Annotated in this window: 68 protein-coding genes, 1 pseudogene and 1 CRISPR repeat array; of the genes and pseudogenes, 35 read left to right on the top strand and 34 right to left on the bottom strand. The window is 72.5% G+C overall.

What is annotated here, in order from left to right:
- Positions 1 to 184: 184 nt before the first annotated feature.
- From ABZ714_RS23510 to ABZ714_RS23495, 4 genes and pseudogenes are all read right to left on the bottom strand, one after another.
- Positions 185 to 594: pseudogene (locus ABZ714_RS23510) on the bottom strand (PIN domain-containing protein); the annotation flags it as partial.
- A complete protein-coding gene (locus ABZ714_RS23505; protein ID WP_358827271.1) occupies positions 591 to 854 on the bottom strand; it encodes a CopG family transcriptional regulator in 264 nt (87 codons plus the stop codon). The gene ABZ714_RS23505 and the pseudogene ABZ714_RS23510, both read right to left, overlap by 4 nt.
- 50 nt (positions 855 to 904) lie before the next feature.
- Positions 905 to 2,533, bottom strand: coding sequence for an ATP-binding protein (locus tag ABZ714_RS23500; RefSeq protein WP_358827270.1), 1,629 nt, complete (start codon positions 2,531 to 2,533; stop codon positions 905 to 907).
- Positions 2,530 to 3,315: a response regulator transcription factor gene (locus ABZ714_RS23495; RefSeq protein ID WP_358827269.1), complete on the bottom strand. Its 786-nt coding sequence runs from the start codon at positions 3,313 to 3,315 to the stop codon at positions 2,530 to 2,532. The genes ABZ714_RS23500 and ABZ714_RS23495 overlap by 4 nt, the downstream gene beginning before the upstream one ends.
- A 238-nt stretch (positions 3,316 to 3,553) precedes the next feature.
- Between ABZ714_RS23495 and ABZ714_RS23490 the strand changes: the two genes are divergently transcribed.
- Positions 3,554 to 5,101, top strand: coding sequence for an alpha/beta hydrolase (locus tag ABZ714_RS23490; RefSeq protein ID WP_358827268.1), 1,548 nt, complete (start codon positions 3,554 to 3,556; stop codon positions 5,099 to 5,101).
- A 79-nt stretch (positions 5,102 to 5,180) separates the two neighbouring features.
- Here ABZ714_RS23490 and ABZ714_RS23485 read toward each other — a convergent pair whose 3' ends face one another.
- Positions 5,181 to 6,086 (bottom strand): NAD(P)-binding domain-containing protein, encoded by a 906-nt coding sequence (locus tag ABZ714_RS23485; RefSeq protein ID WP_358827267.1) that lies wholly within the window; start codon positions 6,084 to 6,086, stop codon positions 5,181 to 5,183.
- Positions 6,087 to 6,249: 163 nt separating this feature from the next.
- On the opposite strand from ABZ714_RS23485, the gene ABZ714_RS23480 reads away from it, so the two are divergent.
- From ABZ714_RS23480 to ABZ714_RS23470, 3 genes are read left to right on the top strand one after another with little or no spacing between them, the layout of a single operon-like run.
- Positions 6,250 to 6,819 carry a hypothetical protein gene (locus ABZ714_RS23480; RefSeq protein ID WP_358827266.1) on the top strand — a complete coding sequence of 190 codons (570 nt, stop codon included), beginning with the start codon at positions 6,250 to 6,252 and terminating at the stop codon, positions 6,817 to 6,819.
- Between the two features lie 34 nt (positions 6,820 to 6,853).
- Entirely contained in the window at positions 6,854 to 7,417 is a 564-nt protein-coding gene (locus tag ABZ714_RS23475; RefSeq protein ID WP_358827265.1) for a VOC family protein, read from the top strand.
- Entirely contained in the window at positions 7,401 to 8,234 is an 834-nt protein-coding gene (locus ABZ714_RS23470) for a MerR family transcriptional regulator (RefSeq protein ID WP_358827264.1), read from the top strand. The genes ABZ714_RS23475 and ABZ714_RS23470 overlap by 17 nt, the downstream gene beginning before the upstream one ends.
- 116 nt (positions 8,235 to 8,350) lie before the next feature.
- On the opposite strand, the gene ABZ714_RS23465 is transcribed toward ABZ714_RS23470, so the two are convergent.
- The 3 genes from ABZ714_RS23465 to ABZ714_RS23455 form a co-directional block, all read right to left on the bottom strand.
- The gene (locus ABZ714_RS23465; protein ID WP_358827263.1) at positions 8,351 to 13,450 is read right to left on the bottom strand and encodes a DNA repair ATPase; all 5,100 of its coding nucleotides are present in this window, start codon (positions 13,448 to 13,450) and stop codon (positions 8,351 to 8,353) included.
- A 536-nt stretch (positions 13,451 to 13,986) separates the two neighbouring features.
- Positions 13,987 to 16,014, bottom strand: coding sequence for a flotillin family protein (locus ABZ714_RS23460; protein ID WP_358827262.1), 2,028 nt, complete (start codon positions 16,012 to 16,014; stop codon positions 13,987 to 13,989).
- Between the two features lie 60 nt (positions 16,015 to 16,074).
- On the bottom strand, positions 16,075 to 16,644 hold the full coding sequence (locus tag ABZ714_RS23455; protein ID WP_358827261.1) for a hypothetical protein: 570 nt from the start codon (positions 16,642 to 16,644) through the stop codon (positions 16,075 to 16,077).
- 168 nt (positions 16,645 to 16,812) lie between these two features.
- Here ABZ714_RS23455 and ABZ714_RS23450 point away from each other — a divergent pair, with 168 nt between their 5' ends.
- On the top strand, positions 16,813 to 17,859 hold the full coding sequence (locus ABZ714_RS23450; RefSeq protein ID WP_358827260.1) for a helix-turn-helix domain-containing protein: 1,047 nt from the start codon (positions 16,813 to 16,815) through the stop codon (positions 17,857 to 17,859).
- Positions 17,860 to 17,866: 7 nt separating this feature from the next.
- Here ABZ714_RS23450 and ABZ714_RS23445 read toward each other — a convergent pair whose 3' ends face one another.
- Positions 17,867 to 18,466, bottom strand: coding sequence for a helix-turn-helix domain-containing protein (locus ABZ714_RS23445; RefSeq protein WP_358827259.1), 600 nt, complete (start codon positions 18,464 to 18,466; stop codon positions 17,867 to 17,869).
- Between the two features lie 136 nt (positions 18,467 to 18,602).
- Here ABZ714_RS23445 and ABZ714_RS23440 point away from each other — a divergent pair, with 136 nt between their 5' ends.
- A complete protein-coding gene (locus tag ABZ714_RS23440; protein WP_358827258.1) occupies positions 18,603 to 19,388 on the top strand; it encodes an SDR family NAD(P)-dependent oxidoreductase in 786 nt (261 codons plus the stop codon).
- Between the two features lie 59 nt (positions 19,389 to 19,447).
- Here ABZ714_RS23440 and ABZ714_RS23435 read toward each other — a convergent pair whose 3' ends face one another.
- From ABZ714_RS23435 to ABZ714_RS23410, 6 genes are all read right to left on the bottom strand, one after another.
- Positions 19,448 to 19,642: a DUF5708 family protein gene (locus ABZ714_RS23435; protein WP_358827257.1), complete on the bottom strand. Its 195-nt coding sequence runs from the start codon at positions 19,640 to 19,642 to the stop codon at positions 19,448 to 19,450.
- Positions 19,643 to 19,943: 301 nt separating this feature from the next.
- Complete coding sequence (locus tag ABZ714_RS23430; protein ID WP_358827256.1) at positions 19,944 to 20,222, bottom strand: hypothetical protein; 279 nt, start codon at positions 20,220 to 20,222, stop codon at positions 19,944 to 19,946.
- Between the two features lie 412 nt (positions 20,223 to 20,634).
- Positions 20,635 to 21,819, bottom strand: coding sequence for an ABC transporter permease (locus tag ABZ714_RS23425; RefSeq protein WP_358827274.1), 1,185 nt, complete (start codon positions 21,817 to 21,819; stop codon positions 20,635 to 20,637).
- Between the two features lie 80 nt (positions 21,820 to 21,899).
- Complete coding sequence (locus tag ABZ714_RS23420; RefSeq protein ID WP_358827255.1) at positions 21,900 to 22,640, bottom strand: ABC transporter ATP-binding protein; 741 nt, start codon at positions 22,638 to 22,640, stop codon at positions 21,900 to 21,902.
- On the bottom strand, positions 22,637 to 24,202 hold the full coding sequence (locus ABZ714_RS23415; protein WP_358827254.1) for a peptidoglycan-binding domain-containing protein: 1,566 nt from the start codon (positions 24,200 to 24,202) through the stop codon (positions 22,637 to 22,639). The genes ABZ714_RS23420 and ABZ714_RS23415 overlap by 4 nt, the downstream gene beginning before the upstream one ends.
- Before the next feature lie 6 nt (positions 24,203 to 24,208).
- On the bottom strand, positions 24,209 to 24,808 hold the full coding sequence (locus ABZ714_RS23410) for a hypothetical protein (protein ID WP_358827253.1): 600 nt from the start codon (positions 24,806 to 24,808) through the stop codon (positions 24,209 to 24,211).
- Between the two features lie 193 nt (positions 24,809 to 25,001).
- Here ABZ714_RS23410 and ABZ714_RS23405 point away from each other — a divergent pair, with 193 nt between their 5' ends.
- The 3 genes from ABZ714_RS23405 (at position 25,002) to ABZ714_RS23395 (ending at position 27,424) form a co-directional block, all read left to right on the top strand.
- Positions 25,002 to 25,631 carry a hypothetical protein gene (locus tag ABZ714_RS23405; protein WP_358827252.1) on the top strand — a complete coding sequence of 210 codons (630 nt, stop codon included), beginning with the start codon at positions 25,002 to 25,004 and terminating at the stop codon, positions 25,629 to 25,631.
- Positions 25,632 to 25,789: 158 nt separating this feature from the next.
- Positions 25,790 to 26,083, top strand: a complete 294-nt coding sequence (locus ABZ714_RS23400) for a hypothetical protein (RefSeq protein WP_358827251.1) — start codon at positions 25,790 to 25,792, stop codon at positions 26,081 to 26,083.
- Between the two features lie 252 nt (positions 26,084 to 26,335).
- The gene (locus ABZ714_RS23395) at positions 26,336 to 27,424 is read left to right on the top strand and encodes a magnesium and cobalt transport protein CorA (protein WP_358827250.1); all 1,089 of its coding nucleotides are present in this window, start codon (positions 26,336 to 26,338) and stop codon (positions 27,422 to 27,424) included.
- 69 nt (positions 27,425 to 27,493) lie between these two features.
- Here ABZ714_RS23395 and ABZ714_RS23390 read toward each other — a convergent pair whose 3' ends face one another.
- Positions 27,494 to 27,709 (bottom strand): hypothetical protein, encoded by a 216-nt coding sequence (locus tag ABZ714_RS23390; protein ID WP_358827249.1) that lies wholly within the window; start codon positions 27,707 to 27,709, stop codon positions 27,494 to 27,496.
- Between the two features lie 193 nt (positions 27,710 to 27,902).
- On the opposite strand from ABZ714_RS23390, the gene ABZ714_RS23385 reads away from it, so the two are divergent.
- The 10 genes from ABZ714_RS23385 to ABZ714_RS23340 all read left to right on the top strand — a co-directional run bounded on the left by ABZ714_RS23385 (position 27,903) and on the right by ABZ714_RS23340 (position 44,135).
- Positions 27,903 to 28,832 carry a hypothetical protein gene (locus ABZ714_RS23385; protein ID WP_358827248.1) on the top strand — a complete coding sequence of 310 codons (930 nt, stop codon included), beginning with the start codon at positions 27,903 to 27,905 and terminating at the stop codon, positions 28,830 to 28,832.
- 133 nt (positions 28,833 to 28,965) lie between these two features.
- Positions 28,966 to 29,763 (top strand): hypothetical protein, encoded by a 798-nt coding sequence (locus ABZ714_RS23380; RefSeq protein ID WP_358827247.1) that lies wholly within the window; start codon positions 28,966 to 28,968, stop codon positions 29,761 to 29,763.
- A 77-nt stretch (positions 29,764 to 29,840) separates the two neighbouring features.
- Positions 29,841 to 30,428 (top strand): CU044_2847 family protein, encoded by a 588-nt coding sequence (locus tag ABZ714_RS23375; RefSeq protein WP_358827246.1) that lies wholly within the window; start codon positions 29,841 to 29,843, stop codon positions 30,426 to 30,428.
- A gap of 60 nt (positions 30,429 to 30,488) precedes the next feature.
- On the top strand, positions 30,489 to 32,870 hold the full coding sequence (locus tag ABZ714_RS23370) for a trypsin-like peptidase domain-containing protein (RefSeq protein WP_358827245.1): 2,382 nt from the start codon (positions 30,489 to 30,491) through the stop codon (positions 32,868 to 32,870).
- Complete coding sequence (locus ABZ714_RS23365) at positions 32,867 to 33,985, top strand: MoxR family ATPase (protein WP_358827244.1); 1,119 nt, start codon at positions 32,867 to 32,869, stop codon at positions 33,983 to 33,985. The genes ABZ714_RS23370 and ABZ714_RS23365 overlap by 4 nt, the downstream gene beginning before the upstream one ends.
- A 20-nt stretch (positions 33,986 to 34,005) precedes the next feature.
- Positions 34,006 to 36,903, top strand: coding sequence for an SAV_2336 N-terminal domain-related protein (locus ABZ714_RS23360; RefSeq protein WP_358827243.1), 2,898 nt, complete (start codon positions 34,006 to 34,008; stop codon positions 36,901 to 36,903).
- Complete coding sequence (locus tag ABZ714_RS23355; protein ID WP_358827242.1) at positions 36,900 to 38,177, top strand: hypothetical protein; 1,278 nt, start codon at positions 36,900 to 36,902, stop codon at positions 38,175 to 38,177. Before ABZ714_RS23360 ends, ABZ714_RS23355 begins: the two co-directional genes overlap by 4 nt.
- Positions 38,178 to 38,408: 231 nt before the next feature.
- Positions 38,409 to 39,485 carry an LLM class flavin-dependent oxidoreductase gene (locus ABZ714_RS23350; protein WP_358827241.1) on the top strand — a complete coding sequence of 359 codons (1,077 nt, stop codon included), beginning with the start codon at positions 38,409 to 38,411 and terminating at the stop codon, positions 39,483 to 39,485.
- Positions 39,486 to 39,624: 139 nt separating this feature from the next.
- Complete coding sequence (locus ABZ714_RS23345; RefSeq protein WP_358827240.1) at positions 39,625 to 40,362, top strand: FMN reductase; 738 nt, start codon at positions 39,625 to 39,627, stop codon at positions 40,360 to 40,362.
- 512 nt (positions 40,363 to 40,874) lie between these two features.
- On the top strand, positions 40,875 to 44,135 hold the full coding sequence (locus ABZ714_RS23340) for an AAA family ATPase (protein ID WP_358827239.1): 3,261 nt from the start codon (positions 40,875 to 40,877) through the stop codon (positions 44,133 to 44,135).
- Between the two features lie 202 nt (positions 44,136 to 44,337).
- Here the strand turns inward: ABZ714_RS23340 and metG are convergent, their stop codons facing one another.
- Positions 44,338 to 45,957 carry a methionine--tRNA ligase gene (gene metG / locus ABZ714_RS23335; RefSeq protein WP_358827238.1) on the bottom strand — a complete coding sequence of 540 codons (1,620 nt, stop codon included), beginning with the start codon at positions 45,955 to 45,957 and terminating at the stop codon, positions 44,338 to 44,340.
- 173 nt (positions 45,958 to 46,130) lie between these two features.
- On the opposite strand from metG, the gene ABZ714_RS23330 reads away from it, so the two are divergent.
- Together ABZ714_RS23330 and ABZ714_RS23325 are read left to right on the top strand one after the other, a co-directional pair.
- Positions 46,131 to 46,784 carry a response regulator transcription factor gene (locus ABZ714_RS23330; protein ID WP_358827237.1) on the top strand — a complete coding sequence of 218 codons (654 nt, stop codon included), beginning with the start codon at positions 46,131 to 46,133 and terminating at the stop codon, positions 46,782 to 46,784.
- A 137-nt stretch (positions 46,785 to 46,921) separates the two neighbouring features.
- A complete protein-coding gene (locus ABZ714_RS23325) occupies positions 46,922 to 48,187 on the top strand; it encodes a HAMP domain-containing sensor histidine kinase (protein WP_358827236.1) in 1,266 nt (421 codons plus the stop codon).
- 138 nt (positions 48,188 to 48,325) lie between these two features.
- Here ABZ714_RS23325 and ABZ714_RS23320 read toward each other — a convergent pair whose 3' ends face one another.
- Positions 48,326 to 49,693 (bottom strand): VWA domain-containing protein, encoded by a 1,368-nt coding sequence (locus ABZ714_RS23320; protein ID WP_358827235.1) that lies wholly within the window; start codon positions 49,691 to 49,693, stop codon positions 48,326 to 48,328.
- A 22-nt stretch (positions 49,694 to 49,715) separates the two neighbouring features.
- On the opposite strand from ABZ714_RS23320, the gene ABZ714_RS23315 reads away from it, so the two are divergent.
- From ABZ714_RS23315 to ABZ714_RS23305, 3 genes are all read left to right on the top strand, one after another.
- On the top strand, positions 49,716 to 50,258 hold the full coding sequence (locus ABZ714_RS23315) for a hypothetical protein (RefSeq protein ID WP_358827234.1): 543 nt from the start codon (positions 49,716 to 49,718) through the stop codon (positions 50,256 to 50,258).
- A 446-nt stretch (positions 50,259 to 50,704) separates the two neighbouring features.
- Positions 50,705 to 52,792, top strand: coding sequence for a PhoX family protein (locus ABZ714_RS23310; RefSeq protein WP_358827233.1), 2,088 nt, complete (start codon positions 50,705 to 50,707; stop codon positions 52,790 to 52,792).
- A gap of 363 nt (positions 52,793 to 53,155) precedes the next feature.
- Entirely contained in the window at positions 53,156 to 53,596 is a 441-nt protein-coding gene (locus tag ABZ714_RS23305) for an RNA-binding S4 domain-containing protein (RefSeq protein ID WP_358827232.1), read from the top strand.
- A gap of 138 nt (positions 53,597 to 53,734) precedes the next feature.
- On the opposite strand, the gene ABZ714_RS23300 is transcribed toward ABZ714_RS23305, so the two are convergent.
- Positions 53,735 to 54,781 carry an endonuclease/exonuclease/phosphatase family protein gene (locus ABZ714_RS23300; RefSeq protein WP_358827231.1) on the bottom strand — a complete coding sequence of 349 codons (1,047 nt, stop codon included), beginning with the start codon at positions 54,779 to 54,781 and terminating at the stop codon, positions 53,735 to 53,737.
- Between the two features lie 328 nt (positions 54,782 to 55,109).
- The gene (locus ABZ714_RS23295; protein ID WP_358827230.1) at positions 55,110 to 56,132 is read right to left on the bottom strand and encodes a hypothetical protein; all 1,023 of its coding nucleotides are present in this window, start codon (positions 56,130 to 56,132) and stop codon (positions 55,110 to 55,112) included.
- Between the two features lie 77 nt (positions 56,133 to 56,209).
- On the opposite strand from ABZ714_RS23295, the gene ABZ714_RS23290 reads away from it, so the two are divergent.
- The 6 genes from ABZ714_RS23290 to ABZ714_RS23265 all read left to right on the top strand — a co-directional run bounded on the left by ABZ714_RS23290 (position 56,210) and on the right by ABZ714_RS23265 (position 61,753).
- Positions 56,210 to 56,683, top strand: coding sequence for a hypothetical protein (locus ABZ714_RS23290; RefSeq protein ID WP_358827229.1), 474 nt, complete (start codon positions 56,210 to 56,212; stop codon positions 56,681 to 56,683).
- A 545-nt stretch (positions 56,684 to 57,228) separates the two neighbouring features.
- Positions 57,229 to 57,765, top strand: a complete 537-nt coding sequence (locus ABZ714_RS23285; RefSeq protein ID WP_358827273.1) for an NAD(P)H-dependent oxidoreductase — start codon at positions 57,229 to 57,231, stop codon at positions 57,763 to 57,765.
- A gap of 432 nt (positions 57,766 to 58,197) precedes the next feature.
- Positions 58,198 to 59,220, top strand: coding sequence for an ATP-binding cassette domain-containing protein (locus tag ABZ714_RS23280; protein WP_358827228.1), 1,023 nt, complete (start codon positions 58,198 to 58,200; stop codon positions 59,218 to 59,220).
- Positions 59,217 to 60,089, top strand: coding sequence for an ABC transporter permease (locus ABZ714_RS23275; RefSeq protein ID WP_358827227.1), 873 nt, complete (start codon positions 59,217 to 59,219; stop codon positions 60,087 to 60,089). The genes ABZ714_RS23280 and ABZ714_RS23275 overlap by 4 nt, the downstream gene beginning before the upstream one ends.
- Positions 60,090 to 60,404: 315 nt before the next feature.
- Positions 60,405 to 60,842 carry an excalibur calcium-binding domain-containing protein gene (locus ABZ714_RS23270; RefSeq protein WP_358827272.1) on the top strand — a complete coding sequence of 146 codons (438 nt, stop codon included), beginning with the start codon at positions 60,405 to 60,407 and terminating at the stop codon, positions 60,840 to 60,842.
- 125 nt (positions 60,843 to 60,967) lie between these two features.
- Positions 60,968 to 61,753 (top strand): sulfite exporter TauE/SafE family protein, encoded by a 786-nt coding sequence (locus ABZ714_RS23265; RefSeq protein WP_358827226.1) that lies wholly within the window; start codon positions 60,968 to 60,970, stop codon positions 61,751 to 61,753.
- A gap of 7 nt (positions 61,754 to 61,760) precedes the next feature.
- Positions 61,761 to 62,338: a CRISPR direct-repeat array (repeat unit 29 nt; unit sequence GGGAACAGCCCCGCACGCGCGGGGAGGAC).
- A gap of 113 nt (positions 62,339 to 62,451) precedes the next feature.
- On the opposite strand, the gene cas2e is transcribed toward ABZ714_RS23265, so the two are convergent.
- The 8 genes from cas2e to ABZ714_RS23225 form a co-directional block, all read right to left on the bottom strand.
- Positions 62,452 to 62,814: a type I-E CRISPR-associated endoribonuclease Cas2e gene (gene cas2e / locus ABZ714_RS23260; protein WP_358827225.1), complete on the bottom strand. Its 363-nt coding sequence runs from the start codon at positions 62,812 to 62,814 to the stop codon at positions 62,452 to 62,454.
- The gene (gene cas1e, locus ABZ714_RS23255; protein WP_358827224.1) at positions 62,811 to 63,758 is read right to left on the bottom strand and encodes a type I-E CRISPR-associated endonuclease Cas1e; all 948 of its coding nucleotides are present in this window, start codon (positions 63,756 to 63,758) and stop codon (positions 62,811 to 62,813) included. The genes cas2e and cas1e overlap by 4 nt, the downstream gene beginning before the upstream one ends.
- Positions 63,755 to 64,477: a type I-E CRISPR-associated protein Cas6/Cse3/CasE gene (cas6e, locus tag ABZ714_RS23250; RefSeq protein WP_358827223.1), complete on the bottom strand. Its 723-nt coding sequence runs from the start codon at positions 64,475 to 64,477 to the stop codon at positions 63,755 to 63,757. Before cas6e ends, cas1e begins: the two co-directional genes overlap by 4 nt.
- Before the next feature lie 10 nt (positions 64,478 to 64,487).
- Positions 64,488 to 65,186: a type I-E CRISPR-associated protein Cas5/CasD gene (gene cas5e / locus ABZ714_RS23245; RefSeq protein WP_358827222.1), complete on the bottom strand. Its 699-nt coding sequence runs from the start codon at positions 65,184 to 65,186 to the stop codon at positions 64,488 to 64,490.
- Positions 65,183 to 66,385 (bottom strand): type I-E CRISPR-associated protein Cas7/Cse4/CasC, encoded by a 1,203-nt coding sequence (gene cas7e, locus ABZ714_RS23240; protein WP_358827221.1) that lies wholly within the window; start codon positions 66,383 to 66,385, stop codon positions 65,183 to 65,185. Before cas7e ends, cas5e begins: the two co-directional genes overlap by 4 nt.
- Positions 66,386 to 66,464: 79 nt before the next feature.
- A complete protein-coding gene (casB, locus tag ABZ714_RS23235) occupies positions 66,465 to 67,220 on the bottom strand; it encodes a type I-E CRISPR-associated protein Cse2/CasB (protein WP_358827220.1) in 756 nt (251 codons plus the stop codon).
- Entirely contained in the window at positions 67,217 to 72,085 is a 4,869-nt protein-coding gene (gene casA / locus ABZ714_RS23230; protein ID WP_358827219.1) for a type I-E CRISPR-associated protein Cse1/CasA, read from the bottom strand. Before casA ends, casB begins: the two co-directional genes overlap by 4 nt.
- Positions 72,086 to 72,826: 741 nt before the next feature.
- Positions 72,827 to 73,933 carry a DUF1152 domain-containing protein gene (locus tag ABZ714_RS23225; RefSeq protein WP_358827218.1) on the bottom strand — a complete coding sequence of 369 codons (1,107 nt, stop codon included), beginning with the start codon at positions 73,931 to 73,933 and terminating at the stop codon, positions 72,827 to 72,829.
- A 465-nt stretch (positions 73,934 to 74,398) separates the two neighbouring features.
- Here ABZ714_RS23225 and ABZ714_RS23220 point away from each other — a divergent pair, with 465 nt between their 5' ends.
- From ABZ714_RS23220 to ABZ714_RS23205, 4 genes are all read left to right on the top strand, one after another.
- The gene (locus tag ABZ714_RS23220; protein ID WP_358827217.1) at positions 74,399 to 74,857 is read left to right on the top strand and encodes a hypothetical protein; all 459 of its coding nucleotides are present in this window, start codon (positions 74,399 to 74,401) and stop codon (positions 74,855 to 74,857) included.
- 356 nt (positions 74,858 to 75,213) lie between these two features.
- Positions 75,214 to 75,771 carry a toxin gene (locus tag ABZ714_RS23215; RefSeq protein WP_358827216.1) on the top strand — a complete coding sequence of 186 codons (558 nt, stop codon included), beginning with the start codon at positions 75,214 to 75,216 and terminating at the stop codon, positions 75,769 to 75,771.
- Between the two features lie 78 nt (positions 75,772 to 75,849).
- Positions 75,850 to 77,100 (top strand): MAB_1171c family putative transporter, encoded by a 1,251-nt coding sequence (locus ABZ714_RS23210; RefSeq protein ID WP_358827215.1) that lies wholly within the window; start codon positions 75,850 to 75,852, stop codon positions 77,098 to 77,100.
- Positions 77,097 to 77,702, top strand: a complete 606-nt coding sequence (locus ABZ714_RS23205; protein WP_358827214.1) for a hypothetical protein — start codon at positions 77,097 to 77,099, stop codon at positions 77,700 to 77,702. Before ABZ714_RS23210 ends, ABZ714_RS23205 begins: the two co-directional genes overlap by 4 nt.
- A gap of 328 nt (positions 77,703 to 78,030) precedes the next feature.
- Here the strand turns inward: ABZ714_RS23205 and ABZ714_RS23200 are convergent, their stop codons facing one another.
- The 6 genes from ABZ714_RS23200 to ABZ714_RS23175 form a co-directional block, all read right to left on the bottom strand.
- The gene (locus ABZ714_RS23200) at positions 78,031 to 78,369 is read right to left on the bottom strand and encodes a MerR family transcriptional regulator (protein ID WP_358827213.1); all 339 of its coding nucleotides are present in this window, start codon (positions 78,367 to 78,369) and stop codon (positions 78,031 to 78,033) included.
- Positions 78,370 to 78,561: 192 nt separating this feature from the next.
- Positions 78,562 to 78,885 carry an SCO5918 family protein gene (locus ABZ714_RS23195; RefSeq protein ID WP_358827212.1) on the bottom strand — a complete coding sequence of 108 codons (324 nt, stop codon included), beginning with the start codon at positions 78,883 to 78,885 and terminating at the stop codon, positions 78,562 to 78,564.
- 34 nt (positions 78,886 to 78,919) lie between these two features.
- A complete protein-coding gene (locus ABZ714_RS23190; protein ID WP_358827211.1) occupies positions 78,920 to 79,183 on the bottom strand; it encodes a CBS domain-containing protein in 264 nt (87 codons plus the stop codon).
- A complete protein-coding gene (locus ABZ714_RS23185) occupies positions 79,180 to 80,625 on the bottom strand; it encodes a DEAD/DEAH box helicase (protein WP_358827210.1) in 1,446 nt (481 codons plus the stop codon). Before ABZ714_RS23185 ends, ABZ714_RS23190 begins: the two co-directional genes overlap by 4 nt.
- Before the next feature lie 283 nt (positions 80,626 to 80,908).
- On the bottom strand, positions 80,909 to 81,112 hold the full coding sequence (locus ABZ714_RS23180) for a cold-shock protein (protein WP_358827209.1): 204 nt from the start codon (positions 81,110 to 81,112) through the stop codon (positions 80,909 to 80,911).
- Positions 81,113 to 81,472: 360 nt separating this feature from the next.
- Positions 81,473 to 81,739, bottom strand: a complete 267-nt coding sequence (locus ABZ714_RS23175; protein WP_358827208.1) for a hypothetical protein — start codon at positions 81,737 to 81,739, stop codon at positions 81,473 to 81,475.
- Positions 81,740 to 81,996: 257 nt separating this feature from the next.
- On the opposite strand from ABZ714_RS23175, the gene ABZ714_RS23170 reads away from it, so the two are divergent.
- The gene (locus ABZ714_RS23170; protein ID WP_358827207.1) at positions 81,997 to 82,494 is read left to right on the top strand and encodes a DUF5994 family protein; all 498 of its coding nucleotides are present in this window, start codon (positions 81,997 to 81,999) and stop codon (positions 82,492 to 82,494) included.
- Positions 82,495 to 82,611: the final 117 nt, after the last annotated feature.

The raw sequence follows: 82,611 nt of genomic DNA, 5'->3' as shown, positions 1-82,611 counted from the left end.
ATCTTCGAGCTGGCGGACTACGGCGTCGTGGGCGACCTCCACACCGTCCTCCCCCAACTCACCGAGGAGATCAACAAGCGCAAGGGCTGAACCGGGCGCGTACCGGCCCGATGAGCGGGGCCCGGTGAAGAGGACGTACGACCTCTTCACCGGGCCCTTTTTGGCTTACCCGTCGACCAGCTCGGACCTTGACGACGGTGACCCGCCCGCCGCACAGGGCGATGAGGCCGTCGGGGTCGGAGGTGAGGATCGTGACCGGCCCGGGAGCGGCCAGCGCGGTCGCGGCAAGCATGGCGTCGATCGCGTACTTGTGTCCATGAAGTCCGGTGTCCGCGAGCAGAGCAGCGGCCCGCCGACCGGTCCGCTCGTCAACCGGTTCGACGACAATGCGGGAGACTGCCCACTCCAGTGCCGGGCGATTGAGGCGAGGATGGATCACTTCGACCAAGGTCGCGGCCGAGGTGATCACACCCAGATCGCCGGCGCGGGCCATGGCCAGCCAGCCGGTGACCTTACGGTCGCGCTGAACGGCCTTGGCCAGCCTTCGCTGTCGAGGACCAGGGCGCCGCCGGGGATCGCGGGTGCTCGTGTCACGTGGCACTCGCCCGGGGGTGTTCCTGCTCCCGCCGGGCTTGTGCGAGCTCCTCGCGCAGCGCCTGGACCTCGTCGTCCGAGATGGGGCCGTGCTCGGCTTCGGCGACCGCGATCAGTTCATTCAGGTTGTCCCGCTCGACCTGTCGGGCGACGGCCGCAGCCACATAGGCGGACAGCCCGGACGTTCCGTTGCGGGCCTTGGCCGCTTCGGCGATATCGCGTGGCATGGTGATCGAGTACTTGTCGGTAGGATCACTCATGCTACGAATCCTGCCTTCGGTAGGATTGCGCTGTTGCTCCACTGAGCTATTCACACCCGGTCGAGGACGATCGTGAAGGTCGTGCCCTCGCCGACCGTGCTTTCGACGTCGACCGTGCCGTCGTGGTCCCGGACGATCTGGCGGACGATCGACAGGCCCAGGCCGCTGCCGCCCGTGGCGCGGCCCCGGGCGGCGTCCGCGCGCCAGAAGCGGTCGAAGAGGTGGGGGAGGTCGTCGGGCGGGATGCCGTGGCCGGTGTCGCGGACGTAAAGGATCGCCAGTTCGCCGTGGGGGACCAGGGCCAGGGTGACCGTGCCGCCGTCGGACGTGGCGCGGATCGCGTTGCCGACGAGGTTGCCGATCGCCTGCCGCAGCCGGTCCGGGTCGGCGTGGACCAGGACCGGGCGGCCGTCGTCCGGTTCGTAGGAGAGGGCGAGGCCGACGCCCGCGTGTTCCGCGCGCGGCAACTGGGCCGTACGGCAGGTCTCCAGCAGCTCCGCGAGGTCCGTGTCGGCGCGGTGGTAGGTGAGGGCGCCCGCCTCGGCGAGGGCCAGGTCCTGGAGGTCGTCGACGATCCGCTGCTGGAGCATCACCTCTTCGTGGAGGGAGTCCAGCAGTTCGGGCGTGGCCTCCACATAGCCGTCCTGGAGGGCTTCCACATAGCCCCGCAGATTGGCCAGCGGGGTCCGCAGCTCATGGGCGATGTCGCCGGTCAGGCGGCGCTGGCGGTCCTCGGAGCGCTGGAGTGAGGTCGCCATCCGGTTGAAGTCGCGGGCCAGGGCCGCGATCTCGTCCCGGCCGGTGACCGGGACCCGGCGGGCCAGGTCGCCCTCGCCGAGGGAGCGGGTCGCCGCCGTGAGCGCCCGGACCGGCCGCAGCACGGTACGGCTCAGCAGCAGCGCCGCCGCCGCGACGGCCAGCGCCACCCCGGCCGCGACCACGACGGTGGGGGCGATGTCGAGTCCGGGCGGCGACTCGTTCCGTACCCCGAGCCGTACTTCGAGCCGGGGCGGTGCGGTTCCGGCGGTCCGCTCCCGGAAGATCCGCTGGAGGCAGGCGTTGATGCCGTCAGCCGCCTGCTCCGCCAGGCACGTCCGGGTGTACCGGATCGCCGCGTCGGCGATCCGGGTCTCCTCGGTACGACGGCACTGGGGCCGGGCCGGGTCGTAGACGGGCGCCGGGGTGCCGAACTCGTCCGTACGGACCCGGGGTACGGCTCCGGCCCTGGTGAGGCAGCTCGTGTAGCGGATGTTGTGCCCGTACTGGCCGATCTCGAATGCCGTGATCTTGGCGGCGGACGCCGGGAACGTCGCGTCGGGCACCCGGAACCGGGGCGCCGGGTCGACCAGCAGCGGCGGCTCCGCCTTCACCTGGCGCGGCTTGCGACCCGCCAATGTGTCGGAGTCGGCGAGCAGAACGCCGTCCTCGGTCGATACCCGGATCCGCTGGCCGGTGTCCCGGGAGAGGGCGAGGACGGCCGGGGAGACCCCTTGCCAGGTCCCGCGCGTATAGCCGTAGTCGCGGAGTCCGGTGGTGATCCGGCCGGTCTCGGCCCGGCTCGCGGTGACGCTCTCCTCCACCGCGCCCGTCGCCTGCCGCCAGGTGAGCCACGCGGTGGCGGCGGTGGCGGCGACCGCGACGAAGAGGAGCAGGCCGAGGACGCGGAGCCGGAAGCTCACCGCGGGGCTCCCGGGCTCCCGGAGTGGTCCGGGGTGCCGGCCCCGGAGCGGCCCGGGGCGTCCGTCCCGTCTGTACCGCTCGTACCGTCGGCGCGCGGGACCGAGAGGCGGTAGCCCCGGCCGTACACGGTCTCCACCATCCTCGGGGACCGCCCGTCCGCCTCCAGCTTCCGGCGCAGATTCATCACATGCGCGTCCACCGTCCGTTCGAGGACCAGCTGGTCGAAGCCGAAGACCTGGTCGATGATCGCGCCCCGGGTGAAGACCCGGCCCGGTGACCGGGCCAGCAGTTGGAGGATCGCGAACTCCTTGCCCGTCAGCCGGACGGGGCGGCCGTCGGCCCTGACCTCGTACAGCTCGGGGTCGATCTCCAGCCCGCCGGCCCGGATCACGGCGGGCGGCGGGACGGCCGCCGGGCCGCCCGCCCGGCGGAGCAGCGCGCGGACCCGGGCGGTGAGTTCACGCGGGCTGTACGGCTTGGTCATGTAGTCGTCGGCGCCCAGGTCGAGGCCGAGGAGCAGATCCTCCTCGGTGGTGCGGGCGGTGAGGAGCAGGATCGGCACCCGGGACTCCATCCGCAGGACCCGGCAGACGTTCAACCCGTCGACCAGCGGCATCATCACATCGAGGACGACCAGGTCGGGTTTGGTGGCGCGGGCCCGTTCGATCGCGGACCGCCCGTCGGCGACGATCCGGACGTCATGGCCGTCGCGTTCCAGATAGATCCGGATGAGCCGGGCCTGTTTGACGTCGTCCTCGGCGACCAGGATGCGCGATGTCACGGCCCCTCCCGTGGTGGACTCCCCGTGTGTCGGGCGACTCTACGGTCCGGATCGCGGCGGGGTGTCCCCCGCTTCACAGGGCCTTCAATATTGGGGCCGCGCGCCCGGCGACGGGTCCGTTCCGCCGGGAATGTCGGCGGGTGATAGCGGGGTGATCGATATTCGGGGGTTAGCCCCCGCACCGCTCCGCCCGGCTGCCGGATGGGCGGCCCGGCCCGGCCCCGGAAGGCTGGGACGCATGATCGATACCAAGCGCGACGGCCGCCGAAGCCGCTCCCGTACGGCCCTGTTGATCTCCGGGGCGACGCTCGCCTCCCTGCTGACGGCCGGTGCCGCCGGTGCCACGACCACCAACGCCGGTGCCGCCCCGCCCCCGGGCGCCGCGAAGCCGAAGGTCCCGGCCCTGAACTGGACACCGTGCGCGAAACCCGGCGGCCCCCCGACCCAGGAGTGCGCCACCCTGACCGTCCCGGTCGACTACCGCGAGCCGCACGGCAAGACCATGTCCCTCGCCGTCACCCGGATCCCCGCCGACGCCCCCGGCGAGCGGCGCGGCACGCTGATGGTCGTACCGGGCGGCCCCGGCGGCTCGGGGCTGAAGCGGATGAACGACAGGGGGACCGCGTTGCGGGCCCAGTTGGGCGGTACGTACGACCTGGTGGCCTACGATCCGCGCGGCGTCGGCGCCAGTTCGAAGGTGGAGTGCGGGGTCGCGGAGGGCGACCGCTACCTGCACCGGGTCCGGGCCTGGCCCGGCTCGGGCGGCGACATCACGGAGAACGCCGCCAGGGCGCGGCGGATCGCCGAGGCGTGCGCGGCGAACGGCGGTGCCGAGATCCGCGGCCTCAGCTCGGCGAACCAGGCCCGGGACATGGACCGGCTGCGGGCGGCGCTCGGCGAGCGGAAGGTGTCCGTCTGGTCGACGTCGTACGGGGCGTACGTCACCCTGCTCTACGCCCAGCTCTTCCCGCACCGCACCGACCGGATCGTGCTCGACAGCAACGGCGACCCGGACCACCGGCGGGTCGCCCGGGGCTGGCTGGCCAATCAGGGTCCGGCGGTGGAGGGGCGGTTCGCCGACTTCTCGGCCTGGGCCTCGGATCCGGCGCGGGGCGCCGACCGGCTCGGGGAACGGCCCGAGGACGTCCGGCGGCTGGTGATCGACCTCGCCGAACGGTTCGACCGCGAGCCGAAGACCCGTACCGACGGGATCCCGCTGGACGGGGCGGCGATGCGCAACTCCGTCCTGGGCGGACTCTTCTCCGACGCCTCCTTCCCCGCCCTCCGCACCCTGATCGCGCAGGCGGCCGACCCGGCGGCGAGGGTCGCGCTGCCGAACGATCTGAAGGGGGCGCTCCCGGACCGGGACACGGCCGTATGGGTCGGGGTGATCTGCAACGACGCCGGCTGGCCCGGCCCGGACACCGCCGCCTTCCAGCGGGACGTGACCGCCGACCGGGCGAGGTATCCGCTGACCGGCGGGCTGCCCGTGAACATCACGCCCTGCTCGTTCTGGCAGAACGAGGACCGGGAGCCGACGATCCGGATCACCGACGACGGACCGTCGAACATCCTGATGGTCCAGAACCGGCGCGACCCGGCGACGCCGCACTTCGGCGCCCTGAAGATGCGTGAGGCACTGGGGGACCGGGCCCGGATGGTGACCGTGGAGCGGGGCGGCCACGGGGTGTACCTGGAGCCGGACAAAGCCTGCGGTGACGCGGTGGTGACCACGTTCCTGAAGACGGGCGAGCGGCCCGCGCGCGATACGGCCTGCGGGGGCTGAGGCCGCGGTTCCGGGCCCGGGGGCGTACCTCCGCCGGATCGGTCGGGGGTACGCGCTCCGGCCGGGCTCCGGGGGTACGTCACTTCCCGGCCGGGCCCGCCTTCATCAGCTCCAGCAGGCCGGAGAAGCTGTCGGCGGCCCGGCCCTCCGCCATGCCCCGGCGGAAGAGGTCCACGACGGCGTTCGGCAGGGTCGTGTCGACCCCGGCGTCGGCCATGGTGTGCAGTACGTGCTCGACGCTGGCGGTGCCCATCGCCAGCCGGTCGACGTCCCCTTCGTGGTTCCCGGCGTCGATCCGCTCCGCGTAGAAGCCGGTGAACATGTCGAGGGAGGCGAAGGTCTCCCGCGCGTGGGGGAGGACGTCGGCCGCCTTGAGGCCGTTGGCGTCGGCGAGGGCGACGGCCTGCCAGTAGCTGAGCATCGACGTCCAGAACATCATCATGCCGAGCTGGTACATCAGGGCCGAGAGCCCGGGGTCCTCGCCCCGGTAGTCGGTCCCGGTCAGCACCCCGAGGGTGGGCTCGTGCCGGTCGAAGGCGGTCCGCGGACCGCTGTAGAAGGTGTACGTGGTCTCCGGGCTGCCGATCCCCGACGGCGGTGTGGTGACCCCGCCCGCGAGGAACTCCGCGCCCTGCCCGGTGGCCCAGCGGGCCCCCTCGCGGGTCCGTTCCGGGGTGTCGGAGCTGAGGTTGACGACCACCCGTCCGGCCAGCGCGCCCGCGACCGGCTTCAGCAGCGCGTCCATCGCGTCGTAGTCGGTCAGGCTGAGGATCACCAGCTCATTGGCCCGGACCGCCTCCTCGACACTGCCGGCGAGTACGGCTCCGCGCGCCACCAGCGGCTCGGCCCGGGCGGGGGTCCTGTTCCACACGGTCACCTCGTGCCCCTGGTCGAGGAGCGCGCCGGCCATGGCCGCGCCCATGGGGCCGAGCCCGATCACGGTGACGGGAGCGGCGGCGGTGCGGGCGGTGGTGGACGCGGACATAGGGGCCTCCTCGGCCTCGACGTTCTAAAACGAGCGCTCTATTTAGCGCACTGGAGGTGACTGTAGCAGCAAATAGAGCGCTCGTTCTAGAAGGGATGGGGGTGGCCGGAACGGTGCCCACGGCCCCCGGCCCTGTCAGTGCCGCCGTTTACGGTTCGGCGGTATGACCGAGTGGATAGACAAAGGCGCCATGGCATGGCTGGGCGAGGCCCCCTACGACGAGGAGACCGTCCTGGTCTTCTACCAGGGCATCGGTACCGCCGAGATCCGCGAGGGGCTGATCGCCCGGCACCGGACACCGTTCGCCTACGGCGGTGACGTCCCGCCCGGTGGCTGGGGCGTCGTCGTCCACCCCATGTGCGATCCGGCGCACGGCGGCTTCGGCGATATCGACTACCGGGGACTCTGTCCCCCCGGCGCCCAGCTGATGATTTTTGTCCCCGAGCCGTGCGCCGCCAAAGCGCATGGCCCCCAGGCGTTCCACTACCGCGACGGGGAGGCCGTGACCTGTATCGACTATGAGGACCCCGAAGGGTCCGGCGAGTACTGGCCCAACGAGATGGCGCCCCTGATCGCCGCCTCCGGCATCGACCTGGAGGACGAGGGCTACGAGCGCCGGCTGACCCGGCTGATCTGCGACCACCTCGGCCTGACCGAACCGGACCCGGCCGCCTGCACCGTGGACCGCGACGCCCTGGCCGCGTACCACAACCGCGAGCCCGGACCGGCTTGACCCTGACGTTGCGTAAGCCCTGAGGGTGATCCGCGTGAGCGACTACTACAACGCCTTCGAGATCAGCCCCGTCCCCGTGCCCGGCCCCGACGCCGTGCCGCCGGAGCCGTACCGGGGGATCTACGGCATGCCCGCGTTCGCCACCGTGCCCACGGCCGATCTGGCGGCCTCGGTCGACTTCTGGACCCGTGGGCTCGGCTTCTTCGAACTCTTCGCCGTTCCCGGGCAGCTCGTCCATCTGCGCCGCTGGGCCTTCCAGGACGTACTCCTCGTCGCGGCGGCCGATGTCCCGGACCGCCCGGCGGCGCTGAGCCTGAGCTTCGCGTGCGTCCTCGGACAGCTCGATTCCATCGTCGCGGCCTGCCGCGAACTACGGCCCGACGCCGTCGAAGGGCCCCGGGACACCCCCTGGAACACCCGCGATCTGACCGTGATCACCCCCGAGCGCACCCGGGTCGTCCTCACGGCGGCGAAGGTCTACGACCCGGACACCCAGGAGGCCCGGAATCTCGCGGACATGGGAATCACCCCACCCGACACCGCCGCCCCGAGCGGGAACGGCCGGGTTCAGAATGAGGAGCATGCCCGATCCCACTGACAGAGACGGTCACTATGAGGAGGGTGAGCACGACGGCGGGCTGACCGTCGGCCGGGTCTCCGCCCGGCTCGGTGTCACCGTCCGCGCGCTGCACCACTGGGACCGGATCGGGCTCGCCCCGCCGTCGCTGCGTACGGCCGCCGGATACCGGCTCTACACCCCCGCCGACCTGGAGCGGCTGCACCGGATCGTGATCTACCGCGAACTGGGCCTCGGCCTCGACCGGATCAGCACCGTCCTGGACGACTCCACCACGGACGTACCCGGCGCGCTGCGCGCCCAGCGCGCCCGGGTCACCGAGCGGATCGACCGGCTCCGGCGGCTCGGCGCCGACCTGGACCGGATGATCGAGGCCCATGAACGCGGCCCGCTGCTCACCGCCGAGCAGCAGACCGAGGTGTTCGGGCCGGACTGGGATCCGGACCGTACCGCCGAGGCCCGCCGGCAGTACGGCGATACGGCGCAGTGGACGCAGTACGCCGAACGCTCCGCCGCGCGCGGCCCGGCCGAGTGGCGGGCGGTCGCCGAGGCCGGCGCGCGCTTCGACCGCGAACTGGGGGAGGCGATGGCCGCCGGGTCCGCGCCCGGAGGACCGGAGGCGAACCGGCTGGTGGAGCGGCACCGGGAGGTCTTCTCCGCCTACTTCCCCCTCACCCGGGAGATGCAGGTCTGCCTCGCCCGCCGCTACGAGTCCGAGCCGGGCTTCGCCACCCACTACGACGGCGTCAGACCCGGACTCGCCGCCTGGTTCCGCCGGATCGTGGACGCGAGCGCGCGGGCGCACGGAATCGACCCGGAGACGGCGACCTGGCGGTGACGGCCGGTCCGGATGGCCGACTCCGAGCGCCCCGGCCGCACGTCCCGCCCGCACGCCCCGGCCGCGCCGAGGGTCCGTACGCCCCGGGCCCGCCTCCCTGCCCGCCTCCCGGCCCGTCAGGACAGTGCGTCAGGAGAGTCCGCCGCGCGGGCGATCGCCCGCTCCACCGCCGTGAGGCGTTCCGCCAGCCGGTCCGTGAGGGCGGCGAACGGGTCGCGTTCCCGGGCGCGGGCCGTGACGTACGCCGACTTCACCGCCGCCCAGCGCGCCGCGCCCGGCTCGTCGAGCGTGCCGCGCAGTTCGGCGAGGCGCAGCAGGCTCGCCTCGGTGTCGCCGGGGAGGGTCTGCGCCTCGGCCGTGTAGTGGTCGCCGACGACCGCCGCGACCTCGGCGGCGGTCATCGCCGGGCTGAGCCGCTGCGCGATCCGGTTCAGATTGCGGTACGACCCCTGGAGCCGGAACGGCGGCTCCGTACGGGACGCCTCCGACACCCCGGCCGACGCGATGTACGCCGCGTTCACCGCCAGCACCGTCGCGCGGACGGTCAGCAGATGGCCCAGTACGGCCAGGATCCGGTCCAGCTCCCCCGTACCGTACGGATGCGTCAGCCGGTCCCGGACCGCCGTCGGGTCGCCCGACGCCAGCCGGACCAGCAGTTCGACATCGGACCGGTCCCGGCCCGCCAGCGGCGCCAGTTCGGGGTGGGACGTCAGCGCGTTCTCCACGAAGCTGAGCGCGAAGGCCGACTCCTTGCCGGTCAGTACGTCACCGAGGTTCCACACATCGGCCCGGTTCGCCAGCATGTCCGGCAGCCGGAACCGCTCGCCCGCCTCCGTGTACGGATTGCCCGCCATCACCACCCCGAACCGCTTGCCGCGCAGATCCCGGCCGCCGAGGGTACGGCTCGCGTCGCACAGCGGCAGGAATTTTTGCAGCAGCTCGGGCGAGGTGTGCTGGATGTCGTCCAGATACAGCAGCACGTTGTTGCCCGCCGCGACCGCGAACGCGATCTTCTCCAGCTCGGCCCGGGCGGCGGCGTCCGGGGCGCGCCCCGGGTCCAGCGACACGGTGTCCCGGCCGAGCGCCGGTCCGTCCACCTTCACCAGCAGCAGCCCGAGGCGTTCGGCGACGTACTCGACCAGGGTCGTCTTGCCGTATCCGGGCGGGGAGAGCAGAAGCAGCAGACCGCCGCTGTCGGTCCGCCGGGCGTCGCCCGCCGCGCCGATCTGCTTGGCGAGACTGTCGCCGACCAGCGGCAGATACACCTCGTCCACCAGCCGGTTGCGGACGAACGCGGACATCACCCTCGGCCGGTACTCGGCCAGCCGCAGCCGGTCCCGCTCCGCGTCGACCAGCCGGGAGCGCAGGGCCCGGTAGGCCCGGAAACCGGGGACGTCGTCGGCGGCGAAAGCGGCGGTACGGGAGAGGAACTCGTCCAGCCGCAGCGGCAGCGCGCCCCCGGTGATCCGGGGATGCGTGCCCAGCAGGCCCTCGACCGTCGTCCCGGCCGGGGCCTTCGGCTCGTACCGGGGCAGCTCCGGGCACAGCTCCAGCGCCACGGCCTCGGCGAGGACACCCGGCGGGACGTCGGCTCCGGTGGATTCGGCGTAGGCGGCGAGCCAGCCCTCGACGAGGCGGGCGTCGGGGCGGGCGGGGGTGTGCGGGGCGGGAAGGCCGCCGCCCGCCGCACCGCCCGTTCCGTCGGTGCCGCCGGGGGCGGCCGGACCGCCGGGCCCGCTCGGGTGGCCGAAGCCGTCCGGAATGCCGGTCCCGGTGCCGCCCGTTCCGTCGGTGCCGCCGGGTTCGGTCCCGGCGGCCGTCCCGCCGGGCGCGCCCCGGCCCCCGGGCCCGGTGGCCACGTCGCTTCCCCCGGCGGCCGTTACGGCTCCGAGCCGGGCAGCCGAGTCCCGCCCGGCCCCGGGCACTCCGGACGTTCCGGCCACCCCATCCACCGCACCCGCCCCATGAGCCCCGTACGCCTCTGTCTCGTACGGCACTTCACCCCCCACCGCCTCCCGGAAGCCCGTCACCAGCTCCCGCGCCTCCGGCGACACCACGAAGCCCCGGCCCAGGGCCAGTTCCTCCACCAGATACGCCGCCGCCCCGGGGGAGCCCGTCGTCGCCGCCAGCTCCGCGCGGAGCGCCGCCAGCGCCGGGGAGGCGCCGAACCGGTCCCGGGCCGCGATCAGCGACTCCGCCTGCCGGGTCCAGCGCGCCCGGTCCGCCGCCCCCGTCTCCCGGACCCAGAACAGCTGGGCCACGGCCCGGTCCCCGCCCCCGTACCGCAGCAGGCCCGCGTCCCGCCACAGCCCGGCCGCCGCCCGCAGGACGGCCACCGCGTCCCGGTCGTGGACCCCCCGCTCGTACCCCTCGTCGAACGCCTCGGCCACCGCCCGCGCCACCAGCTCCGCCGGGTCGCCGCCCGCGACGGCCGCCGGGAGCAGCCGGGCCGCCAGATACTCGGCCCGGTAGACGCCGGGCGACTCCGACGCCAGGGACCGGCCCCAGTACGGCGCGGTCGCCGCGAACCCGGGGTCGCGGACCGGGCCCCGCCAGTCCGTCCCCGTCAACGCGAAGACCATGCCGTCGCCGTCCGGTACGAGCGTCAGCTCCGGCTCCCGCGCGGTCACCGCGAAGGTGTGCCGCCCCAGCCGGATCGTGCCGCCGTCCGCCCCGAACAGGTCCCGCCGGTCCCGCAGCGCCCGGACGGCCTCGTCGCGGGCCGCCTTCAGCCGACCCGCCAACTCCTCGGCGCGTACCGAGTCGCCGAACTCCCGCAGTTCGGTCACGGTCCGCCGGAGCCGGGCCACCATCGGATCGGAGCCGAAGAAGGCATGCAGCTCGTCGGCGCCGGAGAGGGCCGACGCCCGGCGGGCCACCGCGTCCAGCACCCGGCGCGCCGACTCCGCGAGCCGTTCCGTCCGCCGGGCCCGCTCGTCGTGCAGCGACTGGCGGCGGGCCGAGAACGCCTCGTACACCTCCGTCCGCTTCCCCGCCAGCTCGGTCAGGAAGTCCTCGTGGCCGGGGAAGCGGGACTCCAGATTCTCCAGCCGCAGCAGCAGCCCGGCGAGCTGCTCGTCGCACTCCTCCGGCGTCCCGGCCGCCGCCAGCGCGCCCGTCACCGACTGCGCCAGCAGAGCCAGTTCGGCCGCGAACTCGGCCCGGCCCTCGCCCTCCGCCAGCTCCCGGCGGCGGGCCACGAGCACCGCCCGCGCCCCGTTCACCAGGCCCGTGACCGCCGCGATCCGCTCCAGGATGCCGGTACGGACCGTGGTGTCGGCGATATCGAGACCGGCGACGACCTCGGTCAGCTCCCGCAGCCCGGCGGCCCGCCCGTCCAGCTCGCCGACCACCCCGGCGGCCTCGGCGGCCGTGGTCAGCTCGGCCGCGCGGGCGCCCAGCGCGCCGATCTCCGCGCGGTAACCGTCGAACGCCTCGTCCCGGCCGAGGAACGCGACCGCCCGCCGGGCCGCCGCCGCCGTATCGGCCGTCAGGTCCTCCGCGAGGGCGTCGATCTCCGCCGTGTCCGCGTACCGCAGCTCCTTCAGCGCCAGCAGCCGGCCGCGCGCCGCCCGGAGTTCGGTGATCCGTACGATCCACTCCTCCGCCGAACCCGGCGACTCGCCGCGCACCCGGCGCACCAGCCGGGCGATCCCGGCGGCCTCGTCCGCGAGGGCGCCCGCCGCGCGCCGGGTCAGCTCGCGGACCGTCGCGAACTCCTCCAGCGCCTGGACGGCCGTGACCCGGATCTCCTCCAGCGGCGACCGCAGATCCCCGGCCTCGGGGTCGCCGAGCCACGGATGCCGGTCGGCGGTCCGCTCGCAGTCGGCGGCCAGGGCTTCGTAGAGCGCGGCGCGCGCGTGCGTCCCCGTTTCGTCGGCGACCGGCGCGGGGTCCAGCTCGACCGCAGTACCGGCCACCGCGAGGACGTCCGCGACCGCCCGGACCAGCGCCGCGTTCCCGATCCGCGCCAGCGGCCCGGTCCCCTCCGGCGCCGGATGGTCGTCGGAGACGTACGGACTGGTCCACACCCGGACCTCGTGCGTACGGGTCGGCTCGCCGACGGCCGACGGCGGTTCGGCGAGTACCACGATCGTGCCGTCGCCCAGCAGCGCCCAGCCCCCGCAGGCCAGCGGCGCCACGACCTCCTTGCGGATGGTGTCGTACGGCAGCAGCACGCTCGGGCCCCCGTCGGCGGGCCGGAACGCGTACAGCACGCTCTCACCGCCCGGCGACCGCACCGCCCGCTCGAACGCGGCGTCCGGCCGGGGATCCTCGAACGCCTTCACCGCGCCGCCCGCCGGGCAGTAGCCGCCGGGGAAGACGATCCCCTGGTCGTCGGGGAGCCGGCGGATCGCCTCGCCCGTGCCGACGCCTTCGAGCCGGGTCACCGACGCGGTCAGGGTGTGTACGACGAGATGGCGTACGACGGTCTCGTTGTACGGGCGCACCCGCAGCAGCACCAGCGGCCCCACCCGGGCCCAGGAGACATCCGCGTCCGCGAGGGACTGGAGCGGCTCGGCGACCGGCTCGGTGAAGAGCGCGTCCGGGGCTTCGGAACCGTCGGCCGCCGGATGGACCGTCAGGGTGCCGCCGACCGTCGACACATAGACGCCGTCCGTGACACGGATGCGCGGCTCGGGGCCCGCGGTGTGGTCGTCGCGGGACGTCGGCGTCCACACCACGTCCCCCGGCGGGGGCGCGGCGGCGAGATCCCGCTCGCCCCGGCCGTCGAGGAACCGCAGCGGAGCCAACTGCCAGCGCAGCACCCGTACGTCGTCGTTCTTCCCGGTATGGAAGACCGCCAGCAGCCGGTCGTGCGTCAGCCGCAGCCGGGCGGGCCGCGCGCCCTGGAAGAACCGGCAGAGCGCGGCGAACTCGGCGACGAAAGCCGGATCGTCGAGAAGACCCGGCACGGCGTCCTCGGGCAGCGGTTCGAAATCCCGGCCGTACAGGGCGAAGACGTCCCCGGGGACGGACGCCGGCGACAGGGGCGCGGGCGCGTCCCGCAGCAGCAGGAGTACGTCCCCGACGGCGACGAGGTCCCGGGCGGTACCGGGGCTCCCGGTCCGCAGCCGCCCCGACGCGGCGAGCGCGACCTCGGCGGTCCCGAACTCGGCGGTCCGCGCCGCGTCCAGCGCCTCGGCCCGCCGCGCCAACTCGGCCCCGCGCGCCCGCAGCCGGTCACGCAACACCTCGTACGTACCCGCGTCCATCGTCGTCTCGCCTTTCCGTTTCGATCCATGTCGGCCGTGCGGCGCGCGGACCGGGACACCCCCGTGGCCCCGGCCCGCACGCTGCGGCCTCGCGGCTGCCGTCCCCCGGGGCGGCAGCCGCGAAGTCTTTCCCCCTGCGGCCCGTCTCTGGCTTGTCGCGCGGTTCAGCCCCCTGTGCCTTCGGCGATGGGGGACCCCCAGCGCCTTGGCCCTCCACGGCACCGCCCGAACAACCCGGGTCCCGCCCAGCGCCCTGATCTTGTTCGCGGTCCGCGGACCGTGCGTGGCTGGTCGCGCAGTTCCCCGCGCCCCTAACTGCTCTCCCCGGCACCGCTCCCTGAGAGGGGCCCGCCTCGCTACGAGGGCGACGACGAGGGCAACCCAGGGGCGCGGGGAACTGCGCGACCAGCCACCGACGGCGCGCGGTCGGAACTCCTCCGGAGGAGGCACTGTCCGTCCCGCCCGGAGGGGCGCCCCGGTCCCGAGAGGTGGTCGGGGGCGCCCCCGAGAGCCGGCGCGGCCCCGGGAACCGGGCATTAGGGAGACGGCGTGCCGTTCAGAGGCGCCAGGGGCGCCAGGGACTCCAGGGACACGTCCGCGAGGCCCGCGTCGCGGACCGCCGACAACAACCCGTTGAGGCGCGCGTCCCCGCCCCCGTCCCGCATCAGCTTCGTCAGGAACGCCGACACCGTCAGGTTCTGGACGTCCGCCGTGGAGACCGACCCCAGCAGGGACTTCAGGTCGTCCGGGAAGGACGCGGAGCCGTCCAGCCACGGTCCCGCGAGCCGCCGCACGGTCGTCGAGTTCTCGACGAAGCCGTCGACGCCCTTGCCGAGGGACACCGCCCCGACCAGCCGGTCGAAGAAGACGGAGTCCCCGCCGACGATGTCGATGTCGGCGTGCTCGAGACCGGTGGCGATGATCTGCGCCTGGGCTTCCGCGACCTTCCGCTGTGCTTCCAGGCCGGCCAGCCGGACGTCCTTCTCGGCCTCCAGCCGGAGCCGGTACTCCTCGTGGCCACGGGACGCCTCGTCGAGCGCGGCCATCGCGGCGGCCTTCTCGGTGAGTCCGGCGGCCTCGGCGGCCATCCGGTCGCGTACGCCGTCCGCTTCGGCCTTGAGGCGTTCGGCCATGGCGACGGCCTCCGCGCGGCCCGCCTTCTCGACGGCGTCGGCCTCCTTCTCGCGGACGGCGACCGCCGCGAGGCCCTCGGCCGCGGCCTCGGCCCGTACGCCGTCGGCGAGGCGGATCTTGGCGCGGGCGTCGAGGTCGGCGGCCTTGTTGCGGGCTTCGGCGAGGGTCAGTTCCTCGGCGGCGCGGTGGATCGCCGCCTGCTCGGCGGCTTCCGCGGCCTTGATGTCCCGTACCAGCTTCTCCTGCGCCGCGGCCTCGGCCGCGATGACGACGGCCTGCCGGTCCCGCTCGGCCTCCTCGACGGCCCGCAGCCGCTTGATGGATTCCTCCTGTTCGGCGACCGTACGGTCCACGGCGACCCGCTCGCGGATGACCTCGGCGATGTCGCGGCGCTCGGCCTCCAGCTCCTTCTCGGCGGCGATCCGGGTCAGTTCGGTCTCCCGTTCGCGGGCGATGACCTCCAGCAGGCGGTCCTTCTCGATCCGCTCGCTCTCGACGGCGATGACGCGTTCGCGGTTCTTCGCGGCGACGGCGACCTCGCGGTTCTGGTTCTCCCGCTGGACGCCGAGGAGTTCCTCGGTCTTGAGGAAGGCGGTCTGGGCGCGCAGCCGCTCCTCCTCCACGACGCGGGCGGTCTCGGCCTCCTCGCGGGCCCGTACGGTGTCGATCTCGCGGCGCTGCCGGATCTCGGCGTCGGCCTGGCGGCGTTCGAGTTCGAGGATGGCCTCGCGGGCGTCGACGTTCTGGCGGGTGATCTCCTTCTCCTCGTCCCGCTGGTACTCGTTGGTGCGGACGTGTTCGACGGCGGTCAGTTCGGTGATCTTCCGGATGCCCTGGGCGTCGAGGATGTTGTCCCGGTCGAGCTGGACGAGCGGGGTCTGCTCCAGATAGTCGATGGCGGCGTCTTCGAGGCTGTAGCCGTTGAGGTCGGTTCCGATGACCTGGATGATCCGGTCGCGGAATTCGTCGCGCATGGTGTAGAGGTCGGTGAAGTCGAGTTGCTTGCCGACGGTCTTCAGGGCCTCGGAGAACTTGGCGTTGAAGAGTTCCTGGAGGGTGGCCTGGTCGCTGGCGCGGGCGGTGCCGATGGCCTGGGCGACCTTGACGACGTCCTCGACGGTCTTGTTGACCCGGACGAAGAACGAGATCCGGATGTCGGCGCGGATGTTGTCGCGGCAGATCAGCCCGTCGCGGCCGGTCCGGGAGATCTCGATGGTCTTCACCGAGATGTCCATGATCTCGGCCTTGTGGAGGACGGGCAGGACGACCTGCCCGGTGAAGGTGACGTCGACCTTTCTCATTTTGGAGACGATCAGGGCCTTGCCCTGTTCGACCTTGCGGAAGAGGCGGCCGAGGACGAGGACGATCGCGACGGCGAGGATCAGGAGGACGGCGACGAGCAGCGCGGCGCCGGTGGTGATGGCATCCATGGGGTATCCCGGGTGTTTTCGGAGCGGAAGGGTCCGCCCGTGCGCCGTACGGGACGGGGCTCAGGCGGGCGCGACCCAGAAGAACTCGCCGGACTCGTCGTACGCGTACAGCAGCCCGGTGCTGCCGTGGGTGAGCGCGTAGGAGTCGTCGGCGGACTGGCGGACCTGGACGACGGCCGTGGAGCCGTCCCGGGCGGTGACCTCGGCCTGGCCGAACCCCGCGTCGACCCGTCCGGTACGGATCACGCAGGTCAGCCCGATGAAGTCCTGCCGGGACGGCCCGGGTTCGTCGGGGAAGAGCTTCGCCAGGGGGCGGATGATCAGCCGGGTCAGGTCGTAGGCGCCGATCAGCGCGGCCGCGAGGACGAGCAGGCCCCTGAGCGGTCCGATGCCGGGGAAGAGCGCGGTGCAGGTGAGGCTGATGAACCAGCCGATGGCGATGACGAGGGAGGCCGAGACGGAGACGGGGACGCCGCGCAGCCCGATGAGGGGCATCGCGATATCGGTATCGAGGTCGTCGTGGCCGATGAGTCCGGTGAGGACGAGCAGCCAGAAACCGAGGACGACGGTGAGCGCGGCGGTCAGGAGCAGGGTGGGGAAGGCGGTGGTGGCCACCAGGAAGTCGTCCATCCCGGGCCCTCCTTCCGTCTCCGTTTCCCGTGCCCGGCCAACGAAAGGGATCATGCCGTAGGAATGCGCCCCTCCGCACTGCCGCCCACCGGCAGTCTTTACGCTTCCTTAATGCCGGTGAGCGACAGCGATGCCGGTGAACGACAGGCGCGGGGGAGGGGCGGACGGATGCTGGACGAACGACTCGACGTATATGCCCGGATATTGGCGGACGCGTGTGCGACCGGTCGGCGGCTGACCCGGGAAGAACGGGAGTCGCTGCGGGACGGCGGCGAGCGGGCGGCGGAGTCCGGCACGGGGCTGCGGGAGCTGGTCCGGGACCAGCTCGCGGAGGCGGAGTCGGTACGCGCCGGACTGCCCCGGGCCCAGGCGGACCATCTGCTGTCCGTGGTCGCCGAGGCGGTCGACGCCTTCGCGGAGGGCCATGAGCGGGCCCAGCGGCTCGCGGTCCGGCGGCAGGAGGCGGCGCGCCGGGAGTTCATCGACGATCTGCTGTACGGGCGGAGCGATCTGGGGCGGCTGGCGGCCCGGGCCGAGCGGTTCGGGCTGCTGCTCTCGCAGGCGCACGCGGTCGCGGTCGCGGAGGGCCCGGAGCCGTACGACGACGGCTATCCGACGACCCGCGGGATCGAGGCGGCGCTGGTGGCCCGGTTCGGGGACCGGCACATCCTGCTGACCACCAAGGACGGGCGGCTGATCTGTGTGGCGCCCGGGGACCAGCCGGAGGTCCTGCGGTTCTTCGCCAAGCAGGCGTACGCGGCGACCGACGGCGGCCGGATCGCGATCGGCCGCCCGCATCCGGGGCCGGGGGGTGTCGTGCAGTCGTACGAGGAGGCGCTGAACGCGCTCGACCTGGCGGCCCGGATGGATCTGGACGCGCCCGTACTGCACGCGGCGGATCTGCTGGTCTATCCGGTCCTGACCCGGGACCGGCAGGCGATGGCGGACCTGGTCCGTACGGTCCTGGGCCCGCTGCGCTCGGCCCGGGGCGGCGCGCGGCCCCTGGTCGACACGCTCACGGCCTACTTCGACACGGGGTGCGTGGCGGCGGAGGCGGCCCGGCGGCTCTCGTTGAGCGTGCGGGCGATGACGTACCGGCTGGACCGGATCCACAAGCTGACGGGCGCGGACCCGGGCGATCCGGTGCACCGCTACACGCTCCAGACGGCGGTGATCGGCGCGCGGCTGCTGGACTGGCCGGAACGGGAGCTGTGAGCCCGGCTCAGGTGCCGGTGCCGGTGCCGGTGCCGATGCCGTGCAGCAGGGTGTCAACGACCCGGGTGGCGAGGGCGTCCACGGCGGCATCGCCCTCCGGGCCCTCGGCGATGGCCTCGTGGAGGAGGGCGTAGTAGACCCGGCGGGCCCAGTCGAGATCGGCGCCGGCCGGGAGCAGCCCGGCGTCCCGGGCACGGGCGAAGAGCCGCTCGCAGGCGGCCAGTACATCGGCGTGCACCCGGGCGACCTCGGGCGCGTCGGTGGGCAGGGCGCCCATGCCGAAGCCCCAGCCGAGCTTCACCCGCAGCACGTTGGCGGTGACCTGGTAGAGGGCGACGGCGGGCGGGGTGGTGTCGGGGCGGGCCGCCTCGACGGCCTCGCGGAGCCGCCCGGCGGCCCAGGCGGCGAGGGCCGCGATCAGCGCGTCCCGGGAGGCGAACCGGCGGTGGACGGTGGTCCTGGCGACCCCGGCGGCCTCGGCGATCTGCTCCATCGTGGCCGCCGGATCGGCGGAGAGCACCCGCTCGGCGGCCTCCAGGATCGTCCGTACGGTCCGCTCGGTGTCGGCGCGCATCGGCTTGGCCTGTGCGGGAGTGGACGGCGCCATGAGGGTCCTTACCGGTGAGGGGACGACGATCCGAGGTTACGCCAGTGCGGCAACTCATCAATAACTTGCAACATCGATGATGCATGTTCTAGCTTGATTGCGTCATCAGAGATGCATTTGAGCGAGGGGGAACCTCATGGATCTGCGACTGAACGGCAAGACGGCGCTCGTCACGGGCGCCAGCCGGGGCATCGGACTGGCCACCGTCCGCGCCCTGACGGCGGAGGGCGTCCGGGTCGTCGCGGCGGCCCGTACACCCGGCCCCGAACTGACCGCGACGGGCGCGGTCCCGATCACGGCCGACCTCTCCGACCCGGCCGCCGCCGACCGCCTGGTCGCCGAGGCGGTCGCGGAGCTGGGCGGGCTCGACATCCTGGTCAACAACGTCGGCGGCGGCGACGGAGGCGGCGGCGCGGCCGGCTTTCTCGACGTGACCGACCAGCAGTGGGCGGAGCTGGTGGACCTCAACTTCTTCGCCTCGGTCCGCGTCACCAGGGCGGCCCTGCCCGCCCTGCTGTCCGCGCGCGGCGCGATCGTCAACGTCTCCTCCGTCGGCGCCCGCGTCCCCTCCGGCGGCCCGATCGCCTATACGACGGCCAAGGCCGCGCTCACCGCCTTCGGCAAGGCACTCGCGGAAGAGGTCGGCGGACGGGGAGTCCGGGTCAACACGGTCTCCCCGGGCGCGGTCCGCACGGCCCTCTGGGAGAGCCCCACCGGCTACGGCGCCGAACTCGCGGCGGCGGCCGGCGTCCCCCAGGACGCCTTCCTGTCGGCGCTCCCCGGCGCGACGGGCATGCTGATCGACCGCCTGATCGACCCGGTGGAAGTGGCGACCCTGATCACCTACCTCGCCTCCCCGCTCGCGGCGGCGACGACGGGCACGGACCATCGCATCGACGGGGGAGGGGTCAAGACGGCGTAGCGACCGGGCCCGCCGGGGGAGGGGGCAAGGCCGCGACGGCGAGTGCGGGCACCGAGCGGTTAGCTGCGGGCGGATCCCCGACTGCTCCGAACGAGCCCGACGAGCACCATGACACCCCCGACGGCCAGCATCACGACGCCGACTTTGGTGAGCGTGAAGACCGGTATCCCGACCCCGTCGCCGAACAGCACGAGAGCGAGCCCGACGAGGGCGGTCGAGGATCCTTCGATGAGATTCTTCCTGGCTGTCCTCATGGCTGAACCCTTCTTCCCGGCGCACTTCTCTGCGGTCGGATACGGCAAAAGGAATGACTTCAGCGTAGGAAGCCCGAGGCAAGGGGTCTTCGCCCGTCCGAACGATTCCGCACTGCATCGTTCGATGGATGTCGCCGCTGTGTCAGGGGTGGGTTCCTCGGGGTGTGAGGGCGTCGAGGATGTGGTCGGGGCAGGTGACGCGCCCGGGGTGGACTTCGACGGGTGCGGTGGGTTCTCCGGCAGAGCAGGCATTGGGCGGTGTCGGGCTCGGGCGGCGGCTCGGTGAGGAGTCCGTCGCGGGTCACGGGATCCACGTCCGGGCGGGCCCGGGCCTTGCGGCTCGTACGGCGACGGGCCGTTCGAAGTGACGCCCGTTCCGGGCGATCATCAGCCGTCGGGCGCCGGGCGGGGCGTTGGTTCCGGTGGTGGTCGCGGTGGCGCGGGCCAGGAGGATGACCTGGGCTTCGGCCCGGGTGGGGCTGGTCCAGGGCCGGACCACCACGATGACGGTGGGTCGGTTCCGGCACGGCTTGAGTAAAGCCCGTACGGCGGTGACGAGGCTGGGGACAAGGTCACGCATACGACACAGGCCAGCTCCTTGAGAAAGCTGGTCGGTTGAGCCCCGAGTGACCGCTGCATACGGTCGGTCGGGGCGTCTTGCATTTCTGTGGGGCGGGTGGTCCCGGCTCCGTGCCGCGGGGGACGGTTGTACGGAGCAGGGACCCGTTCCCGGGCCCGGGACGCTGGGCCACCGAACCCGGGAGCTATCAGGCCCGCCGGGGCCGGACCGGGGCCCGCTTACGCGGCTTCGGACACTCGGGGTCGGGTACTCCTCGAAGGGGAGGAAGCCCCTTGTCCCGCACCCCCGCACGGGGCGTCACCCCGACCCTATGGAGAGGTACCGGCCGCCGTGCACGCGGTCGTGCCCGTCTTCGCGCTGTCGGATGAAGAAGGCCCGGCGGCGGGGCAAGGGGGCCCGCGCCGCCGGGGGTTCAGGAGGTGGTCAGGGCCTCGGTCGGGGGGAGGCGGCCCGCGCGGACCGCCGGGTAGAGGCCCGCCAGCGCGCCGATCGCCAGGGTTGTGCCGATGCCGACCGCCGAGGCCCACGGCGGGACTTCCGTCGGCCAGCCCCGGGCCGTGGCGTAGCCCGCCGTGATCAGGGTGCCGAGGAGTGTGCCGCCGAGGCCGCCGAGGACCGAGAGGAGCAGTGACTCGGCCACGAACTGGCCTCTGATCTGGCCGCTCGTGGCGCCCAGCGCCCGGCGCAGGCCGATTTCCGGGCGGCGTTCGAGGACCGAGATGACCATGGTGTTGCCGACGCCGACCCCGCCGACGAGCAGCGCCACCCCGCCGAGGCCGAGCAGCAGTCCCGTGAGGGCCGATTCCGTCGCCTCCCGGGCGGCGAGCGCGTCGGAGGGGCGGGAGACGAGGACCGTGCCCGGGGTCGGCGGGTTCGCCGTCGCCGGGAGGACGTTCCATACCGTTCTCACCCGGTCGTCGCGGGCCCGTACGTAGACCGTCGACGGATGGCCGTCGAAGCCGAGGTACGTCCGCGCCGCGTCCCACCCCACCAGCGCCGTCTCGTCCAGTTCGGGCGCCAGCGGTACCGGGTGCAGCACTCCGACGAGCGCGAACCACTCGCCGCCGAGCCGCAGCCGCGTCCCGGGGGTGTACGCGTCGAGCCGCTGGGCCGCCTTCGCGCCCAGGACGACCGCCGGATAGCGTTCCGTCGCCGTGTCCAGCCACCGGCCGACCCGGATCGACGCCCCGGTCGTCGGCAGCAGATCGGGGCCGGCGGCAGCCACTCCGACGCTGTTGGTACGGCCTTCGGGGATGTGCTCGTTGCGGTAGACCGCCGCGTCCCGCACCGCGCCGACCGACGCCACCTGCCGGACCGGGCCGATCCGCCGGATCATGGGGACCGTCTCGTGGGGGAGCTTCGCCTGCTGCCCCGTCGCCGTCTCGCCGGGTGCGATCTTCAGCATGTTGGTGCCCAGCTCGTCGAGGAGTTGGTCGACCTCGGCCCGGCTGGAGCTGGAGATACCGACGACGGCGGTCATCGCGGCGACGCCGATGGCGATGCCGAGTGCGGAGAGGAAGACCCGGAGGGGGCGGGTCCGCAGGCCGGCGCCGCCGAGCCGGACGAGGTCGGCGAGTCCGAGCCGGGCCGGGCGCAGTGACCGGCGGGCGCTGCGGGGCGCCGGGCGCCGCCCGTGAGGCCGTACGCCCGGCTCCCACCCGCCGTCGTCGCGTCCGTTCACGACATCACCCCCGCCCGGGGCCGGAGCACCCCGCTCGTGTCCCCGACCACCCGGCCGTCGCGGATCTCCACCCGGCGGTCCAGCCGCGCCGCCAGTTCGCGGTCATGGGTGATGACGACCACCGTCGTACCGGAGGCGCGCAGTTCCCGGAGCAGTCCGAGGACCGCCGCGCCCGACGCCGAGTCGAGGTTGCCGGTGGGTTCGTCGGCGAGCAGGAGCGCCGGTTCGCCGACGACCGCCCGGGCCACCGCGACCCGTTGCCGCTCCCCGCCGGAGAGCTGGTTCGGCAGATGGCTCGTACGGTGGTCGAGACCGACCCTGGCCAGTGCCGAGGCGGCCCGGCGGCGGCGCTCCCGGCGGGGGACGCCCGCGTAGAGCAGGCCGTCGGCGACCGCGTCGAGTACGGGGACGCCGACCGCGAGATGGAACTGCTGGAAGACGAAGCCGACGCGCTGCGCGCGCAGGGCGGAGAGTTCGCGGTCCGACAGGCGGGCCATGTCGTGGCCGTCGACGGTGATCCGCCCGGCGGACGGCCGGTCGAGGGTGCCCATCAGATGGAGCAGGGTCGACTTGCCGGAGCCGGACCGGCCGACGACGGCGACGAGTTCGCCGTAGCCGACGGCGAGGTTCACGCCGTCGACGGCGGTCACCCGGCCCGGGTACGTCTTCGACACATCGCGGAGTTCGACCAGGGGCGCGGGCAGGGGCGCGGGCCTCGGCGCCGGGGCCGTCGTCATTCGGGGATCCTCACCTTCGTGCCCTCGCGTACGCCCGTGCCCCGGACCTCGACCCGGCCGTCGGCGAAGAGTCCGGTGGTGACGGCGGTGAACCGGCCCGAGCCGTCGTCCGGGGCCCCGCCGCCCTCCGCCAGCTCCAGTCCGTGGCCGCCTTCGGCGAGGGCGACCAGCGCCGCGACCGGAACGGCCAGGACGTCCTTGCGCTCGCGTGAGGTGTAGCGGACGGTGACGGGCCCGCTGTCGATCCGGCCCACGGCGTCCGGGTCGGCGAAGGTGACCGTCACGGAGACCGTCGGATCACCCGGCCCGTCACCGCCGCCCCCCTCGGGTCCGGCGGCCGGGGCCGCCGTCGCCGATGTGCCGACGCTCGCGACCCGGCCGGGGACCGTACGGCCGTCGGGGAGGTCGACGCTCACCGCACGGCCGCGCGCCGCCCAGGTCAGCTCGGCCGCCTTCGCGTCGACGGTGACCATCCGGGTGGTGCTGGTGTACGTCGCCGGCTCGCCCCCGGTCTGCGCGCCGGGCCGGGTGCCGACTCCGGAGATCCGGACCGGTCCGGGGGCGTAGACGACGTCCCCGACGGCGATCCGGCCGGTGCGCGGCACTCCGATGTCCTGCTGCCAGCGTTCGACGGCCGCCTCGGTGCGTTCGGTGAAGGTGTCGTCGACGGTGAACCCGCCGTACCCGAGGGCGCTGAGGTTCCGTTCGAACTGCTGGACGTCCTGGCCGCGCAGGGGCGCGGACGCGGGGGTACGGGTACGGGGCCCGGGCGCCGACCCCGGTACGGCCGCCCGTCCTTCGGGGCGTCCTTCGAGGTGTCCCTGGGGGCCGCCCGCCTGCCCGCCCCCGCCCCCGCTTCCGGTTCCGCCCCCGGCTCCGGGGGCCGCGCCGCCTGATGTGCCCGCGCCCTTCGCCGTACCGCCGCCGCTGACCGTACCTCCGGTGGCCGTAGCCCCCACCCCGGATCCGTCACCCGTGCCTCCTCCGCTGCTCGTTCCGCCACCGATCCGCCCTCCGCCGGCCGGTTCGCCCGCTCCGGCCGGGCGCAGGCCCAGTTCGCGGTAGACGGGCAGGGCGCCGTACAGCAGCGTCACCGGCCGGTCGTCCACCCGCAGGACCTCGCCGCCCCGGCGCAGTACCGCGCCCTCGGCGGGCAGCCGGGTCACCGTGCCCTGTGCCCGGATCGCGAACGGCACCGCCGGGCCGTATCCGAGGCGGCCGTCCAGTTCGGCCTTTTCGGCCAGGGTCGTCCGGGCGACCGCGACGGTCCGCCCGGACCGGTCGGGCGCGCCGGATCCGCCGCCGTCACCCTCGCCGCCGCCGAGGCCGAGCGCGGCGACCGTACTGACCGCGCCGACCAGGACCACACCGGCCCCGGTGAGCAGGGCGGCCCGGCCCCGGGTCCGTCCGCCGCCGCCACCGGCCCGGTGCCGTCCGTCGGCCGCCGCCTCTGCCAGTGGGGCGGGTTCCGCCGACTCCTCCCGTACCAGGACCTCGGGACCGGCCCCGGCCCGCCTCTCCGCCGTCTCAGGTTCTCCGTACGCCTTCTCGTACGCCGACACCGCCGATCAGCCCTTCGGCGTGACGTTCTCGGGCACCGGGCCGAGGACGGGCCCGCACTTCCGGCTCGCGCGCCGGGCACCGGCGGTCGACGCATCCCACGGGACGTCCTCGTAATGGCCGTCGTCCCGGGCGTCGGGGAAGTCGGGGGCGCCGTTCTCCTGCATACAGGTGGCGTACTTCTTCTTGTCCTCGATCTCCTTCCGCGTCGGCTCGGGGTTCATCTCCCGCTCGACGGAGTCGGGGACGACCGTCAGGAGGCCGGCGCACTTCTCGTTCGCCCTCAGGAACTTCGGGTCGCTCTTCAGCTCCTTGTTGGAGGCGCCCATGTCGTACTTCACCCGCCCCATGGCATCCGGGTCGGAGACCTCGACGCCGTTCTGCCGCATACAAGCGACGTGCTTCCGTTTCCCGTCGAGGTAGACCGACAGCTCGGAGTCGGCCTTCTTCTTCTCGTTGGCGGAGGCCTTCTGCCCGTCCACGGAGGCGACTTCGATCTCCGGCTCGTCTCCGCCCCCGCCGCAGCCCGTCAGCAGGACCGACAGCGCCAAAGCGGCGGCGCCGGCCGCCGTCCGTGCCGCGCTCCGACCACGACGACGTCCGTTCATCAAGACCACTCCTCGGCAGGTTTCTCGGGACGCCAGGACGGTAGGCCGGGACCTTTGAAGGACCGATGAAGTTGCCGTCAAGAACCGTTGGGTTGTCGCGGGCCCGGGCGCCGGGGATCGGGAACGGGCGGCGGTCGAGGGCTGAGTACCACTACTCAGGCGCGCCGCGCCGGGCCGCCCGTATCGTCGGGCCATGCGTACCGGCCCCGAGCGCCGCCGTCACCTCCGGTTCCTGGTGCTCTCCTGTTTCGCCGCCCTCACCCTGCTGGGCGCGGCGGTGGTCTATGCGATCACCGGGCCGCCGGGCGACCATCTGTGGCGGGGGAAGCCCTACCCGGTCGCCGACCCGGACACGGTCGCCGAGCGGGTACGGGACGAGTCCCGGCGGATCCATACGGCCCTGGGCGCCGCGGCGGACCGCAAGCCGGTCTTCAACAGTCTGCGCGCCACGAGCTGCCGGGCCCGCGCGATGATCGCCACGGAGCGGATCGACCGGACGGCGGTCGGGGTGCGGCATGTGTGGGAGGTCGACGGCTTCGACGGGCGGACCGCGCGGACGGCGATCGACCGGGCCGGGGAACGGCTCGGCGGCCACGGCTGGAAGAACACCTTCCGCTACGACGACGAGGTGAACGGCCGGGGCGGCGCGGGCGGACGGTACGAGCGGTCGGACACCGGCTACACGCTCACCCTCCAGTGGGTGGCTTCGCGGCGTACGGTCCAGATCGATCTGGAGACGCCGTGCCGGAAGTTCCCCGCCGGGCATCCGAAGGCGGACGACGGGCCGCTGGAATGGGTACCGGAGAGCCCGCTGCCGTCCTGAGGCCGGGCGCGGGCCGGGCCGTACGGTGGGGGAGTGGCGGGTGGTCGCCACGGGGGATTCGGGGGTGGGCCCGGGGGCAAGTTCTCCTCGTGACCGACGACTCCGAAGATGAGGCAGAACCGGACCGGGCGGGGGGCTCACGGCTCCCGCCGCCGTCCGTGCCCGAGGCACCGGACGGTTTCTACGACGACGAGGAGATATTCCGGCTGACGGTGTCGATCGCCCCGTATCCGGGGATGGCGGCCAATGATGTGGTCACGGTCCACTGGGCGGCCTTCGGCACGCTCCACCGGGAGCCGGTCCGGATCCGGGGACCGTGGGTCGGCGGTGCCTTCGGGGTGCGGATCGCCAAGCCGTATCTGTCGTCGTCGGCGACCCGGGTGCACTACGAGGTGGAGTACGCGGCCGGGGGCACGGCGGTCTCGGAACCGCTGATGCTCAACGACCGCTGACGCGGGGCCCGGCTCAGGTCACCTCCTGCTCCCGGGATCGCTCCGGCGACACCCGTTTCAGGAGAACGGTGCTCGTGCCTCCGGGGCCGCGCCGCTCCGGTCGTCACCGCCCCCGCCCGGTTCCTCGTTCGGCCCTGGTTCTCGTTCGGCCCTGTCCCCGCCCGGGCCGGGTCCGTACGCTCGCCCCTACTTCAGCCCGCCGCCCCACTGTCCCGTCCCCGCCGGTTCCGTACCGGTCCGAAGGAGCCCGCAGTGCCCGTCATCCGCCGACTGCGCCGTGTCGTACGCCGTGCCGTGCGCCGAAAGGTCGACCTCTCCCATCCGCGGCGCTCCCCGCTCGGCAGTACGGTCGTCAACTGCGTCGTCTACGAGAACGGGCGGCGGCAGCCCTGCGACGGCACCGCGGCCGACGCCCTGCGCCGGGTGCGCAAACGCGGCCGGGGCTTCGTCTGGATCGGCCTCCACGAGCCCACCGAGGTGGAGTTCGCCCGCTACGCCGAGGTGTTCGGCCTCCACCCGCTCGCCGTCGAGGACGCCGTCCAGGCCCACCAGCGGCCCAAGGTCGAGCGGTACGGGGACACCCTCTTCACGGCCCTCAAGACCTGTGTCTACGTCCCCCACGACGAACTCACGCCGACCAGCGAGATCGTCGACACCGGCGAACTGATGGTCTTCACCGGACCCGACTTCGTGATCACCGTCCGGCACGGGCGACACGGATCGCTCGGCCCGCTGCGGGAATCGCTGGAAGCCGCGCCGGAGCAACTCGCCAAGGGCCCGGCGGCCGTCCTGCACGCCATCGCCGACCAGGTCGTCGACGACTATCTCGCGGTCGCCGACGCGGTTCGGGACGATGTGGACGACGTGGAGAACGTCGTCTTCAGCGAACGGGCGCAGCGGGGCGACTCCGGCCGGATCTACCAGCTCAAACGCGAACTCCTCGAACTGCGCCGCGCGGCCGGGCCGCTGGAACGGCCGATGCTCGGCCTCGCGACCAGACCGGAGCCGCCGGTCGGCCCGGAGATCCAGCCGTACTTCCGGGACGTGGTGGACCATCTGACCCGGCTCAACGAGCAGATCGCCGGATACGACAGCCTGCTGGACTCGATACTCCAGGCGCATCTCGCCCAGGTGACGGTCGTCCAGAACGCCGATATGCGCAAGATCACCGCCTGGGCCGCGATCATCGCCGTGCCGACGATGGTGTGCGGGGTGTACGGGATGAACTTCGAGCACATGCCGGAGCTGAAGTGGCGGTACGGCTATCCGCTGGTCATCGGCCTGATGGCGACGGTCTGTGTGGTGCTCCACCGCAGCTTCCGCCGCAACGGCTGGCTCTGACGGCCCCACTTCCTCGAAGACCGGGCGCGGCCCGGTTTGTTCGGGGCAGCGCCCCGGAGCGCCGAGGCGCTATATGACCGTGACGAAGAGGCCGAGCGAGAGCACCGCCAGCACCGCCCCGTAGAGCGCGAGCCGCAGGGACCCCGCCTCGTCGGACGGTTCCGTGCGGCCGGCGCTGGAGAGGCGGAGCGCGGAGACGGCCATCAGCAGCAGTGCGACGAAGGTGAGTCCGGCGACCGTGAACCCGGCGCCGGACCGTACCGCGTCGATCAGTGATTCCCTCACCCGGCGAAGGTCTCACGCACCACCGGTCACCGCATCCCGGAGTGCTCCGTCCGGCACGGGGACGCCGACGGCCTCGGAGCCACCGCCCCACCAGCGGTGTTACGTGTGTGGGTGACCGATCCGACAAATGTCTGATTCATCAGTCGAAGTGATAGTGCTACCTGTGTCCGTACTACGCCCATAGCGTGCTGTTGTGGCCCGTTCGGAGCAGTGGAGCGCAGTGGCGATCGCGGCGGTTCTTCTCGGCACGGCGGCGGGCGGTACGGCCTTCGCCGCGGCCGGGGACGCGGGGGAGACGGCGATACCGGCCCGGCCCGTGACCGCACCCGCCACCGAGCCCGTGTCCCGGACCCTCGCCGACCGGCCCGGGTACGCGGCCGTCCCCCGGCCGTCGGCGAGCCCGGCGGCCGGGGACGTGCTCCGCGCGGCGGGCGAACGGAGCCGCAGAGCCCCCGCGGAGGTCATCGGCAAGGCCCACGACAAGGCCCTCCACAAGGCGGCACCCGGCGCGCGGCCCTCGTTCTCCGCCGGGGCGAAAGTACGGATCGATGTTCCGGGCGTCGTCTGTGTCTGCGCACGGGCCGCCGCGTCGGGGCCGTTCCCGGTCCGGGTCTCCGTACGGATCCGGATCGACGTACTCACCGAGTGCCCCAAGCCGACCCCCACGCCCACACCCACCCCGACGCCGACTCCCACGCCGACGCCGACGCCGACCCCCACACCCAGTCCCACGCCGACCCCCAGTCCCACGCCTACCCCCACGCCGACTCCGACGCCGAGTCCCACCCCCGTACCCACCCCGACCCCGACCCCGACCCCGACTCCGCCCCCGCCCCCGACTCCCGTGCCACCCGCCCCGGTACCCCCGGCGCCGGAGCGGATCGTCGCGGCCCCGCCCGTACCGCCCGCCGCCCGGCGTACCCCCGCGCCCCGGCCCGCCCCGGCGCCCGGCCCGACCAGGCCGCCCGTCCGGCCGGTCCCGGCCGCGCAGGAGGTCCCCGCCTACCGGCCGCCCACGGCCGCCCAGCGGCACGAGGGCATGTCCATCGTCGCTCTCGTCCTGGTCACCACCACCCCGGCGGTGCTCGCCGCCGCGCTGCTCAAGCCGCGCCGGGGCCGCTGACCCCCGAGGTGGCGGGGCCGTACGCCCCGTACGCGCCGTGTACGTCCCGTACGGCACACGTACATCGCGTACGACCCCCGGCACCTCTCCATCCCGGCCGTTCCCGCACCTTTTGAACTGGAGACAGAGCCCCATGTCCGAATGGCTGGTCCTCGGAATCGCGATGGCTTCGGCCATCGCGGTCGTCGTCGCCGTCACCCTGCTCAACCAGCGCAGACGCAATCTGAAGCTGGCGCGGGGCGAGGCGCTGGACGACGCGGGCGTCGAGACGCCCGACGTCCTCGAATACATGACCATGATGGTCGGCGTCGTCTACGCCATCGTCCTCGGCCTCGCCATCGCGGGCGTCTGGGAGGCCCGGAGCGCCGCCCAGGACGACGCCCGCCGCGAGGCGCAGTCCCTCTACGAACTCGTCCAGCGCGCCGAGGTCTTCCCGGCCGACTACCGGGCCCGGCTCGCCAACGACGTGGACGCCTACGTCTCCCATGTCGTCCACCGCGAGTGGCCCCGGATGGTCGACGGCGGCGAGGTCGACGGCCGGGGCGACGAACTCCTCGCCGAGATCCGCTCGGACGTCGCCCCGCACGCCCCCGAGGGCGAGTTGCAGTCCCATGCCTACCAGCCGATGCTCGACCGGATCGCGATCGCCGACGAGGCCCGTAACTCCCGGGTCCAGAGCGCCGGGGCGACCCTGCCGGGAGTGGTGTGGTTCGGGTTGATCGTCGGCGCCCTGGTGACCGTCGGACTGATTTTCACCATGAACATCGGCCGCAGTTACCAGGAGTTGCTGCTCGCGGGCTTCTTCAGCGCGCTGATCGCCTTCCTGTTGTTCCTGGTCTGGGACTTCGACGCGCCCTTCGGCCGCTCCGGCACCGAGTCGGCGGAGGTCTTCCGGTCCCTCTTCCCCAAGGCGGCCGGATCCGGAGGGTGACGTTCATCTCCGTTCCACGGGGCGCGAGTTGGGCCATTGCGTTGGTACGGAGCCGTACCGATCGGCACAATGTGTACGTGGCTGAATCCGCGGAGTTGACATTCGAGGACGGTACGCCCGTCCGATTTCTGCTCGCATCCGGTCCGGCGGCCGCCGAACCGCCGGGCCCCCGGCCGGGGTACGGGACACCGGGCGACGGGTCCGCCGCCGATCCCGCCGGAATCTACGGGGACTCCGACGACGACGATCTCCCGGCGGGCATGGGCCCGGCCGTACCCGTGGCCCGGGGCGACCGGCGCCCCGGCTCCCGCCCCACGGTCGCCTCCTTCACCGCGGGCGCCCTGCGCGGCGCGCTCCGTCCGCTGGGCGCCCTGCTGGAAGAGGTCCACCACGCGGTCTCCGCCGCGCCGGTGCCGCCGTCGGACATCAGCGTCAGCTTCGGTGTCCAGATCGGCGAGGATCTGAAGCTGGGCATCGTCGGCGGCAACGCTCTGGCGCATATCACCGTCACCGCCAACTGGCAGCCGCCCGGGACCGGCGACGGCCCTGGCGGCCTGACCGGCGCCCAGGCCACCCGGCCCGCCCAGGCCGGACCGCCCGCTCCCCCCGGGCCACCCGCTCCGCCCGGTCTGGCGGCGAACGGCGCCGGCCGCGGACCGGAGTGACACATGGGCTGGTTCCTCCCGGGGGCGTCGAAATCGACGAAGGAGCCGCTCGCAGGTGTCGTGAGCGTACGGAGCACGGTCGACGGCAAAGCGTCCGGCGCCGGGCTGCTCCTCGCCCCCGACACGGTTCTCACCTGCGCCCATGTGGTCAATGACGCTCTGGGCCGGACCATGCTCGACCCCCGGGTGCCGGGGGCGTACGAGGTTCCCGTAGTCCTCGGTGGAGGCGGTGGAGGCGGCGGGGAAGGCGACCGGGCCGAGTACCCCGCCCGGGTCGCGCACTGGATCCCGCCCCGACCCGTCATGGGCGAGGGGCCGGTCCGTTCCGGGGCCCGGGAGTGGCACGGCGACCTCGCCGTACTGCGGTTCACCCCGCCGACCGTGGACGCGGGCGGTCCGACGGCCGGACGACGGCTCGCGGACCGTACGGACATGGAGGCAGGACAGCAGGTCCGGCTCTGGCACGGCAGCGTCAAGGCGAGCACCTTCGCCGACGCGACCGTCGGCGACGTCGGCCCGTACATCGGCTATGTCGACGGCAAGTCCACCGGCATGGCCGTCGACAGCGGCTACAGCGGCGGCCCGATGTGGTCCCTGGACGACCTGGCCTTCGTCGGGATCGTCGTCGCCCACTTCATGCCCCCGACGGACGCCGAAGGACATCCGCTGCCCGCGAACCCGCAGCAGCTGATCCGGCGCAGCTGGGCGGTGCCCTGGCAGCGGATCGAGACCGAGCTGCGGGCCGTGGGCGCGCTGCCCCCGGCCAGGCCGCCGCAGGTGGAGAAGGACGACCCGGCGCAACTGCTGCTCACCCAGGCGCTCGAAGATCTGATGCCGTCGTCCAGCAGCCGGTCCGAGCACGGCCACCGGCTGGCGCGCGATCTGGGGATGCGCGGGGCGAGTGAGATCGCGGCGCCGACGGCGGAGGAGTTCGCCCGGCTGCTGCTCCAGGAGCCCCGGTCGCTGGCCGCGTTCACCGAGTCGACCCGGCGCCGGAACCCCGAGGAGACGGACCGGATCCTGGCGGCGGGGGCGCTCTCCCCGGTGCCGAAGCTGCTGTCGGCGGCGGAACACCGCAGGCTCTACCGGTATCTGCACGAGACCGACCGGGTCGTACGGGCCCGCTTCGGCGAGGCGGTCCGGGCCGCGCTGCCGATGGCGGCGCCGCTGAGGGCGACCCGGCGGCCGGGGGCGGATGCTTACGGCGACGGTTCCGGTCCGGACCGGGCCGGCGGCGGCGCGGGGGCCGCCGCCGGCCCGGTGAACGGCACCGACAGTAACGGATGCGGCGGCGGTACGGCCCCGGAGGCCCGTACGGCCGACGGATCGGTCGACGGACCGGCGGACGGACCTGCGGGCGGTGACCCGGCGGACGGCTGGTCCGACGGCCGGTCGGACGGCGCGACGGGCTGGACGCCGACGCTCGACGAACTGATCGACCATCTGGAGACCCTGCACGGCGACAGCCGGACCGAGGCGGACGGCCCCCGGGTCCCGGCGCTGCTGCGGGTCGTCGAGTACTTCGCGACGCTGTGCTCGCCGTACCAGTGCGCCCAGTTCCGGATCTGGTCGGACAGTGTCGCGGCCCGGCTCGGCATTCCCCGTTCGGCCCTGGTGGAGCGGCGCGCGGACGCCAACGAGTGGAAGCGGGTGCTGGGGACCAGGACCGGCCGGGTCCGGGTCCTGGTCCAGGTCACCCCGCAGGGCCGGGACATTGAGGGCCGTGATCTGCACCGGCTGCGGATCTGGTGCGACGAGGGCGGCGGGCCGCGCCAGGTGTCGACCGCGTCCACGCCGCTGTACACCGCGCCCGAGGCGGCCCGCGAGCTGCTGCGGGTACTCGAATCCCTCGCCCCCGCCGCCGTCGCCGAACAGCGCCCGCTGGTGGAGGTGCTGGTGGATCCGTCGGGGCTGAATCTGCCGATCGACGAATGGGAGGGCATGAGCCCGGGGGAGATCGTGCCGGGTGTGCTCGGCGCGGAGTTCCCGCTGGTCGTGCACTGCCCCGAACTGCTCCGCCGGCACGAGCGGTTCCTGCCCGACTGGCGCCGCCGGTGGCAGCAGCTCGACTCCGGCACGACGGTCGTCTTCTCCAACCCCGGCCTCGACGCCCGGGAGATCTACGGCACGCTGATGGACCAGCTCGACGCGGTACGGGTCTCGGTGGACGTCCCCGCCGAACTGCGGGACAAGATCGTGCAGGTGTGTCTCGCCGTCGGCGTCCCGGTGGTGGTCTGGGACCGGGAACGCGGCGACGCCTCCCACGCGGTGGGCCAGATGGCCGAGGCCGCCACCCGCGAACTGCCCGACGTCGTCCGGTCCTACCGGGCCAAGACCGTGCGCAAGCCCCGGGAGTACCCGGGGCGGCCGGTGCTGGCCTGGGCCGACGCGGACCGGACCGTACCGCGACTTCATCTGTCCGAACCCGTGGAGAGCGCATGAGCACACGACCTTCGGAAGTACCGGAGCCGCAGCCGCAGCCGGAGCCGCAACCGGAGCCGCAACCGGGTTCCGGCGAACGGCCTCCTGGTGAACCCGCCCACGCCGAACCGGCCCCCGACGGCGGGGCACCGGACTGGCGGCTGTTCCGGGGCGACGGCGGCTCGCGTCCCGTGGACTTCCCGACCGCCCCGCCCTGGCGCCGTTTCACTCCCCCCGAGGAGGCCGACGCGGGCGGCGGCCAGGACTCATCGGCCGAGGCGGGCGCCGGTCCCCGGTCCCGGTCGGCCCTGCCGTATCTGATCGAACCGCGGCACGCGGACGTGGTGAACGCGGCGCTCCATCTGCGCCGCCCGCTGCTGGTCACCGGACCGGCCGGGACCGGCAAGTCGTCCCTGGCGCGGGCGATCGCGTACGAACTCCAACTCGGCGAGCTGCTGCGCTGGCCGGTCAACAGCCGCTCCACGGTCCGGGACGCTCTCTACCAGTACGACGCCATCGGACGGCTGCGGGAGACGACCCTGCACCGGGACCGGGGTGAGGAGGAGCCGTCCATCGGTACGTTCATCCGGCTCGGCCCGCTCGGTACGGCCCTGGTCCCGGCGGAGAGACCGCGCGCCCTGCTCGTCGACGAGATGGACAAAGGGGATGTCGATCTTCCCAACGATCTGCTGACCGTCTTCGAGGAAGGCGTCTTCGACATCCCGGAGCTGACCCGGCTCCCGGAAGAGTTCGCGGAGATCGACGTGGAGACCGCCGACCGGGGCGAACCGGTCCGGGTGCGCCGGGGTGTCGTCCAGTGCCACGAGTTCCCGGTCGTCGTCATCACCAGCAACGGCGAACGGGACTTCCCGCCCGCGTTCCTGCGCCGCTGCGTCCGGCTGAACCTCCCCGTACCGAGTGAGGAGCGGCTGCGGGCGATCGTCGCCGCCCACCTCGGCCGGTCGGCGCTCCGGGAGGCCGACGACCTGATCGAGACGTTCCTGCGCCGTCGCGCGCCGGGGGAGCTGGCCACGGATCAACTGCTGAACGCGGTATTCCTCCGGATCGGCGGGGTAGACCTCGATGCGGACGGTCTGTTGGACGCGGTGCTCCACCAGTTGACCGGATCGATGTAGGCGGCGGGGCGGAGTCGGCGATGACGAGGTCGGACGGCCCGGGGGACGGGAGGGACGAGGACCCCCGGGAGCCGCGCGAGCGGGACGAGCGGGACGAGGCCCAGGGCGGCGGGCCGGGGACGGACGGTGTCCGTTGGCACGGCGGGGTGGGCAATACCGGTGTCGCCTGGACTCCCGTCGGCCCGCATCCGTCCGGGGTGAACGAAGCCAATGAGGACGGGGACCGGGACCGGGCGGCGGAGGAAGCGGACGACGGCCCGTTCGAGATCGGCGGCGAGTTGTATCACAGCGCCTACGGCCGCAGTGCCGGTGCCGTCCTGCCGTACGACACCGGGGAGGCGGACGAGGGCCCTGGGTGGGACGGGCTGACGGCGCCCGACGACCGAGTCCCCGGCTTCGCCACTTTCACCGACGACGACTGGGCCGGTCTCCTGGCGGCCACAGACGCGCACGGTCCGCACGAGGTTCCCGAGCCGCCGCAGGTTCCGGAGCCTTCGGAGGTTCCCGAGCCGCCGCAGGTTCCGGAAGCTTCGGAGGTTCCCGAGCCGCCGCAGGTTCCGGAAGCTTCGGAGGTTCCCGAGCCGCCGCCCGTACCGGAACTCCCCTACCTTGCCGCGCCACTGGTCGCGCCGCCTCCGGACTTCGGGTCGTCGCGGCCCCCGCCCGGCCCGGCCGCTCTGTCGGCCGCCTCGGAGCCGCCGCGTACGGATCGGGACCCCGAGCCCGGTGCCGTACCGCCCCCGGCGCCCCTTCCCGGGGCCGCGCCCCCGCCCCCGTCCCCTTCGCCGTCCCCCTCCCCGCCCCCGGAACCCGGCGCCCGGATCGGGGAGTTGCTGGCCGTGCTGCGCGGCGCCGGGCGGAAGCTCGACGCCGAGCAGGCGCTCGACGTGCTGTGGCTGGCCCGGCTGCTGCCCGCCGGTGGCGACGGCGCCCCGATGGCCGTCCGGGCCGAGCCGTCGCCGAGCGCGCCCGCCGTCCCGGAACGGCCCGGACTCGGGGACGTCAAGGACCCGGCCGCGACCCCCGAGGACCGGCTGCCGCCCGGGTTCACGCCGCCCGCGCTCTACGCCTCGGCCCGGCAGCGGCCCGTGCCGCGCGCCCCGGCCGAACCGGAGCCGCGCCCGGCCGAGCCCCGGCCCCGGCCTGCCCTGCCGGTACTCGTCCCCGAGAGCAAGGCCCTCACCGACCAGCTCGAACTCGGCCGCGCGCTCCGCCCCCTGCGCCGCCGCCGGGCCAGCCGGGACCGGTTGGAGATCGATGTCGAACGTACGGTCTCGATGCTGGCGGAGACCCGGGTGCCCGATGTCGTCCAGCGCCCGGTCCGGGAGCGCTGGCTACGGCTGGCGCTGCTCGTCGACGACGGTCTGTCGATGCTGCTCTGGCACCGGCTCGGCGCCGAACTGCGCGGCCTGCTGGTCCGGCTCGGCGCCTTCGCGTCGCTCCGGGTCCACGGCCTCGACACCCGGGCCCGCGGCGGCCCCCGGCTGCGCGCCCGCCCGTTCCGCGAGGACAGCACGGAACTGCCGCTGACCGGCGTCAACGACCCGTCGGGCCGGACCCTGGTCCTGGTCGTCAGCGACGGTATGGGCCCCGCCTGGCGGACCGGCGACATGCACCGGCTGCTGCGTTCCTGGGCGACCCGGGGCCCGGTCGCCGTCGTCCACACCCTGCCGACGGAGATGTGGGATGCCTCCGGGATCCACGCCGACCGCTGGCGGGTGACGACCCGGGCCACCGGCGGCGCCAACACCTCGTGGGAGATCGCCGACCCGATCCTCCCCCGCGACCTCGCCGACTTCGACGGCGTACCCGTACCGGTCCTGGAATCCACCCCGCAGTCGCTCGCCCAGTGGTCCCGGCTGCTGGTCTCCCCCGGCACCACGGTCGATCTGTCGCTGCTCGCCCGGCCCAGCCGCCGTGCCCCGGTCGCCTCCGCCGTCTCCCTCGGCAGCGCCCAGCACTTCCGGGACGCGGCGACCCCGGAGGCGTACCGGCTGGCCGCGCATCTGGCCGCCGTCGCCCCGCTGTCGGTACCGGTGATGCGGCTGGTGCAGGAGGCGGTGCCGTGGCGGGCGGAGACCGCGCATCTGGCGGAGGTCTTCCTCGGCGGGCTGATCCGGCCGCACCCGGCGCCCGTCCCGGCCGGTGAACCGCTCCCCGCCAAACACCGGATCTTCGACTTCACGGAGGAGTCCAAGACGGCTCTGCTGGACGCCGTCCCGCAGGCCGAACTCCTGCTCACGGGCCGCCGGATCGGCCACCAGCTGGAACGGCTCGCGGGCCGCTCCCCGGATTTCCCCGCCTGGCTGGCCCATCCGTCGGGGATCGCGGACCTGCCCGCGGGCCGCCGCCCGTTCACCCATGTCGAACGGCGGCTGCTGAGCCGGTTCGGGGTGCCGCTCGACCCGTCGGCGCGGCGCCTCGCGCCCCCGTCGTCCCGGCCCGGGGACGGTACCGGCACCGAGGGCCCGAACGCGGGCGGCGGCTGGCGCCCCCTGCGCCCCGACGACCCCGAGCGGCTCGGCCCGTACCGGCTGTCGGGCCGGCGCCGCGGCCGGCGGACCGTCGTCTACCGGGGCGAGACCAGGACCGGCCGCAAGGCGGTCCTGCGGGTGCCCCGCCCCGATCTGCCCGCCGCCACCGCCCGGCTGATCGACGCCGAGGCGGAGGCCCTGACCCGGCTCGACGGGCGGTACGCCCCCGTACTGCTGGACCGGGGAACCGAGGACAGTACGCCCTGGCTGGCGATGACCCCGACGCGGAGGACGACGACGACACCGCCGCCGGGCCCGCGCAGCCGCCCCGGATCAGCGATCTGGTCGACGCGGCGGCCTACGACGGCCAGGCGCCCTTCGACACGCTGCCCGGTCTCTTCGCGGCCTGGCAGCTCGCCAGCGCCGTCGACGTCTGCCATGTGAACGGCCTGGTCCCGGCGGTACTGACGGCCGACAGCGTCTTCGTCCTGCGCCGCTCGATCGTGCTGGGCGATCTGTCGGACTGCGCGATCGACGGCGAGTACGCGGGTACGGGCCCGGTGCCGACGCCCGCCGACACCATGCCCGCCCTCGGCGAACTCCTCCAGACCATCAGTACCCGGGTGGGCGCGGGCGTCCCCGAGCTGCCCGAGGGGATGCACAAATGGCAGGGCGGCACCTGGGACCTGCTCCGCTCCTCCGTACTGCGCTGTCTCAGCCCGGTCGCCGAGCAGCGGCCGACCGCCGGTGAGCTGGCCGATCTGCTCTCCCGCTATCTCGCCATGCACCAGGTACGGGACGTCGGCGGCACCGGCCCCACCCGCCCGGCCGCCGAGGAGGGCGGGGACGAGGAACGGCCCCGGCTGGTCCTGCCCGAGGCCAGGCCCCGGCACGAGCTGATCCGGCTGGGCCGGTTCCAGGGCCGCGGCGGGCCGCGCCGGGCGGAGGACCGGGAGCTGCTGGAGTCGCTCCGCGCGCCGGTTCCGCACAGTGTGCGGCTGACGCTGACGGGCGGGCGGCTCTACGACGGCCGGGCCGCGTTCACCGCCGCCCTCGGGTCGCTGCTGGCGGTGGTGCGCGGGGAGCCGGTACTGGCGCTGGACGGGTCGCCGGAGGGCGGCGTACTGGAGCAGTGCCTGGTGGAGGGGCGGAATCCGGCGTCCTGGAAGGAGTTCGCCGGGCTGCCGGACGGGGCGTCGTACCGCGAGGTCAGAGGCCGTACGACGACCCTGCCGTCCGGTCTCGACATGGTGGCGCACCACCACGCGCGGACCTTCCGGGTGAATCCCAGCCACGCCCAGGAGTACATGCGGGTACTGGCCCTGACCGCGCCCCACTACTCCTTCGTCCTCACCGACTGGACCGGTGAGCTGGACAAAAGCTCCGTGGTGGTGCTGAACCACACGGACCGGCTGCTGGTCTTCTGCCATCTCGGCGCCCGGGCGGACGCCCAGAACACCCTGACCTGGCTGCGCCGGACCGGCCGGGAGGCGCTGGCGGAGCGGGCGCTGCTGGTGGTGATGGAGCCGATGGGCGGGGGAGTGGGCGCGACGGACCGGGCGTCGGCCGCCGAGTCGGCCCGGATATCGCCGGAACAGGTGGTGGCGGTGCCGTACGAGCCGCAGGCTCCGTACCGCTTCTGGGATCTGGCGAAGCTGCCGACGCCGACCGTACGCGGACTGCTGGCGGTGGCGAAGGCGCTGGTCAGCGACTTCTGAGCGGGCTGCGAGCGGCTTCTGGGAGAGTCGGTGGCGGGGCTTGCGGCCGGTCGGCGGCGTCGGCGGCGGCCCCTTATCCCGTGGTGGGCGGGCGCGCGGGGCGCCGTCGGGTCCAGGCTGGAATAGACCGAGGGAGGTACCCGTTGGTACGGTTAGTTCAACATTCAACCAACCGGGTCCACGACCCGGCCCGGGCCCACGGCCCGGAGAGCGAGCCGGGAGGCGAGCGACATGCAGTTCGGCATCTTCACCGTCGGTGATGTCACGACCGACCCCACCAACGGCAGCACGCCGACCGAGCACGAGCGGATCAAGGCGACCGTCGCCATCGCGCGGAAGGCCGAAGAGGTCGGACTGGACGTCTTCGCCACCGGCGAGCACCACAACCCGCCGTTCGTGCCGTCGTCGCCGACGACCCTGCTCGGCTATGTCGCGGCGCGGACCGAGAAGCTGATCCTGTCCACCTCGACGACCCTGATCACCACCAACGACCCGGTGAAGATCGCCGAGGACTACGCCTATCTCCAGCACCTGGCAGACGGCCGGGTCGACCTGATGATGGGCCGGGGCAACACCGGACCGGTCTATCCCTGGTTCGGGCAGGACATCCGGCAGGGCATCCCGCTCGCGATCGAGAACTACGCGCTTCTCCACAGGCTGTGGAGGGAGGACGTGGTCGACTGGGAGGGCAAGTTCCGTACCCCGCTCCAGTCGTTCACCTCGACCCCGCGCCCGCTCGACGGCGTACCGCCGTTCGTCTGGCACGGCTCCATCCGCTCCCCGGAGATCGCGGAACAGGCCGCGTACTACGGTGACGGCTTCTTCCACAACAACATCTTCTGGCCCATGTCCCACACCAAGAAGATGGTCGAGCTGTACCGGAAGCGGTACGCGCACTACGGGCACGGCACCCCCGAGCAGGCCATCGTCGGCCTCGGCGGCCATGTCTTCATGCGGAAGAACTCGCAGGACGCGGTCCGGGAGTTCCGCCCGTACTTCGACAACGCGCCGGTGTACGGCCACGGACCTTCGCTGGAGGACTTCAGCGAGCAGACGCCGCTGACCGTGGGATCGCCCCAGCAGGTGATCGAGCGGACCCTCTCCTTCCGGGAGGGCGTCGGGGACTACCAGCGGCAGTTGTTCCTGATGGACCACGCCGGACTGCCTCTGAAGACCGTGCTGGAGCAGCTCGACATCCTCGGCGAGGAGGTCGTCCCGGTGCTCCGCGAGGAGTTCGCCCGGCTGCGGCCGGAGGGCGTACCCGAGGCCGCGCCGCTGCACCCGGCGGTCGCGGCGACCCGGGACTGACGCGGAAGGGGTACGGGGCGGGGGCCATGTGGCCCCGCCCCGTACCCGGGACACCGAAGGCTTCGACCGGAAGCCTTCGACCGAGCCCGAAGAAGAAGTTCGACGAAGTTCGACGAAGTTCGACCAAGGAGGAAAGATCATGACCATGAGGCTGGTGGTCGTCTCGGCCGGGCTGAGCGTGCCGTCGTCGACCCGACTGCTCGCGGACCGGCTGACGGAATCGGCCCGCCGGTCCCTGGCCGAGGCCGGACGGACCGTCGACGTCGAGGTCGTCGAACTCCGCGAACTCGCGGTACCGATCGCGAACAACCTGGTCACCGGCTTCCCCCCGGCGCCTCTTGAGGAGGCGGCCGAGGCGGTCGCATCGGCGGACGGGCTGATCGTGGTGACCCCGGTCTTCTCGGCGTCGTACAGCGGACTGTTCAAGTCGTTCTTCGACCTGATCGAGCCCGGCGCGCTCACCGGCAAGCCGGTCCTGATCGGCGCGACCGGCGGAACCGCCCGGCACTCCCTGGTCCTGGAGCACGCGATGCGCCCGCTGTTCGCCTACCTCCGGGCCGAGACGGTGCCGACGGGCGTCTACGCGGCGTCCGAGGACTGGGGCGGCAGCGGCGACCCGCTGACCGACACCCTGCCGGAGCGGATCGACCGCGCGGGCGGCCAGCTCGCCCGGGCGATGTCCTTCCACCCGGCGCGGTCGTCGGCCGACGACACGGGCCTCGGCGGCTTCGACATCACGACGACCCTGGGCGCGCCCCGCACCCCGGAGCCGCCGCCCCCGGCCGCCGCGCCGTCGGAGCCGCCCGCCCCGGAGCCGCCGTCCCCGCCCGTCGCGCCGTCGGAGCCGCCCGCCCCGGCGACGCTGCCGCGCTCCTGACGGCCGTAGCCGGTCCCGCCCGGGGTTGCTCGCGCAGTTCCGCCACCTATGCCTTCGGCGCTGGGGGACCCCAGCGCCTTGGCTCTTCGGGGCGTCGCCCACTACCCGGGTCGCGCCCGGCGACTTGATGTGGCCGGCGGCCCGCGCGCCGTCCGTGGCTTGTCGCGCAGTTCCCCGCCCCTCAAAGCTCTCCCCGGCCTCGGCCTGGAAGAGGGTCCCGCCCTCGGTGAGAGGGGCCGGTCTCTTCCCGAGGGCGGTGAGAAGGGCAATCCAGGTGGCGCTGGGGGTCCCCCACTGCCGAAGGCATGGGGGGCGGGACCGCGCGAACAGCCCGGCACGGGCCGCAGTCCGAGAACGGCGCGCGGTCTCCGGGCGGGGCGGGACACACCCCTCGCGCCTCGGCCCGGCATGTGGTCCGCACCGACCCCTATTCCGACCCCGCCGACCCCCCGACCCGTGAACACGCCCAGTGCCCCTGCGCATTGACGGCCCGGGCTCCTATCGTTTGGGGCATGACCACTGCACTGATCGGGCGGGATCACCCGGCCGCCGTCCTCCGGGCGGAGATCCGGCGGGCGGCGGACAGCCACGGCGGACTGGCTCTGGTCACCGGTGAGCCGGGGATCGGCAAGACGTCCCTGGTCACCGACGCCGCCGAGGAGGCCCGGCGGCGCGGCGCGCTGGTGCTCAGCGGTACCTGCTGGGATTCCGAAAGCGCCCCCGGCTACTGGCCGTGGGTCCAGATCATCCGCTCCCTGCGCCGGGCCGACGGCGACACCTGGGACACCGTGGAGAAGGCGGCCGGCGGGCGCCTCACCGCTCTTCTCGGTGAGGACCCGATGGCCCGTAAGCCCTCGCCCGCCGAGTCGCACGACGCGTTCCCGCTCTACGACGCCGTGACGACCGCCCTCGTCACCGCCGCCGAACGGCGCCCGCTCGTCGTCGTACTCGACGATCTGCACTGGGCGGACCCGGCCACCCTCAAGCTGCTCGCCTTCGCGGCCCAGCACACCTGGTACGAGCGGATCCTGCTGATCGGCGCCTACCGGGACGCCGAGGTCGAGGCCCCCGACCACCCCCTGCGGCCCCTGCTGTCGCCGCTGGCCTCCCGCGCGTCGGTGACCCTGCGGCTCACCGGGCTCGACCGGGCCGGCGTGGGCGCGCTGATCACCCTCTTCACCGGGGTCGAGCCGGAGGGCCGGGTCGTCGACGAGGTGCACCGCAGCTCCGGCGGCAACCCGTTCTTCATCGAGCAGACCGTACGGAACTGGTCCGGTGACGCCCCCGAGCCGCCCGTGTCGCCCACCGCCCCCGGGTCCATGACGTCAATGACGGCCAGCCCGCCCGGCACGGTCGCGCCCGGTGTCCGGGAGGCCGTACGCCGCCGGATAGCCCCGCTCCCGGACGCCGTGACGGAGCTGCTGAAGTCGGCCGCGGTCATCGGGCCCGAGTTCCACCGCCAGGTGCTGGCGTCGGCCACCGGCGTCCCCGTACCGCATGCCGACCGGCTGCTGGCCAGGGCCGTGGCCGCCCGGCTGGTCGTGGCCCGCCCCGGCGGCCACTTCACCTTCGCCCACGACCTCGTACGGGAAACCCTCTACGAGGAGCTGGACGAACCCGCGCGGCAGGACCGTCACGCCGCCCTGGCCCGGCTCGCCGACACCGTCCCGGGGCTCCCCGACAGGGCCGTCGTCCCGGCGCTCCGCCAGAGCCTCGCCCTCACCGAACTCGCCCGGCACGCCTATCTCGCGGACCAGCGGATCCCCGCCGCCCGCCGGATCGAACTGCTGCGGGCCGCGGGCGCCGACGCCTCCGGACGGCTCGCGATCGACGAGGCCGTGGGCCACTACCGCCGGGCCCTGGAGGTCGCGGTCGACGACCCCCGCGCCTTCACGATGACCTGTCTCGACCTCGCCATCGAGCTGCGGCAGAGCGGCGACCTGGCCCAGTCGTGGCGGATGTTCGACCAGGCCATCGCCCGCGCCCGGGAGATCGGCGACATCGAACTGCTGGCCCGGGCCGCGGTCACCATCCACCAGTACGACTTCGGCGCCGGCACCACCTTCGGCGCGGGCCGCCAGACGGGCGCGCTGCTCCGGGAGGTACACGCCGCGATCGTCGGCGACCCGCCCGATCTGCGACCCGTCGCGCTCTCCTCCGACGAGATCGCCCGCGAACTCGCGATCCGGCTCACCGCCGCCGCCCGCCGCACCGCCGACGACGATCTCCTCGCCTTCTCCCTCTGGGCCCGCCACGACACGATCTGGGGCCTGGGCACCGCCCGCGAACGGCTGGCGCTCACCGACGAGATGGAGGTGGTCGCCCGGCGCATCGGCGCCCGCGAGATGGAGTTGCTCGCCTCCTCGATGCGCTGGGTCAGCATGCTGGAGCTGGGGGACCCCCGCTACCACGACCAGTTCCGTGACTTCAGCGGACTGGTCGAACGGGCCGGGCTCCGCCGCTTCGAGATCTCCCGCACCATGGACAAGGCGCTCGTCGCCTCCTTCACGGGCCGGTTCGACGACGCCATGCGGCACTCCGCCGAAGTCGACGAGCTGAAGGAGGACCATGTCGTCTTCTGGTACGTCTCCGTCCACATGCTCTGGTCCATGCTGCTCCTCCAGGGCCGGTTCGAGGACGCCAGGGGCGCCGTCGACACCATGACGGAGATGGGACACCCCTTTCCGCAGCTCGCGATGGGGGTGACGGCGGCCGAGACCGGTGACGTGACCCTCGCGCTCCGGATGGACGACGAGATGACCGCCCTCATCGAGTCGCTGCCCCGCCTCTTCACCCCGCTGCGGATGCGGCTACGGGCCCAGGCCGCGGCGGTCTCCGGCGACCCGGCCCGGATCGCCGCCAGCCGGGCCGAACTCGGCCGGCACCGGGGCCAGTGGATCGTCGCCTTCTACGGCTGCGACCTCGGCGGCCCGGTCGATCTCTGGCTCGGCCTGGTGGAAGCCGCCGCGGGCGACCGGGAGCAGGCGATCGCGTACCTCACCAAGGCATGGCACTCGGCCGACCGGATGCGGGCCCGGCCCTGGTCGGTCCGGGCCCGGGCGGAGCTGCTGAAGGTCCTGGGGGACGAGGCGCCCGCGGAACTGTCGGAGAGCGTACGCCGGGAGGCACGGGAGCTACGACTCCGCCACCTGCTCCCGGGCCCCGCCGAGCCGCCCGCCGCGCCGTCCGCCGAGGCATTCGCTGCCGGCCAGGGCTCCGCCGGCCAGGGCTCCGCCTTCCGGCGGGAGGGCGCCGTCTGGGCCCTGCACTTCGCGGGCCGCTCCATCCACGTCCCCGACGCCAAGGGGCTCCGCGATCTGCACACCCTGCTGACCCACGCGGGCCGGGAGATCGCCGCGGTCCGGCTGCTCGCCCCCGACGGCGGCGACACGGTCGTCGCGGCCCGCTCCCTGGGCGGCGACCCCGTCCTCGACGACGAGGCCAAGGCCCGCTACCGGGACCGCCTGGACCTCCTCGACGACGAGATCGACCGGGCGGCGGCCCGCGGCGACGCGCCCCGGGCGGCCGAGTTCACCCGGGAACGGGACGCGCTCCTCGACGAACTGCGCAAAGCCGCGGGCCTCGGCGGCCGCACCCGCCGCCTGGGCGACGAGGCGGAACGCGCCCGCAAGACGGTGACGGCCCGGATCCGGGACACCCTGCGCCGCCTGGACCGCCTCCACCCGGAACTGGCGACCCACCTCCGCGCCTCCCTCACCACCGGCACCCACTGCGCCTACCACCCCACACCCCCCGTCCCCTGGACCCTCTGACCATTCCCCGCCGCGAGAGCATTCAGGGGCGCGGTGAACTGCGCGACAAGCCACTCACGGTCCGCAGACCGCGAACATGCTCAGGCCGCCGGGCGCCGGCCCGGGTACGGCGACCCGGAGGGCCGAGGCGCGGGGGCCCCGACACCACGAAGACCCCGCACCTCGCGGCACGGGGTCTCCACGTCGAACGGCAATGCCCTGACTACGCCGGCTTCGCGGGCTCCTCCAGACGCGGGAACAGCACCGCGCCCTTCGTCACCGTGGATCCCACCGGCAGCAGGCCCCACTCGCCCGCCTCGCCGACCCGCTGGCCGGCCAGCGCGCCGAGCGTCGGCTCCGCGCCGAGGGAGTCCCACAGCGCCTGCGACGTACGCGGCATCACGGGGTTCAGCAGTACGGCCACCCCGCGCAGCGCCTCCGCCGCCGTGTAGAGGATCGTCGCCAGCCGGGCCTGTCCCGCCTCGGACGTGTCCTTCGCTACCTTCCACGGCTCCTGCTCGGTGAGGTAGCCGTTGACCTGCTTGACGAAGTCGAAGATCGCCAGGATGCCGCCCTGGAAGTCCAGCTCGTCGCCGATCTTCCGGTCCGCCTCGGCGACGGCCTTCGCCAGTCCGTCCCGTACGGCCCGCTCCGCGTCGCCCGGCGCCGTCGCCTCCGGCAGTTCCCCGCCGAAGTACTTGCCGATCATCGCGGCGACCCGGGACGCCAGGTTGCCGTAGTCGTTGGCCAGCTCACTGGTGTAGCGGGCGGTGAAGTCCTCCCACGAGAAGGAGCCGTCCTGGCCGAAGGCGATGGCCCGCAGGAAGTACCAGCGGTAGGCGTCGACCCCGAAGTGGGACGTCAGGTCCTGCGGCTTGATCCCGGTGAGGTTGGACTTCGACATCTTCTCGCCGCCGACCATCAGCCACCCGTTGGCCGCGACCCGCCCCGGCACCGGCAGCCCGTTGGCCATCAGCATCGCGGGCCAGATGATCGCGTGGAAGCGGAGGATGTCCTTGCCGACGAGGTGCACGTTCGCGGGGAACGTCGCCGCGAACTTCTCCGGGTTCTCGTTGTAGCCGACGGCCGTGGCGTAGTTCAGGAGCGCGTCGACCCAGACGTAGATGACATGCTTCTCGTCCCACGGGATCTTGATGCCCCAGTCGAACGTGGACCGGGAGATCGACAGGTCCTGAAGGCCCTGCTTGACGAAGTTGACGACCTCGTTGCGGGCCGACTCCGGCTGGATGAAGCCCGGGTTGGCCTCGTAGAACTCCAGCAGCTTGGGACCGTACTCGCTCAGCTTGAAGAAGTAGTTCTCCTCCTTCAGCAGCTCGACCGGCTTCTTGTGGATGGGGCAGAGCTTCTGCCCCGCGTACTCGCCCTCGCCGTCGATCAGATCGCCGGGGAGCTTGTACTCCTCACAGCCCACGCAGTACGGGCCCTCGTAGCCGCCCTGGTAGATCTCGCCCTTGTCGTACAGGTCCTGGACGAACTCCTGCACCCGGTCGGTGTGCCGCTTCTCCGTGGTCCGGATGAAGTCGTCGTTCGCGATCTCCAGATGCTCCCAGAGGGGCTTCCACGCCTCCTCGACGAGCTTGTCGCACCACTCCTGCGGGCTGACGCCGTTCGCCTCCGCGGTACGCATGATCTTCTGACCGTGCTCGTCCGTGCCGGTGAGGTACCACACCTTCTCGCCCCGCTGGCGGTGCCAGCGGGTGAGCACGTCGCCTGCGACGGTCGTATAGGCGTGGCCCAGGTGAGGAGCGTCGTTGACGTAGTAGATGGGGGTCGAGACGTAGTACGCCTTCGCCCCCTGCTTCTCGGATCCAGTGGCCGCCATGACCGGAATCCTACCGACCCCGGAGCACCCCCTCCGCCGGGTTTACGGGCCGGGGACCGGCCGTGACCGGGCGGCGCCGGAGGGTGCGAAACATCGGCGAAACACGGTCCGGCGTAGAAAGCACGCATCCTGGGGGAGACATGCCGCAAATCTGAACGGATGGGGACAGTGTCATGCGGGTACTCGTCGCGGAGGACGAGCAGGTTCTGGCCGAGCTGGTCGCCACGGGGCTGCGCCGGGCGGGATTCGCCGTGGACACCGTCTACAGCGGTGACGCGGCCCTCGCCTACCTCGGCCTCCACGACTACGACGTCGTCGTCCTCGACCGCGACCTCCCCCGGGTCCACGGCGATCGGGTCGCCCGCGAACTGGTCGCCTCGGGGGCGCGGACCCGGATCCTGATGCTGACCGCGTCCTCGTCCGCCGAGGACCGGGTCGCGGGGCTCGACCTGGGCGCGGACGACTATCTCGGCAAGCCCTTCGACTTCCCCGAGCTGGTCTCCCGGGTCCGGGCACTGCGCCGCCGCAGCGCCCGGCTGGTGCCGCCCCGGCTGGAGAAGCACGGCATCCGGCTGGACACGGTCCGCCGGATCGCCGACCGGGAGGGGCGGGAGCTGGAACTCTCGCCGAAGGAGTTCGCGGTCCTCCAGATCCTGCTGGAGGCGGACGGCGCGCTGGTCTCCGCCGAGGAACTGCTGGAACGGGCCTGGGACGCGCATACGGATCCGTTCACGGGCGCGGTCCGGGTCTGTATGAGCAAGCTGCGGTCGAAGCTGGGGGAGCCGTCGGTGATCCGTACGGTGCAGGGTGTGGGGTACGCGCTGTGACCGGCGGCGACGGTGGGCTGGGCGGTCCCGGCGGTTCCGGCGGATTCAGCGGATTTAGCAGTTCCGGTTCTGCTGGTTCCGGTGGCCGTGGATGGCCTGCGCGGCTGACACGGTGGCTGACGCGCCCCCTGGTCCGGGTGGGCCGGGCGGGGCGGCGGATCACCCGGCGGCTCCCGGCGCCGTCGGCCCGTACCCGGATAGCCCTGATCTTCGGCGCGGTCTTCCTCGTCCTCGGCGGCACCCTGCTGACCGTGGTCAATCTGCTCTCCAGCGCCGGTACGCAGACGGAGGCGGCGGCGATCGCCGAACGGTCGGAGTATCTGCCCGCCGTCCTCAAGGAGTACCGGGAGACGAGAGAAACGGCAGAGCCCGGCGGGTCCGCCGAGAACGGCGGCACCGCGACACAGGGCCCTGGCCCGGGCCCGGGTCAGGGCCAGGGGCAGGGGCCGGTCTCCGGGATGGAGCTGGACGCGGTGCTCGCGGACCGGCTCACAGACAACGTCAGCGATGTCGCCTCGCAGCAGATGTTCTTCTGGTCGATGATCGCGCTGCTGGTCACGGCGTTGTGCGCGGTCGCCGTCGGCTGGTGGACGGCGGGCCGGGTACTCCGCCCGGTCCATGCGATGACCGCGAAGGCACGGCAGCTCTCCGCCCGTACGCTCCATGAACGCATCGGCCCCGACAGCGGGCCCGACGACGAGCTGAGGGAGCTGGGCGACACCCTGGACGCGCTCCTCGGACGGCTGGAGAAGGCGTTCGACGGTCAGCGCCGCTTCATCGCCAACGCCTCCCACGAACTGCGCACCCCACTGGCCACCCAGCGGACCGCGATCCAGGTCGGCCTCGACGCGGCGGCCGGCCCGGAGGAGCTGGCGGCGGCGAAGACCGTCCTGCTGGAGAGCAACCGCCGCAGCGAGCGGCTGATCGAGGGGCTGCTGATGCTGGCACGCGGCGAACGCGGCCTGGAGGACGCCGACGACGTCGACTGGGCGGAGGTGGTCACGGAGGAGGCGGCCCGGCACGACGTCCGGGCCGAGATCCGCCCGGCCGGGCGGCCCCCGGTGGTCCGGGGCAACCGTCCGCTGCTGACCCAGCTCGTCCGCAACCTGGTCGCGAACGCGGTGATGTACAACGTGCCCGGCGGCACGGTGACCGTGACCGTCTCCGGCGGCGTACTGACCGTGGAGAACACGGGCCCGGTGATCGCGGCGGCGGACGTCCCGGCGCTCTTCGAACCGTTCCGCCGGGGCGAGGGCCGCGACCGTATGGGCCCCGGCGCCGGCCTCGGCCTCTCGATCGTCCGCTCCATCACCGATGCCCACGGCGGTACCACCGTCGCCCGCCCCGGCCCCTCGGGCGGGCTCACCATCACGGTCGCCCTGCCCCTCCGCCCTCCCGCGTAGCACCGGGAGAGAGACGGGAGGAACCGTACGCGGCCCGCCGGGCGACCGGCCCCTACATCACTGCCACCGCCACCGGCACGCTGTCACTCCGGCACCCCGGCACTCCGGTGCCTCGATGCCCCGGCACTTCGGTGCCCGTCAGCGCCGCCAGGACGACAGCAGCCCGTCGAACAGCTCCGCGTCCGGGAGATCCTTCGGCACCGGCCCCGCGTGGAAGAAGCCGACGTTCGCCGCCCCGTCCCCACCGTCCGAGGTCAGCTTGCGCAGATAGTCGAACGCCTTCGCCTCGTACTCCCCGAAGGCCACGAACTGCCAGAACACCGGCCGGTCGGCCGCCGCCGCGAGTGCGGCGGTGGAGGCGGTACGCGACTCGGGCGCGCCGTCGGTCTGGAAGACGACGAGGGCGGGCGCGCCGGGGTCGTCGCTCCTGGCGTGCAGGGCGAGGACCTCCTCGACGGCGAGGTGGTAGTTGGTCCGCCCCATCCGCCCGAGGGACGCGTGCAGCTCGTCGATCCGGTTCTCGTACGTCTCGCCGGTCAGCTCCCCGACCCCGTCGATCTCGGTGGAGAAGAACACCACCCCGACCCGGGCCCGACCGAGCTGCTCGGCCAAGGCCAGCGTCTGCTCGCCGAGCCGCTGGGCGCTGCCGTCCTTGAAGTACCCGCGCATGGATCCGGACCGGTCCAGTACGAGATACACGGACGCGGTCACCCCTTCCAGCCCGGCCCGCGCGACGGCCGCCTGAGCGGCGGAGTGATCCTTGGTGACACCCCCCGCGACAGCGACGACGGAAGCCTCGGCCTCGACGGTCTCGGCGACGGTCACGGCAGCGGCCTCGGGCTCCTCGGCCCTCTCCGCCTTCTCCGCCTCGACGTCCGCAGCGACGGCAGGTGCTTCAGCCTCTTCCGCCTCTTCGGGCTCGGCGACGGCATCGGCGACAACGGGAGCGTCGGCCTCGACGGTCTCCGCGACGGCCGGGGCTTCCGCTTCCGCGGTCTCCGTGACGGCAGCGGCCTCCGGCTGGTCGTCGGCCTTCTCCGGCTCGATGGTCTCGGCGACGACGACCGGGGCTTCCGCCTGGACGGTCTCCGCCGCGACCGGCGTCTCCGGCTCCTCGGCCTCGGCAACAGCAGCCTTCTCCGGCTCGTCGGCCTTGTCCGCTTCCACGGTCTCCGCGACGGCCGGGGCTTCCGCTTCCGCGGTCTCCGTGACGGCAGCGGCCTCCGGCTGGTCGTCGGCCTTCTCCGGCTCGATCGTCTCGGCGTTCTCGGCGTTCTCGGCGACGGCAGGCGCTTCCGCCGCCACGGCCTTGTCCGCCTCCTCTACGGTCTCCGCCACGGCGGCAGGGGCTTCGGCCTCTTCGGCTTCAACGGCCGCCTTCTCGGCCTCCACCGGCTCCGCCAGCTCTGCGGTCTCCGCGACGGCAGGCGTGGGTTCATCGCTCGCGGACGGGCCGGTGGACGGGCCGGGCTCGGGCTCCGGTTCCGTACGGGTCTGTGCGGGCACGGAGACCGTCGGTGGCCGCGGGTTGTCGAACGCGGCCGACACCAGATCCGCCGCCCGCTCCTCCGGAGACTCGGACCCCGCCTCGGCACCGCCCTCGCCACCGGCCCCGCGCACGGCGGATTCCGGCCGCGCCCCGGCCTCCGCCTCAACCACGGACTTCGGCGCCGGGACCTCCGAGGCTTCCGGGACCTCGGCGGTCGCGGATGCCGCCACCTCGGTCGTCTTCGGCTCCGCGGCCTGCTCCGGCTCCGCGGTCGCCACGGCCGAGGCCGCCACCGACGGCACCGGTGCGGCTTCCGCCGCCCGCTCCGATCCGCCGGGCGCGCCCGCCGACGACGACGCTGCCGACGACGACGCCGAAGCATCGGCCGCTACAGCCTCCGAACTGGATGTCCCGGTCGAGGCCGTGCCGGTCGAGGGCGTCTCCGGCTCCGTGGCCGGTTCCACCCGCTCGGACTGCGCCGGAACCGTGGCCGCCGACCCGCTGGGCTCCGAGCGGTCACGGCCGAACACCTTGCGCAGCAAACTCCGAATGCCCATGAGCGAGCCCTTTCGCATGAGTTGAGTGCGGTGATTGTCCACGCTTGGTCCAGGCTGTCCCAGTCGTGTCCTGGTCAGGGCGGACACGTAAGGTTAGCCGCCGCCCCCGACACCGCCCGTTCCCGGCGGCCTTCCCGTACGGTACGGCTCCCGCGACCGCCTTCCACGGCCGCCCTTCCGCCACTGTCTCCCGTCACCGGCGTCCGCGACCACCGCCCGTCCCCCGCCTGTCACCCGCCTTCCGTCACCCGCATCCCGCGAACACCTTTCGTCACCCGTCACCCGTCACCCGTCTCCCGGGCGCCCGTGGGACATCTTTCCGGCCCGCCCCACCCGCCCCCACCTCCTCCCCGGCACGGATTCATCCCCCGTTCACCCGACGTCCGCCGTTTTGCACACGTTCCCCCTTAACGTCACGCCCGGAGAGATTCCGACACGCTGTCGGCGCGGTGCGCGCCGGAGGAGGACGAAGTGCGCAAGCTGCTGCCCCTGTTGAGCGCCGCACCCCATGCCGGTGGCCGTTCGGCCCTGACCTGCCGCTATCGCTGTGGCGACGCCTGTTTCCGGGAGGTGCCGAACACCAGCGACAACGAGTACGCCGGGGACGTCATCGCGAGCGCTCTGTCGCGCCGCTCGATGGTGCGCGCGGCGGCCGTGGTGACCGTCGCGGCGGCGGCCGGGGCCGCGACCGTGGCGGGACCGGGCGGCGGGGGCGCCACGGCGGTCGCCGCCCCGGCCGGTCACCCGGGCAAGGGCCACGGTCACGGCAACAAGCCGGGTGCCGGGGGCGACGGGGCGCGCGGGTTGCGCTTCGAGCCCGTCGCGCCCAATACGGACGACAAGGTGACCGTCCCGTCCGGCTATACCCAGGGCATCGTGATCCGCTGGGGCGATCCGATCCTGCGGGGCGCGCCCGCGTTCGACGCGTCGCGGCAGACCGCGAAGGCGCAGGCGGGCCAGTTCGGCTACAACAACGACTTCCTGTCCCTGCTGCCGCTCCCGGGCGAGCGGGGCCGTCAGGTGCTGGTGGCCAACCACGAGTACACGGACGAGGTGCTGATGTTCCGGGGGTACGACCCGGAGAACCCGACCCGTGAGCAGGTGGAGATCGCCTGGGCGGCGCACGGCCTGTCGGTGGTCGTGGTGGAGGAGGAGCGACGGTCCGGGCGGCTGACCCCGGTGACCCGGCACCACCTCAACCGGCGGCTCACCGCGACCAGCCCGTTCCGGCTCACGGGCCCGGCGGCGGGCGGCGCGCTGCTGCGGACCTCGGCGGACCCGACCGGGCGGCAGGTGCTGGGCACGCTCAACAACTGCGCGGGCGGCGAAACCCCCTGGGGCACGACCCTCCACGGCGAGGAGAACTTCGACCAGTACTTCGCCAACGGCTCCAGCGCCACCGACAAGCGGTACGGCATCGGCACCGGCGCCACCGAACGCAAGTGGGAGCGGTTCGACAAGCGCTTCGACGTGGCGCGGGAGCCCCAGGAGTCGCACCGCTTCGGCTGGGTCGTCGAGCTGGACCCGTACGACCCCGACTTCACCCCGCGCAAGCGGACCGCTCTCGGCCGGTTCAAGCACGAGGCGGCGCAGCCGAGACTGACGGACGACGGCCGCCCGGTGGTCTACATGGGCGACGACGAACGCTTCGACTACTTCTACAAGTTCGTCTCCTCGAAGCGGATGATGCCGGGCAAGTCGCGGGCCGCCCGTGAGCACAACCGCACCCTGCTCGACGAGGGCACCCTCTATGTCGCCAAGCTCAGCGGCGACAGCCCGGTCTCCGAGATCGACGGCTCGGGCAGGCTCCCCGCCGACGGCGAGTTCGACGGTTCCGGCGTCTGGATCCCCCTGGCCACCGGGAACACCTCCCACGTCCCGGGGATGACCGCCGAGGAGGTGTACGTCTTCACCCGGCTCGCCGGTGACAAGGTCGGCGCCACCAAGATGGACCGGCCCGAGGACGTCGAACCCTCGCCGCGTACCGGCCGGGTGTATGTGGCGCTGACCAACAACACCGACCGGGGCAAGGCGGGCAAGCCCGGTGCGGACGAGGCCAATCCGCGCAACCTCAACAAGCACGGCCAGATCCTCGAACTCGCCGAGAACTGGGACGACCCGGCGGGCGACGGCTTCGCCTGGCGGCTCTTCCTGGTGGCGGGCGACCCCAAGGACCCCGCCACCTACTACGCGGGCTTCCCGAAGGAGCGGGTCAGCCCGATCTCCTGCCCGGACAATGTGGCCTTCGACCCGCACGGCAATCTGTGGATCTCCACCGACGGCAACAAGCTGGGCTCCCACGACGGTCTGTACGGCGTGGCGACGCACGGCGACCGGCGCGGTGAGCTGAAGCAGTTCCTTACGGTGCCGAAGGGCGCGGAGACCTGCGGCCCGGTGATCCAGGAACGCCGGGTACTCGTCGCGGTCCAGCACCCCGGCGAGATCGACGGCGCGTCGGTCGAGCACCCCGCGAGCGCCTGGCCCGACGGCCCGGGCCGGCTCGTCCGCCCGGCGGTCGTCGCGGTCTGGCGCGAGGACGGCCGGGACATCGGCGCCTGACCCCGCCCACCCCGCCTGCCCTGCCCGCCGCGTCCGTCCCGCCCGACCCGCCCGGCCGTACGCTCCAGGCAGGCCCGTCCGTCCCGCTTGACCCGCCCGGCCGTCCGTGCCCGGGCGGGTCCCCGGACCCGGGCGATTCCCCTGATCCGGGCCGGGCCCACCGCCCGGCCCGTAACCCGGCTCACTGCCGGGCCCACCGCCCCGACCCGGCGGCCCCGCCTTTTCCTCTTCCTCGTCCATCCGGTCCCGTCCCTCCTCTCTCTTCTCCCGTCTCGTGCCTCTGTCTCCCGGCTGTCTCCCGGTCCGGGCCACCGCGCGGAAAACCCAGCCGCCCGGCGCCCGTCACCGGCGTAGGGTCGGGGCATGGCAAACCAGGGCCCGAGCACCGCACCCCCTCCGTCCGGCGAGGCCGTCCGCGTCGATGCCTGGATCTGGTCCGTACGCCTTACCAAGACCCGCTCCCAGGCCGCCGCCGCCTGCAAGGCCGGGCACGTCCGGGTCAACGGCGAGCGGGTCAAGCCCGCCCACACCGTCAAACCCGGCGACCGGATCCGTCTCTTCCACGAGGGCCGGGAGCGGCTGGTCCTCGTTACGAAGATCATCCGTAAGCGGGTGGGCGCGCCGGTGGCCGTGCAGTGCTACGAGGACAACAGCCCGCCGCCCCCGCCGAGGGAGTTCACCGCCCCGATCGCCGTACGCGACCGGGGCACCGGCCGCCCCACCAAGCGGGACCGCCGGGAGATGGAGCGCCTGGCCCGCCGCCACACCGAAGGCCACGGCGGCCATCCCGCCCCCGACGCCTGACCTCGACGCCTGACCTCGACGCCTGACCTCGGCGCCTGCCCCGTCCGCCCGGTGGGCCCGGCCCACCAGCGCCCGGCCCCGGCCGCCACTGCGACCGCGCCCTTGTCCGACTGCCGACTGCCGCTTACCGTCTGCCGTCTACCGCGTCTCGTGCAGTTCCAGCTCCGTCACCAGGGCCCGGTGGTCGGTGTCCGCGATCTCCACGAAGCGGGCCTTGCGGGCCGAGAACTCCTTGCTGATCAGGACATGGTCGATCTGGGTCCCGAGCGGGCGGCTCACCATCGTCGGCCACGAGGGGGTACGGGACGCGCCCCCGAGCGCGGCGGCCGACCGGAGCCCGCCCGCGTCGAGTATCCGCCGGAAGGCGGCATGGTCCTGACCGGCGTTGAAGTCACCGGCGAAAATCCCGGGAGAGCCCTTCGCCTCCGCCGCGTACGTACGCATCCGGCTCAGCTCCCGCCGCCAGTCGTCCATACCGCTGGGGACCGGCGGCAGCGGATGCGCGAGCTGCACATTGACCTCCCGGCCCGCGATCGTGGCGACGGAGCCCGGCATCGCCAGGGTCGACTCGATTCCCGGGCCCTTGCGCAACGGGTACTTGCTGAGGATCGCCGAGCCGAAGGCGAGCTTGCCCTCCACCACATTCCGGTACGGGTAGTCGGCCATGGGCACCTCGGCCGCCAGCCCCCGCGAGCACTCCTCGGCGCACTCCGTCACGAAGACCAGGTCCGGCCGCTCCCGTTCGATCAGGGCCAGCAGCCCCTTCGTCCCATTGCCGAACTCCACGTTCGAGGTGAGGACCTCCACCTTGGCTATGACCTTCCCGGAGGGTCGGTCGGCCAGCCCGGTGTCGTACGGCCGGACGAACCAGCCCGTGACGGCGAGCACCACGGCCGCCCAGATCATCCCCGGCACCCAGCGGGCCAGCACCATCAGCAGCAGCGCCGTCCCCGCGGGCACCAGCAGCCACGGCAGGAAGGCGAGGAGCTGCGGGATCGGAGTCGTCAGATCGGTATCGGCCGCCCGGCAGGCGACGACCACGGTCGGCACGATCAGCAGCAGCGCCGCTGTCCACCCGGCGACCCGGCGGCCCGTGCCGCCGCCCCGGGGCCGGTCGTGGTCGTCGAGGGGTGGGTCCGCCTGGTCCCCGGCGTCCTCCGCCGCCGTCGAGATGGCGCTGTCCATTACGGCCTCCGGTCATACGCGAGCCGCTGCTCGGCATCGCTGTCGGTCATTGAAGAAACTGAAGAAGCTCAAAAGCTGAGGAACTGAAGAAACTGAGTAACCGAGGAACTGAGAAGGAGGCATCGGCCCCGGTCAGGACCTCGACACCGCTCCCGGCGCCGCCCCCTCATCCGTATCGAACTCCAGTCTCCGCGACATCGTGCCCGCCCGGCCGCCCATGGCGTCAACTCGCCGCTTCCGTAGCCTCACCCTCCGCTTTCCCCGCCTCTGTAACCCGTTCCGCCCCACTGGCCCGCCCCGCCTCACCAGTCCTCCACCCTGTCGCCCCTCACCGCCCGTCCGCGCCGCCCTCGGCCCCCGCGCCGCCCTCGGCCCCCGCGCCGCCCTCGGCCCCCGCGCCGTCCGCGCCACTCGCGGCACGCCCGAGGCGGCGGCCACGGCGGCGGCCGCGATAGACCGCGGCCACCACCAGCGCCCCACCCCCCACCAGGCACCAGGCCGTGATCCACAGCGACGCGGTCAGCGCGTCGACGGCGGCACCTGCGGCGGGCCGGTAGAGCCGTAGCGCCGGATCGTCCAGCGCCAGCCGGCGCGCCAGGGCGACCACGGCCAGCAGCAGTGCCCCGCCCACCGCCAGGGCCACCGCCAGCTCGGGCACCCTGCGCGGCGCCGCCACCAGGGCGGATACCGCCAGCAGCAGGGTCAGCAGCGGAAGCGCCACCCCGGCGCTCTGCAATCCGTCGAAGAGTTCGCGCGCCACCCCCAGCCGCTCCGACTCCAGGACCACGATCCGGGTGTCGCCCACCGGAATCCGATCCGCGTACGGGACGCCGTCCCTGCTCAGCCGGGCCTTCAACTCCTCCGTCACCGGGGCCAGGTCGATACTCGCCGTACTCCCGTCATAGCCGGTCAGCGCCTTCTCGACGGCGGTGTGCGCGGCCTGGTTCACCGAGTTCCACGCCGTGCGGTAGGCGTCCGTCGTCGCGAAGGACAGCACGGCGTCGTGTACCAGCGCCCACAGCTCGGCGTCCCCGGTACGGTCCCCCGCACCATTCCCGCTACCGGTCCCGATGCCGGTCCCGGAACCGACATCGGAACCGGCATCTGAACGAGTACCGGAGTCCGTACCGCCGCCGGAGTCGTCCAGCCGCCCGCCGAGCCGGGCCAGCACCTCGTCCGCGATCCGGTCCGCGATCACATCCCCCACCTCGCGGTCGGCCGCCAGCGGGGCCATCGCGGTGACATAGCCGTCGGCGTCGCCGATCTCCCGGTCCGCCCACACGGCGAGCGCGCTCAGCGGGGTCAGCACGGCGACGAGGGCGATCAGGACGGTCGACAGGAGGCTCCGCACCCCTCCAGGGAAAGCGCCCCCGCGCCTCGGCGCGACCGGGCCCGGGCCGTACGAGTTGCCGGGACCGGGGAGCGGGTGTGACCTGGGAGGAGGACGCGGCGGTACGACGTACCGCCGTCCCCGCGTGGGAAGGAGCGCCCACCATGGCCGCACCAGCAGCAACGCCCGCCCGGCACCATCACGGAGCCCGTTGGGTACGGGCCTCGGGCTCGACCCTCTCCTGGGCCGTACCCCTCTTCCTCGGCGCGTTCTTCGGCTTCTACGCCGGCTTCCTGCGCCGTACCGGAACAGCCGTGAACTGGTGGGACGTCCTTTTCGGCGTGGTCGCGGGCGTCGTCTTCGCGGGACTGGTCTACGGCCTCGGCCGGATCCAGGGCGCGATGATCCAGGAGGTGCGGGCCATCTCGTACGGCGCGCTGGCCGGTGCCGCCGTCGGCTTTCTGCACAGCCTGACCGGTGACAGCGTCCTGAACTCCACCGGTATCGGCCTGGCCGTCGGCCTGGCGACGGGCGTGGCGTCCTTCTACGTCTTCCACACCAGGGAGCCGTAACCCTCTGCCGGCCCCGCGGGGCTCCCCTGCCCCGGCTCCGCGAGGCCGCGCCTCGCACCGCCCCCGGCCGTCGTCGCGCGATCGCCAGATCCGATCTGGCGACCGCGCGGCCACGTCTCGCGCCTTCCGTACGAGGGGCTGACCGGCAAGGCGGCCGACGGGCGAGGGAGTCGGAGATGGGCAAGGTACGGGCAGAGGGGCAGGCGCGGCAGCCGCACGGTTCGCAGACGGAACGCGAACCGGAATCAGAACCGGAACTTGAATCGGACCGGCCGCCGACGCCCCGGCGTGAGAGCCGAGAGGCTCACACGGACCCCGGCGTCCCGGACGGCCCCGAGAGCCGTGAGAACTCCGAGACCCGTGAGAGCCCCGAGGGCCGCACCCGCCGGGGCGTCCGTACGGCGCCCGATCTCACCGGGGACGGGTCCGGCGGCTGGTCGGGCGACGCCGAGGAAGCCGGGGAATGGGACTGGGACATCCCCGAGGAGTGGAGTGTCCGGGACCGCTGGGAGCAGACACGCCCGGCCCGGACGGACCGGACCTTACTGCCGCTGCGGGTCGCCGTGATCATCGGCAGTACCCGGGAGGGCCGGGTCGGGGAACGGATCGCGCACTGGTTCACCGAGCGCGCGTCGGCCCGGAAGGACCTGCGGCTGAGGGTCGTCGACCTGATCGACTTCGACTTCCCCGCGCACTACCCGGACCGGGCCACGACATCCATGCGGACGTTCACGAACCTGATCGCGGAGGCGGAGGCGTATGTCGTCGTCACGCCCGAGTACAACCGCTCGTACCCGGCGTCCCTGAAGCAGGCGATCGACTTCGCCTACGACGAGTGGCAGGCCAAACCGGTCGCGTTCGTCAGCTACGGGCACGGTTCCTGTGGACTGCACGCGGTGGAGCACCTGCGCTCCGTCTTCACGGAGCTGCACACCGTGACGCTCCGCAACGGGGTGGCGATCAACCTCCTCGACGAGCCGCTGACCGGCCGGGACCGTTCCATCGCCCTGATGCTGGACCAGCTGGGCTGGTGGGGTACGGCCCTGCGGGCGGCACGCGCGGCGCGACCGTACGTCTCCTGACCGCCCCGGCCTCCCGTCCCCGGCCGCCTCGCCCCGGCCCCCCGTCCCGGCCCGGCCGTCGCCCCTCCGTGTTCAGGACCCCGCCTTCCCTCGGGATCCGGGACGGAGACGCGACCAGATCCCGGGCCGGGCCCGGAGCGGGGGGCGGCGGCCGGGGGCCGGGCCCGCCCACCCCCGTACGGCCCGTAAATCACTGTCCTCTGTCAGTGCCCGCCCCTACACTCCGCAGGCTCGATCGATCCACCGGCGCACCGATCCATCGCTTGATCTTTGCCTGCTTTGATACCGTTTTTAGCTGGTTCGCTCCATGCGACCCCGGAGAGCTGGACGTACGAGCGGCCCGCAGGCGATGAGTTTTCGCGACCGGATGAGTCGAACCCTCCACAAGGCCGAAGATATTTTCGATTCATCAAGGACCACAAGGACTTACGAATGAGTACAGAACTGGCAATCGAGACCCAGGGCCTGGTGAAGGTCTTCGGTGAGAACCGCGCCGTCGACGGCGTCGATCTCGCCGTGCCCGCCGGCACGGTCTACGGCGTCCTCGGCCCCAACGGCGCCGGCAAGACCACCACGGTCAAGATGCTGGCCACCCTGCTGCGACCGGACGGCGGCGAGGCGCGGATCTTCGGCAGGGACGTGGTCAAGGACGCCGACGCGGTCCGCAGCCGGGTCAGCCTCACCGGCCAGTACGCATCGGTCGACGAGGACCTGACCGGTACCGAGAACCTCCTGCTCCTGGCCCGGCTGCTCGGCCACTCCAAGCCCGCCGCCCGCGAGCGCGCCGAGCAGCTGCTGGCCGCCTTCGGCCTCACCGAGGCCGCGGACCGCCAGATCAAGAACTACTCGGGCGGTATGCGGCGCCGTATCGACATCGCCGCGTCCATCCTCAACACCCCCGACCTGCTCTTCCTCGACGAGCCCACCACCGGGCTCGACCCGCGCAGCCGGAGCCAGGTCTGGGACATCGTGCGCGCGGTCGTCGCCCAGGGCACCACCGTCCTGCTGACCACGCAGTATCTGGACGAGGCGGACCAGCTGGCCTCCCGGATCGCCGTGATCGACCACGGCCGGGTGATCGCCGAGGGCACCAAGGGCGAGCTGAAGGCGTCCGTCGGCTCCGGCTCCGTACATCTGCGACTGCGCCACGCCGATCAGCGGGCCGAGGCCGAGAAGGTGCTCGTCACGGTGCTCGGCGCCGGGTCCGAGGTCCAGCTCGACGCCGACCCGGTCGCCCTGACCGCCCGGGTGGGCGGCCTCGACGAGGGCGGCGACGCCACCGAGCACGCCGGACGCGCGCTGGCCGAACTGTCCCGCGCCGGGATCACCGTCGACAACTTCTCCCTGGGCCAGCCCAGCCTGGACGAGGTCTTCCTCGCCCTCACCGACAAGAGCGGCAGCACCGGCACCACCACCAGCACCAGCACCAACGGCACGAAGGGGGCGGCGGCATGAGCACCGCGACGGCGAAGACCGACACCAAGGACAAGGACCTCGACGACCTGGTTCTCGACACCCCCAGGGCCGAAGACCTGGCGGCGCTGCTCGTAGGCCGGGAACGGCCACCGCGGCCGAGCGCGCTATCCGCCTCCGTCACGTTCGGATGGCGGGCGATGCTCAAGATCAAGCATGTGCCGGAGCAGCTGTTCGACGTGACGGCGTTCCCGATCATGATGGTGCTGATGTACACGTACCTCTTCGGAGGGGCGCTGGCCGGATCGACCCAGGAGTACATCCAGTTCCTGCTGCCGGGCATCCTGACCATGAGCATCGTGATGATCACGATGTATACCGGCGTCGCGGTCAATACCGATATCTCCAAGGGCGTCTTCGACCGCTTCCGTACGCTGCCGATCTGGCGGCCCGCCCCGATGGTCGGCTATCTCCTCGGCGACCTGGTCCGCTACATCCTCGGGTCCGCCGTGATGCTGGCCGTCGGCATGATCATCGGCTACCGGCCGGACGGAGGGTTCGTCGGTGTGGTCCTCGGGGTCGCCCTGCTGCTCGTCTTCGCCTTCGCCTTCTCGTGGGTGTGGACGATGTTCGGCCTGATGCTGCGCACCGAGAAGTCCGTGATGGGCGTCAGCATGATGGTGATCTTCCCGCTGACCTTCCTGAGCAATATCTTCGTCGACCCGAAGACCATGCCGGGCTGGCTGCAGGCGTTCGTCAACAACAGTCCGGTGACCCATGTGGCCACGGCGGTACGCGAGCTGATGGCGGGCGAATGGCCCGCGGCGGACATCGCGTGGTCGCTGGGGTGGGCCGCCGCACTGATCGTGGTCTTCGGAACGGCCACGATGCGGCTGTACAACCGCAAGTAAGGGCCGCGGACCGTTCCGAGGCACGGGGGAACAACGAGGGAAACGGGGGAAACGGGGGAAGGAAGCGGTGGGGCGTCCTCGCGCGGGGGGCAAGGGCGCCCCACCGCTTCCGCGTATCCGCACCACGCCGCACCACACCCGGCATGGCGGCGGGGGAATTCTCCAATCCCGCCACTCTCATCTCCTCCCGGACGCTACGGTTCCTTCACCGAACCGGCACAAGGGGGGACCTTGAGCAACCAGTACGTCACGCCGCCACCGCCGCCGTACGTCCCCGGGCCAGGGCCCGGGGTCCCGCAGCGACCTCTGTGGAAGATGAAGCGCGTCTACGCCGGAGGCGCGCTGCTCATGCTGCTCGGCGCCGCCTGCGGTGCGGCCGGGGGCTCGGACGAAGCCGGGGCCTCCGCCGCGAAGCCGCGTACCACTGTGACGACCACCGTCACGGCGACGGCGACGGCGACAGCGACAGCGGCGGCGGCGCGGGCCGACACGCCCGAACCCCGCACGACGGTGACGGCGCCCGGCCCGACCGTGACGATCACCAAGACCGCCGAGCCGAAGGCCCGTACCCAGCCGAAGGCGCCACCGAAGACGACGACACCGGAGGCGGAACGCCCCGCCGAGCCGCCCGCCGCGGTCTACTACCGCAACTGCGCGGCGGCCCGCGCCGCCGGTGCCGCCCCGGTCCGCGAGGGCGACCCCGGCTACGGCAGACATCTCGACCGTGACGGCGACGGCGTCGGCTGCGAATAGCCGGGCCGACGGCCCCGGCGGGGGACGACCGTGAACATCCCATGACGGCCGTCCCCTCCGCCCCGAACTCCCGTCCGGCGCACCGATAATCGACCCTCCGAACGGTCGACGACGGAGGAACGACGGTGGACTGGGCGATACTCGGCGGCGGGCTGGCACTCGGACTGGTGATCGCCCTCGTGACCTCACCGGTCGGTGTCTCCGGCGCCGTCTTCCTCCTCCCGGTCCAACTCAGCGTCCTCGACGTCCCGAACCCCGCGGTCACTCCGACGAACCTGCTGTACAACGTGGTCGCGGGCCCCGGAGCGCTCTGGCGCCACCACCGCACCGGGGCGCTCCACGACCCACTCGTCGGCCGCCTGGTCCGAGGCACCCTCCCGGGCGTCGTCGCGGGCGCGGTACTCCGGGTCTTCGTCGTCCCCGGCCCCGGGGTGTTCCGCCTGCTGATAGCGGCCCTGCTGCTGCCACTGGGCCTCTGGCTGTGCGCCCGTACGCTCCGCACCACCCGCCCCGCACCACCGACAGCCGAACCGTCCCCCCGCGTCCTGACCGCCCTCGCCCTCGCGGTCGGCACGGTCGGCGGCGTCTACGGCATCGGCGGCGGCTCGCTCCTCGGCCCGATCCTCGCGGGCCGCGGCCTCCCCGTCGCCCGCGTCGCCCCCGCCGCACTAGCCACCACCTTCACCACCTCGATCGTCGGCGCGACGACCTACACCCTGCTGTCCCTGATCGGCACGGGCGACATCGCCCCCGACTGGTGGCTGGGTCTGGCCTGCGGCACGGGCGGCCTCCTCGGCGGCTACCTGGGCGCCCACCTCCAGCCCTACGCCCCCGACAGAACACTCCGCCTCCTCCTGGGCGCTTTGGCCACGGCGCTGGGGGCGCTCTACGCGACGCAGTCGTTCCTCTGACGCGTTGTACGGCATCCCCGCACGCGCGGGGAGGACTCGCCCCTTGGAGAGACGTGTACAGCTACGACGGGAACAGCCCCGCACGCGCGGGGAGGACGAGCGTGCCCTGCGCGAAAGTCCGTATCGCGCGGGAACAGCCCCGCACGCGCGGGGAGGACGGCGCTGTGCATGACGGCGCCGACGACGAGTTGGGAACAGCCCCGCACGTGCGGGGAGGACGGGAACACCCACGGAGGGGTGTCGCCGTCCGCGGGAACAGCCCCGCACGCGCGGGGAGGACCGGCTTGTTGTCCGCCCACCACTCACGCGACAGGGAACAGCCCCGCACGCGCGGGGAGGACTTTTTCTACGGTTCGAACCTGTATGTCGAGAAGGGAACAGCCCCGCACGCGCGGGGAGGACGAGAAGGAGATGGAGGAGGTGGTCGTGGGCGAGGGAACAGCCCCGCACGCGCGGGGAGGACCCGAGCGTCATGTCGAGGAGCGCCTACGGTGGGGGAACAGCCCCGCACGCGCGGGGAGGACTACTTGTTCAGTTTTACCCATATGGGCCCCCTGGGAACAGCCCCGCACGCGCGGGGAGGACCCTCGCCCACCTGCGGCTTTATGGGCGGCCAGGGCGGATTTTACTTACTACTGCAGATCTCGACCTAACGGGCATATCGGAACTTTCCTTTCTGGAGGTGTACGGAGTCATGCCTACCTCCCGCCGAATCTCCGCCGCTTCGCCGCCTTGCTCCAACCCGACTGCGGACTTCGGGGTGCTTGAGTCTGTTTCTGCGGCGCGTCGGGGTTCGGGCGTCGGATAAGCGTCAGGCCCTCGTGGTCGGTGGGGTGCCAGGCGTGGTCGTGGGTGTGGAAGGTGAAGCCCTGTTCGTTGTCGGACTGCTGGACCATGAGCGCGCGGCCCTGGTCCGCGTACTGGCGGACCTCTGCCCAGAGGATGTCGCGGACCCGGGCCGAGGGGGAGCCGACGAAGACGCCCGCCGAGATCTCCAGCAGCCACCGGGTCAGGAAGCCGCGCAGTCCGGCGGGGCAGTTGGCGAGGACGATGACGGTCACCAGATGGGCTCGTCGCCGTAGTTACGGCCGCTGGAGACGTGCAGGCCGCCGTCGGACTGGAGGGTCATGGTGTCCTGGCCGTCCGCCGGGTCGCGGCTGTCGTCGTAGCGGAGGAGCTGCTGGATGTCGCGTACGCAGCGGTCGAGCAGACCGGTTTCGTTGATCCGGTCCCGGAGGGCCCGGCGGGTGCGGGAAGCCATGTCCTCCTCGCCCTCGGCCGCCGCGTCGAATGCCGCCGGGATGCCGACATCGGTCTTGTACAGGTCCGCGATATCCATGACGAACGAGCGTTCATTGCCCGAGTGCACAAAGCCCAGCGCCGGTGAGCAGCCGAGTGCCGCGATGACCGCGTGGGCGATGCCGTACATGCACTGGGCGGCGGCCGTGATGCCTTGGTTGGGGGCGTCACCGGCCGAGAAGTCGTTCCGGTCGTACTCACGGCGCTTCCAGGGGACACCGGTTCGTATCGATTCGCGGCGGTAGCAGTCCTTCATGCGGCTGCCTTCCATGCCGAGGAGTTCCTGCCGTGTCTTGCCGGCCGGGTCCTCGTCGGGGAAGCGGAGGGAGTACATCGCCCGCGCGATCGCCAGCCGGGTGCGCTGGTTCGCCCAGGCCGTCGCTTGCGCCTCGGCCAGGCCGGACGAGCGGTTGAGCGCCCTTCCGCCCGCGTAGAAGCGCACACCTTGTTCACCTACCCATACCACCGACGCCCCGCATTCGCTGAGGACAGCCATCGCCTGGTGGGTGATGCGCGTGCCCGGGCCGAGCAGCAGGGTCCCGATGGTCGCGGACGGGATGTGGGTGATGCCGTCGGCGTCCGTCGCGGTGATGGCGTTGTCCTCGCGGTGTACGGTGCACCGCTCCAGGTAGACGAAGGAGAGCCGGTCTCCGACGCGGGTGAGTTCCCGGGGGGACAAGGTGCCACGGCGGCTGACCGTACTCATCCGTCCCCCAGCGGGGCCAGGGTCATCAGCCCGCACCCGTACGCCTTGGCTTTGCCGAGACCTTGGGTGAGAGTTCGGCGGAGCAGGCCGGGATCGGTGACCGTCAGCCGTCCGTCGAAGGTGACCCGGGTGATGCGTACGTCCTCCGTGGACCGCTGCGCGGGTGAGCGGCGGAACTGGAGCGGCATGGAGTCCCGGACGATCAGTTCGTACTCGTCCCGGTGCTCCGTGAGCCGCCGCTCGACGGGCTTCTCCACCACGGCGAAGCCGGCCTGCTTCTGGCGCTGGATCAGCCATCCCAACTGGTGGCGGGCGGTGACATGGGGGGCGCGCTTCGTCCGGGCGTCCTTCTCGTCCTGCGGTCTGCGGATGTTGTGTACGGGGTTCGCGGTGAGCCGGAAGCCCCAGGTGCCGCCCTCGCGGAGGGCGTCGAGGAACTCCCCGTAGGCGAAGGTGTCCCAGCCCGGGGTCTCCAGCGTCGGCCAGCCCGCCTGTTCGACCAGGTGGGTCAGATCGGGGCGGGTCGGGCTGACGATGAACAGCTTCGGCCGGTCCTGCGGGCCGCGGTCGATCCGCCACAGGACGCGGGGGCCGTCGCCCTCGCGTGACGGGAGTTCGGGGAAGGCCATATTCACGGCACCGTGCATGAGATGAGGTGAGCCGAGTAGCCGACGGGCCTCCGAGCGGCCCGTGTTGATACGAAATTGCGTCAGGTACATCAGGTGGTCCTCAGTGCTTGTTCTGCACAGGTGAGAGCCCGGCCGTCGGGTCGTGGGGCGATACGTCGACATGGTCGGTGCGGACCCCCCGTAGCCCGTACTGGCGGTATCGCGGATCGAAACTCAGTGGGGTGTCCCGGATGGTGACGTCCGGTGTCTGGCCGGGGCGGCTGTCGACCAGTACGTCCAGCCGCGGTGCCGCGGTCCGCCCCGCGTTTCGGCGTGTGTAGTACCCGGACGCCTGCCACGGGGCTGTCCTCAGCGCGTCTTCCAGCGGCAGGTCCATGGGCGGCTCCAGAGGGATGGGCCGCGACGGAGGGCATGAGCGGCGGCCGAGATACGGGAGGAAGACCGGGGCGAGCAGAGCCGCGTGCAGCTCTTGCAGAAAGGCCGTCTCGCCCTCGACACCCGCCAGGAAGACCGCGTCCGCGAGGTAGAACCGCTCGGACAGCGGCATCGCTTTCCCGGAGTCGGCGTGGTGCGCGGTCTGGAAGTCCCGAAGCCGGGTGCCGGGCTGGTCGATCCGGACGCCGAACCGCAGTGCGGCCAGGTCGGAGAGGTCCGCCGTCCGGGGGCGCCCCTGGGCCGCTGCCAGCAGCCCCAGGACGCCGCTTTTGGTCGGCGCGTTCTCCGTGCCGCGCCGGGTGAAGCGGGACGCGGAGCCCCAGGACTGGAGTGGGCCCGCGAGCCGTAGCAGCAGTGTGCTCATGCCTCGGCCCGCAGTTGACGGCTGACCGCGTCCTCCACATCCTTCACCAGCTGGGCCCGTGTCACCTCGGTACCGAGGTCCGCGAGCGCGTTCGTCTCCGGGCCGACCCGCAGGACCCAACTCTGTACGTCCTCCCCGTCTCCGTACTGCTTCTCCAGATGCGGGACGTACTCGGCGAGCCGGTCGCAGCTCGCCTTGACGAAGCCGCCCTCCTTGCCCTGGCTCACCGGCTCCTCGAAGGCGCCGACGAAGCTGATGGGGCGGCTGGTCCGGAGCTTGACGACGACGGCCGCGGGCAGGGTGTGGTGCCCGAAGGTGTTGATCTTGCCCGTGGGGAGTGAGGTGATGAACGCTTCGACAAAGGCCCCTACGGCCTTCTCCGCCGGTGTCGTCGGGGGCTCGTCGTCCCGCAGCCCCGTACCCAGGTTCTCGTGCAGCGCATTCACGTCCACCGCCGCGTACCGGTAGAGGGTCGCGGAGTTGAAGTCGATGGAGCCGATCATTCCGGCGCCTGACTCGTGGTCTTCGTTCCTGTCGTCCACAGCGGTGAAGTAGTCGGACTCGATCTCGCTCTTGTGGACCCCGATGGCGTGCGCCACCTGGGTGGCCGCGTCCACATTGAGATCGGCGGAGTCGGCGACCATCCGGCCGAAGAGGGCGATGTCCACCGAGTGCCGGGTGTCCACGGCCTGACGCGCCTTGGCCTTGTTCTCCCGGTTCTTGAAGAAGTCCTTGAGGGCGGCGACGTCGCCGTTCGGGCTGCCTTCCACGGCCAGGGCGGCCAGCGCGTCGAGCTGCCGACTGCTCAGGAACATCAGATACGAGGACTCCGGCGCAGCCTTCTCCGCGTCGTCGCCTTCCTTAGCCTTGCGCTTTGGAACTTCCATCTTGGAACCGGTCGCCGTCTGCATCACCTCAGCCGCCAGCTTGACGGCGTCGGCGTCTCCGAGGGACTCGTTCAACTCCTTGATCCGGGCGCCCAGCAGTTCGGCGACCTTCTTCGTCCGGACACCCAACTCGGTCGAGGGGAGCAGTTCCTCGAACGCCGTCCGGGTGGCGCGCTTCCACGCCTGGCTCGATACCCGGGCCCGCCGCACACCGCCGTAGACGGCGGATTTGGGACTGCCCGTGTCGTCACGGTTCAGATTGCTGGGGGGCACCGACTGGAGTACATGGATGTCGATGATGGTTCGCGCCACCGGGATTTCCCTTCATGGTTGTGCCGTGATGCCGAGATGCCGTGCTGTTGTCACGGATGCCGCTTGCGGTGAGGCCGGTCTACTCGCCGGAGTCGCTGTCGTCGCTCCGGGCGCCGTTCTCCTCACCTGAGGAGTCCGACGGCGAATCGGCCGACACCCGCGTCGAGTGGAAGTCGCGCCCCCAGGAGCGTCGTACCGTGGACCGTTTGCTCTCGTCCTGCCAGAGGAAGAGCTGGTCGGCGAGCAGCCCGTAGTCGAGCGACACCCGCGCGCCACGCAGCAGCAGCACCATTTCGCGCAGCCGCAGGGCGAGTACCTCGTACGACGTGGACGTGCCGATCCGTACGAATCGTTTGCGGAGTGATTCGTTCAGCTCTTCGTTGTCCCGGCCGGACCGAGGCTCCTTCTGGCTCTCGCTCCCGGCGCTGTCGGGGCTGCCCTTGGCCGCCGCCAGACGGCGTACCGCCCGGCCGAGTCCACGACCCGGCTTGTGCATGTTGTCGTCGTAAACGGACTGCTGGTGCAGCGCCCACAGAGTGACGGCGAGATGTACCGCCTCCTCCTCCCTGAGGTCGCGGTCCTCGTCCCGGCCGCGTCCGGACTCCTCGGAGCGGACGGTGACCAGATCCTCCAGGCCGTCGATTCCCCAGCTGTCGGGGGAGTCGTGGACGGCGCGTCCGGCCTCGCGCCGCAGCCGGGCCAGTACGGCGACCGCGGCCGGGTTGTCGTTGCGGTACGCGTACTGGAGCCGGTTGATACAGCGGACCGTGGCCCCGCCGGAGGCCCCTAGGCTCCGGCGCCCGGCCTTCGGTGCCGACAGTTCAGTCGTGGTCATGTGGCGGCCTCCGCCTGGTCGTCGTCGTTGGTGTGCGGGGAGGGGCCGCCGGGCTCGTCCCCGGGGGAGGGCGTGGCGGACGGCGGGTCGGTCAGGCCGAGTACCTTCCTGAGCCGTCTGTTGAAGCGCAGCTCCGCGCGGGCGTCGTTGATCCACTGCTTTCCGACTCCCGGTGTGTCCACCAGCCGCCCTTCGGCGGCGGCGGGGCCCGTGGCGTCGAGCAGCTCCCGGCCCAGCCCGCTGATCCGGGTGCGTACGGTCCGCTGCCACGCCCGGCGCGCCGATTCGAGGTCGGCGGGCGGGATCAGGTCCGCCAGCCATCTCCGGTACGGGCCGTCCAGGGCCCCGAAGCCGAGATCTCGTGCCGTGTCGACGGACGAGGCGGGGTCCGATCCGACGGCCCTCGCGAGGTCGGCGGCGAGGTGCCCGAGCGCCGTCACGGCGTTCTCGGCGTCCTGTACCGCGTCCGTCGCCGTCGTGCCGTACTCCGGGTTCTCCTCGTGCAGCAGGACCACCGGCAGGGTGAGGGCGTCGTCGACGATCTCGTCGACGACGGACTGCTGAGTGCCGTACACCGCTCCGACCAGCCGCACCCTGATGAGTTTGTGCGGCTCCAGTTCACCCTCAGTGGTGAGCATGGAGAACCACTTGACGACTCCGGAAGGCAGAGCGGCACGCGGTTCGTCCTTGGGTCCCGTCGAATCGGAGCCCGCGGCCGGGAGCAGTGCTGCCAGGCCGCGCCAGGCCGCGCGGCTCGGGTCGTGCTGTCGCGGCATATAGACCAGGGGGCGGCCCTGCTTCTTCTCCTGTACGGGGCTGCGCCGCCAGCCGGTCATGGGCTCGGTCTGCCAGTGCACATGAGGGGTGAGCGGATCTCCGTAGCCGAGGACGACGCCGGTGACCTCGCCCTTCTCGGCGTGCAGCCGGACCCGTCGCGACTGCCAGGTGTAGAGGTCGCGCAGCCCGCGCGGCTGACGTCCGGCGGGGTCCTCGGGCGCCGCCCCGGGCGGAGGACGCCGCCAGACCGGCAGGTCCGGGGGTCCGGAGCCGTCCCCGAACGTGGTGACGTCCCCCTCGGCGAGGCCGATGAGATTCAGCAGAAGCGTCTCGTGGAGATTGTTCCCTTCCGCGAAGACGCCGCCGAGATTGCCGGTGGAGCCGACTCCCAGCGGATACACCTTTCCGGCCTTGGCCCGGCTGTCGCCTCTCATGGCCGACTTGATGCCCGAGGGGTCGAAGGCGTGGGCGTGGACCAGCCATCGGCTCGCCTCCGCGTACGAGAGCCGGTCCACTCCCGGTCGCCGCATGGCGAAGAACGGATCCCCGTTCGGCACGTCGGCGACGATCCGGTTGAGCGACGAGACCTCGTCCTTCTCCGTCTTCAGATCACCGACCTGGAAGAACGGTGTCTCCGCGTGCAGCAGATCGAACCGGTCGCGGTGCGCGTCGAGATAGCCGGGCACCGGGGCGAACGGCTCGGCCGATCGCCACAGCTCTCCCCAGTCCTCCCGTTCCGCCGGGCCGTTCAGGGCGTCGTGGAGGATCGCCAGCAGCAGCCGGAGCAGCGCCAACTCCTGAGTGGGTACGTCGCCCACGAGTCGCCGCAGGTCCTTGGCCCGGGTGAAGACCTCCCGGAGGGACAACTCGCCGACGCCGCCGTCGAGGAACTGGACCGGCAGCCAGGGCCGGGTGACGAGGTCGAAGGACGGCGGTCCCGGCGGCGGCGCGGCAGGCGGATCGACCGGTGTTTCGGCCAATACGTCCACTATGTCCACGGGCTTCGCCTCAGGCGCGGACTGCGGCACGGAACTCACCCCGGCCCGGCCGTCGGCGGCTGTCGTAACCCGTGCGGCGCCGCCTTCCGGCTCCGATCGTTCACGCTCGCCGTCCTCTCCCGTGCTTTCGACGGAGTCCACCGATTTCACCGAACTCGCCGAACTCCCGGCCTCGACCGCGTCGGCGGACGACACCCGCAGTCCGTCCTCGCGGCTGTACCTGATATCGAAGCCTGACAGGCGGGTCTGACAGTCCTCGTCGAGAACCAGCAGCAACTCACCGGCCAGCCAGGGGCAGTCCTTCGTCTGCCAGGCCGGGACCAGGAACTTCTCCAGTTCGGCGATGGCCCGGTCGGCGTTCCACTGCCGGGAGAACTGCCACGGCAGGGTGATCGCACTCGCGGCGACGGCCTCCGCGGCCCGTCGGCCCGGCGGGAAGTCGGTCGGCAGTTCCAGCCCGCCCCGCCCGTCGTCCAGCCACGGCACGGTGGTCAGCCGACCACTCCGCAGCCGCCGTACGACCAGGACCTCCAGGCTCTCCTCGGAGTCCCGGACCTGGGCCCGGCCCTTCGGGCTGTCGTCGACGTCCCCGGCCCCCGCGCCCAGCCAGCTGTACACCGGCCGCCCCGCCCGGCGGACGGGCCCGAGGAGAAACGCCTCGGCACTGCCGCGTTTGTCCGCGAGTACCCGCAGGTGGGCGGTGCGGGCCGCGTCCATCCGCTCGGTCCACTCGGCGGGCCCGAGCGGCTCGTCCGCGTAGGCGGCCTGCACCAGGGGACTGATGTGGTCCGGCAGTACGAGGGGTTCGCCGTCGAGATGGGAGCCCAGTGCGGCGAGCGCCCGGAGGAGCGTGTGCTCCCCGTAGACGGCCCGCGACCCCCGGACCGGCTCCGGCGGTGCCTGGTCCCGCCACTCCACCCCGGTCACCAGACACCGCGCGGTCGTGAGCCGTGGCGGCCGGAGCCGGGGGTGCCGGTGCAGCCGTCCCATCCGCTGCAATACGAGGTCCACGGGCGCCAGATCGGTGACGAGCAGATCGAAGTCCACATCGAGCGACTGCTCGACGACCTGGCTGGCGACTACGACGTGCGGTCCCGTCGGCCGGTCGCCGCCGGGGCCGAAGCGCTCCCGCAGCCGGGTGTCGTTGACCGCCCGGTCGGCGGCGAGGAACCGGGAGTGGGTGACCGTGATCCGGTCGTCGCCGAAGCGCTCCCGCAGCACATCGGCCGTCTGGAGGACCCGGTCGACGGTGTTGCGTACGACGAGGGCGCAGCCGCCGTCCGCGAGTTCCGCCGCCAGCCGGTCGGCGAGCAGCGCCGGATCGTCGTCCAGCCGTTCCAGTACGACTTCGGTACGGCGCCCCGAAGCGGCGGCGGGCCGCGCGACGAGGGCCGGGGCGCCGGGTGCGGCGGCGGTGATGAGGGGATACGTACGGTCCGTCGGATCATCGGATCGGACCGTGTCGAGATCGCCGCCGTCGGATCCGGCGTAGGCGGCGGCCAGGGCCTGTCGGCGCTCGGCGGGGAGCGTGGCGGAGAGCAGGACCACAGGGACGCGATAGGCCGACAGCCACTCCAGAACCCGGTCCAGGTAGCGGCTCATATACGCGTCGTACGCGTGCACCTCGTCGATGATCACGACCTTGCCCGCCACCGCGAGATGCCGCAGGGCCAGATGCCGGCTCTTGAGCCCGGCGAAGAGCACCTGATCGATCGTGCCCACCGCGAAGGAGGCGAGGAGGGACTTCTTCCGGCCCCGCAGCCAATGGTGGGCGTGGAGTTCGGCAGGGCCCGGGCGGGTGTTCCGTACCCGATCGACCTTGTCCGGCCGGTCGGGGTCGGGGTCGATGGCCGCGAGCGTACGACTGCCCTCGCGCAGCAGGCCCGACCAGATGTCGTTGAGCGCGGCCTTGGCGTGGGCCAGCACGATGGACCTGGGTCCTTCGAGGGGCAGATGCTCCAGCCAGCTGATCAGCCGGGGGAACATCGCGTCACCGGTGGCCCGGGTCGGAAGGGCCACCAGACAGCCCCCGGCACCTGTCCGGCCCGCCAGAATCTCCGCTGCGGCGAATGCGGCTTCTGTCTTACCTTCTCCCATTGGTGCCTCGATGATGAGCAGTCCGGCGGCGGGCATCTGCCGTGCCATCCGTACGGCCTCCTCCTGGACCGGCCTGATGACCGCCGTATCCGGAAGGTCGAAACGGTCCGCGAAGAGGCGGTCCGCCGACTGCTCCGGTTCGACCGGCGCCCAAGGACCCGGCAGATCGAGCCCGGCCCAGGCGGCCTTCAGCCGTCGGGCCTCACCGGTAGGCCCGTTGGGCAGCCAGGACGACGGGTCGTAGGGGAAAAGCTCGGTCGAGCTGGCGATCCAGTCGGCGACGATCACGATCGCCGTGACAAGTACTTGTACGGTCTGCGGCAGCCGGACCGCGTTCCAGGCCCCGATCCGGTCCGGCACACCGGTCAGCTCGGCGCACCCGTCCAGCAGTTCGTGCTGTACGCGGCGCCAGACGGGCTCACTCTTCCCCGGGTGCCGCAGCAGCCGGGGGCGGCCCTGGAGATGGTGGATCTCCTGGTGCTCGGGCGGCGTACCGTGATGCCCTCCCGCGACGACCGCGAAGGCGCCGGAGGTCCTGGTGGGCATTGCGTACCGTTCGAGCAGCCACTCCTGGAGCAGGAGTTGGCCGGCCAGCCCGTGCGGCGCCATCCGGCGATCGGGGCCGTACTCCTTGGCGGACAGCATGCCGAGACCGGCGGTACGCATCACGTCGGCCAGCGGATCCACCTGGCAGGCGAAGGCGGGGGTCGCCTTGCCGATGTCATGGGCACCCGCGAGAAAGGTGACCAGCAGCCGCGCGTCCGTCTCCCCGCCGGGGAGCGACTCGGTCAGAAGTCCCTTGACGTTCCCGGGCAGCCACTCGTCGAACAGCTTGCCCGCGACGGCGGCGCTGTCCGTCATATGCCGCCACAGCGGCAACCAGTCATCGGTCTTCCGGTCGTGCTTCGCCCACACAGTTCGGGCGGCGGGGGACAACTTCGCGAAGGGCGCGCTGTCGGCGGAATGCGCCGACGGCAGGGGTGCTTGCGGCATGGCGGAACCCATTTCGGGGTGCGTTGACCGTTTGTGGGAGTGGCGGCACGCCGTGTCCGGAGACCCTGGGACGGCGGCGGCGTACTGAGGGTGGTGACCCGTGAGGCCGGACGTCCGGTGCCGATCGGGCGGCACCGGACCCGGTGTATTGCTAGACGGTACGGCGCCGCAAGTGAGGCCGCGCGAGGACGACGATCACGATCACCACGGCGCCCCAGAGCCACGGCGCGAGCTCGGGAGAAGCTGGAGGCAGGGTGGCGAGGAGGGCCATCAGCAGAAAGTGCGTGATGGCAGGTGTTCTCCAAGGTTGAGGAGGGTGTTGTTCCGTGGTACTCATGAGAAGTTCCTGTTCAGGCTTGTCGGGCCAGTAGGGACGCGCCGGGTCCGGCCTTCTCGCTGCAACGAGTAGGCGTAGAAGGACCCGGCATTTCTGCATCTGCATGCCGGTGCGCCGCTTGGGCTGCTGCCGACGTGCCCGCCAGGCTAATGGATTTCAGGACGCCTGGCTGCACCATCGAATTGAGTCTGTTTGGTGCTGAGTTGGGCAAGACATGGAGACCCCAGTTGTTGATAGCTGAGTCCCAACCGAGTCCTGGCCAACTCTGTACTCATCCCCGCACGTGCGGGGAGGACGGCAACACTTGCAGCCCCCAGGGGACATCCCCGCACGCACGGGGAACCTTGGGACGTGTCCAGGACTCTATGACGCCCCGTGACCGCTCCGCAGCGATTCTCCTGAACTCACCCCTCCCGCCCCCGCTCCGCCGAGATATGCCACAACGGCGCCACGTACTGCTCCCCCCTGTACCGCAGCAGCAGAGCCTTCAGGGCCTCGCGTTGTGCCCCCGGCAGGCCCAGCGCCTCCGTCAGGCGGCGGAAGGTGGTGTGGCTGATCTGCCGGGCACGGGCCGCGTGTTCGAACGCGGTGACCTCGGCGAGGACCGCGTCGGGGTCCAGCGGCGCCACGGGCCCGGCCCGGAGGCGGGCTGCCTTGGCGCGTTCGTAGTCGAGTTCCGAGAAGCCGACGGTCTCCCGGCTCAGCGCCTCGGCCTCCGCGAGGGTGCGGGTGGAGGCGATCGCGCGGGCCAGCGTGTTGCGGGCGTAGGCGGTCGCCGGGTCGACGGCGTGGACCGTGGGGCCCTCGTCGGTGAGGGGGACGGGGAGTCCGGCGTCGCGGACCTCGCACCGGCCGCGTACGCCCCGGGCCGTGGCCGCGAGCATGGCCGTCGCCTCGGAGGGGTGCCACTCCAGCACACCGGCGACCCGGTCGACGTCGTCGGGGGAGAGGGTGAGGACGTTACGGCCGAGCAGGGGACGCAACTCCCCGGCCGTCACTTCCCCGTCGAGCCCCGGCCCGGCGACGAGCAGCCGTACCCCGGCGCCCAGCCGGTGGCACGCGGCCAGTACGAGCGCGTCCGCCAGGGGGCTGCGCAGGGCGGCCTCGTCGCCCCGGGCCAGGATGTCGCCGCCGACGTCCAGTACGTCGATGGACTCCGGCCGCAGCCGCTCGACCACCTCGGTGAGCTGCCGCAGCACGCCTTCGGCGCCGTATCGGGGATCGATCAGTCCGATCGTCTGCGGGACTTCCCGGGCCAGCCGGGGGAGGGTGGAGCCCGCGGGCGGCACCGGGCGGCTCTCCGCCGTGACGACGGAGACGTTCGGCGTGAGCGGGGCCAGATTGGTGAAGTCGGCCGGGCTTCGCGGTCCGGGCAGCGGGTCGATCAGCAGCCGGTCCCAGGCGTAGGTGAGGACGATCGCGGGGTCCCCGGTGCCGTACAGGGCGGCGTCGGTCATCACGGCGGCGACCGCGTCGCCGCCACCGCCCGCCGCCACGATCAGCCGTGTCACCCGGCCAGGGTACGGTTCCCCGGCCCGGGGACCGGGGAGCCACCACGGGACGGTCGTCGCCCGGCTGGGGCCCTTCGAGCGCCGTCAGCCGCGTCGCGCCCGGCCCGCCGATCCGGTGCCGTCCCGCTGACTCCTCCTGATCCCTGCTGAACCCCCTGATCCCGGCACGGCCCGTCCGGGTCCGCGTACCAGTGGCCCCGGAGCGGCATCGGCATCGGAGGTGCGCTGTGGAAGGCTTTCTGACGGGCTGGCATACTGCACGGGTGTAGCCCTTCGCGCATCCCCCGTCGCGAAGGGCTACACCTGCTTCGGCCGCGTGCCGAGCGGATCGGCGCGCGGAAGATAAGCACGGACAGGGGACTCCCCTGTGGCCCCCTGGCCGTGTTTTTTGTAGTTAACAGTGGCGTAGAGTGTTTGTGCAAGCCGGACACTTGCGCCGGCCATGAGGTGAACATAGGTAACCGGATGGACATCGGCGAAGAACGCGCTCCTGAACTGCGGACGTTGCGGCAGAAGGTCGAGTACATGCTCGAGAAGACCTTCCCGGGCCAGAAGGTCTCCGGGCGGACCTTCGCCGAGCTGGTCAAGGAGCGCGGCGGGTCCCTCTCCCACAGCTACTTCTCGAACATCCTGGCCGGCAAGGTCACCCAGCCGTCCGAGGAGATCCTCAAGGCGCTCGGGCTGGGCTTCGGCGTGGACTGGCGGTTCTTCAAAGAGGAGTCGGAGGTCGTCGGCGACGTGGTCGCCGGGCTCCAGTTCCTCGCCATGCGGCGGACCGGCGAGATCGGCGGCATGGCGGCCCGGGGGGCCGACGAGGACGGGCTGCCCGCGGAGCTGCTGGAGTTCGCCCTCTCCCTGCTCGCGGACACCAAGGCCGGACAGAGACCCGACGGCGCGGAGGACGGCGAGCCGGAGCGCCCCTGACGCTCCGGCGGACGCCGGTACGCCGTACGGCTCCGTACGCGCTGTACGGGCCCCACCGCGCGGGCCCCGCGCGCCGTACGCCCCCGGCCTCGGCGTGCCGTACGCCCCGACTCCGCGCGGCTTCGCACGTTTCCGGCCTCCGCGGCCTCAGTCGCCCCGGCCTCCGCGCGCCGTACGACCGGCCGTCGTTCCGGCTTCGTACGACCTGCCCGTCCCCGGCTCCGTACGGCCCGCCCGTCCCCGGCTCCACGCGGCCCCGTACGAACTCCGGGGCATGCTGATCCGTACAAGCGACCGGTTTTGGCTAGACTCGGCGCCGCATGCGTTGCACGCGTGATGACGATCAAGAGGCCCCTATGTCCCTGCGTGAACTGCGCAAAGAGTGCGAAGCTGGACTAGCCGACCTTCCGATACCCGCCCCTTTCAGCATCGAAGAGCTGGTGGCGAACATGGAGGCCGCCCGCGGCCGAAATATCGTGCTCCAGGAATTGCCCGAGCGACTGGCACGAGTCAACGCGGCCTGCGGCCTCAGACTCAAGTCCGGGACCACCAGTTATGTCCTCTACCGGCGGCGCCCCACCGCGTACCAGACCCAGCATGTGATCCTGCACGAGCTGTGCCACGAGTGGTTCGACCACGGCACCAGCCTGGACGCCGACCAACTGCGCGCGCTGCTGCCGGTCTTCGACACATCGCTGATCAAACGGGTCCTCGCCTCCGACTCCGTCCAGGCCCGGGCCCAGTACGACACCCACGACGAGCGGATCGCCGAATTCGGCGCCTCCCTCATCCCGCGCATGGCCAGAGACGTGACCAGCGACGACATGGTCGGACGGCTGGCGAACTCCCTCTCCCGGCCGGTCGCCCACCGGCGCCGCGCCTTCTCCCCCCGTACGCTGTTCCGCCGCTCGTAGCGCCACCGGTGAGCGCCCCACCGTGTTCACCGGAACCGCCGCCCCCCACCCTGCCCGCAGAACACCCGAGGAACTCAAGTGACCGCGCTCGACTTCGCCGGCTATCTCGTCGCCGGTCTGATGACCGCCGTCGCCCTGTGGCGGATGCCGGCCGCACTCTGGGGCGACGAGGAGGACAAGCGCCGCCGCGCCCTGTGGGGGTGTTACGCGGGCTTCGCCGCCGCCCTGTGGACCAAGACCCGCGTGGTCAGGACCGCCCTCAACGACAGCCCCGTCGTGGACCTCGGGGTGCTGATCAAGCACTACACGTCCACCCTCGCCATTCTGGCGATCCTCAGCTACATCGTCGCCATCTACGGCCACTTCCCGAAAGGCGGGGCCATTCCCCGCCATGTTCGGTTCGCCCGGATCGTCCAGCGGGTGGCGACCAAGGCGTCCGTGGTCACCCTGATCCTGCTGACCGTGCTCTTCTTCACGGTCGTGGACCGCTCGCAGCCGACGGACCGGTTCGTGTCGGAACACGCGGGCCAGTGGGGCGCCACCCTCTATATGAGCGTCTTCTACCTCTACTTGGGCGCCGCGTCCGCCGTCTGCGCCTACCAATGGGCGCTGGCCACCGCCGATACCCGGGTCCGCCATCTGCGGATCGGCCTCGGCATGATGACCTTCGCGATGTTCATCGGCGTCGGCTACACCCTCAGCCGGACCGGGTTCCTGTGGATCAGCGTGATCGACCAGCCCGGCGAGAGCTTCGCGCTCACCTTCGACAAGATCACCGAGGCGGCGCAGGTGGTGCTCTTCGCCTTCTTCGCGATCGGCGCCTCCATCCCCGCCTTCAGCAAGGGCTGGCGGCGGGTCCGGCTGTGGCGGGCCCAGATGAACCTCCACCCCCTCTGGCGCGAGCTGATGACGGCCTTCCCCGACCAGCCGTTCGCCCCGCCGGCCTCCCTCGCCCGGGAGATGACCCGCTTCGACACCCCCGCCGACCTGCGGGTCGACCGCTGGGCGGCCGATATCGCGGACGCGGTCGAGAAGCTGCGCCATTACGTCCCCGATACGCTGCTGGCCGCCGCCAAGGAGGCCGCCGCGAACGAGGGCACGGACTCCGGGAAGACCGACTCGCTCGCCGACGCCTACTGGATCAAGGCCGCCCTGGTCGCCAAGGCCGAGGGCGCGCCCGCCGGGAAGGCCGCCGCCTTCGACACCAAGCCCGCCACCGACCAGGACGGCGAGGTCGCCTGGCTGGTCCGGGTGGCCGCCGCCTACAAGGCCATTCCGGAACAGCGGACCCGTCTGGTCCTGCGATCGTCCCTGGAGCGCAGCGCGTGAACGACACCACCACCGAGACGTCCACCGGTTCCGCCGTCACCACCACGGCCCGGATCGTCACCGACGTCTTCCAGCCCCGCAACATCCTGCTCGCGGGCATGCTCGGCATCGGCCTGGCCGCGGCGGACCACTGGACCGGCCTGCTCTGGGGCTTTCTCGGCGCCCTGTGCGCCGGACTGATCCCGGCCGGCTACATCGAATGGGAGCGCAAGCGGGGCACCTGGGGCGACCGCCATGTCGTCGACCGCACCCAGCGCGCCCCGATCTTCTTCGTCATCCTCGGCTCCGTCGGCACCGGCTCCCTGATCATGCTCATCGGCGACGCGCCCACCCCGATCCTGATCGCGATGCTGGGCCTCTGGGCGATGACCATCGGCCTGCTCGCGGTCAACACGGTCTGGAAGATCTCGGTCGACGCCGCGGTGGCGTCGGCGGTGGTGATCCTGCTGGCCGTGGTCCACTCACCGTGGTGGCTGCTCGCCTACCCGCTGACGATCGCGGTCTGCTGGTCCCGGGTCGCCCTCACGTACCACACGGTCGCCCAGACTGCCGCCGGCGCGTCCCTCGGAGTGGCGACCTCGGTGGGGTTCCTCCTCACCTGACCCACCCCGCCGTGCGAGGCAACTCCCCGACGGCGGTACGGATGCCCTCGTCCTGGAGGAAGCCGCGCCGGCCGCCGCTGGAGCGCAGCCGCCGGCCGTGGCCGGCGATTCCGCGCAGCTCCGGCCCCGGAGGGTATGTCACCCCCTCGAGCGGTCCGGGCGGCAAGAAGGGCCCTGTCGCAGGTCCGGGCCTTCTTCATGGAGCGGGTGACGCGAATCGAACTCGTGCTCCGGCCTGGGAATCACCCGGTACTCGGGCAGGGGAGCGCCTTTCTGAAGTGCGGGAACTCCTCCCGCGGGGTATCTGTCGTCGCGCCTGGCGCCCGGTTCAGTCGGTGGACGGAGGCCGGGGCTCCCCCGCGGCACGGCGGTACTCGTCGTTGATGCGCTGGGCCTCTTCGAGCTGGTCCTCAAGGACGATGATGCGGCAGGCGGCCTCGATGGGGGTGCCCTGGTCGACGAGTTCGCGGGCGCGGGCGGCGATCCGTAGCTGGTAGCGGGAGTACCGGCGATGACCCCCCTCGGAGCGGAGCGGGGTGATCAGACGGGCCTCTCCCAGGGCGCGGAGGAAGCCGGCCGTCGTACCGATCGTCTCGGCGGCCCGGCCCATCGTGTAGGCGGGATAGTCGTCGTCGTCGAGACGGCCGAGCGGATCGCCTGCTGTCATTCTCACCTCTCCGTCGAACCTTCCGGTGCGCGGGCCGGCGGTCCGGCTCGTTCACCGAGGGTAACGCCGTCGTCGACGGCTGGAGAGGCGGAAGGGGGGAATCGGCGCCGAGCGGAGGGCGCCGAGCTGAGGGCGGACCGGTAGAACGGCGGGTCGGCGGGGCTCCCCGCCCCGCCGCCGGTTCTCCGGCCGTCACATCACCGCGGGCCTGCCCAGGAGAGCCGAAGCCCGCCGGATCGGGTCGGTGACGGCCGGGGCGGAGACGGCCGTGGCGGAGACTGCCGGCCGGGCGCCGCATGTGAAACCGAGTTTGGTCATGGCCCGCAGGACCTCGCTGATGTCGAAGTCGCGGCGGTCCTGGCGCGTGATGACCGCGCCGACCTGTTTGGCGGGGTAGTCATGGCGCCCGATGGTCACGAACGGGCCGGAGACGGGTTCGGGCACGACGCCTTTCATCGCCTCCAGGACAACGCCCTTCGTCAGCTCGAACGGGAAGCGGGCGATCACGCAGCGCATGGGACCTCACAGGTGGAAGGGAAGGGGCGGGCGGTCATGGGCGGGGTACGGTGTCCGTCGGTTCGAGTTCGCTCAGGCGCACCCGGTCGGTATACGCCGGACTGGCGCGGAAGCCGACGAGCTGGGACCTGGTGACGAGCCCGGTACGCAGGCCGTCGGCGTCATGGATGACCAGGCGTGCGGTACGGGCCCCGTTCATGACCGCCAGGGCGACCTCGACGGTCATGTCCGCCCAGACGTTCGGTTCGGCCGTGGCCTGGACGGGCGGGCGGTGGAGTCGCGTCTGTGTCGGTGTCACAAGTGGCTCCTGGTGGGGAGAGAGGAAGGCGTGGACGCCGGCTCCGGCGCGGAGTCCTGGGAAGTCCGGGCGGGTGATGTCCGCCGCGGGACCCGGCCCGGGTCCGTCCGGCGGTCGTCGTGCCGGGCCGGAGCGGTGGCGCCGGGCGGTTCCGTCCCCGGGACGGGGACGCCCGAGGGAGTCCGCGCGCCCGTGATGCGGTGCAGTTCCGCCTCGCCGGGATGGAGCCTGGTGATCCTGGGACGGACGCCGGCCTCGGACATGAGGCGGGCGGCGGCGCGGCGCTGGTTCGGTGTGACCAGCGTGACGACGCTGCCGGGATTCCCGGCCCGGGCGGTGCGGCCGCTGCGGTGCAGGTAGTCCTTGGGGTCGGCGGGCGGATCCACGTTGACGACGAGGTCGAGGCCGTCGACGTGGATGCCGCGGGCCGCGACGCTCGTGGCGACGAGCACCGGCACCTGACCGCTCCTGAACCGCGCGAGCGCGCGAGTGCGCTGGGGCTGGGACTTGCCGCCGTGCAGCGCGGCGGCGAGCACCCCGCGGGCCAGCAGGTCCCCGGTCAGCCGGTCGACGGCGTGCTTGGTGTCGAGGAACATGATCACGCGCCCCCTGCGGGCGGCGATCTCGGCGGTCGCGGCCTGTTTGTCGTCGGCGCGGACGTGCAGGACGTGGTGCTCCATCGTGGCGACGGCTCCGGCGGCCGGGTCTACGGAGTGCACCACCGGGTCCGACAGATAGCGGGCGACGAGCCGGTCGACGCTGCGGTCCAGGGTGGCGGAGAAGAGCAGCCGCTGGCCTCCGGGCGGCACTTGGTCGAGGAGTTCGGCGATCTGGGGCGCGAAGCCCATGTCGGTCATCTGGTCCGCCTCGTCCAGGACGGTGACGAGGATCCGGTCCAGCAGACAGTCGCCCCGGACGACGAGGTCCCTGAGCCGGCCCGGGGTGGCGACGACGATCTCGGCGCCCTTCCGCAGGGCGTAGGTCTGCCTGCCGAGGGGCGTTCCGCCGACGACCGTGGCCAGCCTCGACCCGACGGCGCGGGCGTACGGCGTGAGCGCGTCGGTCACCTGCTGAGCCAGCTCGCGGGTGGGGACGAGGACGAGGGCGAGGGGCCGCCGCGGCGCCGCCCGCGTGCCTGCCGTACGGGCCACCACGGCGAGGCCGAAGGCGAGTGTCTTGCCGGAGCCGGTGCGGCCGCGCCCCAGGACGTCCCGGCCCGCGAGGGCGTTCGGCAGGGTCGCGCCCTGGATGGGGAACGGTGCGGTGACGCCTTCGGCGGTGAGCGCGGAGAGCAGCCGGTCCGGCAGGTCGAGGTCGGCGAACGAGCCGACCGCGGGCAGCGTGGGAGCGGCCGGGGAGGGGAGGGCGTCCTCGCGCGGCCCGGGGGCGGAGCCCTCGTGGCCAGGGGTGGGGCGGCGGACGGTCGGGTGCGTGCTGTTCATGCGGGACCTTCCTCGGCGCGAGGCGCATCGAGGAATTTCCGCGGCGAAGGAACGGAACGAATGAATTCCCGACGGCTTCGAATGGGGCATGAAAGCTGAACCGCCGTAATGAGGCCCGAAAGGCGTGCTCGGCGGAAAGGGGCGCGCGACGCGGAGGTGGTGACCGGGCCGTCGGCGCGGTGGATCGGAAGCGGGGCCGCCCGGGAGGATTCCCGCGGGCGTACGCCGTGGGGCCCGCACCCCGGAGGATGCGGGCCCCTGCTGCGCGGCGTGTGCGTCAGGATCAGACCGAGGCGATGTTCTCGGCCGTGGGGCCCTTCTGGCCCTGCGCGATGTCGAAGCTGACCTTCTGGCCTTCCTGCAGCTCACGGAAGCCCTGGGAGGCGATGTTCGAGTAGTGGGCGAACACGTCGGGGCCGCCACCGTCCTGCTCGATGAAGCCGAAGCCCTTTTCCGCGTTGAACCACTTCACGGTGCCTGTGCTCATGTCGTATCTCCTTCGGGGATCATCGGCGTCCGCACTGCGCGGAAACCATGTCGCCGTGATGATTGCCCTGCCGGAGAATCCGGAGATGAAAAAAGCGTTCCCGCCGCCGTGAAGGCCGTGGGGGACACTTGAAGTTTCGGGAACCACAACTGCAACTGAAATCGACAGTAGCACGGACGGGTTCCGAAAGGCGGTGGAGTATCTCCGCTCTTTTTGGGCGGGAGTAATTCTCGTCGTGCCGTATGCCGAATTCTTATGCCGCGCGGGTAGGTATCGGCTCAGCGCTCGCGCGCACCGGGCACCTCCGCCGCCCCCGGGCGCACCCCGGGAGACGCCGGCATGCCGTCGCCAAGAGACCGGTCAGGGTTCCTCGGCGTGCGGGCCGGTGCCGCTCGTGGGCCTGCTGGTCGTCAGCCAGGACCGCGCCGGTTCGGAGGGGTGCGCGGTGTCCACGGTCAGATGGAGGCGGGTGCCTCCCTCCGGAGCCGGGTAGCTGCGCTGCTCCCCGCCCGCGAAACAGCGCCGCAGGACGTCGGCCACGAGGCGGGCGGTGTCCGGAGAGGCGGCCACGATGCGCACCTCCGCGTGCCCCGGCGGCGGCAGGGTTCCTGGTTCGTCGTGCTCCACGGCGGCACCGTCCTATCTGTACGGGGGACGCGCCTGCCGGTGGGGACGAGCGGGGGAGGGCACGCCTTGACGCGTCCACCGTACGTCGCGTCGGGGTCTGGGCGGTGTCGAACGGCCCCGCGGAGGTGAGCGGCGCGGCGCGCGCACACTCCCGGAGTACGGTGGAGGAACGGGGCAGTCGTCCGCCCGGTGATACGGCATCCGTCGCGCCACCGCCGGCGAAAGGCGCGAGCACCCGTGGACAGGCGGACCGATTCATGACCGACGCCGGAATTCCCCCCACGCCGCCGCGGCTCCTGCCGGACGAGATCCACGACGCCGTCGGCCCGGGCACGGCGCTGCTCCGGCTGGAGACGACGGGATCTCGCCAGGGCCTCCTGGACGGCGCGTGGTGGCCCCGTTCACGCAACGTCGAGCGGGAGATCCCTCCGCTGGTCACCGCCCTGGCCGCACACCTCGGCCCCGTCACCCGCGTCGGCCTGGACGCCTCCGCCTGGAACGGCATCCCGACCCGCCTGGTCGTCGACGACCGGGTCGTGCACCTCGACTCCTTCCCCGTCGGCGACGCCACCGTTCTGATCACCCGCGGGGACAGCGATCACTTCTCCCTCTTGGTCGTCCCGCCGGACACGCCCCCCGAGGCGGCCCGTGCCGCGATGGCCCGTGCCGTCCGCGCCGACAACATCACCCATGCCGCCGAGATCCTCCTCGCCGGGACTCCCGGAACGGCCACCCCGCCGCGAGGGCCGGCCTAGGGCGTGTCTGGCGGATATTGCCGGGCTCGCGTGCCCTGGCACCGCGCCTCGCCGCGTTGTCGTCGGTCGCCTACGGCCCCCTGCGCCTGGCGGCGCGGGTGGGGGCACCTCCCGGGC

The organism is Streptomyces sp. NPDC006798, assembly GCF_040635975.1.
Taxonomy (GTDB): Bacteria; Actinomycetota; Actinomycetes; order Streptomycetales; family Streptomycetaceae; genus Streptomyces.
Note: the sequence above shows the minus strand (reverse complement) of the source record. Positions and strands in the feature narration are given on the sequence as shown.

Bases quoted from the DNA above. Each gene is read 5' to 3' on its own strand.
- ABZ714_RS23365 (WP_358827244.1), top strand. From the start codon at position 32,867: ATGAGCACACGACCTTCGGAAGTACCGGAGCCGCAGCCGCAGCCGGAG.
- ABZ714_RS23340 (WP_358827239.1), top strand. From the start codon at position 40,875: ATGACCACTGCACTGATCGGGCGGGATCACCCGGCCGCCGTCCTCCGG.
- ABZ714_RS23505 (WP_358827271.1), bottom strand. From the start codon at position 854: ATGAGTGATCCTACCGACAAGTACTCGATCACCATGCCACGCGATATC.
- casA (WP_358827219.1), bottom strand. From the start codon at position 72,085: ATGCCGCAAGCACCCCTGCCGTCGGCGCATTCCGCCGACAGCGCGCCC.
- ABZ714_RS23420 (WP_358827255.1), bottom strand. From the start codon at position 22,640: ATGACGACGGCCCCGGCGCCGAGGCCCGCGCCCCTGCCCGCGCCCCTG.
- ABZ714_RS23480 (WP_358827266.1), top strand. From the start codon at position 6,250: ATGACCGAGTGGATAGACAAAGGCGCCATGGCATGGCTGGGCGAGGCC.
- ABZ714_RS23275 (WP_358827227.1), top strand. From the start codon at position 59,217: ATGAGCACCGCGACGGCGAAGACCGACACCAAGGACAAGGACCTCGAC.
- ABZ714_RS23220 (WP_358827217.1), top strand. From the start codon at position 74,399: ATGGACATCGGCGAAGAACGCGCTCCTGAACTGCGGACGTTGCGGCAG.
- cas1e (WP_358827224.1), bottom strand. From the start codon at position 63,758: ATGAGTACGGTCAGCCGCCGTGGCACCTTGTCCCCCCGGGAACTCACC.
- casB (WP_358827220.1), bottom strand. From the start codon at position 67,220: ATGACCACGACTGAACTGTCGGCACCGAAGGCCGGGCGCCGGAGCCTA.
- ABZ714_RS23470 (WP_358827264.1), top strand. From the start codon at position 7,401: ATGCCCGATCCCACTGACAGAGACGGTCACTATGAGGAGGGTGAGCAC.
- ABZ714_RS23330 (WP_358827237.1), top strand. From the start codon at position 46,131: ATGCGGGTACTCGTCGCGGAGGACGAGCAGGTTCTGGCCGAGCTGGTC.
- ABZ714_RS23435 (WP_358827257.1), bottom strand. From the start codon at position 19,642: ATGAGGACAGCCAGGAAGAATCTCATCGAAGGATCCTCGACCGCCCTC.
- metG (WP_358827238.1), bottom strand. From the start codon at position 45,957: ATGGCGGCCACTGGATCCGAGAAGCAGGGGGCGAAGGCGTACTACGTC.
- ABZ714_RS23405 (WP_358827252.1), top strand. From the start codon at position 25,002: ATGCGTACCGGCCCCGAGCGCCGCCGTCACCTCCGGTTCCTGGTGCTC.
- ABZ714_RS23170 (WP_358827207.1), top strand. From the start codon at position 81,997: ATGACCGACGCCGGAATTCCCCCCACGCCGCCGCGGCTCCTGCCGGAC.
- ABZ714_RS23465 (WP_358827263.1), bottom strand. From the start codon at position 13,450: ATGGACGCGGGTACGTACGAGGTGTTGCGTGACCGGCTGCGGGCGCGC.
- ABZ714_RS23430 (WP_358827256.1), bottom strand. From the start codon at position 20,222: ATGCGTGACCTTGTCCCCAGCCTCGTCACCGCCGTACGGGCTTTACTC.
- ABZ714_RS23350 (WP_358827241.1), top strand. From the start codon at position 38,409: ATGCAGTTCGGCATCTTCACCGTCGGTGATGTCACGACCGACCCCACC.
- ABZ714_RS23445 (WP_358827259.1), bottom strand. From the start codon at position 18,466: ATGGCGCCGTCCACTCCCGCACAGGCCAAGCCGATGCGCGCCGACACC.
- cas5e (WP_358827222.1), bottom strand. From the start codon at position 65,186: ATGAGCACACTGCTGCTACGGCTCGCGGGCCCACTCCAGTCCTGGGGC.
- ABZ714_RS23410 (WP_358827253.1), bottom strand. From the start codon at position 24,808: ATGAACGGACGTCGTCGTGGTCGGAGCGCGGCACGGACGGCGGCCGGC.
- ABZ714_RS23345 (WP_358827240.1), top strand. From the start codon at position 39,625: ATGACCATGAGGCTGGTGGTCGTCTCGGCCGGGCTGAGCGTGCCGTCG.
- ABZ714_RS23360 (WP_358827243.1), top strand. From the start codon at position 34,006: ATGACGAGGTCGGACGGCCCGGGGGACGGGAGGGACGAGGACCCCCGG.
- ABZ714_RS23380 (WP_358827247.1), top strand. From the start codon at position 28,966: ATGTCCGAATGGCTGGTCCTCGGAATCGCGATGGCTTCGGCCATCGCG.
- ABZ714_RS23305 (WP_358827232.1), top strand. From the start codon at position 53,156: ATGGCAAACCAGGGCCCGAGCACCGCACCCCCTCCGTCCGGCGAGGCC.
- cas6e (WP_358827223.1), bottom strand. From the start codon at position 64,477: ATGTACCTGACGCAATTTCGTATCAACACGGGCCGCTCGGAGGCCCGT.
- ABZ714_RS23185 (WP_358827210.1), bottom strand. From the start codon at position 80,625: ATGAACAGCACGCACCCGACCGTCCGCCGCCCCACCCCTGGCCACGAG.
- ABZ714_RS23195 (WP_358827212.1), bottom strand. From the start codon at position 78,885: ATGCGCTGCGTGATCGCCCGCTTCCCGTTCGAGCTGACGAAGGGCGTT.
- ABZ714_RS23300 (WP_358827231.1), bottom strand. From the start codon at position 54,781: ATGGACAGCGCCATCTCGACGGCGGCGGAGGACGCCGGGGACCAGGCG.
- ABZ714_RS23485 (WP_358827267.1), bottom strand. From the start codon at position 6,086: ATGTCCGCGTCCACCACCGCCCGCACCGCCGCCGCTCCCGTCACCGTG.
- ABZ714_RS23200 (WP_358827213.1), bottom strand. From the start codon at position 78,369: ATGACAGCAGGCGATCCGCTCGGCCGTCTCGACGACGACGACTATCCC.
- ABZ714_RS23490 (WP_358827268.1), top strand. From the start codon at position 3,554: ATGATCGATACCAAGCGCGACGGCCGCCGAAGCCGCTCCCGTACGGCC.
- ABZ714_RS23455 (WP_358827261.1), bottom strand. From the start codon at position 16,644: ATGGACGACTTCCTGGTGGCCACCACCGCCTTCCCCACCCTGCTCCTG.
- ABZ714_RS23450 (WP_358827260.1), top strand. From the start codon at position 16,813: ATGCTGGACGAACGACTCGACGTATATGCCCGGATATTGGCGGACGCG.
- ABZ714_RS23460 (WP_358827262.1), bottom strand. From the start codon at position 16,014: ATGGATGCCATCACCACCGGCGCCGCGCTGCTCGTCGCCGTCCTCCTG.
- ABZ714_RS23440 (WP_358827258.1), top strand. From the start codon at position 18,603: ATGGATCTGCGACTGAACGGCAAGACGGCGCTCGTCACGGGCGCCAGC.
- ABZ714_RS23270 (WP_358827272.1), top strand. From the start codon at position 60,405: ATGAAGCGCGTCTACGCCGGAGGCGCGCTGCTCATGCTGCTCGGCGCC.
- ABZ714_RS23280 (WP_358827228.1), top strand. From the start codon at position 58,198: ATGAGTACAGAACTGGCAATCGAGACCCAGGGCCTGGTGAAGGTCTTC.
- ABZ714_RS23215 (WP_358827216.1), top strand. From the start codon at position 75,214: ATGTCCCTGCGTGAACTGCGCAAAGAGTGCGAAGCTGGACTAGCCGAC.
- ABZ714_RS23180 (WP_358827209.1), bottom strand. From the start codon at position 81,112: ATGAGCACAGGCACCGTGAAGTGGTTCAACGCGGAAAAGGGCTTCGGC.